The 114316-nt window shown below is 62.8% G+C and carries 107 protein-coding genes and 2 pseudogenes (2 of these 109 only partly in view); 58 read left to right on the top strand and 51 right to left on the bottom strand.

Annotated features, from left to right (window positions below; translation table 11 throughout):
- Positions 1-1313 carry the 3' portion of an STT3 domain-containing protein gene (locus tag MU553_RS06590; RefSeq protein WP_247376942.1) on the top strand. Its footprint begins 1006 nt before the window's first position, so the window shows 1313 of its 2319 coding nt (coding positions 1007-2319); its start codon lies beyond the left edge, outside the window; it ends in the stop codon at positions 1311-1313.
- Positions 1314-1319: 6 nt separating this feature from the next.
- Here MU553_RS06590 and aglM read toward each other — a convergent pair whose 3' ends face one another.
- Entirely contained in the window at positions 1320-2615 is a 1296-nt protein-coding gene (gene aglM, locus MU553_RS06585) for a UDP-glucose 6-dehydrogenase AglM (protein ID WP_247376939.1), read from the bottom strand.
- Positions 2616-2707: 92 nt separating this feature from the next.
- On the opposite strand from aglM, the gene aglF reads away from it, so the two are divergent.
- Complete coding sequence (aglF, locus tag MU553_RS06580) at positions 2708-3475, top strand: UTP--glucose-1-phosphate uridylyltransferase AglF (RefSeq protein WP_247376938.1); 768 nt, start codon at positions 2708-2710, stop codon at positions 3473-3475.
- A gap of 13 nt (positions 3476-3488) precedes the next feature.
- Here the strand turns inward: aglF and MU553_RS06575 are convergent, their stop codons facing one another.
- Positions 3489-5411, bottom strand: a complete 1923-nt coding sequence (locus tag MU553_RS06575) for a hypothetical protein (RefSeq protein WP_247376936.1) — start codon at positions 5409-5411, stop codon at positions 3489-3491.
- Between the two features lie 242 nt (positions 5412-5653).
- Between MU553_RS06575 and MU553_RS06570 the strand changes: the two genes are divergently transcribed.
- The 3 genes from MU553_RS06570 (at position 5654) to MU553_RS06560 (ending at position 9281) form a co-directional block, all read left to right on the top strand.
- Entirely contained in the window at positions 5654-6640 is a 987-nt protein-coding gene (locus MU553_RS06570) for a GDP-mannose 4,6-dehydratase (protein WP_247376933.1), read from the top strand.
- A 109-nt stretch (positions 6641-6749) separates the two neighbouring features.
- Positions 6750-8195 (top strand): sugar transferase, encoded by a 1446-nt coding sequence (locus tag MU553_RS06565; protein WP_247376931.1) that lies wholly within the window; start codon positions 6750-6752, stop codon positions 8193-8195.
- Complete coding sequence (locus MU553_RS06560) at positions 8196-9281, top strand: glycosyltransferase family 4 protein (protein WP_247376929.1); 1086 nt, start codon at positions 8196-8198, stop codon at positions 9279-9281. It abuts the gene before it with no gap.
- Here the strand turns inward: MU553_RS06560 and MU553_RS06555 are convergent.
- Positions 9273-10727: a sulfatase family protein gene (locus MU553_RS06555; RefSeq protein ID WP_282594222.1), complete on the bottom strand. Its 1455-nt coding sequence runs from the start codon at positions 10725-10727 to the stop codon at positions 9273-9275. The genes MU553_RS06560 and MU553_RS06555 overlap by 9 nt on opposite strands.
- Positions 10728-10869: 142 nt before the next feature.
- On the opposite strand from MU553_RS06555, the gene MU553_RS06550 reads away from it, so the two are divergent.
- The 6 genes and pseudogenes from MU553_RS06550 (at position 10870) to MU553_RS06525 (ending at position 18496) form a co-directional block, all read left to right on the top strand.
- Positions 10870-12075 carry a glycosyltransferase gene (locus tag MU553_RS06550; protein ID WP_247376926.1) on the top strand — a complete coding sequence of 402 codons (1206 nt, stop codon included), beginning with the start codon at positions 10870-10872 and terminating at the stop codon, positions 12073-12075.
- A gap of 602 nt (positions 12076-12677) precedes the next feature.
- Positions 12678-13448, top strand: a pseudogene (locus MU553_RS06545) (IS5 family transposase).
- 171 nt (positions 13449-13619) lie between these two features.
- Positions 13620-14726, top strand: a complete 1107-nt coding sequence (locus MU553_RS06540) for a glycosyltransferase family 4 protein (RefSeq protein ID WP_247376924.1) — start codon at positions 13620-13622, stop codon at positions 14724-14726.
- Positions 14727-14830: 104 nt separating this feature from the next.
- Positions 14831-15829, top strand: coding sequence for an alkaline phosphatase family protein (locus tag MU553_RS06535; protein ID WP_247376923.1), 999 nt, complete (start codon positions 14831-14833; stop codon positions 15827-15829).
- A 45-nt stretch (positions 15830-15874) separates the two neighbouring features.
- Positions 15875-16981 carry a hypothetical protein gene (locus MU553_RS06530; RefSeq protein WP_247376921.1) on the top strand — a complete coding sequence of 369 codons (1107 nt, stop codon included), beginning with the start codon at positions 15875-15877 and terminating at the stop codon, positions 16979-16981.
- Positions 16982-17083: 102 nt separating this feature from the next.
- Positions 17084-18496: a sulfatase gene (locus MU553_RS06525; protein ID WP_247376919.1), complete on the top strand. Its 1413-nt coding sequence runs from the start codon at positions 17084-17086 to the stop codon at positions 18494-18496.
- A 28-nt stretch (positions 18497-18524) separates the two neighbouring features.
- Here the strand turns inward: MU553_RS06525 and MU553_RS06520 are convergent, their stop codons facing one another.
- The 4 genes and pseudogenes from MU553_RS06520 to MU553_RS06505 form a co-directional block, all read right to left on the bottom strand.
- Positions 18525-19631, bottom strand: a complete 1107-nt coding sequence (locus MU553_RS06520) for a glycosyltransferase family 4 protein (RefSeq protein ID WP_247376918.1) — start codon at positions 19629-19631, stop codon at positions 18525-18527.
- Between the two features lie 67 nt (positions 19632-19698).
- The gene (locus tag MU553_RS06515; RefSeq protein WP_247377561.1) at positions 19699-20823 is read right to left on the bottom strand and encodes an alpha-2,8-polysialyltransferase family protein; all 1125 of its coding nucleotides are present in this window, start codon (positions 20821-20823) and stop codon (positions 19699-19701) included.
- Positions 20824-21246: 423 nt separating this feature from the next.
- On the bottom strand, positions 21247-21630 hold the full coding sequence (locus MU553_RS06510) for a class I SAM-dependent methyltransferase (RefSeq protein ID WP_247376916.1): 384 nt from the start codon (positions 21628-21630) through the stop codon (positions 21247-21249).
- 115 nt (positions 21631-21745) lie between these two features.
- Positions 21746-22521: pseudogene (locus tag MU553_RS06505) on the bottom strand (IS5 family transposase).
- A gap of 323 nt (positions 22522-22844) precedes the next feature.
- Here MU553_RS06505 and MU553_RS06500 point away from each other — a divergent pair.
- From MU553_RS06500 to MU553_RS23555, 7 genes are all read left to right on the top strand, one after another.
- Complete coding sequence (locus MU553_RS06500) at positions 22845-23984, top strand: DegT/DnrJ/EryC1/StrS family aminotransferase (RefSeq protein ID WP_247376914.1); 1140 nt, start codon at positions 22845-22847, stop codon at positions 23982-23984.
- A complete protein-coding gene (locus MU553_RS06495; protein WP_247376912.1) occupies positions 23962-25092 on the top strand; it encodes a UDP-N-acetylglucosamine 4,6-dehydratase family protein in 1131 nt (376 codons plus the stop codon). Before MU553_RS06500 ends, MU553_RS06495 begins: the two co-directional genes overlap by 23 nt.
- Positions 25093-26046 carry a Gfo/Idh/MocA family protein gene (locus tag MU553_RS06490; protein WP_247376910.1) on the top strand — a complete coding sequence of 318 codons (954 nt, stop codon included), beginning with the start codon at positions 25093-25095 and terminating at the stop codon, positions 26044-26046.
- Entirely contained in the window at positions 26039-26749 is a 711-nt protein-coding gene (locus MU553_RS06485; RefSeq protein WP_247376908.1) for an acylneuraminate cytidylyltransferase family protein, read from the top strand. Before MU553_RS06490 ends, MU553_RS06485 begins: the two co-directional genes overlap by 8 nt.
- Positions 26746-27522 (top strand): oxidoreductase, encoded by a 777-nt coding sequence (locus MU553_RS06480; RefSeq protein ID WP_247376906.1) that lies wholly within the window; start codon positions 26746-26748, stop codon positions 27520-27522. Before MU553_RS06485 ends, MU553_RS06480 begins: the two co-directional genes overlap by 4 nt.
- A gap of 49 nt (positions 27523-27571) precedes the next feature.
- A complete protein-coding gene (gene neuC / locus MU553_RS06475) occupies positions 27572-28741 on the top strand; it encodes a UDP-N-acetylglucosamine 2-epimerase (protein ID WP_247376904.1) in 1170 nt (389 codons plus the stop codon).
- Positions 28742-28806: 65 nt separating this feature from the next.
- On the top strand, positions 28807-29205 hold the full coding sequence (locus tag MU553_RS23555; protein ID WP_282594221.1) for an acyltransferase: 399 nt from the start codon (positions 28807-28809) through the stop codon (positions 29203-29205).
- 30 nt (positions 29206-29235) lie between these two features.
- Here MU553_RS23555 and neuB read toward each other — a convergent pair whose 3' ends face one another.
- The 5 genes from neuB to MU553_RS06440 form a co-directional block, all read right to left on the bottom strand.
- Positions 29236-30276 carry an N-acetylneuraminate synthase gene (gene neuB, locus MU553_RS06460; protein ID WP_247376902.1) on the bottom strand — a complete coding sequence of 347 codons (1041 nt, stop codon included), beginning with the start codon at positions 30274-30276 and terminating at the stop codon, positions 29236-29238.
- A 90-nt stretch (positions 30277-30366) separates the two neighbouring features.
- Positions 30367-32175 carry an ABC transporter ATP-binding protein gene (locus MU553_RS06455; protein ID WP_247376900.1) on the bottom strand — a complete coding sequence of 603 codons (1809 nt, stop codon included), beginning with the start codon at positions 32173-32175 and terminating at the stop codon, positions 30367-30369.
- A 353-nt stretch (positions 32176-32528) separates the two neighbouring features.
- On the bottom strand, positions 32529-33506 hold the full coding sequence (locus MU553_RS06450; protein ID WP_247376898.1) for an NAD-dependent epimerase/dehydratase family protein: 978 nt from the start codon (positions 33504-33506) through the stop codon (positions 32529-32531).
- Positions 33499-34470 carry an NAD-dependent epimerase/dehydratase family protein gene (locus MU553_RS06445; protein WP_247376897.1) on the bottom strand — a complete coding sequence of 324 codons (972 nt, stop codon included), beginning with the start codon at positions 34468-34470 and terminating at the stop codon, positions 33499-33501. The genes MU553_RS06450 and MU553_RS06445 overlap by 8 nt, the downstream gene beginning before the upstream one ends.
- A 3-nt stretch (positions 34471-34473) precedes the next feature.
- Entirely contained in the window at positions 34474-35643 is a 1170-nt protein-coding gene (locus tag MU553_RS06440; protein WP_247376896.1) for an NAD-dependent epimerase/dehydratase family protein, read from the bottom strand.
- Between the two features lie 144 nt (positions 35644-35787).
- Here MU553_RS06440 and MU553_RS06435 point away from each other — a divergent pair, with 144 nt between their 5' ends.
- Complete coding sequence (locus MU553_RS06435; protein WP_247376894.1) at positions 35788-36435, top strand: hypothetical protein; 648 nt, start codon at positions 35788-35790, stop codon at positions 36433-36435.
- 338 nt (positions 36436-36773) lie between these two features.
- Here MU553_RS06435 and glmS read toward each other — a convergent pair whose 3' ends face one another.
- The 5 genes from glmS to MU553_RS06410 form a co-directional block, all read right to left on the bottom strand.
- Positions 36774-38564 (bottom strand): glutamine--fructose-6-phosphate transaminase (isomerizing), encoded by a 1791-nt coding sequence (gene glmS, locus MU553_RS06430; RefSeq protein WP_247376892.1) that lies wholly within the window; start codon positions 38562-38564, stop codon positions 36774-36776.
- Positions 38564-39757, bottom strand: a complete 1194-nt coding sequence (gene glmU / locus MU553_RS06425; RefSeq protein ID WP_247376890.1) for a bifunctional sugar-1-phosphate nucleotidylyltransferase/acetyltransferase — start codon at positions 39755-39757, stop codon at positions 38564-38566. The genes glmS and glmU overlap by 1 nt, the downstream gene beginning before the upstream one ends.
- Before the next feature lie 111 nt (positions 39758-39868).
- Positions 39869-40726 carry a CheF family chemotaxis protein gene (locus MU553_RS06420; protein ID WP_247376888.1) on the bottom strand — a complete coding sequence of 286 codons (858 nt, stop codon included), beginning with the start codon at positions 40724-40726 and terminating at the stop codon, positions 39869-39871.
- Positions 40727-40951: 225 nt separating this feature from the next.
- Positions 40952-41770: an undecaprenyl-diphosphate phosphatase gene (locus MU553_RS06415; protein WP_247376886.1), complete on the bottom strand. Its 819-nt coding sequence runs from the start codon at positions 41768-41770 to the stop codon at positions 40952-40954.
- Positions 41771-41824: 54 nt separating this feature from the next.
- A complete protein-coding gene (locus MU553_RS06410) occupies positions 41825-42763 on the bottom strand; it encodes a ferritin family protein (RefSeq protein ID WP_247376884.1) in 939 nt (312 codons plus the stop codon).
- A 176-nt stretch (positions 42764-42939) separates the two neighbouring features.
- On the opposite strand from MU553_RS06410, the gene MU553_RS06405 reads away from it, so the two are divergent.
- Positions 42940-43593, top strand: a complete 654-nt coding sequence (locus MU553_RS06405; RefSeq protein WP_247376881.1) for a helix-turn-helix domain-containing protein — start codon at positions 42940-42942, stop codon at positions 43591-43593.
- 52 nt (positions 43594-43645) lie between these two features.
- Here MU553_RS06405 and MU553_RS06400 read toward each other — a convergent pair whose 3' ends face one another.
- The 5 genes from MU553_RS06400 to MU553_RS06380 all read right to left on the bottom strand — a co-directional run bounded on the left by MU553_RS06400 (position 43646) and on the right by MU553_RS06380 (position 47885).
- Positions 43646-43897 carry a type II toxin-antitoxin system HicA family toxin gene (locus MU553_RS06400; RefSeq protein ID WP_247376879.1) on the bottom strand — a complete coding sequence of 84 codons (252 nt, stop codon included), beginning with the start codon at positions 43895-43897 and terminating at the stop codon, positions 43646-43648.
- Between the two features lie 3 nt (positions 43898-43900).
- The gene (locus MU553_RS06395; protein WP_247376878.1) at positions 43901-44170 is read right to left on the bottom strand and encodes a type II toxin-antitoxin system HicB family antitoxin; all 270 of its coding nucleotides are present in this window, start codon (positions 44168-44170) and stop codon (positions 43901-43903) included.
- A 138-nt stretch (positions 44171-44308) separates the two neighbouring features.
- Entirely contained in the window at positions 44309-45859 is a 1551-nt protein-coding gene (locus MU553_RS06390; RefSeq protein WP_247376875.1) for an aldehyde dehydrogenase family protein, read from the bottom strand.
- Between the two features lie 113 nt (positions 45860-45972).
- Positions 45973-47547, bottom strand: coding sequence for an SLC13 family permease (locus tag MU553_RS06385; protein WP_247376873.1), 1575 nt, complete (start codon positions 47545-47547; stop codon positions 45973-45975).
- Positions 47548-47630: 83 nt separating this feature from the next.
- Positions 47631-47885, bottom strand: coding sequence for a hypothetical protein (locus MU553_RS06380; protein ID WP_247376871.1), 255 nt, complete (start codon positions 47883-47885; stop codon positions 47631-47633).
- 241 nt (positions 47886-48126) lie between these two features.
- On the opposite strand from MU553_RS06380, the gene MU553_RS06375 reads away from it, so the two are divergent.
- From MU553_RS06375 to rnhB, 4 genes are all read left to right on the top strand, one after another.
- Entirely contained in the window at positions 48127-49026 is a 900-nt protein-coding gene (locus MU553_RS06375) for an esterase/lipase family protein (RefSeq protein WP_247376869.1), read from the top strand.
- A gap of 52 nt (positions 49027-49078) precedes the next feature.
- Complete coding sequence (locus MU553_RS06370) at positions 49079-50377, top strand: tRNA pseudouridine(54/55) synthase Pus10 (protein ID WP_247376867.1); 1299 nt, start codon at positions 49079-49081, stop codon at positions 50375-50377.
- 69 nt (positions 50378-50446) lie between these two features.
- On the top strand, positions 50447-50632 hold the full coding sequence (locus MU553_RS06365) for a hypothetical protein (protein ID WP_247376866.1): 186 nt from the start codon (positions 50447-50449) through the stop codon (positions 50630-50632).
- 63 nt (positions 50633-50695) lie between these two features.
- Positions 50696-51343 carry a ribonuclease HII gene (gene rnhB / locus MU553_RS06360; RefSeq protein ID WP_247376864.1) on the top strand — a complete coding sequence of 216 codons (648 nt, stop codon included), beginning with the start codon at positions 50696-50698 and terminating at the stop codon, positions 51341-51343.
- 228 nt (positions 51344-51571) lie between these two features.
- Here rnhB and MU553_RS06355 read toward each other — a convergent pair whose 3' ends face one another.
- Both MU553_RS06355 and secF read right to left on the bottom strand, forming a co-directional pair.
- Positions 51572-53122 carry a preprotein translocase subunit SecD gene (locus tag MU553_RS06355; RefSeq protein WP_247376862.1) on the bottom strand — a complete coding sequence of 517 codons (1551 nt, stop codon included), beginning with the start codon at positions 53120-53122 and terminating at the stop codon, positions 51572-51574.
- Complete coding sequence (gene secF, locus MU553_RS06350; protein ID WP_247376860.1) at positions 53119-54009, bottom strand: protein translocase subunit SecF; 891 nt, start codon at positions 54007-54009, stop codon at positions 53119-53121. The genes MU553_RS06355 and secF overlap by 4 nt, the downstream gene beginning before the upstream one ends.
- A 300-nt stretch (positions 54010-54309) precedes the next feature.
- On the opposite strand from secF, the gene MU553_RS06345 reads away from it, so the two are divergent.
- Complete coding sequence (locus MU553_RS06345; RefSeq protein ID WP_247376859.1) at positions 54310-54663, top strand: DUF7968 family protein; 354 nt, start codon at positions 54310-54312, stop codon at positions 54661-54663.
- Here MU553_RS06345 and MU553_RS06340 read toward each other — a convergent pair whose 3' ends face one another.
- The 3 genes from MU553_RS06340 to MU553_RS06330 form a co-directional block, all read right to left on the bottom strand.
- The gene (locus MU553_RS06340) at positions 54664-56433 is read right to left on the bottom strand and encodes a histidine kinase N-terminal 7TM domain-containing protein (protein WP_247376857.1); all 1770 of its coding nucleotides are present in this window, start codon (positions 56431-56433) and stop codon (positions 54664-54666) included.
- A gap of 139 nt (positions 56434-56572) precedes the next feature.
- Complete coding sequence (locus tag MU553_RS06335; protein WP_247377559.1) at positions 56573-57037, bottom strand: DUF5812 family protein; 465 nt, start codon at positions 57035-57037, stop codon at positions 56573-56575.
- A gap of 46 nt (positions 57038-57083) precedes the next feature.
- Positions 57084-57629 carry a DUF8056 family protein gene (locus tag MU553_RS06330; RefSeq protein ID WP_247376854.1) on the bottom strand — a complete coding sequence of 182 codons (546 nt, stop codon included), beginning with the start codon at positions 57627-57629 and terminating at the stop codon, positions 57084-57086.
- Positions 57630-57740: 111 nt separating this feature from the next.
- On the opposite strand from MU553_RS06330, the gene MU553_RS06325 reads away from it, so the two are divergent.
- The 3 genes from MU553_RS06325 to MU553_RS06315 all read left to right on the top strand — a co-directional run bounded on the left by MU553_RS06325 (position 57741) and on the right by MU553_RS06315 (position 61062).
- Positions 57741-59060 (top strand): glucose-6-phosphate isomerase, encoded by a 1320-nt coding sequence (locus tag MU553_RS06325; RefSeq protein ID WP_247376852.1) that lies wholly within the window; start codon positions 57741-57743, stop codon positions 59058-59060.
- 591 nt (positions 59061-59651) lie between these two features.
- On the top strand, positions 59652-60803 hold the full coding sequence (locus MU553_RS06320) for a CPBP family intramembrane glutamic endopeptidase (protein WP_247376850.1): 1152 nt from the start codon (positions 59652-59654) through the stop codon (positions 60801-60803).
- Positions 60804-60930: 127 nt separating this feature from the next.
- Positions 60931-61062: a CopG family transcriptional regulator gene (locus MU553_RS06315; RefSeq protein ID WP_247376848.1), complete on the top strand. Its 132-nt coding sequence runs from the start codon at positions 60931-60933 to the stop codon at positions 61060-61062.
- A gap of 75 nt (positions 61063-61137) precedes the next feature.
- Here MU553_RS06315 and MU553_RS06310 read toward each other — a convergent pair whose 3' ends face one another.
- Together MU553_RS06310 and MU553_RS06305 are read right to left on the bottom strand one after the other, a co-directional pair.
- Positions 61138-61596, bottom strand: a complete 459-nt coding sequence (locus tag MU553_RS06310; RefSeq protein ID WP_247376846.1) for an NOB1 family endonuclease — start codon at positions 61594-61596, stop codon at positions 61138-61140.
- A 13-nt stretch (positions 61597-61609) separates the two neighbouring features.
- Positions 61610-61849, bottom strand: a complete 240-nt coding sequence (locus MU553_RS06305) for a PRC-barrel domain-containing protein (protein WP_247376845.1) — start codon at positions 61847-61849, stop codon at positions 61610-61612.
- A gap of 206 nt (positions 61850-62055) precedes the next feature.
- Here MU553_RS06305 and infB point away from each other — a divergent pair, with 206 nt between their 5' ends.
- Positions 62056-63879, top strand: a complete 1824-nt coding sequence (infB, locus tag MU553_RS06300) for a translation initiation factor IF-2 (protein ID WP_247376844.1) — start codon at positions 62056-62058, stop codon at positions 63877-63879.
- 76 nt (positions 63880-63955) lie between these two features.
- Entirely contained in the window at positions 63956-64186 is a 231-nt protein-coding gene (locus tag MU553_RS06295) for a DUF8015 family protein (protein ID WP_247376842.1), read from the top strand.
- Positions 64187-64369: 183 nt separating this feature from the next.
- Here MU553_RS06295 and MU553_RS06290 read toward each other — a convergent pair whose 3' ends face one another.
- On the bottom strand, positions 64370-64729 hold the full coding sequence (locus MU553_RS06290) for a DUF5811 family protein (RefSeq protein WP_247376840.1): 360 nt from the start codon (positions 64727-64729) through the stop codon (positions 64370-64372).
- A 40-nt stretch (positions 64730-64769) separates the two neighbouring features.
- Positions 64770-65246, bottom strand: coding sequence for a pyruvoyl-dependent arginine decarboxylase (locus tag MU553_RS06285; protein WP_247376838.1), 477 nt, complete (start codon positions 65244-65246; stop codon positions 64770-64772).
- Positions 65247-65523: 277 nt separating this feature from the next.
- Between MU553_RS06285 and MU553_RS06280 the strand changes: the two genes are divergently transcribed.
- Positions 65524-65871, top strand: coding sequence for a DUF7344 domain-containing protein (locus MU553_RS06280; RefSeq protein WP_247376836.1), 348 nt, complete (start codon positions 65524-65526; stop codon positions 65869-65871).
- A 73-nt stretch (positions 65872-65944) separates the two neighbouring features.
- Positions 65945-66217, top strand: a complete 273-nt coding sequence (locus MU553_RS06275; protein ID WP_247376834.1) for a hypothetical protein — start codon at positions 65945-65947, stop codon at positions 66215-66217.
- A gap of 42 nt (positions 66218-66259) precedes the next feature.
- Here MU553_RS06275 and MU553_RS06270 read toward each other — a convergent pair whose 3' ends face one another.
- From MU553_RS06270 to pyrH, 5 genes are all read right to left on the bottom strand, one after another.
- Complete coding sequence (locus MU553_RS06270) at positions 66260-68167, bottom strand: heme-binding protein (RefSeq protein ID WP_247376832.1); 1908 nt, start codon at positions 68165-68167, stop codon at positions 66260-66262.
- A 40-nt stretch (positions 68168-68207) separates the two neighbouring features.
- Positions 68208-69134, bottom strand: a complete 927-nt coding sequence (locus MU553_RS06265) for a zinc metalloprotease (RefSeq protein ID WP_247376830.1) — start codon at positions 69132-69134, stop codon at positions 68208-68210.
- A gap of 107 nt (positions 69135-69241) precedes the next feature.
- Positions 69242-71065: a site-2 protease family protein gene (locus tag MU553_RS06260; protein WP_247376828.1), complete on the bottom strand. Its 1824-nt coding sequence runs from the start codon at positions 71063-71065 to the stop codon at positions 69242-69244.
- Between the two features lie 98 nt (positions 71066-71163).
- Entirely contained in the window at positions 71164-72894 is a 1731-nt protein-coding gene (gene lysS / locus MU553_RS06255; protein ID WP_247376826.1) for a lysine--tRNA ligase, read from the bottom strand.
- The gene (pyrH, locus tag MU553_RS06250; protein ID WP_247376824.1) at positions 72891-73583 is read right to left on the bottom strand and encodes a UMP kinase; all 693 of its coding nucleotides are present in this window, start codon (positions 73581-73583) and stop codon (positions 72891-72893) included. The genes lysS and pyrH overlap by 4 nt, the downstream gene beginning before the upstream one ends.
- Positions 73584-73687: 104 nt before the next feature.
- Between pyrH and MU553_RS06245 the strand changes: the two genes are divergently transcribed.
- From MU553_RS06245 to MU553_RS06235, 3 genes are all read left to right on the top strand, one after another.
- A complete protein-coding gene (locus MU553_RS06245; protein ID WP_247376822.1) occupies positions 73688-74518 on the top strand; it encodes a molybdopterin synthase in 831 nt (276 codons plus the stop codon).
- A 278-nt stretch (positions 74519-74796) separates the two neighbouring features.
- Positions 74797-75045, top strand: coding sequence for a DUF7123 family protein (locus MU553_RS06240; RefSeq protein ID WP_247376820.1), 249 nt, complete (start codon positions 74797-74799; stop codon positions 75043-75045).
- Positions 75046-75212: 167 nt separating this feature from the next.
- Positions 75213-76328, top strand: a complete 1116-nt coding sequence (locus MU553_RS06235) for a site-2 protease family protein (protein WP_247376818.1) — start codon at positions 75213-75215, stop codon at positions 76326-76328.
- Positions 76329-76340: 12 nt separating this feature from the next.
- Here the strand turns inward: MU553_RS06235 and thiL are convergent, their stop codons facing one another.
- Positions 76341-77234: a thiamine-phosphate kinase gene (gene thiL / locus MU553_RS06230; RefSeq protein ID WP_247376815.1), complete on the bottom strand. Its 894-nt coding sequence runs from the start codon at positions 77232-77234 to the stop codon at positions 76341-76343.
- A gap of 84 nt (positions 77235-77318) precedes the next feature.
- On the opposite strand from thiL, the gene MU553_RS06225 reads away from it, so the two are divergent.
- The 8 genes from MU553_RS06225 (at position 77319) to truA (ending at position 83865) form a co-directional block, all read left to right on the top strand.
- Entirely contained in the window at positions 77319-78362 is a 1044-nt protein-coding gene (locus MU553_RS06225; RefSeq protein ID WP_247376813.1) for a lysylphosphatidylglycerol synthase transmembrane domain-containing protein, read from the top strand.
- A gap of 69 nt (positions 78363-78431) precedes the next feature.
- Positions 78432-78893, top strand: a complete 462-nt coding sequence (locus MU553_RS06220; RefSeq protein ID WP_247376811.1) for a 30S ribosomal protein S19e — start codon at positions 78432-78434, stop codon at positions 78891-78893.
- A gap of 107 nt (positions 78894-79000) precedes the next feature.
- Complete coding sequence (locus tag MU553_RS06215) at positions 79001-79468, top strand: SRPBCC domain-containing protein (protein ID WP_247376809.1); 468 nt, start codon at positions 79001-79003, stop codon at positions 79466-79468.
- 54 nt (positions 79469-79522) lie between these two features.
- Positions 79523-79873, top strand: coding sequence for a DNA-binding protein (locus MU553_RS06210; RefSeq protein ID WP_247376806.1), 351 nt, complete (start codon positions 79523-79525; stop codon positions 79871-79873).
- Positions 79874-80503 carry a DUF7411 family protein gene (locus tag MU553_RS06205; RefSeq protein ID WP_247376804.1) on the top strand — a complete coding sequence of 210 codons (630 nt, stop codon included), beginning with the start codon at positions 79874-79876 and terminating at the stop codon, positions 80501-80503.
- Between the two features lie 75 nt (positions 80504-80578).
- Positions 80579-81571, top strand: a complete 993-nt coding sequence (locus tag MU553_RS06200; RefSeq protein ID WP_247376802.1) for a DUF7972 family membrane protein — start codon at positions 80579-80581, stop codon at positions 81569-81571.
- A 51-nt stretch (positions 81572-81622) separates the two neighbouring features.
- The gene (gene hisS, locus MU553_RS06195; protein ID WP_247376800.1) at positions 81623-82927 is read left to right on the top strand and encodes a histidine--tRNA ligase; all 1305 of its coding nucleotides are present in this window, start codon (positions 81623-81625) and stop codon (positions 82925-82927) included.
- A gap of 119 nt (positions 82928-83046) precedes the next feature.
- Positions 83047-83865, top strand: coding sequence for a tRNA pseudouridine(38-40) synthase TruA (gene truA, locus MU553_RS06190; protein WP_247376798.1), 819 nt, complete (start codon positions 83047-83049; stop codon positions 83863-83865).
- Between the two features lie 22 nt (positions 83866-83887).
- Here truA and MU553_RS06185 read toward each other — a convergent pair whose 3' ends face one another.
- The gene (locus tag MU553_RS06185; RefSeq protein WP_247376796.1) at positions 83888-84046 is read right to left on the bottom strand and encodes a DUF7331 family protein; all 159 of its coding nucleotides are present in this window, start codon (positions 84044-84046) and stop codon (positions 83888-83890) included.
- Positions 84047-84200: 154 nt separating this feature from the next.
- Positions 84201-86165: a cation:proton antiporter domain-containing protein gene (locus MU553_RS06180; protein WP_247376795.1), complete on the bottom strand. Its 1965-nt coding sequence runs from the start codon at positions 86163-86165 to the stop codon at positions 84201-84203.
- 274 nt (positions 86166-86439) lie between these two features.
- On the opposite strand from MU553_RS06180, the gene MU553_RS23740 reads away from it, so the two are divergent.
- The 3 genes from MU553_RS23740 to MU553_RS06165 all read left to right on the top strand — a co-directional run bounded on the left by MU553_RS23740 (position 86440) and on the right by MU553_RS06165 (position 88877).
- Positions 86440-87984 (top strand): methyl-accepting chemotaxis protein, encoded by a 1545-nt coding sequence (locus MU553_RS23740; RefSeq protein WP_247376792.1) that lies wholly within the window; start codon positions 86440-86442, stop codon positions 87982-87984.
- A gap of 98 nt (positions 87985-88082) precedes the next feature.
- A complete protein-coding gene (locus MU553_RS06170; RefSeq protein WP_247376790.1) occupies positions 88083-88469 on the top strand; it encodes a hypothetical protein in 387 nt (128 codons plus the stop codon).
- 24 nt (positions 88470-88493) lie between these two features.
- Entirely contained in the window at positions 88494-88877 is a 384-nt protein-coding gene (locus tag MU553_RS06165) for a hypothetical protein (protein WP_247376788.1), read from the top strand.
- Between the two features lie 63 nt (positions 88878-88940).
- Here MU553_RS06165 and MU553_RS06160 read toward each other — a convergent pair whose 3' ends face one another.
- Positions 88941-89861, bottom strand: coding sequence for an MBL fold metallo-hydrolase (locus tag MU553_RS06160; RefSeq protein WP_247376786.1), 921 nt, complete (start codon positions 89859-89861; stop codon positions 88941-88943).
- Positions 89862-89941: 80 nt separating this feature from the next.
- Here MU553_RS06160 and MU553_RS06155 point away from each other — a divergent pair, with 80 nt between their 5' ends.
- Positions 89942-90523 (top strand): nucleotide exchange factor GrpE, encoded by a 582-nt coding sequence (locus tag MU553_RS06155; RefSeq protein WP_247376784.1) that lies wholly within the window; start codon positions 89942-89944, stop codon positions 90521-90523.
- On the opposite strand, the gene MU553_RS06150 is transcribed toward MU553_RS06155, so the two are convergent.
- The 3 genes from MU553_RS06150 to MU553_RS06140 form a co-directional block, all read right to left on the bottom strand.
- Complete coding sequence (locus MU553_RS06150) at positions 90524-92125, bottom strand: Hsp70 family protein (RefSeq protein ID WP_247376782.1); 1602 nt, start codon at positions 92123-92125, stop codon at positions 90524-90526.
- Between the two features lie 60 nt (positions 92126-92185).
- The gene (locus MU553_RS06145) at positions 92186-94429 is read right to left on the bottom strand and encodes a methyl-accepting chemotaxis protein (RefSeq protein ID WP_247376780.1); all 2244 of its coding nucleotides are present in this window, start codon (positions 94427-94429) and stop codon (positions 92186-92188) included.
- Positions 94430-94562: 133 nt separating this feature from the next.
- Positions 94563-95318, bottom strand: a complete 756-nt coding sequence (locus MU553_RS06140) for a bacteriorhodopsin (RefSeq protein ID WP_247376777.1) — start codon at positions 95316-95318, stop codon at positions 94563-94565.
- A 243-nt stretch (positions 95319-95561) separates the two neighbouring features.
- Here MU553_RS06140 and serS point away from each other — a divergent pair, with 243 nt between their 5' ends.
- Positions 95562-96941, top strand: coding sequence for a serine--tRNA ligase (serS, locus tag MU553_RS06135; RefSeq protein WP_247376775.1), 1380 nt, complete (start codon positions 95562-95564; stop codon positions 96939-96941).
- Between the two features lie 302 nt (positions 96942-97243).
- Here serS and MU553_RS06130 read toward each other — a convergent pair whose 3' ends face one another.
- Complete coding sequence (locus MU553_RS06130) at positions 97244-97585, bottom strand: nuclear transport factor 2 family protein (RefSeq protein WP_247376773.1); 342 nt, start codon at positions 97583-97585, stop codon at positions 97244-97246.
- A 42-nt stretch (positions 97586-97627) separates the two neighbouring features.
- The gene (locus MU553_RS06125; RefSeq protein WP_247376771.1) at positions 97628-98863 is read right to left on the bottom strand and encodes a redoxin domain-containing protein; all 1236 of its coding nucleotides are present in this window, start codon (positions 98861-98863) and stop codon (positions 97628-97630) included.
- 52 nt (positions 98864-98915) lie between these two features.
- Between MU553_RS06125 and MU553_RS06120 the strand changes: the two genes are divergently transcribed.
- Together MU553_RS06120 and MU553_RS06115 are read left to right on the top strand one after the other, a co-directional pair.
- Complete coding sequence (locus MU553_RS06120) at positions 98916-99434, top strand: DUF367 family protein (protein ID WP_247376769.1); 519 nt, start codon at positions 98916-98918, stop codon at positions 99432-99434.
- A 174-nt stretch (positions 99435-99608) separates the two neighbouring features.
- Entirely contained in the window at positions 99609-100946 is a 1338-nt protein-coding gene (locus tag MU553_RS06115) for a hemolysin family protein (RefSeq protein ID WP_247376768.1), read from the top strand.
- 22 nt (positions 100947-100968) lie between these two features.
- On the opposite strand, the gene MU553_RS06110 is transcribed toward MU553_RS06115, so the two are convergent.
- A complete protein-coding gene (locus MU553_RS06110; protein WP_247376766.1) occupies positions 100969-102009 on the bottom strand; it encodes an enolase-like domain-containing protein in 1041 nt (346 codons plus the stop codon).
- A gap of 93 nt (positions 102010-102102) precedes the next feature.
- Here MU553_RS06110 and MU553_RS06105 point away from each other — a divergent pair, with 93 nt between their 5' ends.
- On the top strand, positions 102103-102252 hold the full coding sequence (locus tag MU553_RS06105) for a 50S ribosomal protein L40e (RefSeq protein ID WP_247376764.1): 150 nt from the start codon (positions 102103-102105) through the stop codon (positions 102250-102252).
- Positions 102253-102336: 84 nt separating this feature from the next.
- Here the strand turns inward: MU553_RS06105 and MU553_RS06100 are convergent, their stop codons facing one another.
- A complete protein-coding gene (locus MU553_RS06100) occupies positions 102337-102948 on the bottom strand; it encodes an MBL fold metallo-hydrolase (protein ID WP_247376762.1) in 612 nt (203 codons plus the stop codon).
- 79 nt (positions 102949-103027) lie between these two features.
- On the opposite strand from MU553_RS06100, the gene MU553_RS06095 reads away from it, so the two are divergent.
- The 4 genes from MU553_RS06095 to hisH all read left to right on the top strand — a co-directional run bounded on the left by MU553_RS06095 (position 103028) and on the right by hisH (position 105223).
- Positions 103028-103219 carry a DUF5786 family protein gene (locus tag MU553_RS06095; protein WP_247376760.1) on the top strand — a complete coding sequence of 64 codons (192 nt, stop codon included), beginning with the start codon at positions 103028-103030 and terminating at the stop codon, positions 103217-103219.
- Positions 103216-103773 carry an endonuclease dU gene (locus MU553_RS06090; RefSeq protein ID WP_247376758.1) on the top strand — a complete coding sequence of 186 codons (558 nt, stop codon included), beginning with the start codon at positions 103216-103218 and terminating at the stop codon, positions 103771-103773. Before MU553_RS06095 ends, MU553_RS06090 begins: the two co-directional genes overlap by 4 nt.
- A 174-nt stretch (positions 103774-103947) precedes the next feature.
- On the top strand, positions 103948-104532 hold the full coding sequence (locus MU553_RS06085) for a uracil-DNA glycosylase (RefSeq protein WP_247376756.1): 585 nt from the start codon (positions 103948-103950) through the stop codon (positions 104530-104532).
- Positions 104533-104575: 43 nt separating this feature from the next.
- A complete protein-coding gene (hisH, locus tag MU553_RS06080; protein WP_247376754.1) occupies positions 104576-105223 on the top strand; it encodes an imidazole glycerol phosphate synthase subunit HisH in 648 nt (215 codons plus the stop codon).
- Between the two features lie 373 nt (positions 105224-105596).
- Here the strand turns inward: hisH and MU553_RS06075 are convergent, their stop codons facing one another.
- From MU553_RS06075 to pepF, 3 genes are all read right to left on the bottom strand, one after another.
- The gene (locus tag MU553_RS06075; RefSeq protein ID WP_247376752.1) at positions 105597-106664 is read right to left on the bottom strand and encodes an ATP-binding protein; all 1068 of its coding nucleotides are present in this window, start codon (positions 106662-106664) and stop codon (positions 105597-105599) included.
- Positions 106665-106734: 70 nt separating this feature from the next.
- Positions 106735-107955: a proteasome-activating nucleotidase Pan2 gene (pan2, locus tag MU553_RS06070; protein ID WP_247376750.1), complete on the bottom strand. Its 1221-nt coding sequence runs from the start codon at positions 107953-107955 to the stop codon at positions 106735-106737.
- A 131-nt stretch (positions 107956-108086) separates the two neighbouring features.
- The gene (pepF, locus tag MU553_RS06065) at positions 108087-109877 is read right to left on the bottom strand and encodes an oligoendopeptidase F (protein WP_247376748.1); all 1791 of its coding nucleotides are present in this window, start codon (positions 109875-109877) and stop codon (positions 108087-108089) included.
- A 731-nt stretch (positions 109878-110608) separates the two neighbouring features.
- Between pepF and aceA the strand changes: the two genes are divergently transcribed.
- Together aceA and aceB are read left to right on the top strand one after the other, a co-directional pair.
- On the top strand, positions 110609-111679 hold the full coding sequence (aceA, locus tag MU553_RS06060) for an isocitrate lyase (RefSeq protein WP_247376746.1): 1071 nt from the start codon (positions 110609-110611) through the stop codon (positions 111677-111679).
- A 199-nt stretch (positions 111680-111878) separates the two neighbouring features.
- Positions 111879-113180, top strand: coding sequence for a malate synthase AceB (gene aceB / locus MU553_RS06055; protein ID WP_247377557.1), 1302 nt, complete (start codon positions 111879-111881; stop codon positions 113178-113180).
- A 22-nt stretch (positions 113181-113202) separates the two neighbouring features.
- Here aceB and MU553_RS06050 read toward each other — a convergent pair whose 3' ends face one another.
- Positions 113203-113592, bottom strand: coding sequence for a hypothetical protein (locus MU553_RS06050; protein WP_247376744.1), 390 nt, complete (start codon positions 113590-113592; stop codon positions 113203-113205).
- Positions 113593-113729: 137 nt separating this feature from the next.
- On the opposite strand from MU553_RS06050, the gene MU553_RS06045 reads away from it, so the two are divergent.
- Positions 113730-114316, top strand: the 5' portion of a protein-coding gene (locus tag MU553_RS06045; protein ID WP_247376742.1) for a potassium channel family protein. The gene runs 82 nt beyond the window's last position; the window shows 587 of its 669 coding nt (coding positions 1-587); its start codon is at positions 113730-113732; its stop codon lies beyond the right edge, outside the window.

Below are 114316 nucleotides of genomic sequence, written 5' to 3'. Positions count from 1 at the left end.
CGCTCACACAACTGGCTCACAGCCAGTTCGGATGGCACACTGATTTCGTCGCGTTCACGCCGATTCTCCTGTTCGTCGGCGCGGCCGGGGCACTGGCCGTCGCAGAGGCGACGTCTCGCCTTGGTCTGTCAGTGGGCGTGCTCGCGAACGTCGAGATCATCGGGGCCGTCGGAGGTCTAATAGGCGCCCAGTTCGTCGTGCCAACGTTCTGGGCAGACCTTACAAGAAGGTTGGACAGGTTCTTCGGCCTCAGAGGAATCGTCGAGACGAAGGCGCTGATCACCGGCGACATGATGTGGTTCGTCCTCCTTGGGTTCGTCCTCTTTCTGGCACTCCCGCCGCTGGTCTGGGCGAGCCGTCGGGCAGTTGACGGCTCGAAGTCGTGGCTCGCAGCGAGCGTCTACGCGTGGTTCTTCATCCTCCTCGGCGCGTTCCAGATCCGGTTCGTCGGCGAACTCGCGACCTTCACCGCTCTGTTCGCCGGGTTCGGCTTCGTCTGGCTTGCACACGTGGTCGATCTCACAGACGCGCCGACGGCGTTCGAGGCCGGAACTGCGACGACCGCACGTGACGGCGGCGAGGAACCACCGCAACTCAGGATTCCGACCCTCCGAGAAGCTGGGACGATATTCGTCCTCTTCCTGCTGGTCGGCGGCGTCGGAATCTTCCAGGTCCCGATCAAGACGGATCAGTTGACGATCAGCGACGAAGCCTACGGCACTGCAGCGTGGATGGACGAGTACGCTGTGGGGCAAAACCTCACCTATCCCGACAACTACGTCACCAGCCGGTGGGGCCGCAACCGGATGTTCAACTACTTCGTGAACGGCGAGTCGCGATCCTACCAGTTCGCCCAAAACAACCACGAGACGCTGTTCGTGGAGTCCGATGGCGAAGCCTGGTATCAGAAACACGGTGACCGAGTCGGGTTCATCGTCACAGAACCGCTGAAGACGGACAAAGGGACACTCCACTCTCGACTCCGCAACGTCTACGGGAGCAAGACCAAGAACTATGACGGGTTGGCTCACTACCAAGCCGTCTACGTCTCGCCGTCTGACGAGTACAAAGTGTTCAGACTGGTTCCCGGCGCGAGGATCAACGGCACGGCAGCACCAAATCAAGCCACGATCGTAGAAAAGGAAATCGAGATATCCGGCGCGTCGTTCACCTACAGACGGCTCGTCAAGACTGACAGAACTGGGTCGTACGCCGTGCGAATGCCATATCCGGGCGAGTATACGATATGGAACAAGACTGCGACGGTCTCCCAGCGGAACGTCACCAACGGTGAGACGGTGACAGCCGACTGAGCAGTTCTACCACGTCAATCCTTCGTACGTGATTCCCTTGCGGCGGCGAATGATCCGCCGTCCGTCGACGACGACCGGATCGGCCATCGCGTCGAACTCCTCATCGAGCGCTGCGAACTCGTCCCAGTCTGTGACGACGACTGTACCCGCCGCCCCGTCAAGCGCCTCGTCGGCCGCCTCGGCGTATGTCACCTCGGGGAACCGTTCGCGCATGTTCTCGGTAGCAACGGGATCGTACGCGACGACCTCGGCCCCACGCTCTTGGAGACCTTCGATGACCGGAATCGCACGGGAGTGACGAATGTCGTCGGTCCCGGGTTTGAACGACAGTCCGAGGACGGCGACGCGTTCGCCCTCGACTTCGGTGTGGTCGTCCAAGAGGGAGAGAAGCCGTTCGGGTTGCTGGTCGTTGAGTTCGACTGCGGCCTCCAGCACGGGAGGTTCGTAACCCGCTTCGCGAGCGTGCTGGATTATCGCCGCGGTGTCTTTCGGGAAACAGCTACCTCCCCATCCCACCCCACTCCGAAGGAATTGTTCGCCGATGCGGTCGTCCATCCCGATCGCCTCGGCGACCTCGTAGGCGTCGATGTCGTACTCCTTGCAGATGTTCCCGAGGTCGTTGACGAGGCTGATCTTCGCCGCGAGGAACGAATTGTTGGCATACTTGATCATCTCGCCTTCGCGACGGCCGGTTTCGACGACCGGCACGTCCCAGTCGGCGACCAGCGGTTCGTACACTTCGGCGAGTAAGTCGAGGGCTCGGGCGTCGCCGTCCGTGCCCAAGACGATCTTGTCCGGTTCCATGAAGTCGTCGACGGCCGAGCCCTCCCGCTGGAACTCTGGGTTGACGGCGACGCCGAACTCCTCGCCGGCGGTCTTGCCCGACGCCTCCTCGATGAGCGGTTCCAGTTCGTCCTCGGTCGTTCCGGGGACGACGGTGCTCTTGACCACGACGAGGTGGTAGCCGTCTTTCTCGGCGAGTGTTTCGCCGATGGATTCAGCGCCGGCTTTCATTGCACCGAGGTCGATGCTCCCGTCGTCGTTGGCCGGCGTCGGGAGCGCCAGGAAGGTGACGTCGGTGTCGCGGATGGCGTCGTAGTCCGTCGTCGCCCGGAGCCGGTCGCCGCCGTACAGCGACACCATCGGGTCCAGGCCCGGTTCGTGAATCGGGGCATCCCCGTCATTGATGGCGGCGACGATGTCCTCGTCGATGTCGATCGTCGTGACGTCGTGACCGAGGTCGGCGAAACAGGCGGCGATCGTCGTGCCGACGTAGCCGCTGCCGACGACGCTTAGATTCATCGTTCCAGACGTTGCTAGCCGGGGCCTTCAGGATTCGGTTTGTCCGAAATCATGGACAAACGTTTTGTTGACGGGTCAGTGAGATGGTACGCATGCAAGCCGTGGTGCTGGCCGCGGGCGAAGGGACGCGCCTGCGACCGCTAACTGAGGACAAACCGAAAGGGATGGTCGAAGTCGACGGGAAACCCATCCTGACTCACTGTTTCGAGCAACTGGTCGAGTTGGGGGCCGACGAACTGCTGGTCGTCGTCGGCTACATGAAAGAGACGATCATCAGTCACTACGGCGACGAGTTTCAGGACACGCCCATCACTTACGCCCACCAGCGTGAACAGAACGGACTCGCGCACGCGTTGTTGACCGTCGAGGAACACATCGACGACGACTTCATGCTAATGCTCGGGGACAACGTCTTCCAGGCGAACCTCGAAGACGTAGTCAACCGCCAGTACGAGAGTCGTGCAGATGCGGCGTTCTTGGTAGAGGAAGTTCCCGAAGAGGAGGCCTCCCGCTACGGCGTCTGTGATACGAACAAGTACGGAGAAATCGTCGAAGTGGTCGAAAAGCCCGACGACCCGCCGTCGAACCTGGTGATGACCGGCTTCTACACGTTCACGCCAGCGATTTTGCACGCCTGCCATCTCGTGCAGCCCTCCGATCGCGGTGAGTACGAGATCAGCGAGGCGATCGACCTGTTGATTCAGAGTGGCAGGACGATTGACGCCATCCGGATGGACGGCTGGCGTATCGACGTCGGCTATCCCGAGGATCGCGAGGAAGCAGAGCGGCGACTGAAAGCCGCCCGTGGTGAGAGTGAAACCAGCGACGCCGGGGAAAACGCGGACGCGACGACGATTTGAAACAGAAAACCGTTTAGACAACGACGGGAATCAGTTCTCCTATCGCTCTCGCAAGCGGGAGTGCATATTCGGCGTACTGGAAGTAGACGAAGCCAGTGAACAGCAGGAAGAGCGTGGTAAGCGCAGCCGGCAGCGCCAGCACGACGGCACCGAAACGAACGCCCAACCGAAATCCAACCCCCTCCACCAGCGACCAGACGGCGATCAGTGTCGCACTCGCTAATCCGACGAGCGCGTACAACTGCATCGCCTCGCCCAAGGCGAGGTCGAGCCAGCCATGTGCACCGAAGAAGACGACCGCTCCGACGAGAGTGAGACCGAGATACGATCCAGCTAGGTATCGCCAGTTGGCGCGTGCGACACGGTGGACGGCCCCGAGGCGACCGACGCCGTACAGTCCCAGCGGAACAATTGGGAGAAGGTACCGAACGGTAATCTGTGCATACAACGGGAGCCTGGTAATGTACACCAGAACAAACAAGCACCCGACAGTGATCGCGAGGAGATCAGTCTGACGCTCGGGGCGCTGGAGATCAGACAGCAGTGCGTCCACCGACGGATTTGCCAAGGCTTTGCGTCCAGCAACCCCGATGGCACCGACGAGTGCGCCCGCCAGCGGGACGGCTTCAAGGAGCGCGAGTTCGATCGCCTCCTGTTCGTTCACTCCGTATTTGACGTACGTCGGGATTCGTCCGCTCCTGATAAACGTGTGATAGAGTCGTTCTGGTTCGTCGATCACGATCTCGATCCCACCACCGAAAAGCGACCAGATTTTCTCGAGTGCCCATAGGGCCCGATCGACGACTGCAGTCCCGAGCCCGCTGATCACTGCGATGAGTGCACCGACGAGTCCGACCGGAATCGTCGGTATGGCACTCGAACGGTCGAGATTGGGCGGCGCACTATCGGCGCTAGACGACCCTGTGGTCGTCGAAGCGGAGCCAGCAGCCGGCGTCGTCGTTCCCGTGGCCGTACCGGTCTGTGTCGCAGTCTCTCCTGTGCCTTCGCTACCAGATCCGCCAGTAGCCCCATTTTGGGCGTTTGCCCCCGGATCAATCTGTCCGGAGTAACTAGAGAGGGTCCGCGGTGGTTCCAGTGGGTTGCCAGCGATCGCGAGATTCGTCAATAGGAACGGCGTCAATGCCAGTAGGAACACGAGACCGACGACAGCGAGGTCGCGTGGACGGTTGGACGGTGCCGTCAAGAAGTCCAGCGGAACGAGTGCAGCGAACAGGATCAACGCCTCACCGCCGTGTAGCCAGGTGAGCAATCCGACAGTCGTGTACGACAGTGAGCGAGCGCCGAGCGCCCGCCAGTTCGAGTCAGTCGCCCGAGCGACGTAGAAGGTCGCCAGTAAGGTGACGACGGCCAGCGACGACAGGACGTGTCGCTTCGGAATGGACGCCCAGAACCCGAGTGGCGAGGCCACCACGACGAACAGTCCGATCACTGCGCCACTCCGCCGTCCGTGAACGTGAGCCAAGAGTCGATAGAGTCCGACGGCGACGAACCCGGCTGCGAGCATCGAGGTGATCTGGAGCGCCATGAACGGACGCCAGGTGCTGTCCAGTGGTGTCGCGTTCACGACGTTCAGCAGAAACACGATCAATGCAGCCACAGCTCCGCCGACGGTCAGCGACTGATGACAGTCAACGAGGTGACCGAGTCGATCGGCCAGTAAATAAACGAGCAGACTGAATCCGGCGGCGAGTGCGAGGCGCAGGTCGAACAGCCACGAAACGGCTTCGAGGAGCCAGAGGACTGGCAACGCGAGAAAGACGTGTGCATAGTTCCGGCCGTACACCGCACCGTCTGAGACGTACAGTCCAGGTTGTGACCCGAACGTGAGCGAGTACTGGAGAGAGCGAACGTCCAGGTGCCCGCTGGAGACGGCTGCGAGCGCGTTCCCGATCGCGTACGTGTCAGTAATGAACACGCCGACTCGCCAGTAGAGGGCGAGAAACGTGAGTGACGCGAGGAAGAGAACGGTACCGAGCCGATCACCGAATACGACCCGGGCAGCCCATCGAGACCAACGGTGAATCGGTTTCCACACACTGTGGCGACCGGTCATCTGTGTGAACGATGGTACTTCCACATTGACGACTCTACACTGCTCAGACTAAGAGTTTACCTAATCCCGACACGTTTTTGTCGTCACTATCAGTCCACTCGACAATGCGAATCCTCGTGACGGGCGGAGCCGGATTTATCGGCGGACATCTTGCCGAACGGTTCACTGTCGAGGGCCACGACGTCACCGTGATCGACAATTTCGACCCGTTCTACGACGTTCGAATTAAAGAGCATACAGTCGAGCAGTGTCGAAATGTCGCGAGCGAGGACGACGGTACGTATCAGCTCGTCAAGGGAGATATCCGTGACGCTGAACTCGTTTCTGAACTCGTTGCTGAGACCGACGTCGTGTACCACCAGGCTGCACAAGCTGGCGTTCGTCAGAGCGTCGAGAATCCCCGAAAGTACGACGACGTAAACGTCGACGGAACGCTGAACGTTCTCGACGCAGCCCGGTCAACCGACGTCGATCGGGTGGTTCTCGCCAGTTCTTCCTCAGTGTACGGGAAGCCACAGTACCTTCCGTACGACGAAGACCATCCCACCACGCCGGTCAGCCCCTACGGCGCTTCAAAACTCGCCGCCGAACGCTACGCCATGGCCTACAACGAGGTGTACGATCTCCCGGCAGTCGCGTTGCGATACTTCACGGTCTACGGCCCGCGGATGCGCCCGAACATGGCAATCTCGAATTTCGTCTCGCGATGTGTGAACGGGAATTCGCCCGTAGTCTACGGCGACGGCACTCAGACGCGGGATTTCACGTACATCGACGACATCGTCGCTGCGAACCAGACGCTGTTGACGACCGACGCGGCCGACGGCGAGGTGATGAACGTCGGAAGTACGGACAACATCGAGATCCGAACCCTGGCCGAGGAAGTGCTGGCTCAGCTCGCACCGGAGCTAGAACTCGAATTCGACGACCGACACGACGCGGACGCCGACCACACGCACGCAGACATCGAGAAAGCGAGCGACTTGCTCGACTACGCCCCGACGTACACCATACGGGAAGGCGTCGAACAGTTCATCGAATGGTACCAGGACAACCGCGACTGGTACGAATCGCTCGTCTTGTCGTCGTGATGGTCACTGCACTTCCGACGTCCATCCGCCGGCATGACCGTGGTGGGGAAAATATAATGAATGATAACTGTCGCAGGAATTATATTCGGAGGATGGTTTGTTTCGGGTAATGGCGACAGGGCTGCGGTATCGAATATTTAGTGTCACTGGCTGTGCGGGGTTTACCGCCTTCGCAGTCTGGTTCGCCAATCTCCAGTTCGTCCAGCGGGCCTTCAGTCAGGTCCCGTATTTCGGTCGGCCAGCCCCAGTAGTCCTCGCCAACGGTGATCTGGGATTCGCGATCACGACGACTGTCCTGGTGATGCTCGGGGCTATGTGGCCGGTGTTCAAGCCACAGCCGCGTCGAATCCTCGACACACTGCTTCTCACCCAGAAGCGCGTTTTTCTCTCGATGGTCGGGCTCGCTGCGCTCGGATACTTCAACTACAGCTATCGACTGCCCCGGTCGACGCTGATAATCGCGACGGTGATGTTACTGCTGTGGCTCCCCGCTTGGACTGCGGCCATCAGGCAGCGACCAACGACAAGATCGCGAGCGATCATCGTCGGTGACGATCCCACTGCTATGGAAGCGATTCTCGAGAGCACAGACCTGCCAATTCTCGGTTATGTTTCACCGCCGCCCTCCTACGAAGTGTCAAGAAGAATGTCAATGGGCGCTCCAGAGATATCGGACGGAGGGGCGATCGAGACAGAGCTGGACCAACTGAGTTGTCTCGGTGGTCTATCACGACTCGACGAAGTATTTATCAAACATAATATCGACACAGCATTGTTAGCGTTTAGTAATGCCGACCGAGCCGAGTTTTTCGGCGCACTCGACGCCTGTTATGACCACGGCGTCACTGCGGTAGCCCATCGAGGCCATGCGGACAACGTCCTTACGACGGGTTTCGCTGGTAGTGACCTCGTTGAGGTCGATCTCGAACCGTGGGACTGGCAGGATTACGTCGCTAAACGCGCGTTCGATATCACGTTCGCAGCAATTGGGCTGTTTGTGCTCTCTCCTGCTGTCGTCGCTATTTCGGTTGCAGTCAAGATCGACAGTCCAGGACCGGTACTGTACAGTCAACAGCGAACAGCCGAATTCGGGGATACGTTCACCGTCTACAAATTCCGTAGCATGATACCGGAAGCGGAGGCCGAAACTGGTGCCAAATTATCGGAAGAAGATGATGGGGACTACGATCCCCGGGTAACCCGCACAGGCCGATTGCTTCGACAGACGCATCTCGATGAGATTCCCCAGTTGTGGTCGATCCTGATCGGAGATATGAGTGTTGTCGGACCGCGACCCGAGCGGCCCGAGCTTGATAGTGATATGGAGTCGGGAACTGATAAATGGCGAAGTCGATGGTTCGTGAAGCCAGGGCTCACCGGTCTCGCTCAGATTAACGAGGCCACGGGCTATAATCCAGAAGAGAAACTTCGCTATGACATGGAGTACATTCGACGCCAATCGTTCTGGTTCGACCTGAAGATCGTCATCAGACAAATTTGGATTGTTTTAAGTGATGTTACCAAGACAGCTACCGGAGCCGATGAGGAACAATAGATGAGGATCCTTCGGGTCGCCCAAAAAGCATATCCTGACGTGACTGGAGGCGGGGCATATCACGTCCACGCGATGAGTCGCGACCAGGCAGCGATGGGACACGACGTGACTGTGCTGACGGTCAACCAAGGCGACGACCGGCCGGCCACAGAAGAACGCGACGGGTATACAGCCGTCCGGTACCCTGCAACGGTCGAACCGCTCGGAAACGAGATATCCCTTGGCCTCGCCAAGCATCTTCGCAACGCCGACGAATTTGACGTCATCCACGCACACTCGCATCTCTACTTCTCGACGAACCTGGCAGCGCTGCAGCGGCGGTTGGGAGACGTCCCGTTGGCAATCACGAACCACGGGCTGTATTCCCAGAATGCCCCCGAATGGGTCTTCGACTTGTATCTGCGAACGCTCGGCCAATGGACGTTCAATCAGGCTGACGTGGTGTTTTGTTACACCGATGAAGACCGAAATCGAGTTCGGGATTTCGGCGTGGATTCACGGATCGACGTCGTGGCGAACGGCGTGGACACGGACCGATTCACGCCTGAAGGACCAGCGAGTAATCGGATCGATCATGACGGGGCGGTGGTGCTGTTCGTCGGACGGTTAGTCGAGGGCAAGCGACCGCAAGACGCGATACAGGCGGTCTCGAAACTCGTAGACGATCAGGACGTGCAGTTGTATATGGTCGGAGACGGCCCGATGCGTGCCGAGCTCGAGGGACTGGCTGGCCCGGCAGTCGATTTCCTCGGGCAGGTCCCGTACGACGAGATGCCGGAGATCTACCGAGCTGGCGACGTTCTCATTCTGCCGAGTCGGGCAGAAGGGTTGCCACGGACCGTTCTGGAGGGGTTTGCATCCGGTGTGCCGGTCGTTTCGAGCCACCTGGAGCACACTGCATCGATCGTCCGGAAAGGTGGACAGACCGCCCCAGTCGGAGACGTAAACGGGTACGCCGACGCACTGCAGAACGTTCTGGCTAAGGGAGAATCCCTCGGACAAGCCGGACGGGAGACTGTCGTCGAGGAGTATCGCTGGCAAGAGACCGTCGAGCACACGACCCGAGCGCTCGAAAGTCTACTGTAGATAGCCGAGGTCTTCGAGTCGGGCTTTCGTCTGTTCGTCCATCGAGACGTCGTCGGAGTAGTCGGCGTGTTCGAACGAATCGAGCCACTCGTCTAACTGCGCGTCGAGTTCGTCGCCGACGTCACCGTGCGTGTCCGCAATGTCTTGCGTTTCACCCGGGTCGTTCCGGATGTCGTAGAGTTCCCGTGACCCGTCAGAGCCTCGAATGTACTTGTACTTCGCCGTGCGGATCGCCCTGAGCGACCGGTCGTACTGTCGAACGCTGTCCGGAAGTTCGCCAACACGCTTTTTCAGTGCGTCCATCGAAGGCTGTGGAGCCAGATACTCCGCGATAGCGTACTCACGGGTCTCTGGAGCGTCGGGGTGGAAAGAGATGCCCTGGAACTGTTCGCGAGCAGCCGGGGCATCGATATCGAGAACGTCGAGGATCGTGGGAGGGAGGTCGATGAGCTGGACGAGGTCGTCGACGGACTTGTCCTCGAAGGGGCCGCCGTGGACGAACAGCGGGACGTGAAGGAGCGTATCGTAGAGCGCGTACTGGTGGTCCATCAGCCCGTGCTCGCCGATGTTCTCGCCGTGGTCGCTCGTGACGACGAACAAGGTCTCTTCCCACTCACCTGCAGCTTTGAGTATGGCGACGACTTCCTGTATTCGCTCGGAAAGGTAGGAAATCTCGGCTCGGTAGAGCGCCCGGAGGATTTCGAAGTCCTCGTCGGCCATCTCGTTCGTTCCGGCGATGTACTCCCACGCGTCCTGTGAAACCTCCATCGCCTCCTCGTACGTGACTCCGCCCGGAAGATGGTCTATGGCGTGTTCTTTCGAGGGTCGGTATTCGAGATGGGGTTCGAGGTAGTTGACGAACAAGAAGAACGGCCGCGAATCGTCTCTGGTGTCGAGCCAGTCGTTGATCCACTCGTTCGTGCGGGCGGCGCCGTCGTCGTCGGTCTTCCTGAAGAACTGACCGTAGATCGCGTTCGCGAGATTCGAGACGGGATTGCCTTCGAAGAGCGCTTTCGCGGCTCTGGTGATCTTGTCGAGTCCTTCTTCTTGGCGGGCGATGCGCCCGAGATCCGTATCAGATTGGACGTACTGCCACGTCTTGTAGAACGTCTCGAAGCACTGGTTGAAGCCGAATTCTTCGCTGATCCATGTGTTGTTCGACACGGCAACTGTTTCGTATCCCGCGTCACGGAATACCTCGGCAAGTACCGAAACGTCTGGTTCTAGTTGTTTGTGATCCGCGTGTGCGCCGTGTTTAGAGGGATAGAGACCAGTAAAGATGGAAGCGTGTGATGGCAGCGTCCATGGACTCGCGCTAAATGCCCGATTGAATCGCGTCGCGTCCTCTAGGATACAGTCAAGTTGCTGCGAGGCGTTCTCCCGAGCAGTGTCCATCACAATGAGCACGACATTCCTCACATCAGATAGTTGTCCAGGCTGATCCATAAAGTATTCACCGCTACTAAAACGGACGGCTTGATTTTTCTGGTGTCGTTACGACAACCGTATAACGAAGCCTTCCCGACAAAAGATAGGGATTCATAAGCGAACAGAACAAATTGAAAGTAGCCTCAGACTGTCAGCGACTATGGACCTCTTGATACTGACCGACTGGGAGTTCCCGTGTGATGAGCCGTTCATGCGTGAGGTCTACGCGAAGCGGTGGCAGGATGCTGGACACCGCGTGACCTGGATTATGCGCCCCTCGGGGAACGACGCCAATTCCCAAGAGACGTGGCATGGGAGTCCGGTATACGTGGCCCCTGACCACGTCTACAGGTACCGCAATGTTCTGGGCGTCGGTTCCGCGGCTGGGACGAAGTGGCTGGAGTCAATATGGGACGCTGAAGGGGGGTTTGACGTCGTACAGGTCCGTAACGACCTTGCGGCGATGCCCCCTGCCCAACAGCTGGCGAGTACCCACGATATTCCGTTGGTCTTCAGACACTCCCATCTCAAAGCTGAGACGCTTATTCTGGGTTACAGGGAAGGGGTGGATGGATACGGACTAATCGACTATGGAAAGGGGTTGTTTGGGAGAACAATTCGGGACAGACTACTCGCGGATGTTGATGCGGTATTCACGATTAGCAACGCAATGTCGCAGTATCACCGGGAAGTGCGAGGAATCGAAACACCGCTGTATTCGGTCCCCATGGGGGCAGACACCACTCTCTTGGCGGACGAAATAGACCCTGAACCGTTCTGCTTGCGCTACGGCCTCCCCGTGGACGAGTACCTAATATACATGGGGAGCATGAATCCGCTCCGTAATCTCGAGTTTCTGTTCAGGGTGCTGTCGATCGTTCGCGAGTCAAAACCCGAAGTGAAACTCGCCCTTGTCGGCGGCCGGGACGAACGACAACGGGAGCGGTTACGATCACAAGCTGAGGCGCATGCAGTTGGCGACGCGACCGTGTTCACTGGATGGGTGAATGAGACAGACTTACACCGTGCAATCGTGGGCGCAGCACTGGGGCTGTCCCCCCTCCCACCGAACAAGGTATTTCGAACGAACTCCCCAACGAAGGTGCTCGAATACCTAAACCTGGGAACACCAGCAGTGACGACACGGACGCCGGAACAGGTCGATATGGTCGAGTCGAACGGAGCAGGGAAAGCTGTCGATTACACCCCCGAAGCGTTTGCCGACACTATCTTGGCCTTTCTAAACGATTCAAACGCTAGACGAGAGATGGGCTCTGCTGGACGGGAGTACATCGCCAAAAACAGGAGTTACTATTATCTCAACAAAACTGTGTTAGAAAAATATAAGAGCATAATCGGGACATAGTATTGTTTGACAAGTAGACAGCTGTTTTGGAAGGTTAATTAATTGTTGAGTGTTTCGCTAGCGAACGAAACTCCGCAGCCAATTCAAGTCAAATTTTTTATATTTTCGAAAAAGTAACAAAGCTCATCGTTTAAGCTCTTGAAAAACCATACGACAGCACACTTATTTCCGTGTGGCTACACCTTGAATTGAAGCCAGGCTCGTGGTAGTACAGTTTGGGATATTTGATTCCATTGACCAGAAACTCGGCGATCACTGTTTCGCCGAATACAATCGGATTCGGAATTTTCCCAGATTTTGGCTAGAAATCAGCTTACAGGACCATATTGAGAACGTTTGACACCTATTTGTCAAATGTCCAAAAATATTCGACAGAGATGGTCCTGCAACGTACGATTGAGTACCTAGTGCCGGCGCCGACTCGGGTGCAGACTCCACAAGATCCAGATTAACCACTCTCTCCTACCGCTGAGGTTGGCGGTTTTTGCTATGAAATCACACCTCACTGTTCACATTCAACTAAAAACTGCTCTGTAGGATCGCTAGACGGCGTTGCGACAATCTCGTTATCTTCGTAAAAAGCGAAGAGACAGATTGCTTTGATGTCTAAACTTTCTCTCTTCACCCGTGATTCGGTGTCGAAAGCTAAAAGAGTTGTCGAGATTCCAGACGAACCTGCCGAGTGGGCGATGGTCGCGCTCCAAGCACTGCGAATCGAACTTGGGAAATCCTACCGCCAAACAATCGATAACTCGAGCGAAATGTCCGGGATTCTCGAGGAAATCGGACTTACGCGTCTTCCTCACTACACGATTTTCCGTGATTGGTTCGAGAACATCACGATGGAGACCTACCGCGCGTTTCTCGGCATATTAGCCGAGAAACGCTCTAGCCACCGCAATCGATGCAACTGGTTTCGACCGCGACCAACCGTCACGCCATTACGCCCAGCGAGCACACTACAACGTTCGCTCGCTGAAAGTCACCGCCCTCATGGACGTGAAAACGCTGCACGTCTTCGATGTCCACTGTACCACAACGAAAAAATACGATGGCAAGATAGGCCCGCAGGTCGCTCGGCGCAACGCCGAGGACCTGCGGTTACTGGCTGCTGACCGCGGCTATGATGGAAACTGTTCCATGACGAACTTCGTGAGGATGGGATTCGTCCGCTGATCAAACACCGTATCTACTCGTCGCTGGATCTCGCGCACAACGCCCGGATGAGCTGTCTCTGGTACAATCGCCGCTGGATGGCTGAAACCGTCTTTTCCTCGATCAAGCGCACGCTCGGCTCCGCCGTGCGTGCGCGGAGCTGGCACCTGGAATGCCGTGAGATGGCTCTCAAAGGTGCCGTTTACAACCTTCGTTGAGCAGTCAGATACCCGGTTAATTAACCGCCGTCGCCGGTTTCTGCGTGCTGAGTGGCCGAGTGAAAACACCGAAATCAAGCTCCGTGTAGCGATCCTACGAAGCACTAAAAAACCGCTCTTTCTGGAAGAGACAATGCTTATATATGCTCTTGATAACTATGTAAGCCGAAAATGTCGAAGAGAGTTGGGATTGTGACCAATCCATTAGACCACGGAATGGCAGGAAACATGACTAACATGAGGATCTGTCGAGAACTAAAGCGACGTACCATTGACGACCTTGAGTTCGTATATATCCATACGGACCAATCTGATCTTGATCTGTATAATAACGTGGATGAAGCAATTGTACCGAGGGCACCGATTCTGTTTCTGCGAGAGGTAGCGAAGTTAGATCTCGATCTGATTTACTATCCTCAATTTCCGTGGCTCCGACCGGGATTTTTTTTGACTGATACAAAGAAGGTAGTCAGGTTATACGGAGACTTACCGTTTACCTGCCCATCTTATGTCTCATGGCAATCCCGGATGAAAAAGTACGCTTATGCGGCCTTCTATCGCAAAACTGGTCTTGCAAATAGGGTAGATCAATACGTAATTCCGTCCGGGAGTCTTCGCCAAAGCAAAAGAAGGTCGCTTGATATCTCGGATGAAAAGTTTACTACGGTACCGCTTGCACATGGAATGACGTTTGACAAAATAAACGACAAAGAAATTGAAGAGATACTCAACTCTTTCAATCTAAAGGAAGGGTATATTCTTGACGTCGCGTCCACTAACAAAATAAAGAATGTCTCTTCACTTATTAGAGGAGTCTATCAATTACAAGAGCGGGGTATAGATGCACCTCATCTTGTCATTGCGGGTGATTGGTTGGGGTCCGATGTTAGTGACCTTGGCCGTGAATTATTGGGAGACGGCATCACCTTCACAGGGTACCTAGAAGCGGAAGAGCTAAAAGCGCTGTACAAAGGAGCGAAGCTCTACGTTAACACCTCACTTCATGAAACCTTTGGAATAACTAATTTAGAAGCAATGGAGGCGGGACTCCCCGTAATAACGAGCGATAAGTACGCGATTCCAGAAGTCGTTGGCGATGCAGCGTATTTTCTTGAAGATCCCGAAGATCCCAAAGAAATTGCTGATGCGATCGAACACTTCCTATGTAACGAGGAGATCAGGGAAGAATATATTGAAAAGGGAAAAAATCGAGCAGATAAGTACTCTTGGAAACGAACGGTTGATGAATTACTAGATGTCTTTTATTCTGTCCTGTGATCATTCGATTATAGGAAATGAATTATAATACTTGGAGTGGACTCATCAAGGAATGGAATCTGCCGATCAAAAGTGTTATTCGATGATAGTTGATTTCGTAAGTTATGTTGATCGTGATGGGATTGGACAGTCTTGACGCTGATACCCTACAGCGATATACAACTCCCTCCATCGATACGATAAGTGAAGAAGGCGAGGGTGGTCGGATGGAAACCCCGGACGGCCTCAATCGAGATGAGCTGAACACGCAGCTGCTGTGGCCTTCGATGCTCGCCGGACAAAACCCGCGGGATCTCTTTCCGTCATATTACGAGGACAACAGTCAGTCCACCAAACACTGGAACACAAAGGTCCTGTCTAATCCGCTCGTACGGAGAATAGAACGCGAGGTCTCGAATATCGCCTCAAGCAAGGCCAAGCGCTACCTAAAGAGCCTGCTGGCACAATTTGGCTACGAGAAAGAACATGTCGGTGAAAACAGACTCGCGGAAGCGGGTTCCCTCCTCGACTCCGCGGCCGCACCGCATCTGATCTCCGTTCCCGGAATCAGCGAGGACGACATGAACCGCGATCTAAAAGGCATGATCGCACCGAAGTCGGCTCGTTCGGAAGGAAGGTCAGGATACGAACCGGCGGGTGATATCTCATTGTTTGAACAGAAAGCTCTCAGCGCTGACGCCAACCGACTAATCCGATTTCTGAACGCTATCGCGTCGCGACGGCACGACTTCGTTATGTGCCACTTCTTCAGTCTCGATCTCGTGCAGCATGTGTGGGCGGACACGCCACCGAAGCTACAGCGGTGGTACGGACTCTACGACGACTTCGTCCGCCGCGTCCGGCAAACGCTCTCCGAGGACGATACACTAGTCCTCGTCTCGGACCACGGAATGGAGAAAGAAGGTATTCACTCAAAACGAGCCTTCTATGCGAGCAACAGGCGGCTATGGAAGGACACACCACGAAAGATGGAGGACCTTCGAGAAGTGCTCGAGTCAGAACTGCCACGGCATTCGCCGGCCGACGGTGAGCAAATGGACGATTCGGCACAGATCACCAATGATACGAAGGAACACCTCAGTAAGCTCGGATACTTCAGCTGATGACGCCGTACAGCATTGACTAATAGGAAAGGTTCTATACTTCTAATGATCTCTCAGAACCAAAAACGAACAGTTGATGCACTTACTGAGTCTGGGTCAGTGCGACATCGATTCCTCCAGTGGATATTGCTACTCTACGTGCCAGTGTCGCTGGGATACTGGATGTACGATCACCGCGTGCTCTACTATCTCGCATTACTGTTGCCGCTGGCTATCCCTCTGTTCATACGATACGTCAGTGATCTAGAGGCGTTCGTCGCCATTATACTAGTGGTGCTTTCTTTAATCTACTCGGCCCATCTCGTGGTCTACGACCTAGTTTTCTACACGGGTTACGTGACACTAATAAACTTTCTTCTCGCACTCGGCCTACTCAGGGCCCGGTTTTCACACCAGCTGTGGGATCTGATCACCCTCGCACTATCTATGTATGCTATCGTCGGCGTAACGGTGCTGGAGATTCCGAGCAACGACCTTATTGAGGTCGGAAGCAGGAACGTCATGGTTACGATCCTGTTCTTCTTCGCGAGCATGGGCCATCTGTATCGGGTGAGCGACGGAATCGAGAGCGAATTGCTCGCCGTAACGAGCGGCGGAACGACCATCATCGCCATCTTGATGGTCGGCGGTAGAACCGGTGTTGCGATCGGAATCGGACTGCTGACGATCTATTTAGTCCACTTCCTGAGCCACACGGGCGCCAGCTTCACGATGCTCTCTGTCGCCGGCACTATCGCCCTCATCGCCACACTGAGCGGTCTCATACTTGCCAGTAACGTCCATATATTGTCAATTGAACGGTTGCTGAATCGAGGTCTGGAAACACCCCGATGGCGGACTTGGTCCACCGGCATACGTCAGTTGAGCGCGAAGAGTTGGTTGATCGGGGGGCCCCCGGGCTGGCCGCGGCGGGAAACAGGAATGCTGTTCCACAACTCATTCCTGCGGGCGCTGATGGTGTACGGTGTCGCCGGATTCATTGGACTGTCTGCCGGTGTCCTCTACCTTTTATACAAATACGCCAGGACAGATGCGAGTCTTACGTTCCTTGTCTTCCTGCTCGGGTTCAGGATCACGTTCGACTCCCACTTCATCGCCCCCTATCTCGGCATACTAGTCTTCCTTCTATTCATATTCCCGAAATTCGACTAGTCCTACTTCGGTCAGTTGAGGTCTCAGGAGAAGCCAGGGATGACACCAAACCAAAAAAAATTATTCACGCTGACAGAGTAAGAGTGGCAGACAGTACTCTCTATGACTGATTCGATCCTATTAATTACAGTCGACTGCCTCCGGGCGGACCACGTCAGTGGGTATGGATACTACCGGGCGACGACACCGAACGTTGACAAACTGATCCGCGGTGGGACGAAGTACACCCACGCATTCAGCAACGGACCGGGCACCCGGTTCGGGTTCAAGTCGATCCACGGCGGCGTCCATCCTCTCCGAATAGAGGGAGCAGGACTACCGAGGCACGCCGGTAAGACCGTTGCTGAACTACTCAGCGAGCGGGGATACCAGACCGGTGGGTTCTCGGACAATCCGTTCGTCTCGAGGTACTTTAACTATCACAGAGGATTCGATGAGTTCGCCGACTACACGCAGTGGATGAACGGGAAGAGCAGCACTACTCTCCATGATCTGAACCACATCGTTCGACAGAGGATCGGGAAATCGATCCCAAAAGGACACGTCTATGACGTCCTCAAGTGGGGCTACGATTCACTGATTAAACTCGTTGAGAGTAGAGGCGCGAACGTGAACTCGAACGATGAGGCAGTGGTGAGTCACGCCCTCAAGTGGATTGCCGAGGCCAACGAGCGGGACGATCCATATTTCGCCTGGGTCCACCTGATGGACGCGCACCACCCATACGGATATTTCCCTGAACATCGGCAATCACTTGATGTTCCATCGGACAGAGATCATGTCCGAATGCCGTCTGTTGATCCAGGGTCGCCCCCGTCAAAGAAGCTAGTCGACGCGTACGACTCGAACGTCCGGAATGCTGACGACCACGTTGGACGGCTCCTCCGTGAAGTCGAAAATGAACCAATGGTGGTTTTAACCGCTGATCACGGGGAGGAACTGGGACTCCATAACCGGTTTCACAAGGAGTCCGTGTACCAGTCGATGGCGCACGTACCACTAATCGTCGACGCGCCGGACTTCGAAGCAGCCGAGAGTAACGCCACCGTTAGTCTGATAGACGTTCCCGCGACGATAGCCCGTCTTGCCGATGCAGACGTTCCGGCCAGTTGGGACGGAATGGACATTAGGGATCGAACGAGCGAGGAAGAGGTGTTTCTCGGCTTCGAGAACAACGAGGGCGTCTCCGCCGCCGTCATCCACAAACAGTGGAAATACATGCGGCAACAGGATTCGCTCGGGACTCCCCCAGAAAAGGAATTACTTTTTGATATTGTCGCCGATCCCGAAGAATCGTATAACCAAATAGATGACGCGGAGACAGTCTATCGGGAACTGCGCGACGTGTGTCAGGACTACATTCACGAGATCGGGAGCTCCAGGCTTAAAGCCGAACGTGAACTCTGGGACGCCAGCAAGAACCTCTCGAAGACTGTACGAGCATCGGATAGCGAGGCCCAATTAGAGTCACCGGACAGCATTGACCAGCGGTTAGAGGACCTCGGGTACAAATAGGAGAGTGCCCGCCCGAGTTGCTTCTGAATTACCGGAGGCTCCGGAACAAGTCAAGGACTTTGGCCGCCACATCGTTCCATGTTGAGAACCGAACCGATCGATCTTGTCGTGACTGACGGCGGTGCAGGCCATTTGAGAGAACCTCTTGTAATGCGGCCATAAGTCCATCCGTGGTATTGTCCTCGTATACGTAGCCTGCCCCGTCTGGTACAATCTGCGGGACACGTCCGATAGCGGGTGCGACAGAATAGGTGCCGCAGGCGAGGGCTTCTTTCAGTGCGATCGGGTGATTCTCCATCGCAGAGGCGAGGACGAAGACGTCGCTAGCGTTCAGGTGTCGCGGAATCAACTCGTGATCCACACGACCTTGGAAGTGAACTGGTGTCGTCTCAAGGATCAGGTCCGCGAGCCTTTCGAGTTCAGCCCGCTGTGAGCCGTCGCCGAGGATCACCAGCGTCAGATCGAATCTCGATTCCAGCTGACTCACGGTCTCGATGATGCTGTCTACCTGCTTGACCGGTTCGAGGCGTCCGCTGAAGACCACGACTGTTCTGTCGCCACTGGCGTACCCCGGTCGATCAGACATGCCGAGATCCCGCGGCCGAAACACGTTAGGATCCACACCGGGATTGATAGTCTGGTTCGGAATCGAGAGAAGTGATTCGTCCGCATACTCCTCCTCACACCCACCCCAGAAGACCAGTCCGTCCGCTCGTTTCAAATATCGGTCGTACACCGGGTTCACGCGGCCGCGCACTGCGTAGACAAAGGGTGCGTCCGTGAGCGAGCGCAGTCGGCTGAGAACCGGACGACCGGTCGCATACACGACGTCGGCCTCCGCGAGAAATTCAGGTTCCCTGCGCCGGAGCCGGTGAATGAATAGCTCCTCATTGAGGTGACGTGTGATCTTCCCCACTGGTTCCGGAAGAGAATAGCTGAGATCGTATGCGTACGGACAATCGACACCGAGAGTCCAGGTTTCTTGGGGAATATCGTCGCTGTCGTTTCCGATCGTGGCGTAAGAGACTTCATGGCCCAATTTCGAGAACTCCTCACCGAGTGTCAGATCGTTGATCTCGGCGCCGCCTCGAACGTGGCCAAGGTGGGTTGAAACGAAACGGATCGTGAGAGACATGTTGTGGTTTCGTAATGTATCTGTCTGCGGCCGAGATATATGAAGACCCCGCACTAAATTTGCACTATCATAAGGAATACGGTCCGTTATCCGGATCGAACCGCCGGTTGGTTCGGAACGTGACTACCGGATCGCTGACGTAGTTGACCGAACACCCCGCAAAGTACCGTCGCATCTTCTCGTCCATCGCGTCCAATCCGTAGTACTCGATGAACGAGTATTTTTCAACGGGTATCGTAGCGAGGTTTGAAAGAGCGGTCGAGAGACCTGTCGAACCAACCGACACGCACTCTACTTCCTCATGTCCGATCAGGTGCCAAACAAGGAGTTCCACCGGATAGTTGGCCTCGGTCAGTACCGTCACATCTCGGTCAGACAGGTCCTCGTATTGCTCTGTGCCCTCACCGGGATGTGGTTTCACCAGTACATTATACGTTTCACGGAGAGATTTCACGAGGGCTGCGGTCTTCTCTTGATAGACATGATCGGAGAGATAATTGTTTGCGACCAGTGGTTGCGTCACGAGGACGAACAATGGACGATCAGCCGAAATCTGATCAGAATTGATGTCCGGCTCAAAGACCGCAGTTAATAATTCTACGTGAGCATAGAATTTGATCTTTCGGGTTTCAGCGTCCGGATAGACACTATTGAGATTGTCTGGCCGCATACAGTAGACACCATCAACGGCCCCACTCGAGAGTATGGTTTCCAGCGTCAACGGGAAGAAAAATTCGCTTAGGTTGCTCCTGTCCTTCAGTCCCTCCTTCATGTACAGGCTTATTCCCTCCTCGAAATGATACAGTCTCACCCTAGTGTGGTTCCGTATCCAGACCAGTCCGTTGTTTAATACCGGCGACCGTGTAGCAAAAAATAAATTCATCTTGGATATGAATATACTTAGGCAAGCTAGGACAGTACTCATCAATAGAAGTGATACGTACGACAGCACCCTGTTCAGGCTAGATTGGATCGAATCGGGAACAAGAGGGAAGGGTCTGTGATTAATATTGAGTTTGTAGTTCCCGACAAAATGCCGGTCGAACGCCTCGTTAAGGGCAACCGCGTTCAGATCAGACACGCGAGATGCATTGAGTACTACCAGGATATTATGAGAATCCTCGAAATCTTCCGCAGCTATACAAGTTGCTTCTGCAACATGTAGACTAGATTCACAGAGGAAAATGTTCATCTCTTTACCTATGTTCAGCATTAGTATTAATAAATGGTGGGTTCGCATCAATATGTTGGATTGATCCAACTAGTGACAGTGTTTCCAAGATGTTGGTCATCACGACTATCCGATCTGCCACAATGGAAGCGCTTTACAGTTGGTATAGCGCCAACAATTAGTTACCATGTGATCACCGCGACTCAACCTGAGCGACAATCCAGAAGTTCTGCGCCCCTAGTGTCTCAAACCCAAGCGACCAAAGGAAGCGCGTCGGGCTAATCACCTTCCTGTTTTTGAAGCCGAATATTTTTCCCAGAATGGTTCGATGTACGTGAATTCCGAGACTGCAAACCCCGCTCGAGAGAGTAACTCGACTATCGTTTTCCGATCGAACCAGCAGGTATGTTCTGGATTAACCGGGACGTCACCCCGTAGTGCATGCTAGAACCGAGACACCGCCCATGGGTTTGGTGTCGTTAACAGAAGACGGCCGTCCGGTTTGAGATGTGCCCGAGCACAATCTAAGAACTTTCCGGGGTTCGCGAGATGTTCGATCAATTCGCCGGCAACAATCACGTCAAAATCTCTATCCAGACCGAATTGTTCTGCATTCTGATGTTTTACAGTGTATCCGCGTTCCTGAAGAATTCGAATGTCCTCCTCAAGAACGTCAATTCCAACTACCTCCCGACAGATGTCGCTTAGACGTTTGTGTAACCAGTTTTCGTTATTTTCATTCTCCACAGAGTGTTGAACACAACCCACATCAAGGACCACGTCTTCTGGCGACACCCGGTCGAGAATTGCGGGAATGCGAGAATTCATTGAGTATACCAGTAAAATGGACAACTATATTAAACATATTTCGTTGGGGTGAATGAAAAATTGCCATACCTAATATCCAATTTGGCCGTGGTGAATCGCCAGATGGTGCGTGATTTCACTGGTTCACTGCCTGCTTGATGTTGTAAACCGCACACATCAGAACGAGTTCTCGAAACTCACCGTACCAGGTTCGCGCGCACGGCGTCGCCGAGCGTGCGCTTGATCGTCGAGAAGACGGTTTCACACAGCGCTCGTTGCCGGAACACGCGGGGTTTGATCAGCGGTCTCACGCCTTCTTCGCGGAGTTTTTCACGTAACTCCATCCAGTCGTAGCCTTTGTCGGCAGCGAGGCTGGCGAGGTCGCCCGCGTTGCGGCGGGCGACCTGCCAGCCAAGCTGTGTGTCGTGCGTTTTCTCGGTCGTACAGTGAACGTATAGAATCGCGCGACTTTCTGTATCCGCGAGTGCAGTTGTTTTGAGCGTTTGAACGCGGTAATTCGTCCGGCGGCAGTAGTGTTTGCTCGCGTTCTCGCGGTCGAAAAATGTCGCGTCGATGGCAGCGTGACCACTCGGGTCGTGAGCTGCGCCGACAGGCGCAGCAGCACTCGCCAGAGTGCTGTCTTGATCCTGTCAAACCACTTCACTAGCGTCGAGTGATGCGGGAGATTGGCCACCTCGAGGCCGATCTCCCTGAGTATATGTGGCATCTCACTTAACAGGTCGAGTGTCTCCCGGTACGATTTCTCCAGGTAAATCCGCAGACAGCGCAGCAACAGTACCGCATACTCGGCGAAGCCGCCACCCCCTTCGGGGCGGCGACTTCGCCTTAGCCTCCAACAGCATTTTTAGCTAATTGGATCGCTTTGCTAGTGAAGCAAAAAATCGCAGACATGAACCATCGGCGGTTTCCCGCTTCACCTTCCTAGTTCTGACGGTAAACGGCGACGCCGTCATGCGATTCACCAGAGCCGAGTTCGTCATTGAACATGGGATAGGCAGTACAGATCTGGAAACAGTTGCTGTCGAAGATAATGTGAAAGAACGGCCGGACCAGCTTGGATACAAATAAAATCTGGAAAGATACCGCGAGAGATATCCTGCTGTATTGACCATTCTGATGTCAAGGATATCTGTCCTTGTCAAGGTATCCCTAGGGACTTCCATTACATCCAGCAACGTAACCTATACACTTGTGCTCAAAGTAGCCATGACAATATGTCTGATCAGATTCCGTTATTCGAAATCGCCTGGGACGAGCAAGAGATCCTGAATGCCGTCGAGTCGATTGGAAGGGGGGGGTACTGGGCAAAAGGGCCTTTCGTTGACAAATTCGAATCTCGGCTAGAGGAGTACCTCGACGTCGAACACGCAATCGTCGTCAACTCCGGCACGTCCGGCCTCGTGACGGCGCTGGAGGCCAGTGATATCGGACCCGGCGACGAGGTTATTGTCCCGTCGATGACTTTCATCGCGACGGCGAACGCGGTTCGACTCGTCGGTGCCGAGCCGGTTTTCGCCGACATCGACCGAGACACGTACGGACTGAGTCCAGACTCCGTTCGTGAGAATATCACCGAGGATACGGCGGCCATCATTCCCGTCCACCTATACGGCGCACCTTGCCGGATCGACCAGATCCAGGATATCGCTGCACAACACGATCTCACGGTCGTCGAAGACGCCGCCGAAGCGTTCGGATCTACGTACGAAGGCAAGAGTGTCGGGACCTTCGGCGACGCGGGAATACTCTCGTTTTGTCAGAACAAGATCGTAGTCACTGGAGAAGGAGGGGCAATAATCACCGACGACGACGAGATTGCCTCCAATGCCCGTCTCTATCGATCACACGGACGCGCCCCTGGAGACTACTTCGAGAGTGTCGGCTCGGGAGAGTACGTCGCACTGGGGACGAACCTCCGAATGTCCGACCTCACCGCCGCAATCGGCTGCGCACAGATGGACAAAGTCGACGAGTTGATCGGCAGCCGACAAGCTGCAGCCAAGTATATGAACGAGCAGCTAGCCGAAATCGACGGGGTCCAGGTTCCACGCCCAATCGACGGTGGTACACACGTCTATCAGCTGTACACTGTCGAGTTCGATTCCGGGATTGATCGCCAGATCGTGATTGACACGCTGGACGAACACGGAGTCTCCTCGAAAATCTACTGGGACACGCCGGTCCACGAGACTCACTACTATACAGAGACGATGGATGGCCCGTCGCCGAACACCCCGACGACGCAGGATGTAGCAGACACGATCCTGTCGCTGCCCATCTATCCGGATCTCACTCCCAGAAAGACCGATCAAATTGTTGCTGCGGTCAAAGATGGAGTTCGACAAGCACGGTAGCTGGCAGAGGTGTTTTTCGTCCCCACGTTCGATCAATGCCGAAAGAAAAACACTTCCCAACCGTCGTTCTTCTCAAGATATGGACTCTCTAGTAGGTAAGAACGTACTCATCACGGGCGGTTGTGGATCGGTCGGCTCCGAACTCGTTTCACAGGTGCTGAATGCTGATCCCGAAGTCGTTCGAGTGTTCGACAACGACGAAGCGTCCCTCTTCGACCTCCAGACGAACTATCAGGACGAGTCACGACTTCGATTTTTGCTTGGCGATATCCGCGATCGTGAGCGACTCAGGCTAGCGATCGAGGGAATCGATGTCGTGTTCCATGCGGCAGCGGTCAAGCACGTCGAGATCAACGAGTACAATCCGTTCGAAGCGGTGCAAACGAACGTCCAGGGGACGCAGAACCTCATTCGTGCTGCGATCGAGGAGGAAGTAGAGGCGGTCGTCGGGATTAGCACGGACAAAGCCTCGAATCCGACATCAGTGATGGGTGCAACCAAACTCCTGTCAGAGCGACTCATAATCGCTGCGAACAACTACAAAGGGGACAAAGACATCTGCTTCGGGTGTGTCAGATTCGGGAACGTTCTCGGTTCGAGTGGATCCGTGATCCCACTGTTCCTTGACCAGATCGAAGACGGCGGTCCAGTCACCGTAACAGATCCCGAGATGACACGGTTCATTATGCCGATCGCAGAAGCGGCCGGCCTCGTTATCAAAGCCTACGAACGGATGACGAGCGGCGAAATATTCGTTCTGAAGATGCCGGCGTTTCGAGTCGGAACCCTGGCCGAAGCGATGGTCGAAAAGTACGCACCTGCCGCAGGCTACAATCCCGACGACATCGAGATCGACATAGTAGGTGCCCGCCCGGGAGAACGAATTCACGAGAAACTCATTTCTGAGGACGAACGGCGACAGGCTCGCGAACTCGATAGTATGTACGTGATATTGCCGCAGATTGACGTCTCGGCGTACCAGGACATCGCGCACACCAATGCCGATCCCGTCAAGAACGCCTACACGTCGGCTGACGAGACATCACTCTCGAAAGAAGAAATCATCGAGAAAATCGATGACCACATGTCCCCTCACACCCTCTTATAAATGCGGGTATTACTCACCGGACTCGGATCGATCGGTCAGCGCCACGCAAGGTTGCTCAAAGAGTCATCTAAGGATATCGAGTTGATCGCGTATCGGAGTGGAACCTCGACGTCGGGGAACGATTTGGGGATTCGAGAGTACACACGGTTAGAGGATGCACTTGACACGGATCCCGATATCGCATTTATAACTAATCCGACAGCGAAACACGTCGAGACTGCTCTTTCGTGTGCGAAAGCAGATTGTGACCTCTTCGTAGAGAAACCACTCTCTCACGATCTGGATAGGATCGACGAACTGATCGCTATAGCTGACGAGAGAAACCTCGTCACCTACGTCGGTTGTCAGTTGCGGTTCGATCCTGTGTTGAACGCTACACGAGATCGGCTCGACGATGGAGAACTGGGTACCGTCATCTCGTTTCGTACGACTGCAGGATCGTACCTCCCCGACTGGCGTCCGGGTAGGGACTACCGCGACTCCTACAGTGCGGATCCCGATCGTGGCGGCGGTGTCGTCCTCGATCTGATTCACGAGATAGACTACTTACACTGGTTGTTCGGTCCGTTGCGGTGTATCGCCTCTGATCTCGGATACACGGACACACTGGACATTGAGTCAGAAGCTATCGCCGAAGCGATCGTGAGAACGTCGGATGACGTCCTTGGAAGTATACACCTCGACTACTGCCGGAGACAGCCACGGAGAACGCTCGAAGTCGTCTGCGAGAACGGAACACTTGTCGCAGACCTCGAAGATCGAATACTGACTGTCAAGTATCCGTCCTCGACCGAAACTGAGACGTTCGACTACGACCGTGACGAGCGGTTCCGGAAACAACTGGCGTACTTCCTCGAACACATCGACACACGGGCAGCCTGCGAGAACGATCTGAGAGAGGGAAAAGAGGTATTACAAGTAGCGCTCGACATAAAAAGAGGACACGATGAGTGAGATCCTCTGTACGATCTGTGCCCGTGGAGGATCGAAGGGCATCCCCGGAAAAAACGTACGAGAAGTCGGCGGGAAACCCCTCGTTGGCCACGCCATCTCCGATGCACGGAGATGGAATCGGAGCGCAGACATCGTGGTCTCGACCGACGACGACGAGATCGCATCAGTCGCCGAAGAGTACGGGGGACGAGTTCCCTTCCGCCGGCCAGCCGAACTCGCTTCTGATACCGCAGGAAAGCTGCCCGCAATCCATCACGCCGTCAAACAGATGGAAGCCATCAAAAAAGAGCAGTATGACTATGTCGTCGATGTGGACGCGACGACACCGCTCCGACGACCCTCGGACATCGAGGACTGCTTCACGGCGGTTCAGAATGACGACCACACGACCAACGCATACACCGTCTGTGAGGCTGACAAAAACCCGTACTTCAACATGGTCGAACTTGACGAAGACGGCTATGCATCACTCTCAAAAGAGATCGGCCCCGACATTGTCCGTCGACAAGACGTTCCCACCGTGTACGAGATGAACGCGGCGGTCTACGTGTACGAACGGGACTTCCTGATGGAGACTGATACCATACAAGGCGAGTATACGCGGGTTTCGGTCATGCCCCCGGAACGGTCGGTCGATATCGACACGGAACTCGATCTCAAGTTCGTGGAGTTCATGTTTGAGCGCCGGGAGCCCGAGGTATGACGGACAATCTCTTCGACCTGACGGGAGACGTCGTTCTCGTTACCGGTGGTGGGGGACTGATCGGCACCGAGGTCTGCCAAGCGATTGATCATCACGGCGCCGCCGTCGTCGTCGCAGAGTTTGACGAAGAGCGAGGACGCAAAGTCGCGGAGAAATTGGATCGCGGTGAGTTCGTCTCACTAGACATCACCAATCCCACGTCGGTTGACGCGGTCTATGAGTACGTAATCTCGGAGCACGGTCGTCTCGATGGGTTGGTAAATCTGGCTTATCCTCGGACTGACGACTACGGACAGTCTTTCGAGTCCGTAGACAAAGAAGAGTTGATCAAGAACGTCTCTATGCACCTTGGCGGTTACTACGCGGTGACGAAAGCCGCCGTCCTGAAGATGCTCGAGCACGGCTGTGAAGGTTCTATTGTGAATTTCAGTTCCATCTACGGAATGCAGGCGCCTGACTTTACCGTCTACGAGGGAACACATATGACGAGCCCAGTCGAGTACAGCGTGCTCAAGGCAGGTGTTCTGAACTTTACCCGGTACTTAGCTTCATACCTGGGCAGCGACGGAATCCGAGTTAACAGCGTCAGTCCGGGCGGCGTGTTCGATGAACAACCAGAACAGTTCGTCGAGAACTACGAACGGAACGTTCCGCTCGGTCGCATGGCAGAACCCGAAGATGTCTCTGGAGCGGTAGTATACTTACTGAGCGCCGCCGCGTCGTACGTGACAGGACACAACATAGTGGTGGATGGTGGCTGGACGATCAAATGAGGAAGGAGTCACGACACGATTGTAACGATGGACTCACATGAAAAAAGATATGGTCGCTAACACTCGGGATATCGTCGTCCTCACGGGGACTAGAGCCGAATATGGCCTCCTGAAGTCTTCGATGGAAGCCATCAGAAATGACGATCGTCTCTCGCTTTCGGTGGTCGCGACGGGGATGCACCTCTCTCCACGACACGGAATGACAGTCGAGGAAATTCGGAACGACGGATTCTCAGTTGACAGGGAAGTATTGATGCAACTCGACGGTGACTCCGGGACTGCGATGGCGAAGTCACTAGGCGTCGGGATGATGGGTCTGACTGAGGCGTTCGAAAGTCTCGATCCAGACATCGTATTGTTGCTAGGAGATCGAGACGAGGCGTTGGCAGGTGCACTCGCAGCGGCCCACATGGGCATACCTGTCGCACACATTCACGGTGGCGATTCCATGCATGGCGCAACAATCGACGACAGCATTCGCCATGCGATTACGAAGTTTGCTCATATCCACTTTCCGGCTTCCGAGTTGAGTGCCGATCGAATCCGAAAGATGGGCGAAGAGGAGTGGCGAATCACGGTTTCAGGGGCGCCTGGACTCGATGATATCCTGGCTGGTGAGTACAACACTCCCGGGTCAGTGCTCGAGAAACACGATCTCGATCCGGACCAGCCACTCCTGATCGTCGTGCAACATCCAGTGACGACACAACCCAATAACGCCGGTGAACAGATGGCAGCAACACTTGACGCTGTCAAGTCCTTCGACGCACAGACGGTACTGATCTATCCTAATGCAGACGCTGGTGGTGATCGGATAATCCAGGAGATTGAGTCACGATCACTAGACGAACAGACCCGGACATTTCAGAGTCTCCCACGTCGCGAATATCTTGGCCTCATGGCTGCTGCTGACGTGATGGTCGGAAACTCGTCAAGCGGGGTTATCGAAGCCCCCTCATTCGATCTGCCCGTCGTTGACGTCGGTCCCCGGCAGAAAGGTCGCGAACGGGCAGCGAACACACTATCAGTTCCGCACGATCGAGACAAAATCCGTACTGCTATCTCGAAATGCCTTACTGACGACTCCTTCCAAGAACAGGCTGCCACGTCTGCCAACCCGTACGATTATGGCGGGGCTGGGACGGAAATCTCCAAGCGTCTAGCTGAGGTGGAAATAAATGAACAGTTGCTCCGGAAACGTCTCGATTTCGAGCAGTGACTGCTTCAAAGGTAGTACGGCGGTATACAATAACATAGATGGGTTTCCACGTTAGTAGAGACCGCATGGGTAACGATCCACGAGAGAGATTTGAGGAATGGGAGCAACCAGAGATCGTTGACGGCGAACTCACCGAGTATAACTGGTTAGTGAACAACCCAAGTGGGCTACAATTGGAGGAGTATGTCGATATCGGGGCGTTCACGGTGATCAATGCTCACGCCGGAGTGACAATCGAAACCGGTGTCCAGATCGGTCCCCATTGCGATATCCACAGTAAATCGACAATCGATGGTGAATCTGGGACGATACACATCCGAGAAGGGGCAAGAATCGGTTCACATACAACGGTTCTCCCTGGTGTCGAAATCGGCCGTGACGCACTCGTTGGCTCACATAGTTTGGTTCGCGATGACGTTCCTGATGGGGCCTTCTACAAAGGGGTTCCAGCCACCAGCAACTGAACGATAGGCCAGGGGTGCTCTACAAAAATATTATTCTAGATCATTTTGTCTAATTGGGTCGCCTTCAGCCCGAGGATTTATGACCTGTTTTCCTAGTACCGTCTGCAATTCACGCGGTGACAGTCCTTCTGCTGGTCGAACGATCTTGATATCTGATTCAGAGAGCACAGTTCCTGACTCGATATCAGTCGCTGCGTATAAGCTCTTTCGCGAGATAGCCCGATTTTCCAGCTCAGCATCTACAGGATGTTTCTCGCCGTCTCCGAGGGCCCTTGCTGCAGTTTCAACTAACTCGATACAGCGAGCTAATTCGTCCGGTTCGAGCGATGCCTCATGATCAGGCCCCGGAAGAGTTGAGTCGATCGTGAAGTGTTTTTCTATGACACACGCACCAGCAGCGACAGCCAGTGCCGGTGTTTCGGGTAACGTCGTGTGATCCGAGTAGCCGACTGGTACCGTTAGTTCGTCAGCCATCGTTTGCATTGCGCGGAGATGGATGTCTTCGATTGCTGCTGGGTATGATGACGTGCAGTGAAGAAAGATCAGATCAACATCAGGATTTGCCGCTGTGATCGCCCCATGGGCGTCGTTAACTTCTTCCATCGTTCCCATGCCTGTGCTAACGATCATGGGTAAGTCGAGATCAGCAATGTGTTCGAGGAGCGGATGATTATCCAATTCGCCTGAGCCAACTTTGATCGCGGGTACTCCGAGATCAGCTAACATATCCGCGCTCTCGGGATCGAACGGTGTCGAGAGAAACGTGATGCCCTTCCCTGTGCTGTATTCTATCAATTGTTCGTGTGCCTTCCGATCCAACTCGTACTGGCGTAACATCTCGTACTGTCCATCTTCGTCAGTCGTCTCTCCCTGATACTTGGCCTTCCGGGCATCCTGGGTAACGAGACGGTCTGCACTGAACGTCTGGAATTTCACTGCATCGGCACCGGCGTCCGCTGCAATATCGATCAGACGCTTGGCCAGATCGAGATCGCCATTATGATTGACGCCAGCTTCAGCGATAAAATATGGTGTCTCCTCGGTTCCCACCGGTGTCCCATTAATTTTCATGCGACTGTGCTCACTCCGAGAAATTATAGGAGTGGTGTTAAATCACTCGTTATATTGGTATAGCCCGGACCGATCTGTCTTCACCGTGGACTAACCGTTTCGCGACTGAATCGCATACAGTTCGGCGTACTGCCCGTCGTTCTCGATCAACGTCTCGTGATCACCGGTCTCGACGATCCTTCCGGCGTCCACCGAGTAAATCCGGTCGGCGTTCTTTACAGTCGAGAGCCGGTGTGCGATCCCGACCATCGCGTAATCACGCTCCATGCTCTCGATTGACTGTTGCACCTGCTTCTCTAGATTCGAGTCGAGATCACTCGTCGCCTCGTCGAGTACCAGCACGTCGGCATCTTTCAGCAGCGCCCGTGCTAGCGCGACTCGCTGTCGCTGTCCACCCGACAGCCGAACGCCGTCGTCCCCGAGCTGCGTCTCGTATCCGTCAGGCAGATCGTCGAAGAACTCGTCGACTTTAGCGATCCGAATCACCCGATCGAGTTCGTCCTCAGAGATGTCTCGATTCCCAATCGTCAGGTTGTACCGGAGCGTGTCGTTGAAGATAAACGGATCCTGTCGTACCACTGCGATCCGGGATCGCCACTCGTCGATGTCCATTTCGTGGATCGATCGACCGTTCGCCCGGATCTCTCCGGAGTCCGGTTCGTACATCCGAGACAGCATCGAGACGATCGTCGATTTGCCGGCCCCGGACTGCCCCACGAATCCGATGAACTCCCCTTTCTCGAACTCGAAAGACACACCTGAGAGCGCCTCGTCGTCCTGTCCCTCGTAGGAGAAGCGCACGTCGTCGAACTCGACAGTCTGAATCTCGTCGGGAACCGGCTCCGAATCGCTAGTCGGCTCGGTATTCCGTTCGAGTTCGTCGATGAACTCCTGGGTCCGCACGAGATGCGGGAGGTTGTTCTCGATCTTGTATAGTTTCGAGTTCAACGCACTCGCTTTCGGCCCGAGGCGGAACATCGCGAACAGGAACACACCGAGCGCACCGAGCGAGAGGTTCGCGAAGGTGAGCGCGAGGTAGATCAGGACGAACACCGAGATAGCGGTCAAGAGATTGTAGAAGTTCTGAATCGCCTGCTCGTTGCGCCGCAGCCTGATACTCGAACTGGCGTACTGATTCACCGCGTCGAGAAAGTCCTCGAAGAGTTCGTTTTTCAGCCCGAACAGCTTCGTGTCTCGGATCCCCTGTGTCCCGGCCTGGGCAGCCTGCTGGACGCGCTCGTTCGAGTCAGCAACCTGGTCACCGAGTTCGTACCCAGGCTCGACGACGTACCGGAACAGCACGGCAAAGCCACCGAGAAACACCAACGCAAAAAGTGTGAGAAACGGTGCGATGACTAACGCGACTACGAGGTACATTAGCGTCAGGAACCCCTGTTCAAGAAAGTCGATGACAAGCCTGATCGTTTTTCCTGCGTACTCCGCCTGCGTAACAATTGCGTTCAGAATGTCATCTGATCCTTCCTGATCGAAGTACTCGATCCGGGCGTTCAGTGCATGGTCGAACGATTCCCGCTGCAAATAACGGATATAATCGATCGACAGTGCACTCCGCATCCACCGCACGAAGAACGTCAGCGTCCACCGCACGGCGAGGACGGAACTCACACCGACGACGACGGACCCCAGCGTAAAGGGAATCTCCAGAAACTCGTACATAGTAACGAACGCTAGCATAATACCGTCGGCCTGCTGTGCCGGATCGCCGGGCGACTGGACTATCTCGACGATCGGCAAAATAAAGCCGAGACCGACACCTTCGAGAAGGGCAGCAAAAACGCCGCCGAGAATGATCGCCGCAGTGAGACGCGGCCGGTATCTAGCGACCCGGATCAGCGCTCGGAGTTGCTCTCGCCGGCCGATATTCTCTGAGTCACTCATTAGAGAAACGATCCTCTCTCGGATTTTATACTCGTTGGTTTGGTGATAGTCGAGAACCCGATGCTTATTTATTCGATTTCAAATCTGGGAGTGGAAATCTTTGTTTTCCCATCTGCAGATTTAACAACATCCGATTTCGCTTCACCGTTTATCCGGATATCATCCGACACTCCCGGAAACCCGTGACGAGAGAAAGCCAAAGATCGATGCCCCAAGCGAGTCGATCTGCCCCAGTCTAGTTCGCCTACAGAAGCGGATTCCTGTTTCTGGAGTGTCGTCAAGCCCGCTGTCAATTCTACCGATCGTGGACAGCGTGGAAGTTGAGGCAGATGCCGTCAACGACGCAGTTCAATTTATCTCCCCGAGAGCAGTGCACGAATCGACTGCCGCACTGATTCTCGTGGCTCCCAGTTGAGCTCTTCTCGAGCGCTATCCGTCGCGACCTCGAACGTATCCACGAGCGTTTCGTTCCCACGCGGATTCTCGATCAGTTCGACATCGGCCTCAATATCTCGCTCTTCTGCTGCAATCTCAGCCACCCACTCGGCCAACGTCATCACGCTCGGATCTTCGTCACTCGCGATCTCGTACCTCTCGACCCCAGTCTCCCCAGCATCCAACTGTTCGACCATTCGCTCGGCGCTCCGAACGTACGCCCGAGCGACGTCCTTCACGTGGACGAAGTTCCGGGACTGCGTGCCCGGCTCGTACACCGTCAGCGTCTCCCCGGCCAGCGCTCGGTTGACGAAGAAGTTCGTCACCGTCCCCTTCGACACCGTCGTCCCGTCGATCTCGTGCTCACCATACAAATTCGAGATCATGTACAGGTGCGCGGGGAACGCACCCTCGGCGAAGTCCTCGATCGCGCGCTCGCTGAGCAACTTCGTGCGTCCGTACCAGTTCATCGGATCGCGGGGATGATCCACCGTGATCGGGAACTCCTGGGGATCGCCCAGCACGGCCATCGAGAAGGGGAAGATCAGCCCAGCACCGGCCTTGCGGCAGAACCACGCCACGTTGTTCGTCCCCTGGACGTTGACCTCGTAGGCCAGATCCGGCTGCTCGTCGCAGTCGTCCACGCCGGAGATCGCCGCCAGGTGCATCACGACATCCGCGCCCGACAGCGCGTTCTCCAGTCGATCCCGGTTCCGAATGTCGACGTGGTCGACCTCGACGTCGCCGATCTGTCGAACCTGACCGAGGTAGAAGTTGTCCAGCGCAGTGATCTCCCAGTCCGGATGCTCGTCTTGCAGGACCCGAACGACGCGACTGCCGATGTAGCCCGCGGCGCCGGTGACGGCGACGCAGAGTTCGTTGTCTCGTTCACTCATTGTTTGCCTCCATGAACCGCTCTGCCAAATCACGGACGCCCTCGCGGAGCGTCCACGTCGTCTCGAACCCGGTTTCGCCCAGTCGGTCGAAGTTGACGTGATACGACGGGCCGGGGTGTTCGTCTTCCAGGTAGGTGATGTCGACCGGGCCGACTTCCTCCTGAACCAGATCGGCGATGTCGGCGATCTGGAAGTTGCCCGCGTTGGTCCCAACGTTGTACACGCGGTGGTTCCAGTCGTCCGGCCGAAGCGCCGCGTGCTTGTAGGCGCGCGCGGCGTCCTCGACGTGGACGAACGGCCGCCAGTTCGACCCGTCACCGTACACCGTCAGCGATCGCCCGGTCAGCGCGCGGAACACGAAGTAGTTGACCACGAGATTGAACCGAACGCCCGGCGAGTAGCCGTAGTTCGTCGCCATCCGCAGCGCCGTCCCCTGCATCTCGTGGTCGGCGCAGTAGTCCGCGAGCAGGGACTCGGCCTGGTACTTCGCCTCCGCGTAGGGATTGATCGGATCGGGGTCGACCGACTCGTCGATGTCGGTCGAGAGCGCCCGGCCGTAGATGTTACACGACGACGCCGAGACGACGTTCCCGACGCCGAGTTTCCCCGCGGCCTTCAGTACGTTCTCCGTGCCGTCGTAGTTGACGGCGAACGTTTCGTCGCGTCGGTCGTGCGTGCTCGCCGCGCCCGTGATCGCCGCGAGGTGGATCACCGTGTCCACCCCGCGCATGGCGTTCTCGACGTCGCCGTACTCCCGAACGTCGCCGCGTCGGAAGTCCAGCGCCTGGGCGTCGTCGCCCTCGCCGTCGCTGTCGACCGGGGAGAGCGTCCCCAGCAGCGCGCGGGGCGACCCACTCTCTAAGCTGTCGAGGACGACGATACGATCGACGGCGTCGTCGCTACGTAGCATCGGGATCAGCGCGCTCCCGATGTAGCCGCAGCCGCCGGTGACGAGCACGTCCATCGCCTACTCCTCCAGGACGCCGGGCAGGAACCGGTCCTCGTGGGCTTCGATGGTGTCGTCGTACTGGGTCAGCGTCCCGAAGATGTCACGGACGCCGCCCTCGAAGTCCTGGGCCTGCTCGCCGATGAGGTCCATGTACCGGTCGTTCTCGATCTCCATCTTGTGAGTCTCGTCCTCGTCGCGCGGGTTCTCGAAGTGTTCGACGTCGACGTCGAGTTCGAACTCGTCGCCTACGTCGGCGATTGTCTCTGCGATCTCGACGATGGAAATGGCGCGCGTGACCTGGTTGTACACCGTCAGGTCGTCGGGCCGATCGTCGGGATCGGCCAGCGCCAGCTCTGCGAGGCCTTCGACGGCGTCCTCCAGACTGATGAACGGCTTGCGCTGTTCGCCCTTGCCGTACACCGTGACGGGGTAGCCCGCGACGGCCTGGGCGGCGAAGCGGTGTCCGACGGTGCCGAAGTAGTAGTCGAAGTCGAACCGGGTCTTGAGCCGGTCGTCCCCGCGTGTTTCCTCGGTCTCGGTCCCGTACGTGATCGCGGTCCGGACGTCCGAGATCGGGATGTCGAACTGCGAGTGGGCCAGACGCATGTTGGCCGCGTCGTGGCTCTTGGTCAGGTGGTACCAGCTCCCGGCCATCGCGGGGAAGGGCACGTCGTCGCGCTCGCCCTGGTTCTCCATGACCGCACCGCCCTCGGGGATCGGGAACTCCGGTGCACCGTAGACGCCGGTCGTCGTCGTCTCGATGAAGTGGGTGTCGTTGAGGTCGTGCTCTTCGAGGCCCCACAGGAGGTTCCGCGTGGCCTGCATGTTGTTGTGCTGGGTGTAGTTGGCCCGTTCCCCGTTGATCTGGGAGTACGGCGCCGAGGGCTGGGCGGCCGCGTGCACGATGACGTCCGGCTCGTGGACCGTCAGCAGTTCCTCGACGAAGGACTTCTCGGCCAGGTCGCCCTGCACGAACGAGAGGTTCGTCACGCCGTGGACCTCTTCTGCGGCTTCGATGCGTTCGTCCATCCACCCGACCGGCACTGCACTCACCGAGCCGACCTCTTCGACCCAGTCACGACGGGCGAAGTTGTCGACGGCCAGGACGCGGTCGTCGGTTCGAGTCGCGATTCGCAAGGCGGCGGGCCACCCGATGTAGCCGTCACCACCAGTGACGATGATCGTCATAGTTACTCAGAATGTGAGTAACCGAACTGTGATAAACGTTGTGTCATCGACAGCTGATGCTGATCAGTCCAGATCGACCCAGAAGCGGTTCACGCAGTCGAAATGGCTATACGATCACCGTCTGAGTGACAAACGAACTCGACGATGACAGACTGGGAGCGCGCGCGGTCGACCTCCGTCGTCGCGAGAACCAGCACCGCGGTCGCCGAGCGCCTCGATGCGGCAGCGAACGAGTCACGGATTCGACAGTTTCTCGGGGACGGCGAACGACTGCTCGCCCGCGCGATAGCGACCAGTCGCGCCGGTGCCGTGGGACGGACACTGGATCGGTGGGGTCGCGACTCGTGGCTCTATCGGTGGCTCACGAAAGAGCCCGATCCGGACGTCGTCGTCATCGACCTCCGCGAGACCTGGACGATCAGCCCAATTCTCGCCGTGCTGGATCGAGTCGTGGGGGCCGTCGCGACGGCCGACGAACGTCTGGGCCTCTCGCGAGCGGCCCAGGCAGGTGCGGAGACCGTTCGATCCGCACCGCTCCGGGTCCTCGGAACCATCGCGTTCGTCGCCGTCTTCGTCAACACACTGGCAGCCGTAGCCCTCGGCGGTCTCAGTGACGCGGGCCTCGGCAGCCGCCTCCTGGTGCTGGCGGTCGCCACGCTCGCGACGCGGGTCGACGCGACGTGGGACGAACTCCGCGACGGTCGCGTCGGCTCACTGCTTCTCGCGCTCTTCGAGCCACCGGAGCCACCCGACGAGGGGACCGAGAAAGTCGGAGATATCGAGGACCGCTGACTACCTAGATCAAAGTGAAAATCCAGTCCAGTTAACGCTGATCAGGGAGGAAGGATTTCCATACTTGTCAGTCGTTTGATCTCGGTTTCACTCAGCAAACTGAACAGAGGTAGAGCCGCTGTTCTTCTCCGTCCTCGACTGTCGAACTACCATTCTGCATAGGGCGTTTCAGTTCACTCTACTACTTATAATTTATATTGAGTGGAACGGCCACACGTAGTCGGAGTTGCCAGGATCCCACTGTCTCAACGAGGAGCGTGCGAACCCGCAAGTGATCGCCGTGGATCGACAATTGATACCTCAGTGAGAAAAATCCCAGATTTATATGATGTATTAGATCATTCCACTGTGACGCTTTTCGCCAGGTTGCGCGGCTTGTCGATCGACCGCCCGAGCATGTTCGCGGTGTGGTAGGCGACGAGCTGGAGCTGGACGTTCGCGACGACGGCCGCCACGCGCGGGTGCGTGTCGGGCACTTCCAGCACGTGGTCGGCGTAGCGCTCCACGTCTGACTCCCCGTCGGTCACCGCGACGACCGGGGCGTCCCGCGCTTCGACTTCCTTGACGTTCCCGATGGTCTTGCGAGCCATCTCGTCGTCACCAGTCACGGTAGCAAACACCGGCGTGTTCTCGGTGACCAGCGCCAGCGGCCCGTGTTTGAGTTCGCCCGCCGCGAAGCCCTCGGCGTGCTTGTAGGTGATCTCCTTCATCTTCAGGGCGCCCTCCAGCGCGACGGGGTAGTTGAGGCCACGGCCGATGAAGAAGTACGACTCGGCGTCCCGGTAGGTTTCGGCGACCTCTCTGGCGACCGAGTCGTCGAGGATCTCCTGAACGGCGCTGGGTAGATCGCGCAGCCCGCTGATGACCTCGCGGTCGTCGTCGACCGACGTGATACCTAACGTGAGAAGATTCAACGCCGCGAGCTGGCTGGCGAACGTCTTCGTCGCGGCGACGCCGATCTCCGGGCCGGCCCGGATGTACAGCGCGTGATCGCACTCCCGCGCTGCAGTCGAACCGACGGTGTTGGTCACCGCGAGCGTCCGCGCACCGCGACGACGGGCTTCTCGGAGCGCCGAAAGGGTGTCCGCAGTCTCACCGCTCTGAGTGACGCCGACGACGAGCGCGTCGCCGATCGGCGGCGTGCTCGTGGTGTACTCGCTCGCGAGGAACGCCTGGGCCGGGATGCCGGCCTGCTGGAACAACTGCGTGGCGTACAGCGCCGCGTGATAGCTGGTTCCGCAGGCGACGAACTGGACCGCCCGCGGCGTCAGATCCCCGAGATCGCCCAGGTCGACCTCGCCGGTGAGTTCGCCCACGCGCCCGCGGAGGCACTGCCGGAGCGCGCGGGGCTGTTCGTGGATCTCCTTGAGCATGAAGTGGTCGTAACCGCTCTTGCCGGTCTCCTCGGGGTCCCAGTCGACCGTGTCGACGTCCTTGTCGACCGGTTCGCCGGCGAGCGTCGTCACGGTCCAGCCGTCGGCGTCGATCGCCGCGAACTCGCCGTCGTCCATGTAGATCACCCGATCCGTGTGATCCCGGAACGCGGGCACGTCGCTCGCGAGATAGTAGGCATCGTCGTCGATACCGAGGACGAGCGGCGAGTCGTTGCGCGCGGCGAAGATAGTGTCCTCGCCGGCGATGACGGCTGCGACGGCGTAGCTCCCTTCCAGGTGGGCGATCGCCTCCCGGACTGCCTCCTCGGGGGCGGCACCGTCGGCGAGTTCGTCCTCGATCAGGTGCGGAACGACCTCCGTGTCGGTGTCGCTGCGGAACTCGTGGCCGGCCGTCGAAAGCTGGTCGCGGAGCGACTGGTAGTTCTCGATGATGCCGTTGTGAACCACCGCGACCTCGCCGAGACAGTCCCGGTGCGGGTGGGCGTTCTCGTCGGTCGGCGGGCCGTGGGTGCTCCAGCGCGTGTGGCCGATGCCCACAGTGCCGGAGAGTTCGCGCTCCGAGAGGGCATCGCGCAGGTCGTCGATCTCGCCGGCGGTCTTGCAGACGTCGATGTCGTCGGTTGCGAGTGCGACGCCCGCCGAGTCGTAGCCGCGGTACTCCAGTTTCGACAGGCCGTGGACGAGGACGTCGAGCGTCTCGCCCTGCCGGCCGGCACAGCCGATGATGCCGCACATCAGCGCATCACCTCCGCGGCTTCGGCGATGCGACCGTGGACGTGGACGCCGGTGTGCAGGTGCGCCGAGGGACCCACGAGCGTTCCGGGATCGATGCTCGCGTTGCCGTCGGCGGTCACGCGGTCGGCCAGCACCGCACCGAGTCGCTGGTCCTCGAACACCGTGTTGCCGACGCGAACGTCGGCCTCGCCGCCCGGGGCGACGGTCCCGGCGCCGACGTGGACGTCCTGACCGGTGACGGTATCGAACAGCGTCGACCCGGCGTCGACCCGCGTGTCGACGTCCAGGACCGAGCGTTCGACGGTCGCGTTCGCACCGATCGTGACGTTCCGGCCGAGCGCGGTGTCGGGCCCGACGACGGCCCCGGGTCCGATCTCCGAATCCGGGCCGACGACGACTGGCGCACGGAGCGTCGCGTCGTCGTGAACCAGCGCGTCCTCGTGGACCCAGACGCCGTGGGATTCGGCTGCGGCGTCGATCCGTCCGCGGGCGAGGACCTCGCGCGCCATCTTCAGGAGGTCCCAGGGATACGTCGCGTCGACCCACATCCCCTCACAGCGGACGCCGCGAACCCTGTCGCGATCCATGAGCCTGGCGATGGTGTCGGTCAACCCGAGTTCGCCCTGCGTGCGGGGGGTATCGGCAATCTCGTCGAAGATACCGGTACCGAAGGCGTAGATGCCGGCGTTGATGAGCCGGTACTCGTCGCTCGTCGGTTTCTCGATGAGTTCGGTGATCTCCTCGTTCTGCAGCGAGATCGCGCCGTACTGGCGTGCTTCGGGATGTTCGAGAACAGCCAGGGCGGCCGACGGCTCGTTGCGTTCGAAAGCGTCGACGACGGTTTCGATCATGCTCGTCTCGATGAGTCGGTCACCGTTCACGACGAGCGGCGGGCCGTCGACGGCCGACCGGGCCTGCAAGAGGGCGTGACCACTGCCGAGCTGTTTGTGCTGGCGCACGTACTGGACGGGAACCGACCGGTACGTCGGGCCGAAGTGGTCCTGTACCCGGTCGTGTTTGTAGCCGACGACACACACCAGCCGTTCCATGCCGGCGTCGACCAGGGCGTCGAAGACGTGCTCCAAGATTGGGCGGTTGGCAGCGGGCAGCATCGGTTTCGGGCGGTTGCGCGTCAGCGGGCGCAACCGAGTCCCCTCACCTGCCGCAAGGACGACCGCAGTGCTGACGCTCATACGAAATGGTCACCGTCGCGCCGTTTCAAGGTTCCGACTGTGGCAGTCAGATTTCCGTATCTTCCGATAGTAGCCGGCGTTTAACTATACGTCTGTCCGGTTAGTGACCTACTACTGGTCACTCATTGCGTCGCTCGCCATATTTCTGCCACGTGCATTTAGTTCGACCTCCGTCCGCACGCGGACCTCGTCGACGGCACCGATCTCCAGGAGGTGTTGATAGGCGTCCTCGACCTCGTCGACGGGGATGCCGACGAACTCGGACATCTCGAACGGCGACACGCCAGAGTACAGCGCCATGAGTACCTGACTCTCCTGTTCGTCAAGTTGCTCGACGCTGGCTTCGTTCTTCTCGACTGCCGTCGAAAACAGCGAGTCCAGCGCGTTCGTATGCGCGTTCGTTCCAGTGAGGTAGGTTTCGACGCTCAGATCGTCTTCGGTGTGTTCGACGGAGACGACCAGGCGAGACTTGTCGCGGACCGTCTTCTCGGTCGTGTCGATGTTGCCGACGTTGTCCACGTCGATTGAGAGGCGGCCGTCCGAGAGCGCCATCTTGATCGTGTCGTCGACGTACCGGAACTGCGCTTTCTCCCAGTCGGCCTCCTGAACGACGCCGCCTTTCACCGCCGGGTGTTTCACCAGGATGACTTCGTCGTGGAGGATCGCCCGACAGACCTCGACGTCCAGCGTGCCGTCGGGAACCGAGAGGAAGATGACGTTCCCACCGACCGACACCGCCGTGATGTCGGCCATGTACTCGGTGGCGTCGATGTCCGGTGGGTCCTCTTCGATCTCGACTTTGGCAATCGGCACCGTCTGTTTGTTTCCGCTCGTTGCCAGGACGAGCCGCTTGTTCGTCAACACGAGCCGGCAGGACCGCCACGACGCCCCGTCGTTGACCTGTCCGTCCTTGACGGCGTACAGATAATCCCCCTGCGTGTCCAGCAGTTTCTGTTCACCGTCGCTCATACGTACTGGCGAACACCCCGACGGACAGTAGGCAGTTCGTTCATGTGAGCAGGGTCGCGCGGGACGACGGGAGCACTCTCGCGACGTTAGTCGTCTCCATCTACCAGTTCGATAAGATAAATGTTGCCGGAACGTTTTCAGTTTCGATACGAACGTCGCAGCCGACGCCCGCTGGCGTCACTGACGCCGTCGTCGACGCAACGGTTCGGGAAACGGCGTTCGGACCTACAACACCAGGAGCGCGCCCCCGACGACTGCCAGCGAGCCGAACCCGATGCAGATGCCCCAGAACGCGACGCGACGAGCGAGCGCGACCAGCGCGCCGACGGTCAGATACCCGACGACGCCGCTGACGGCGAGCGCGACGACCGCAGCCCCAGGCGAGATGCCCGCAACGCCCGTGTCGAGGACAGCCAACACGCCGGCACCGAGCGCCGCCGGAATCGAGAGCAGGAAGGAGAGTCGCAGGGAGTCGACGCCCTCGTAGCCCCGCAGGAGCAGCGCGCTGACCGTCGTTCCCGACCGAGAGACGCCGGGAAGGATCGCCAGCCCCTGGAGCCCGCCGACGAGCACCGCGTCGAACAGCGTCGGTCGCTCTTTGTCGGGGCCACCACCGCGAGACTCGGCCACGCGCTGGACGAGGCCAGTCACGATCAACAGCCCGCCGATGAGCGCGACGAACGCACCGCCGGTCAGGTCCGACACCAGGTGTTCGAGGAGTTTGTACGCGGAGATCGCCACGACGCCGGAGACCGCGGTCCCGACGCCCAGAAACGCCAGGTCAGCCGTCGGCCGCTCGAACGCCGACCGGGGTCGCAGTCCCGGGAGCGTTCGGAGCACGTCGACGATCTCGTCCCGGTAGAAGACCGTCGCGGCCATCGCGGTGCCGGCGTGGAGAAAGAGCGCGTAGCTGACGGCCGCGTCCGGCGTCGCGTCCGCGACGATCGTCAGCGTCAGCGCGATGGTCCCCTCGCTGGAGACCGGCAACCACTCCAGGGCACCCTGCACGACGCCGACGAGCACGGCGACCAACCACTCGTCCATACCGGGCGAGCACACCGGAGAGAGAAAGGCGATTCGGTTAGCGAACGCAGGTCGTCAGTCGGCGGTCGCGCCGGCCTCGCGCTCGTCCATGTCGACGAGTTCGTGGACCGGCGGGACCTCGGCGTCGGCGTCGGTGATGATGTCGATACGGCGCGTCAGTTTGTCGCGCGCGTACGTGACCAGCGGCGTCGGGTCGATCGCGTCGCCGAAGTCGCTGACCGTCCCGGCGACGTGGGGCATCAGGTCCTGCAGCGTGTCCTGGACGACCTGCTCGTCGACCTCGCCGCGCTGGACCGCGTTGCGAACCTTGTGCATCCCGAAGCCGACGTGGCGACCCTCGTCGCTGCGGATCTTGGTGATCCCGTTGACGATGCCGTCGAGGTCGGGCCACTCGCGCAGCGCCACCTCGTCGGATCCCCCGTCGGAGAACGCCGACTGGAAGCCGTAGTAGCCGGTCTGCGCCAGCACGGATTCGACCGTCAGGTGGTAGTGGCAGTAGGCGGTCACGCGGTTCTCGGGCGTGTCCTCGGTCAGGAGCCGTTCCATCGCGGCCTCGGTCTTGTCGAACAGCGCGACGTAGTCGTCGTTGAAGTAGTGCTGAGCCGTCGGGTTGGTCTGCTCGTACCCCAGTTCCTCGGCGACGGGGTCGACGACCTGGCGCCAGTACCGGTCGAAAAACTGGGTGTGCTTTGCTTCCTCGTAGATCTGACTGGAGAGGAACATCTGATCGTTGATGTCCTCAAAGACCAGGGCCAGCGGCATCAGGTCCTCCGTCACCGCCTCCTCACCCGCCCCGAACCGCGAGACGGCCGTCCGGAACTCCTCGAACTCCGCCTCGGTCGGTTCGTATTCGAGGAACTTCTCCTTGTCTTCGGCGAGCCCCTCGATCTCGTAGGGGTCCCAGTGACGGTACACGGCGTTCTCGAAGTAGCCCTGTGCGAACGAGTCCGGATCGAGCCGCATGTCGCGGCTGGCGTCCTCTACCTGTGTCATCGTACACCACGACCAACGCCGGAAACGGCCCTATCCGTGCTGCAAACGTATGTTGGGGCCTTTATCCCGCACTCCCACACCGCGTATTCGACGGTGAAAATCCCGGTTTTCGGGCGAGATAGCGGAAAATTGAACGAACCCCGAAAGACAAGAGGGGGTAGTCCGTCTTGATTGACATGCGCTGCGCAGAGTTGGCGCTGCGGCCAGGGCGGGAGGGGTTTCATCCGGCCGACAGGGCGCTCCTCGACGCCGCCGAGGTCGAGCGAGTCGCCATCCACCACATCAACCAGCTCGACGACGGGACCATCGTCTTCCTCTACCAGTTGCAGGGCGACCTCGACCGAGCGCGGGAGATCATGGGGAACCACGCCGACGTGCTCACGCACAGCATCTCGGGCGACGGCCAGGACCTCATCGCGTACATCCACTTCCAGCCCAACGAGACGGTCGACACCCTGTTCCGACTCCCACAGGAGTACAGCCTCGTCGTCGACACGCCCATCGAGTGCCTGAAAGACGGCGGGATCCGCGTCAGGTCGATCGGTGAACAGGCGACCATCACCCGATCGATCGACCTCATTCCCGACAGCATCGACGTGGAACTGGAGACGATGGGCGAGTACCACCCCGACGACCGACAGCTGTTCTCGAGGCTGACCGACCGCCAGCGCGAGATTCTCGTCACTGCGATCGACGCCGGCTACTACGACGTGCCGCGGAACGCGACCTACGAGGACGTCGCCGCCGAACTGGATCTCGCCCCGGTCACCGTCGGCGAACACCTCCGCAAGATCGAATCGCGAATTCTGAAAGAGATCGTTCCAGGATGAGATCTCGGTCGTTCAAGTTCGATCCAGTATTCAGGGATTCACCACTGGCCAGCTACGAGTTCCGGTCGATCCAGTTACAAAAGTCCTCGAAGTCCCGTGCACCTGCGCTCTCGGCGATGTTCCGGAGGGTCCCCACTCGGAGTTCGTCGTGCAGCGGAACCGTCACCTGCCGACGATCGTCTTCGTTCGTCGGGTGTTCGTAGTACAGTTGCGCGTGGTCACCGGCCGTGCGTCGCCACTCGAACCCACCGACGTTGACCAGCACCTTCACGACCTCCATGCCAGAGAACGGTCGACGGCCCATCGACTAGTTGAGGACGTCTGGCGGCGCTCCGTCGTCAGTCGTATTGTCCTCGGGGTCGATGCCTAGCTCGCGCAGTTCTTCGTCAGTGGGTTCACGCCCGATCTCGCCCTCGTGAAGGGCCACGGCCTCGTCGAGGTTATCGAGCGCGGCCGCTCGGGATTCACCTTGGCTCGTAACACCCGTTTCGACGTCCTTCGCGACCCACCAGTCGTCCTCGCGCCACAGTCGGATCTCCTCTTCGTGTGGCTCCCCGTTCCGCGTCGAACTGGCCATCTCAGTTCTAGTTGCAGGATGACCAGTATAAGCGTTCGGCTCGAACAGAATCGCTCAGCGGAGTTGGGTGCCGGTACACTGTGAAGACCACCGAGCACATGATGTCAACGCACACCTCTACAAAGACCGCTACCGACCTCACCCCATCTTCGGCAGGCCGCCGAAGTTCATCGTCACCGACTTCGTCTGCTGGTAGTCCTCGAGCGTCTCCTCGGAGAGTTCCCGCCCCATCCCGGACTGCTTGTAGCCGCCGTAGGGGCTCGGCTCGAACATGTCGTTCCAGGTGTTGATCCAGACAGTGCCGGCTTCGAGGTCGTCGGCGGATTTCTTGGCGTTGTCCAGGTCGGTCGTCCAGACGCCCGACGCGAGTCCGTAGATCGTGTCGTTGGCCTGGGCCATCATCTCGTCGTAGTCCGACCACTCGATGACAGACAGGACGGGGCCGAACACTTCCTCGCAGGCGACGGTGTCGTCGTTCTCCACGTCGGTGAGGATCGTCGGCTTCAGATAGGGGGCACCCTGCAGCTCCTCGTCGTCGGGCTGTTCGCCGCCGTAGGCCAGCGTCGCCCCTTCCTCGACCGCGGTGTCGACGTACGACTGGACCTCTTCGAGGTGGTCGTGGTCGACGAGCGGGCCGACGTCCGTCAGCGGGGACAGGGGATCGCCGATGGTGAGGTCGTCCGTCGCCTCGATGAATTTCTCCATGAACTCCGCTTTGACGTCCTCGTGGAGGAACAGGCGCGAGCCCATCGTACACTGCTGACCGACGTTGAACCAGGAGGCGATGATGGTGCCCTGGACGGCCTTCTCGACGTCGGCGTCGGGGAAGACGATGTTCGGGGACTTCCCGCCGAGTTCGAGCGAGACGGGCTTGATCTGCGTGGCGGCGTTCTCCATGGTGAACTGGCCGGCCCGCGTCGAGCCCGTCAGTCCCACTTTCTTGACGCCCTCGTGCTGGGAGATGGCGTTCCCGACCTCGCTGCCCGAACCGGTGACGACGTTCATCGCGCCGTTGGGCAGCACGTTCTGGATGGTGCGCGCCATCTCCAGGGTCGACAGCGTCGCGCGCGAGGAAGGCTTGTAGACGACGGTGTTGCCCGCTGCGAGAGCGGGGGCGACCTTCCAGCCGACGAACATCGCCGGGAAGTTCCACGCGCTGATGAGGCCGACGACGCCGTAGGGCTCTTTCTGCGTGTAGGTCAACCGGTCGTCGCTGGCCGGCGGCCGACGGCCCTCGTCGGCGGTGCGACAGAGACTGCCGAAGTAGCGGAACTGCTCGATGGCGATCTCCAGGTCGACGAACGCCGAGTGCTGGTTGGCCTTGCCGACTTCGAGGCTGTCGAGGCGCGCGATCTCGGCGCGTCGCTCGTCGAGGCGGTCGGCGATCTCGAACAGCTTCTCCGAGCGCATCTGCGGCGACACCTGATCCCACTTCTCGAAGGCGTCCCAGGCGGCGTCGACGGCCTCGTCGACGTCCTCGGCGGTCCCGTCCTGGAACCGAGCGAGCGTCTCGCCGGTCGTCGCATCGACCGATTCCATCGTCTCGCCGCTCGTCGAATCGACCCAGTCCCCGCCGATCAGGTGCCCGTATTCGTCCTCGTCGATGACGTCCGCCGCGACGTCGGCGTGTTTCTCCGCGATCGAGTCCCCCACGGCCACCCGTGCTTTGTCGAAGTAGTCGCGTTGCATGCGATGTGAGAACCCTTCACCAGAAGCGGAGTTAGGGGTAGTGCCTCAATAACTCGCATTTTTAAATGGCGCGTGCAGCGGAGAAAGAAATCAGCGTCAGTAGCGGTCAGCGACTAGAAGAGGATCACCGGCCAGACGAACTTGAACATCAGCCAGATGAGGCCGGTGAGCACGAGCGTCATCAGGACGTTCAGGACCATCCCGGCGCGCATCATGTGGCGCTGCTTGAGGTGGCCGCTGCCGAAGACGATGGCGTTCGGCGGCGTCGCGACCGGGAGCGCGAACGCGAAGCTGGCGGCGATCGCGCCGCTGACTGCCAGGAAGACGGCCGCGGAGACTTCAGAGAGGCCGAGCGTGGTGGCGAAGATGCCGCCGATCCCGATCAGGATGGGGACGATGATGGTCGACGTCGCCGTGTTCGAGGTCATCTCGGTGAGGAGGACGACCACGAGCACGACCGCGCCGACGACGAGGATGATGGGCGCGCCGGTCAGCGAGCCGAAGATGGTCTCGGCGAGCCACTTCGTCGCGCCGGTCGCCGCGAGCGCGTCGGCCAGCGCGATCCCACCACCGAACAGCAGGATGGTGCCCCAGTCGATGTCGACGATGTCCTCCCAGTCGACGGTGTCGGCCAGCACGAGCGCGGGGATGGCGTACATCCCGACCATGACGTAGTAGAGCAGTCCCTGGTGGCCGGTGACGCCCAGCACCGTCATCCCTTCGGAGGTGCCAAAGAGCGTGTTGAACCACGTGGTGGGGAGGATACCGAGCCGTTCGACGAGCAGGTCGAGCCCGCCCAGCACCCACAGCCCGGCGGTCGTCGCGAAGATGTAGGCGACGCGGCGGCCGCGCGGGGAGAGCGAGCCCTCCTCCTCGAGGTACTTGCGCGCTTCCTGACGTGCGTCGCTGACGTCGTCGATCTCCGGCGGGTAGAGGCGGAAGGTGAGCAGGTACCAGACCAGCGGGAGCGTGACGGCGACGACCGGCAGGCCGATCGCGAGCCAGTCGACGAAGCCGATCTCGTAACCGAGGATCGCGTTGAGTTGGGTCGCGAGCACCGCGTTGGGCGGCGTCCCGATGAGCGTCCCGACGCCACCGACGCTCGCCCCGTAGGCGGTCCCGAGCAGCATCGAGATCTGCATGTTCGAGAACGCCTCCTCGCTGTCTTCCGCTTCCTGTAACTCGTCGCGCCCGATGACCTGCGCGAGGACGCCCAGCGCGATGGGCGTCATCATCGCGGTCGTCGCGGTGTTCGAGACCCACATCGAGAGGAACGCCGTCGCGAGCATCACGGCGAGGATGAGCCGCCGCGGGGACGACCCCATCTTGGTCATGATCCACAGCGCGATCCGGCGGTCGATGTTGTACTTCTGGAGCGCGTTCGCGATCATGAACCCCGCGATGAACAGGAAGATGAGGTGGTCGGCAAAGCCCGTCAACGCCGCGTCCATGTTGTCGTACACGCCGAAGGCAGTCAGTAGCACCGGGATCGACAGCGCAGTCACGGCCAGCGGGATCGCACCTGTCACCCACAGTACCGCAGCGAAGAACATCGTCGCGATCGCGTATTGTCCTTTCGTCGATAGGTTCGCCGGATCAGCGGCGAATGCGATCAGTCCAGCACCGAGCAACGCCATCGCGAAAACGGCTAATTTACCCTTTTCCGAGTCCGTCTGCAGCTGTATCATTGATACACGTATCTCAAAGAACCCCTCTATTTATCATTTGCTTTCTCTGATAGATGCGTTACCACACCGCGCAACGAGTGACCTCAGAAGTGCGTCACGAGCGCTTCGATCTGATCGGCGGAAAGTTCGGCGCTGTACAACTCGAAGAGCGCGTGCCGGCGCGAAGCGGACAGGCCGCGACTCCCGTTTTCTAGCATCGAGATGTGGGCCTGCATCAGATCGTCGACTTCCTTCTCGACGGTCCGCTGTTCGTAGCCAGCGGCCGTACGCAGCAATCGCCAGGCGTCGGGAGAGATCTCGCCGACGTCGATCGCTGCGGACTCCTCTGACGACTCCATCAGTCGACACTAAACGTGAAACGGCGTAAAAACGTTCGCACCTGACGCGCCACCCGAGTCCGCGCCAGTAAGACAGGTGCAACACTCCGATGATTAGCAGTCGTCGTTAACCAAATCAGTTGCTCAGCAAATTTTCGGTAACTCCAACCACCCTCTCGACTGACATAGGTCGTTATTTTCGCTGCTTTGCGATCGTTGTAAACACATAAGTATATATGACACACGTTCACACAAGACACGTATGTCTACTGATAGGGGGCCAGCAGGATCGCCGGGCCTGCTGGGGAAACTCACGTCGAACCTCATGGAACTGCGGCGCTGTCGGCGGCGCGACGGCTGTCGTCGCGACTGCGCGCACGACCGAACGAGCGACGCGCGGCTCCCTTGGGCGACGGAGGGCTACGGCGGGTGGGGCGGGCACGAGCATCACGGAACCGACCCAGGCACAGAGCAGACCCCGGTCGTGTTCGTGCACGGGAACCAGCGCGACGCCTGTGACTGGGACGTCCACGCCGAGTTCTTCCGGAACCGATCGTACGGCGGCGACGACCTCTGGGCGATCACGTTCGGCAGCGGGAGTCCCTCCCACGACGAGATGGCAGACCAACTGGACGCGTTCGTCGCCCGGGTTCGAGAGTACACCGGCGCGTCGTCCGTCGCCGTCGTATCGCACAGTCTCGGCGTCACGGGCACCCGCTACTGGCTCCACCGCGAGGACCGGTACGACTGGGTCGACACGTTCGTCGGCCTCGCCGGTGCGAACCACGGCACGGTGTTGAACTCGATGGCAGTCCGGGCCGGCCTCACCACGGGCACGTACAAGATGAGTCGCTTCCTCCGGAAGGACTACCACCGCCTGTCCGAGCATCCCCTCGCCGACCTCAACGCCGAGGAGACGCCCGGCGACGTGGATTACTACACCCTCCGGGGGACCGACGACCCGCTGTTCTGGAACTGCCTGGACAGCCCCGCGCTGGAGGGCGCGGAGAACGTCGCCATCACGGCCGACCACGACGGCGTCCGGGCGAGTCTCCCCGCTATCGAGCACGTCTTCGAGTGGTGTAGCGGCCAGAAGCCGTACAACTTCAGGGCGCTCCTCGGGTCCGAGAGCGACGACGGGGACGAGCCCGCGCGTCCGTAGTCGCCGAAGCGAAGGGCAAGGGAATTACGGCCGCCCCGCCTTGAGAGGGGTAATGACTGTCCTCGAGACGGCCCGGCGCGCGATCGACACCGGGCCACTCTGTGACGCGTGTCTCGGTCGGCTCGTCGCCGACCGGAGTTTCGGACTGACTAACGTCGAGCGAGGCCACTCGCTCCGGGTGGCGGTCGCCCTCGACGACGACGAGCCGATCGACGACCTCGAACCGGACGGCGAGTGCTGGGTGTGTGAAGGCGAATGCCAGCGCTACGACGAGTGGGCAGACCGCGCCGCCCACGCCGTCAGGGACTACGACTTCGCCACCTACCAGACCGGGACGAAAGTGCCTCCGCTGCTCGAAGAGAACGACGAGTTGCTGCGGGAGGACGTCGGCCTCGAACCCGACGCCGGCGAACTCCTCAAAAGCGAGTTCAACCGCGAAGTCGGCAAGCGTCTCGGTCGCCTCACCGACACCGAGGTCGACTTCGAGCGCCCGGACGTGCTGGTGTTGCTCGACCTGGCCACCGACGAACTCGACGTCCAGGTCAACTCCGCGTTCGTCTACGGCCGCTACCGCAAACTCGAACGGGACATCCCCCAGACGAAGTGGCCCTGCAACGACTGCGGCGGGACCGGCCTCAAGCGCGGCGCGACCTGTGAGGGCTGCGGCGGGTCGGGCTTTCGCTACGACGAGAGCGTCGAGCAACTGTCGGCACCGGTCGTCCTGGATGCCATGGACGGCGAAGAGGCCGTCTTCCACGGCGCCGGCCGCGAGGACGTCGACGCGCTGATGCTCGGCGGCGGCCGCCCGTTCGTCATCGAGGTCAAGGAGCCCCGGACCCGTGACGTCGATCCCGAGGAGCTGGAGGACGAGATCAACGAGTTCGCCGAGGGGAAAGTCGAAGTCGAGGGGTTGCGGCTGGCGACCCACGACATGGTCGAGCGCGTCAAGGAACACGACGCCTCGAAGACCTACCGGATGGCCGTCGAGTTCGACGAGGCCGTCACCGCCGACGAACTGGACGCCGCCCTCGCGGAACTCGACGGCGCGACAATCCATCAGGACACGCCCCAGCGGGTGTCCCATCGCCGCGCGGACATCACGCGGACCCGCGAGGTGTACGGTATCGACGGCGAGCTGGAAGACGACACGCACGCCACCCTCGAAGTTCACGGGGAGGGCGGCCTCTACGTGAAGGAACTCGTCTCGGGCGACGAGGGGCGCACCGATCCCAGCCTGTCCGGCCTGCTGGGCGTCGGAGCCGTCGTCACCGCACTGGACGTCCTCGACGTCGAAGGCGAGGAGGAGCCGTTCGCGCTCCCCGAGTTCTTCCAGCACGAAGCCGAATCGTAGCGCCGTATTTCTTTCCCGCAACAACGTTTAGGGACCTGAACGACCTCACAGATAGTGAGGAGAGATACCATGTGCCACCATCTTGGAGACGGAGTCATCGACTGGGAGGCCGAGTGGGAAGCCGCCGAAGCCGAAGCCGAAACCGACGAGGCTGAGGGCGCGGACGAGCCACCGGAAGTCGACATCGAAGCGCCACCGATCGGGGAGGTCGAGATCGACGAACCCGAAATCGAGCAGCCGGAACTGGACGACTGACCCGGCCGAGACAGTCGCGAACCCACCGTCTTTATTCCCGTCGCTGGCCGACCAGCCGACAGCATGCAATTCGGCGTCGACGAAGCCGGCAAGGGACCCGTCCTCGGGTCGATGTTCGCCGCGGCGGTGCGTGCCGACCCGGCGGTGCTCCCCGCGGGCATCGACGACTCGAAGAACCTCTCGGTCGCTCGTCGCGAGGAGTTCGCGAGCGCGCTCCGCGCGGACGACCGCGTGACCGTCGGCCTCGCCGAGATTCCGCCGGACCGCATCGACGATCCCGAGACCGACATGAACACGCTCACCGTCGCCGCCCAGGCCGACGCCCTCGACGCGGTCGCGCGAGACGGCGACCGTGGTGCCGTCGACGCCGGCGACACCGACGCCGCCCGGTTCGGCCGACGAGTCGGGGACCACGTCGCTGCCGACCTGGACGTCGTCGCCGAACACGGAGCCGACGAAACGTACGCCCTCGTCGGCGCAGCGAGCATCATCGCGAAGGTCGCTCGCGACGCGCACGTCGAAAACCTGGCCGCCCGGCACGACAGCTACGACGACGTGGGGAGCGGCTACCCGAGCGATCCGGCCACCCGCGAGTTCCTCCGTGCGTACGTCAGCGACCACGGTGAGCTCCCGTCCTGTGCCCGGGCGTCCTGGCAAACCAGCCAGGACGTGCTCGCGGCCGCCGCACAGACGGGTCTCGACGAGTTCTGAGCAGCAGGAAAAGTGCCTGGAAGTGGGGAAATGTGGCGTTTGGGGGGAAACGCCACGTGGTGTGGGGGGGTGGGGCCAGGATCGCTGGGGGCGTCTGGCCGCGCCTGAACGTACGACACCCAGCTACACAAAAGGCAGGGAGCGTTTTCTCGTTTTGAAAACACCTGCGAACGCAGCGGACGAATCGCGAGAAACCCGTTCGGAATCGGACGACTGCAGCGTCGTCGGTTACTCCTCGTACTCGTCGAGCATGAGGTTCCGGAGGATGTCACCGTAGGCCGGCCGCGTGACCAGCACGCCGATGAGGACGCCGACGATGGTGACGATGGCGAACCCGGTCAGGTCACCCAGCGACAGCACCGTCAGCGGGCTCATGGCGATGATGGTCGTCGCCGCGGCGGCGCCGATGACCCAGAACGCCTTCTTGAAGCGGTTCTGGAACACCCTGCCGGTGGCGACGTCACCCTCCTGTAAGATCTCGTCGGCGATGATGATGAGGTCGTCCACCCCCGTCCCGATGACGGCGATGAACCCGGCGATGTGCGAGAGATCGAGCGCCAGGCCGACCGTCGACGCGAAGCCGAGCAGCAGGAACACCTCGGCGGCCGCCGTCCCCAGCATCGGCACCGCGACCCGCGGACTGCCGTAGCGGAGGAAGACGACGAAGCTCACCGCGAGCCAGGCGACCAGGCCCGCGATCACCGAGAACACCTTGAACTCCTGGGCGAGGCTCGGCTGCAGGTAGTAGGTCGTCCCATCGTCGATGGCCAGTTCCGTCGGCAGCGCACCGGCCTTGAGGTTGACCGAGAGCTGCTGTGCCTCGGTCATGTTCGTCGCGGTGATGACGAACGACGGGTCCTTCACGAAGTCGCCGGATTCCATGGACCCCGCGAGCCCACGGCTCATCTGCGCCGCGTAGACGGCTCTGCCGTCCTGAACGGTGTACAGACAGTAGCCGGAGGCGTTCTGCGGGTCCTGGAGCGCAGTCCGTGTCGGACAGTTCGCGATGCCGTCCTGACTCGTGAAGCCGAACCGCTGCATCGCGTTGGAGTAGTTCCGCGCGGCCTCGTCGGTCAGCGCGACGGAGACGTACGGATTAGGCTGTGCCTGGTTCGGGGGCTGTGCCGACCCGATGTTGACGAAGTCCTCGTTGGTCAGCAGCGTCACCTGGCGGTGGCTCCCGTTGTCGGCCGGGAAGTGCGCCACCATCTCGACTTGCCCGCGGTCCGCGATGAGGTTCAACACCTCGGTCCGGTTCGCGTTGGGCACTTCGACGACGACGAAGTGTTGCCCGGTTCCGGACGTGGTCAACCGCGCACCGCCGCCGGTCAGTCCGGCCTGGTTTACCTTCTCGTCGAGGATCGCGACCGCGTCTTCACGAGTCTGTTGCGTGACGCCCGAACGGACGTCGTCGTCGGCCACGTCGAACCCGTTGTCGTTGAGCGCAGTGACGAACGCCTGTTCGGTGACGTTGTCGGAGTACACCTCCACCGCGCGTTCGCGCGCCCTGAAGGTCACGTCGCTCTCCGAAACGTTCAGCGCATTCGCGAGCGCCGCGCGCTTCTGGTTCTCGTTCTCGACGGTCTGACTGATGTTGACGTTCTCGGCAGTCATCCCGACCAGCGGCGCGCGGATACTCGTCCCGCCGGACAGTTCCAAGCCGTACTGCAATCCAGTGGCGCCGTCACCGCCGCTGACGGCCGGTGCGAGCAACGCGACCCCGCTGGCGACGACGAACACGACCAGCAGGACGACGCGCCAGTTCTCGCGCAGGTTCATTGCTTGACCCCCTCGTACTTGTACCAGCGAAGCAGGCTGAGATTGAGCATGTACGTGTTCATCAGGTCAGCCGAGAGGCCGAAGACCAGGACGATCCCGATTTCGGGCAACAGCGGGATGCCCATCAGGTACGCCGCGATGGTCATCACGGCCATCGCCGAAATCGAAGTCAGCGTCATCGTCACACCCGTTCGCATCGCGCGGTAGGTCGACTCATAGAAGCCCCCGCGCCGACGGAGAATGTGGTTGTTGAGCAGCACGTCCGAGTCCACGCTGTAACCGATGAGCATCAGGAGCGCGGCGACGGTCCCCAGCGAGAGCTTGATGCCGAAGACGTTCATCAGCGCGATCGGAATCACGATGTCGGAGAACGCCGAGATCACGACGGCGATCGACGGGACGAACGTCCGGAACAGGATGAAAATGACGAGACTCATCCCGACGAACGCGACGGCGATGCCCATCAACGCCAACTGGACGGAGTCGGCCCCGAAGCTCGCGGCCGTCTCACTCATCGAGATCTGTTCGTACCCGGCCGAACTGATCGCGCTCTGGATCTGCTCGGTGTTGGTCGACTGGGTCGTCACGATGTACCGGTCGCTCCCGCGAACCGGCTGGACCGAATCGACCTGGAAACCGAGATTGCTCTCGATTGCCGACGGCGAGTCGGTCGCGACGATCTGTACCTCTGTGCCTCCGGTGAACGCGATTCCCAAATCAACCGGAGAGCCGGGACTCGCTGGTTGGCCAGTGACGAACAGCGACCAACCGACGAGGATCAACAACGACACGCCCAGCACGGCGAGCGGAATCGCCGCCAGCTGGCGGTTCGTGTACTTCGTGTAGTCGATCTCGGGTAAGCGGTCCGGCAGGTCTCTCACGCTCATCCGGACCACCCCCTGCGCCCGGCTGCCGGTACCTCGAACTCCACCATACGCCGTGGATTGCAACAGCCCCGAATAAGCCTTCTTATCTCGGTGTCACTCGCGCGCGACCGTCCGAGACGTAGCTGACTCTCGCCTCGATACCAGTCCGACGGGATCAGACAACTGAGCCGCACTGTCTGGCAGCGACGTCACCCGGCAGCCGTCGCGGGATTTCCGCGAGGTCAGTGCACGAGACGGCAGTTCCCCGGGCACGTCACACCCGCGACCAAGGGCTTTCTCCCTCGAATCCGTAGGGGACGTATGGTATCCGAACGAGACACCCACGAGGCAGGCGAGGAGACGGAAACAGTCGCTCGTCGGGTCACCGTCTCCTACCCCGCCGACCTCTCGGCGTGGGGCAGAGACCAGGTAGCGACGCCTCATTTCAAAGCGTATCTCCGGAAAACCCACGACACCGCCGAATCCGGCGACACCTGGCCGGAGTTCGTCGGCGTCGGCTGCTGTGGCAACAGCCTGGACGTCCCGCTCCAGATCGAACGAGTCGAGGGAGGCTCGCGCGTGACGAACGAAACGAGCATCGAGTACGAGGTTCGAGAAGCCTGCGACGTCCAGGGCGGCTGGCGCGTTCAGAGCGCCGGCGGCCCGACCCAGTAACTAGTTCGCGTCGACCGGCGACTGGTCAGCAGCCCCCGTCGGGGCCACAGGCTGGCGACGCGGGATCGTGATGGTGACGACGCTGCCGCGCGGCCCGTCGTCGGGGTCCGAGGACCCGTCACCGGCATCCGCCTCCCCCGCCCGGTCGGTGAACTCGATTTCGCCGCCGAGCATCGACACGCCCCAGTTGACCAGCCAGAGCCCCAGTCCGCTCCCGTGTTCCAGCGGCGTCTCCGTCCCTTTGATCAGCACCTCGCGTTCCTGGTCCGGGATGCCCGGCCCGTTGTCGGCGACCGTGATCTCGATCTCCTGGGCGGTCGGGAACTCCTCGACGGCCACCTCGATCCAGGGGTCCGGATGGTCGTTGTGGACGGCGGCGTTCTCCAGGACGTTGTGAAGTACCGATTCCAGAATCCCCGTCGAGCGGATCTCGAGCGAGTCGGGGACCGCCGTCTCGACGTCGATCTCGGGGTACTCGTGGCGAATGGTGTCGACCTGGCGTTTGACCAGCGGCGACAGGTCGATCGGTTGCGGGTCGTTGTGGCGTCGCGACATGATGCGCTCGACTTCGCGGGCTTTCGTCCCCGTCTCGGCCAGGTCCCGGGCGACCATCCGAATGCGATCCGCCAGTTCGGCGTTTTCCCCGTGTAGCTGATCGCTCAGCTGCGTGGCACAGACGTCGATGACGTTCATGTCGTTCCGGAAGTTGTGCCGCAACACGCGGTTCAACACCTGGAGTTGCTGGCGGCGGTTCGTCCGGTCGGTGATGTCCCGAACCACTAGGACGCGGCCGACGGTGCGGTCGTGCTGGTCGCGCAGCACCGAGCTTTTGATCTCGTACTCCAGCGGCCCCGGTGCCGACCAGACGACGGTGGTCCCGCTCTCGGGGACCTCGAACGTCGGGTCCCGGAGGATCTCCTGAACCGGCTGACCGATGACGTCGGCCGCCTCGCAGTCGAACTGTTCCTCGGCGATGGGGTTGACGTCGATGACGACGTCGCCGTCGTCGAGCACGACCACCCCGTCACGCATGTTCCGGACGACGGCGGTGCGGCCGATGCGACGCGTCGCCGGGATGCGATCCAGCAGCTCCGACTTGTACAGCGCGTAGCCGAACGTCACGCCGCTGACCGTGAAAGCGAACGGCGTCAGATCCAGACCCGGGACGGGGGCCTGCCCGGCGATCGAGACGAGGTTCGCCACCAGCGGGACGAGCGCCCCGACGAGCAGGGCGAGCGCCTGATCGGCAAACAGGTGGTCAGCCGTGAACACGAGCCTGAGCAACAGGACGACGCCGGCGAGCACCAGCGTGTACGCGTAGAGGAGATGGACCCAGAACGCCATCCCGTAGGACTGTTCGACGAGCAGCAACCCGCCAGCGGTGACGACATCAGTGTCCGTCCAGACCAGGTGATGCCACGGGTTCGTGACGGCGAGCGTGGCAGTGACTGCCGGAAGGACCGACAACGCGCCAACGGTGCCGCGCGTGACCTCGTCGCCGTGGCCCGTGTACTGCAGCGCGAAGACGAACCACGCGACGGGCGTGCCGACCGACAGCACCAACACCCACCGATGGATCTGGAGCCGAAACAGCCGGTCGTGGAGCGAGAGCGCGATGGCGTACCAACCGATCCAGAGCGCGACCACGACGAGAAGGACAGTCAGCGCTGTCGTGCCCGGTTCGGGCCGTCGTCGCCACGTCACGACGGCGAACCCGAGCGCAACTGCCACCGAGACGGCGAGCGCCAGGATGTACGGTGAAACAAACACGCGACTTGCTACTTCCCCCTACGCCCCCGCGGACGTAACAGTCGCTTACGCCCCTATCTCATTAAGAATACAGCCGGTAGCTTCCGGTTATATTTAAGTACACGAACAGGGGGAAGCGCCGACCTGGAGAGACAGCGTCTCAGGGCAGGTATCGCACGCTGACGACGCCGTCTGCGGCCCGCACCTCGACGTGCGCGACGTCGAGCCGCGCCGCCCGAGCGCGCGTCTCCTCGTCCTCGACGATTTCCTCGGCCGCGTCGGCCGTCTGGTCGGCTGGTACGGTGAGCACGTGGACTTCGCCCTCGCCAGCCCGCTCCCGGGTCGTGAGATCGCCGACCTGCTGGTCGGCCGCCAGGTCGCGCGCCTGTTGGGTCGGCGGTTCCTCGCTGTGTTCGACCGGGATCGTCCGTCGACGGCTCTCCTCCGCGATCCGCCAGGTGACCTCCATCGGCGGTTCCGGTTCGAGCGTCGCGTCCAGGACCTCACCGACGGCGAAGTCGTCGCACTCAGCGAGCGTGTGGACCTGCCCGTCGGCCACGTCCTGGACCACGGCGGACTCCTCGTCGACGTGCGTCACGAGAAACGTCCCGTCTTTCATTGCCACCCGGTAGGGACTGGTGCTTTTTCCCGGTTTCGTCACCGATCCGCCCTCACGTCAGGCGCCGGTGCACGAGATACAGGACGAGCCCGGCGAGCGTCGGCGGCACCAGTCCGTAGATCCCCGGCAGGTCGTAGAACAACTGGACGACCGCGTTCGACGTCGGCTCCTGCTGTTCCGGCGGGATCGAGAGAAGCAACGCCAGATACAGCGAGAGAACGAACACGTACCCCGCAAGCCCGAGCGCGGCGTCGTAGCGTGGCGTCGACCCGGTCCGGCGGTGTCGGCGCGCGACCGACAGCACCGGTGCGATCAGCGGGAACACGACGACGAACCCCACGAAGATGACGAACGCGCGGGAAAAGGAGAACACGCCGCCCGCGGTCCCGGTCGTGTTGGCGACGATACCGACGAGCGAGAGCGTAAACAGGAACGCGATGAGGCCCGCGAGCAGGCCACCGATGACGCCGTACGTCTTGAACAGCAGCGACTCGCTGGCCCGGATCGCGTACGGGAACGCGCCCAACACGCCGTTGTAGGCGTCCTCGTCGGCTGTGCGTTCCTCGTTCGGTGTCTCGCCGCTCGCCGCCTCCGTCATTGGCTCCCCGTAGCACCCCAGCCCCGTTAAGGAACGCGATTGCCGTTCGCGGGAGCCGGGGTGCCGATCCAACGAGGAAGTGTTTTCTCCAGGCGGTGACCAGGGTCGGGTATGAGAGTCGACATCGGTAACGCACTGGCGAGCGTCGCTTCCCCCGGCGTCTCCCGGGACGCGCTCGATCAGCTCGACGAAACCGTCGCCCGCGCCCACGAGCGCATCGAACGGGGCCGGGCCGACGACGAGTTCGGCTACGCCTCGCTGAACCTCCCCGAGCGAACCGACGCCGCGGCCATCGAGGACGCCGTCGAACCGCTCACGGACGCCGAGGCCATCCTCACCGTCGGCATCGGCGGCAGCGCCCTGGGCGCAGCGACTGTCTCGCAGGCGCTCGGCGGCCTCTCTGCCGACGGCGAGAACGCAGACGCAGCCCCGCTGTACGTGCTGGACAACGTCGATCCCGCACGGGTTCGCGAGATCCTGGCCGAAGTGCCGCTCGACCGGACAGCCGTCAACGTCGTCTCGCGCTCCGGGACGACCGCCGAGACGCTGTCGAACTTTCTGGTCGTCCGCGAGGCGATGGAAGCGGCGGGCGTCGACTGGACCGAGCGGACCGTCGTCACGACCGGCGAGGAGGGCCCGCTGCGCGAACTGGCCGACCGCCACGACATGCCCGCGCTGGACGTTCCCGAGGGCGTCCCCGGTCGCTTCTCGGCGCTCTCGGCCGTCGGGCTCGTCCCCGCTGCCATCCAGGGCCACGATATCGAGGGACTCATCGAGGGCGGTCGCGCCGGCGCCGACTCGCTCGCGGGATCGCTGTTCGAGTCGCCCGCCTACGCGTACGGGGCCGTGAGCTACGCGCTGGATCAGCGCGGCGCGTCGATCACCGCGATGATGCCCTACGAGGAGCGCCTGGAGTACTTCGCCGAGTGGTTCGCCCAACTGTGGGCCGAGAGCCTGGGGAAAGACGGGCTCGGTCAGACGCCCGCGCGGGCGCTCGGTGCGACGGACCAGCACTCCCAGCTCCAGCTCTACCGCGCGGGCCCCCGAGACAAGATGGTCACGCTGGTGCGCGCTCGCGAGCGCGCCGACCGGGAGATCCCCGAGACGGACATCGACGGACTCGCCTATCTGGGCGGGTCGTCGCTGGGCGAACTCCTGGACGCCGAGTTCGAGGCGACGGAGGCGAGCCTCGCGGCCGCCGGCCGGCCGAACGTCCGGATCGAACTCGACCGACTCGACGCCGAGAGCGTGGGCGAACTCCTCTACGGCATGGAGGCAGCCTGCATCCTCGCCGGCGAGCTGTACGACATCGAGACGTTCAACCAGCCGGCAGTCGAGTGGGGCAAGCGCGCCGCCCGCGGCCTGCTCGGTGGCGGCGACTTCGAGGAGGCCGACGCCGTCGCCGAGAAGACGGAACTGCTCGTCAAATAGTACCTTTTTTAACGGGGGGATCGCGCTCGCCAGAGGCGAGCGCTCAACCCCCGTCAAAAAATCTACGCTAAAAAAGGCCGCGAGTCGCGCCTACGGCGCGCTCGCGGAGAACCGCGTTCACTTCGTTCACGCGGATGCTGGTGCTCAGTACAGACAATAGTCTTATCAGCGTTTGCGTCAACAATAAATCATGAAGCGAGAGGAGCGGGCTATTTTTGTCGGTGTAATCGGACTTCTCGGAACTGTGATATTCAGTGGGCTGACTGTCTATCCACTTCAGTATAGTCTGTGGGAAGGTGCATTGTTGGCAGGTGGCTTTGTTCTCTTTACGTTGATTGTGTTGGACACGAGATTTTGAGCAGGGAGCGGCTATCCATCGAATACCCGATACGCACACAGTGAACAAGCATCCGCCGAGCGAGCGCAGCGAGCGAGGGGGTTCACTCCGCGCGAATGTAATGAGCGCGGAGCAGTTTTTAGTCCAGGTTTTTGCTTCGGGGGGTGCCCGCAGCGAAGCGAGGACACCCCCGCAGTAAAAAAGTGGGGTCGGAAACGTAGTCACTAAACCGCCAGAGGTCCAGGCACGTAGCAATGGCAACAGCACACGCAGCCGAGGACGGCGCGCCCGCGACCGGCGCCGCGCCGACGCTCGGCCTGGTCCTCGCGGGCCTCGCGCTGGTCGCCTCCTTCCTGCCCTGGACCGGCCAGCCGTCACTCGTTTCCGTCCCCGGAATCGACGGGAGCGCCCTCGCTGCCACCCTCGCGCTCGGGGCAACAGTCACGTTCTCCCTCCGCCGACACGGCACGCTCAACCGACCGCTCGGCAGCACCATGGCCGGCCTGCTCTCGTTCGGGGTCGCCGTCGTCGCACTCGCACGGCTCGTCACGCCTGCGCTGGGCGAGGGAACGACACCCACGCTCGGCCTCGGCCTGCCCATCGCCGGAGTTGCAGGGTTGTTCGCTGCGGTCGTCGCGGTCGCGGACTTCCGTGCGATCACGGACGACCTGCTGTGGACGCAGGTTCGCGCCGTCGCGATTGCGATCGTCATCGGCTTCGCCGGCTTCCTGGTGAGCACGGTCGTCGCCTACTCCTTTGCGATCGTGCCGATGGCGCTCGTCTCCTCGTTCGGGACGAGTCAGATGTACCCGATCGTCACCGCCGGGTCCGGGATCGGTCTGGGGCTGTTCACGCTGGGGTACCTGCGCTATCGCGACCTCGGCCTCGACTACATCGACGTCAAACGGCCCGACCTGCGCGACGTCGGTTACAGTCTCGGCGGTCTGCTCGTCATCTTCCTCGGGGCCGGGCTGGTCTCGTACACGTTCACGCAACTCGGTCTCCCGACCGCGGACAGCAGCATCCAGCGGCTCGCAGAGCAGGTTCCCGAGCCGGCGTTTCTCCTGCCGCTGGTGCCGCTGTCCTGGCTCGCCATCGGTCCCGGCGAGGAACTCGTCTACCGCAACGTCCTCCAGAAGTACCTCTACGAGTCGTTCTCGCGGCGGACGGCCGTCTTCGTCGCCAGCGTCACCTTCGCCGCGATCCACTTCCAGCAGTACGCCGATCCCAATCCCATCGCGATGCTCTCGACGCTGTTTATCGTGTTCGTGCTCTCGCTCGTCCTGGGCTACAGCTACTACAAGTCCGAGAACATCCTCGTCCCCATCTTCATCCACGGGACCTTCAACGCCATCCAGTTCTACGCACTCTACGTCGAGTTGACTGGCACCATGCCCGGTCTCTAGGGCCGCGACCTTCTTTCAGGGACGGACACGAAATTGTACCGTCGAAGGCAACAACCCAGCGCGTCTGCCGCGCGATGAGACGCCTGTCTGACGGGTATTTATCCGCTGAAATCTCCAAGTCAGTAGCATGCCGACCCGTTACTCGGTCGTCTGCGACGACGACCTCGCACGGGAAGTCAAGACGCTGGCCCAGGAGTACGACCTGACCGAAGAGGAAGTGCTCCGCCAGCTGATCGACGTCGGACTGGATCACCTGTAGGTCGCCAGGTGGGACTGGCGGCTGCCCGAACTGACAGCGTACTGTAGAAGCAAACGGCGGAAGCGTTGGGAACGACTACGCGGGATTCTTCCGGGTCAGTTCGCTCCCGCAGATCGGACACCGGTCGTGGTTCTCGTCGAACTCGCGGCCACAGCCGGAACACTGGAACAGCCAGTCGCGCTGTTCGTCGATGCCGTCCTGGGCGATGACCTCGACGGAGACGTCGAGTTTCTCCGCGACGTTCTGCATCGCGTAGTCGTCGGTCACCAGGTGCCCGTCGAGTTCGAAAGCGGCGGCGACGAGCCGGACGTCGGTCCGAGAGAGTTCGTCGAGGTCGCCGGTCTCACGCGCGGCGCGCTCGATGCGCTCGACGGTCTCGCCCTCCGGGATGTGGAGGTGCATGCCCGACCCTTCGAGGGCGTCGAAGCGGTAGGCACTCTCGTCTTCGAGTTCCTCGCGGACCATCGGAATCGACGCGATGCGCTCTTGGGTGTGATACTCGTTTATGAATGCCGAAGAATCGAGAACGTACATCGAAGGACAAACGTCAGTTCTGGACGATCATGTGATCTTTGACCGCCTGTACGCGAGTGACGGGAATCAGAAACCGACCGGCGTCGTCCGTGTCGAACCCGGTGTCCCGGGCCATCTCGTCCGGTTCGACGACGAGATTGTGCAGTCGACCCGAGTTCGCGTCCATCGTGATGTTGTACAGCATGCCGAGTTCGGCCCCGTCCGAACCCATAACGGCCTTTCCCGAGAGGTTCTCGGCGAGTATCTCTGCCATACCGAGAGGTGTGTATTCCACTCACATAAACGCCACGGGCCGTGTGACGCGGGTCAGACGCTGGAACCCGCGAGCCGGGCGTCCTGCGGGTCCGATCAGTCGCGCGGGCGGCCGTGCGTCATCCGCTGACAGGCGTCCCCAAAAGGAGGAAGCTTAAATCCCGCGCACGGTTGGTATGGGGTAAGGATTCTCCACGGTGATATGCCATGTCTGACTCTGACCCGGACACTGAGACCGGTACGGCGGGGGACGAATCGAACGCGCTCAGGACACCGATCGTTGCAGTCCTCGGCCACGTAGACCACGGGAAAACCACGCTGCTGGACAAGATCCGCGGCTCGACCGTCACCGAGGGCGAAGCGGGCGCGATCACCCAGCACATCGGTGCGACCGCCGTCCCGCTCGAAACCATCTCCGAGATGGCCGGGAGTCTCGTCAACCCCGACGACTTCGACTTGCCGGGCCTGCTGTACATCGACACGCCCGGTCACCACTCCTTTTCGACGCTGCGCTCGCGCGGCGGCGCGCTCGCAGACATCGCAGTGCTCGTCATCGACGTCAACGACGGGTTCCAGCCCCAGACGCTGGAGGCCGTCGACATCCTGAAACGGACCCAGACGCCCTTCATCGTCGCCGCGAACAAAGTGGACACGGTCCCCGGCTGGAACCCCAACGAGGGCGAACCCATCCAGCAGTCCATCGAACAGCAATCGGACCGCGTCGAGGGCGACCTGAACGACCGCCTGTACAAGATCATCGGGCAGCTCAGCGACGAGGGCTTCTCCGCGGACATGTACTGGCGCGTCCAGAACTTCCAGAAGAACATCGGCGTCGTCCCCGTCTCGGCGATGACCGCCGAGGGCGTCCCCGACCTGCTGACCGTCCTGATGGGCCTCTCCCAGCGCTACATGAAAGAGGAGATGGCCATCGACGTCCAGGGTCCGGGCGCAGGCACGGTTTTGGAGGTCAAGGACACCCAGGGCTTCGGGACGACCGTCGACGCCGTCCTCTACGACGGCACGATCCGGGCGGACGACGAGATCATCGTCGGCGGCCTGAACGCACCGATCACGACGGAGGTACGCGCACTGCTCCAGCCCCGGCCGCTGGCCGAGATCCGCACCGAGAAGCAGTTCGAGAAAGTCGACGAGGTGTCGGCGGCGGCGGGTGTGAAGATCGCCGCGCCCGATCTCGACGACGCCATGGCCGGCGCGCCGATCCGCGTCGTCCGTAACCGGAACAAGGACGAAGTCGTCGCAGAGGTCGAGAAGGAACTCGCCGAGATCGAGGTCCGCACGGAAGAACAGGGCGTCATCGTCAAGGCGGACACGCTCGGGAGCCTGGAGGCCATCGCGAGCACGCTCGACGAGTCAGAGATCCCCATCGTCCGCGCGGAGGTCGGCGACGTCGCCCCGCGTGACATCCGGGTCGCCGAGACCGCCGCCGAGGACAAACACAAGGCGATCCTCGCGTTCTCAGTCGACATCCTCGACGACGCCGAGAAACTCGCCAAACAGGAGGGCGTTCGCATCTTCGAACACGACGTCATCTACCGGCTCATCGAGGAGTACGAGGAGCACGTCGAGGCGATCGAGCAGTCCCAGCAAGAGCAGGTCCTGGAGAACATCACCCGCCCCGCGCGCTTCCAGATCCTCAAAGACCACACCTTCCGCCAGTCCGACCCCGCAGTGGTCGGCGTCGAGGTCCGGTCGGGAACGGTCAAGCGCAACACGAACGCCGCGAAGTTCGAGGACGGCGAGTTCAAGCGCGTCGGCAACCTCAAATCCATCCAGGACGAGGGCGAGGACGTCGACGAACTCCGCGCCGGCGAGCGCGCGGCGGTCTCCATCGACGGCCCGACCGTCGGCCGCCAGATCGAAGAGGGCGACGAACTCTGGGTCCACCTCCCCGAGAAGCACGCGAAGATCCTCGAACAGGAACTCACCGAGGACATCCCGGCGGACGAGCGCGAAGCGCTCTCGATGTACCTGGAGAAACAGCGCAACCGCGACCCCTTCTGGGGGAAGTGAGCGGACCCCCGGCACGGGAATACCTCCGTTTTCTGCCAAGTAATAATATTTAATTAGCTCGCTGTGGACGGTGTGAGTGGAGGCAACCATCTCAGACACACGTCTCGATCGAGTGTCCGAGCCGGATCTGGTCCTCTCCGTGATTCCGGGACCACTGATAGTGGCGGTTGTCATCTGGTTTTTCGTCGGCGTGCCGCTCACGCTGGCGCTGGCAGTCGGGAGTCTGCCCGCGAGCGCTGCAATGGGCTACGCGCTGTTTTATTCGCCGCCGGTCGACGGCGAGACGAGCAGCAAGTGCGAGCGGTAGCGGCGCGGTTTGCTGACTACCCGTGCTAGCTGAGCAGCAGGAGGTCGCCAGCATCCGGCGAGCTTGCTCGCCGGTTCACCGGACGCGAGGCGAAGCCGAGCGTCCGGCTTTTTTAGCGTAGATTTTTTGACGGGGGTTGAGCGCTCGCCAGAGGCGAGCGCGATTCCCCCGTTAAAAAAGGTACTATTGGGCAGTCTGGGAGTTCGTATCGCCCATCGCCTGTTTGACCTGCAGGGCGGCACTCGCGGCGAGCCCCTGCGCGATGTCGGTGCGTTCGTCCTCAGCGATGCGGATGTCGGTCGTGTCCTCCGGGGTGTAGCCGGCGCTGACCATGGAGCCGACCGGGGGCTGGACGGCGACGGTCGCCCGGGGACCCTCGGGGCTCGCGGACAGTTCGAGACCGACGGCGAACTCGTCCGGGAGCAACTCGCGGGTTCGGGCGGCGACGCTGGCCAGATCGCGGCGGAGGTGCTGGCGCTGCTCGGCAGAAAGCGTCGGCACGTCGACGTCGTCGGTACCCGCGAACGGGGCGTTTCCGTACATTTCCGCTGTTCTATGTATGTCGAACGTATAAATCCGCCGGCTAGCGCAGGATTGGACGACTCTCCCCGTAGGCCGCGATGACCACGACCGTCGAGTACGCCTCGGGGTCGGAGTCGGCCTCGACGACGACTACGTCCTCGTCGGTGAACGACCAGTCTCGCAGATCCTTCCCCGCGTCCAGTCCGTCCCGGATGCGGTCGCGGACGGTCGCCTCGTCGTCGCCCGAGGACTCGTAGAAGATACCGCGCCCGGACTCGCTGCGTGCCCAGCCGATGCCAGCGGCGCCTGCGTCGCCCGGCCCCCGCGTGGCTCGGCCCTGGACGACCGTCAGCGAGTCGCCGACGTCGCCGAGGTCCGGGGCAGTCTCGACGACTTCGAGCTGCGCCGCCGCGGGGATGACCGAGGAGACGGTGATCAGGTTGAAGTTGTGGACGTTCGCCGCCGCGAGCGCCGCGTCGTAGGACGCCGTCGGCGTTGGCCCAGTTGCTCGTCCCCAGACGAGCCGAATGACGCTCATACCCGATATAGACCGCGGCCAGCGGTAAGGGGTTACGATTCCCCCCCAGCCACACCGTGCACCCGATCTGTCACTCACAGCTATCGGCACGGCAGTCCGCCGCGTCGGGACAAGCCGCAACAGAAGCGGACCGAGCGGGCACGCAGTCTTCGAGAAGGGCGATAAAACACCTATACAGTTACTGTGCGATTCCGCAGTGTGAATACGGTCATCGGCCGGCGACGGTGACGCGAGTCGAGTCGGACCGCCGCCCCGTGGCCGCGTTCACGGACAAACGATGAGACGAGACACAGACCGGACTGTCGACGAACTCCTCCGAGCACTGGCACACCCGCACAGGCGTCGGCTCCTGCGACGCCTGCACGAGCAACAGACGACGGACGGCCGGGACACGGTCTCGTTGACGACGGTCGAAACCGCTCTCGATGCCACCAGAGAACGGGCACAGGTTGCCCTCCATCATAGGCACCTGCCCGCGCTCCAGGCAGTCGGCCTCGTCGAGCACGCCAGCGACGAACAGACCGACGGGGGGACCGACAGTCGACAGGACGCGAACGACGATGACGTCGCGCCGGGACCTCGCTTCGAACGCGGAATCACGGTTCTCGAAGCGCTGGACGAGTAAGCACGCCGACGAGCCAGCCTCGCAGCGCTCCCAGCAAAGACGCACCCGAACAGGCCGTGGCCACTGTTCTTTAATGGTGCAGATCGACAGCAACAACGAGTCACAGAGCACGAAAGCAGCGGTCGCGGACGCCGTTCGTGACGCCGTCCCGTTTCTGGTCATCACCGCCCTCTGGATCGTCATCATGCTGGCCGTCTACGGGCTCTTCCTCGTGACGAAACCGCCGAACGTCGACTACGACGCCTGGGTACACGCCTCGGTGTTCGCCGTTCCTGGCATCGGGTTCCTCGGGCACGTCCTCCAGCAGGCACTCACGGGCAGCCACGCTGGCGAACGAGCCGACTGAAAGCGGTAGGCGAAAACGAGCACGCGGGGAACCGTTGTGCGGTTACGCCAGGAACACGTGCCGCGGGCGGTCGGCGAGGACGTCCTGTCCCCAGGAAACCGTCTCCGAGAAGGCGTCCGAGCGGAAGAAGTCCATCGCGTCCTCCTTGGCGCGCCACTGGCTGGAGATGAACATGTCGTTCTCGTCTTCGTGGTTGACCATCAGGGCCGTGTCGTGGTGGCCCTCCATGTCAGCGAGCAGTTCGCCGACTTCGCCGAACTTCTCGACGAAGTCCTCGCGGTGCTCGGGCTTGACCGTGTAGAACATCCCCATCGTCCCGAAGCCGGACTCTTCGCCCGCGCGGGCGACGATGCCGGGCAGGTCCGAGAGGAAATCGGAGGCCGTGTCGGCGGCGCTCTGGGTGTCCCAGATGCTGACGACGGCCGTCCGGTCGTCGTCGCCCGACTCGGAGTCGTACAGCGCCGTCTTCACGTGGGTGTCGTAGCGGTCGAAGCCGTCCCGGAGGTCGTCGACTTCCGCGAACAGCTCCTCGCGGTCGGCCTCGGAGTACAGCACCAGCGCGTACACGTCCTCGCCGTGTGGCTGGCCGGCGTAGATGTCCAGGTCTTCGAGTTCGCCGCGGATCTCGTCGCCCGCGTCGGTCTCGGCGTCGTCGGTCTCGCCGTCGCCCTCGCCGAGCGGACCGCGGTACCCCTCGACGATCCCCGAGAGGTCGTTGAGGAAGCCGCTTGCCGTGTCGGCGGCGCTCTCGGTCTTCCAGACGCTGGCGATGGCCGCCCGGCCCTCGTTGGCCCGGACCGTCGTCAGCACGTGCGTGTCGTAGTGCTCGAAGTTGCTCCGCAGGCCGTCGACCTCGTCGGCGAGGTCCTGCGCGTCGGCCTGGGAGTAAAAGACCAGGCCGTGGTCGCCCTCGTCGTAATCCTCACCGGGGTAGAGTCCGAGGTTGCCGAGTTTCTGCTGAATCTCGTCGTCGGCTTCGATCTCGTCGTCCTCGTCGCTGCCGCCCGTCGGGGGACCGCCGGCGTGAGAGTCGCTGTCGGACGTTCCGTGGCTGCCAGTCTCACCGCGAGGGTGACCGCCGGAGTCGCCGGCGTGAGCGGGTGCACTCGTCTCGGCGTGCTGGCCGGCGGTGTCGCTGTCCCCGGTCGGCACGTCGTCGCCCGCGAGGACGGCCGGCAGGTCTGCCGGCGGGAACTTCCGACCGAAGAAGAACGGACCGAACTCCGCGAAGTGGCTGGACGAGGGGTCGAACCGCATCTCGTTCAGGAGGTCCTTGATGTTCGTGGGGTCGTCGGCCCACAGCGTGATGCCCCACTCCCAGTCGTCTAAGCCGACGCTGCTGGCGATCATCTGGCTGACCTTCCCGGCGTAGCCCTTGCCGATGTTGCCGTGGCGTTCCATGATGTCGGCCCGCTCGTCGAACGGCATGTCGTACCAGTTCTGCTCGGGCTGGCGGCGCTTGCTCATCGGGTAGAAACAGACGTGCTCCGAGTCCGGGACCTCGGGATGGAGCCGTTTCTGGATGTACTGCGCGAGACTGGAGTCGTCGTCGACCTCGCCTTCGAAGTAACCGCGGGCCGACTCCGTGTAGCCCGACGCCTCCGTCACCGAGAGGTAGGAGTTGGGCTGCTCGGTGAACTCGGCGAAGGCGGTCTGCTCGAACCGGCGCTCGGCGGTGTCCAGTTCCGCGACCGTCTCGCGGAGGTGCATGATCAGGACGTCGGCCTTGTGTCCCACGACGGTGTAGACGGCGGTCGCACCGCCGCCGAACTCGTCGGGGTCGGTCACGTCGTCCAGGTTCGCGTGGGACTGGAGGTAGTCGATCCCCTCCTCGAGCGCGCGCTCGCGGCGGTGTTCGGGCGCGTTGCGCCAGGCGTCCCAGTCGATCGTCCGGAAGTCGTGCAGGGCGTACCAACCCTCTTCGGTCGGTGGCGGATCGCGCTGTTCCATACGGGGCCGTTCGGAACGGTCCGTAAGGAGGTTTCCGTTCTCAGTCTTCGAGAACCGAGCCGTCGTCCTCGGCTCGCGCTCGGGTGAGACGGCGCCGAATCTCGCGCGGCCGCGGATTGATCTGCGAGTCGTTGATGTGTTCCCAGTCGTCGAACGGGCCGTCGTGAGTCAATCTGATCGGTGAGTCCGGGTAGTTGTAGTTCATCACGCTCGGGTAGGTGGCCGCCGACACCGCGTACGAGTCCACGCCCGCGTAGTCGTCGGCGTCGATCCCGAGCGAGTGGCCGAGTTCGTGGACGAACGTCCCCGCGAAGTCGCCGCCCTGGTACTCGATCGCCATCTGGCGGTAGCCGGGTCCCGACGATTGAAACCCGGTCCGCGTCCTGTTCTCGCCGCCCGCCTGTCCGACGAACACGGCGTAATGGTAGCCGACCGACGAGTTGTCGAAGTGGGCCTTCCGAATCCGAGAGAGTTCTTTCGGGGTCGTCGCGGTGGGAGAGCCGATCTCGTCGTCGATGACGAAGTGGACATCGATCCCGGTGGAGCCGTCCGGGTTCCGGACGGGAGCCGCCTCGAAAACCGCCGCGACTCGGTCGAGCGTCTCCCGGGACGGGCGCTTCCCGGTCACGTAATCGATCTCGACGAACACGTCCCGCTGCAGCGGGTCAGCGCCAGCGATCGGCGGGCCGCCGACCAGTTCGACGCTGTCCGAGAACTCGTCGTCGTCGGTGTCCGCCGTCGTCGGGTCGGTCTCCAGCGCCGAGAGCTCGTACCAGTCGTCGAGGCCGTCGCCGTCGGAGTCCGCTTTGAAGGCGTTCGTCCCCAGCGCCCGCTCGCGCTCGTTGCTGAGGCCGTCCCGATCGAAGTCGCGGTCCGGAAACCCCGGAACGTGCGTGATCGGGACGAGACCCTGCGTCCAGGCGAGGACGGCGAGGACGAGGAGAGCGATCACGACCCGGCCGTTCATACAGCGCCACGGTCGACCGAATCACACGTTGTACGTCGGACGTTACCACGGTCAGTTCCGGGTAAGACACGACTAGACCACGATGAAGAGGCCAGCGCGACCGACCGTTAGGTGCTGGCCAGCAGACCGGGGCCGAAGATCATCAGGAACAGGCCCGCGAGCATCACCAGACTGATCGAGATGGTGACGGCCGTGGTCAGCCGGCGACCGCCCTCGATGGGGAGCCGCGAGATGACGGCCTCGGTGCTCGTCCGCAGGATGTGCCCGCCGTCGAGCGGGAAGGCCGGAACGAGGTTGAACATCCCGAGCTGGAGGTTGATCCACGCCGTCCAGAACGTGACGTTCGCCAGCGTGAACACGCCCCCGCCGAGCGCGGCGAGCGGCCCCTCGACGGTGTAGAAGCCGACGACTTCCGGGACGAAGCCCGCGAAGTTGTACGAGAAGTTCGGGTCGAGGACGCTGATGAAGGGCAGCAGGAGGACGGCGAACACCTGGCGGACGAACGAGCCGTCGGTCAGGCCACCGAGGGGACCGCTCCCGCCGCCGAGCAACCCGAGGAAGCCCTCGGCAGGGTAGATGTCGATGCCGAAGTCGTTGACGGCCAGGCCGCTCGTCCCGCCCTGGAGGAAGACGCCGAGGTACGCGCCCTCGCCGTCCGGGTCCTGAACCAGTGAGACGTTGTAGGTCGCCGGCTGCGCCCGCTCGCCCTGCAGGACGTACGCCTCGACGGTCACCTCGTCACCGGCGTCGTGCTGTGCCAGCGCCGTCTGGAGCGTCGCCGTATCGGTGACGCGCGTCTCACCGAACTGCGTGATGACGATCGGCGTCCCGTTGGTCGGTGCGCCGGCTTCGTCAAGCGGGTCGCCCGCGCTCGCTCGGGTCACGTACGCACCCACTGGGAACGTCGCGTTGCCGGCGGTGGTCGACACCGTGACGAGCGAGCGGTTCTGGATCGCGTCGGCGAAGCCCTGTTCAGTGTAGACCGCCGTCCCGTTGACGGCGGTGATCGTCGGCGGCGTCGCCCCGCTAATGTTGACGCCGGTTTCGCCGGGCCGCCCGTCGAGCACCCCAGGGACGGCCCGCGTTATCATCAGCGTCCGATTGACCGTCACCGCGGGGGCGTCTTGCCGCTCGACCGTGACCGTCCGGTCGGTGGTGTTGACGAGCACCGAGTCGAGTTCCGAGGCGTTGGCGACGGGCTGGCCGTCGACGCTCGTGATGACGTCACCGCCCTCGATGCCGGACGCTCCAGCGGCCGACCCCGGGAACGTCTTGCCGACGGGGACGCCGCTCACGACCGAGATCGAGCCGATGATCGGTCCGAACAGCAAGAGGAAGGCGACGAGCGTGATCGCGAAGTTGTTCGTGACGCCGGCGGCGAACATCCGCGTCTGTGCGCCGCGGTTCGCCCGGTTCCGGCTCTCCTCGCTGGGTTCGACGAACGCCCCGATGGGGATGAACGCGAACAGCGCCAGCCCCATCGAGTCGATGTCGATGTCCTCGACGCGGCAGAGCAGTCCGTGGCCGCCTTCGTGGACGATGAGACCGGCGACGAGCCCGAACACGATCTCGGGCGCGGCGGACATCGGGAGGAAGTCATTGACGCCGGGAATCACGAGGACGTTCTGGGGGTTGCGGACCGGCGTCGCCTCGGGTTGGCTGAACGACCGGATGCCGGCGAGCAACACCGTCACGAACATGCCGATCATCACCACGAGTGCGATACCGACGCCGAAGTTCCCCCAGGCGCGCCAGAACCGACGCGGGGACGCCAGCCAGTTCAGGAACGCGCGACCACGCTTCGTGTGGATCGTGGTAATCGGCCCCTGAACCCGGATGTACTCGGGAATCTTGCCCTGGGCCCGCAGCGCCATCGCGACGAGCGTATAGAGGAGAACGCCTGCGAGCACCCAGGTCAGCGTGCTTACCATCGTCCGACGAGACGGGCCTGTGAGTCAAGAGAGTTTGGTTCACGACACCGGCGGGCGACCGCCGGGTGACCGCGGCCCGAGGGCGTCCCCGAACAGTGCTACGCGTCCCGACGGAGGCGGTCGAGCACGAACTGCTCGTCCAGCGCGGCCAGGAACGGCCCGAGCCGCGGTCCCTGGTCGGTGTCGAGGAACAGCTGGTAGCCGGCCGCGAAGAAATCGCCCACCTCCACGTCGTTGCGCTTTGCCGCCTCGTAGATCTCGCCCTGGATCTCCTCGCCGTCGTGCCCGGCTTGGACGAAGTCGGCCAGTTCGGCCAGCGCAGCCGCCACGTCGTCGTCGAAGTCGGTCTCGGGGAGGTCCTCGGCCAGCCGGTAGTTGTACTCGTTGTCGGTCCGCTTTGCCCACTGTCGGGCGCGCTCGACGCGCGCGAGCGCGGCCTCGATCTCCGCCTCGGTGGCGTCCTCGGGGATGTGGCCCTCGCGCCGCGCCATCTGCTCGCGGAGTTCGGGGTCGTCGGTCATCCCCAGCACGGCGGCGAACGTGTACGGGATGCGGATGGGCTGGTCGTCGGCCGCCTCGCCGTCGCCGGACTGCGTCCGGCTTCCCGAGGCACTTCGTGCCTCGCTACCGACGGCCATCGGATAGGCTCGCTCGGCGAGTTCCGCTTCCTCCTCGTCGCGGGGCTCCTCGGTGCCGTAGTACACCCGCTCGAACTGGTCGAACTCGTCGACCAGCTGGTCGAGCGTCGTCACGTCGAAGTCACGCTGCTTGCGGGGGTTCTTGGTGAAGAAGTACCGGAACACCTCGGGTTCGAGCAACTCCAGCACCTCCGAAACGGTGACGATGTTGCCCGACGACGAGGAGAGCGCCTCGCCGTTGAGCGTGAACCACTCGTACACCATCGGCACCGGCGGCTCGACGTCGAGGACGTTCCGGGCGATGTCCTCCCCGCTCGGCCAGGAGCCTTCTGCGTGGTCTTTCCCGAACGGCTCGAAGTCCACCCCCAGGATGTCCCACTGGGCGGGCCACTCGAAACGCCACGGGAGCTTGCCGTCCCGGAGCGTCGCCGTGCCCTCGTGGCCACAGCCCTCGATGGTCCGGTCGCCGGCTTCCATCTCGGTGCACTCGTACGCGACGGTACCCTCGTCGAGATCGACGTCGACGATCTGGCCCGTCAGCAGCCCGCACTCGCTGCACTGGGGCGTGAACGGGACGTAGGAGTCGTCCACGCTGGCCTGGTACTCGGCGAGCGTCTCGCGGGCTTGGTCGGTGTGTTCGAGCAGGAAGCGCGTGATCTCCTCGAACTCCCCGTCGGCGTACAGTTCGGTGTTCGAGACGAACTCGACGGGCACGTCCACCAGGTCCGCGCTCTGTTCGAGGAGGTTGGTGAAGTGCGCGCCGTAGGAGTCACAGCAGCCGAACGGGTCGGGGATGTCCGTGTAGGGTTTCCCGAGGTTCTGGCCGACGGCGGCCGAGTCGACGGCGTCGTCACCGAAGTCGACGACGTTCCAGTCGAGGTCGGCCAGCGTTCGGGGGATCTTCCGGAGCGGGTCCTTGTCGTCGGTCGTGAACACCTGGCGGACCTCGTGGCCGCGGTCTCGGAGGGCTTCGGCGACGAAGTAGCTCCGCAGAATCTCGTTGAAGTGGCCGATGTGCGGGACACCCGAGGGGGAGACGCCGCCCTTGATGACGATGGGCTCGTCGGGCTCGCTCGCCAGAATGGCGTCCGCGACGGCGTCGGCCCAGAACGCGCGGCCGGCCGTGCGTCCGACCGCGTAGGGGTCGTACAGGTCGATGTCCTCGACTGCGCTCTCGGCGTCCTCGCTCATCGGTCACCACCGGGCCGGATCTCGGTCCCGTCGTGCTCGTCGTCGTCGATCGCGCTGGCGACCCGTTCGGGTTCGGTGCCGTCGAGGACGATGGCGCGCAGGTTCGCCCGCTGGATGACTTTCGCGGCCAGCAGGTCCACCGGGGCGTTGCTGCCCGCCTCCATCTCGATGTCGGCGATGATGTCGACCAGTTCGTCGGGCGTCATCTCCGCGAACCGGGTGGCGTCCTCGTGTTCGTTGGGATCGGCGCTGAACACGCCGGGGACGCTCGTCGCGTACACCAGCAGGTCGGCGTTGACGTACTCCGCGAGCACGGCGCTCACGGCGTCGGTGGTCTGTGCTGGCGTGACCCCGCCCATCACCGGCACGTCCCCGCGGTGCATCGCGGTGCCCGCGTCCTCGTAGTTCTCGGGCGGCGTCGGAGCGGCCTGCTCGCCCATCGCGGCGATGAGCAGTTGGGCGTTCAGCCGGGTGACGCCGATGCCGAGTTGGTCGAGTTGCATCTCGTTTGCGCCCAGGTCCCGGGCGGTCGTGATGTAGTCCCGAGCGACCGTGCCCCCGCCGACGACGACGCCGACGCGGTGGCCGTTCGCGACCAGCCCTTCGATGACGTCCGCGTAGGCGCGTACTCGGTCCGGTTCGAGGTCGGGCGCGAGCACGCTCCCGCCGATAGAAACGACGACTTTCATTACGTCCGGGTTGCTCCGAGCCGTTCTTAAGCGTTCGTACTCCGCGTCGGCCGGGCGATCGCGGGACCGAAAGCTAATGCGCCCAGACGGCCTGCGATTCAGGTATGCACGTACTCGGCGTGGTGGGGCCGTCCGACTCCGGGAAGACGACGCTCGTCGAACGGCTCGTCGAGCGACTGACCGACCGCGGACGGGTCGCCACGGTCAAACACCTCACGCACGCACCCGACGTCGACACCGAGGGGAAAGACACGGACCGCCACCGGACAGCCGGAGCCGCAGCGACCTACGGCCTCACCGACGACGAGGGCTGGTTCGCCACCGGCACCGAGCGAACGCTGGACGAGACGCTGGCCGACCTCGCGCCCGCGTACGATTACGCAGTCGTCGAGGGGTTCAGCCACGCTGCGATCCCACAGGTCGTCCTGGGGGACCGCGAGCACGCCGGCCCCGAACTCGCGGCCGGTCCGGACGCCGACGCCGTCGACGTCGACGACGTACTCTCGTCGCTCGCGTCGACCGAACCGTACGTGACCCTCGACACGCTGGTCGAGGAGGTCAAAGCGTCACCAGCGGCCGAACGCGCCGGCGCGATCGCGACGTTCACCGGCCGCGTCCGCGCGAAAGACGCCCCCGAGGACGCTCCGACGGAGTACCTGGAGTTCGAGAAGTACGAAGGCGTCGCCGAGGAGAAGATGGAGACCATCAGCGCCGAGCTCGAAACCCGAGACGGCGTCGTAGACGTTCGCCTCCACCACCGAACGGGCGTCATCGAGTACGGCGAGGACATCGTGTTCGTCGTCGTGCTCGCCGGCCACCGCGAAGAAGCGTTCCGGACCGTCGAAGACGGCATCGACCGGCTCAAAGACGAGGTCCCGATCTTCAAAAAGGAAGTGACCGTCGACGAGGAGTTCTGGGTCCACGACAGGGAGTGACCGACCGCGCGCCAGGCGAGATGCGGCAACATCACCCGCCAAATGGCGCTGCGAGTGGCCGTGTCAGTCCCACTCGGCCACCCTGGAGTAAGAACATCATAACGGCCTTAGATTCGTTTGTAAAACGTCTCGCGCCCTCTCGAAACGTTATGAAAGAGTTGTTTTACACCGATTTAGGCGGAAAAAGGCCCGAACCGACGCTAAAACCGCCGAAGTGACTCGAAGCTTCCTGGCTTTATATGCAGATGTAGTTGATACGAACGGATGAGGTGTCACAAATGAGCGCTACAACGCAGCCCTCCACCGAAACGCAGAGCAAGGAAGAACGACTCCGGTCGTACCTGAAGCAGAAAGCCCAGGACGGCGAGATGTACTTCAAGAGCAAATTCATCGCAGACGAGGTCGGCCTCTCGCCCAAGGAGATCGGTGCGCTCATGGTCAAACTCAGCGAATCCGCGACGGATCTGGAAGTCGAGAAGTGGTCGTACACGAGCGCGACCACGTGGCGAATCGAGCCCGCCAACTAGACACCACGACGCAGCCTCCCCGGCCGTTCCCCCGACGACAGCCGTCCCGAACCGCCGTCTCGGGGCCCTCCCCGACCCCCGAGATCGACCGTTCGAGACACTGACGAGTTCTTTCGTGTGATATTCGGACCGGAGATTTATACGGTCGCGTGTACAAGGGGAAATCGATGGATGGGAGCGGTGTCCCGGGGGACGCGCCCGCGGTCGACGAACTCTCTTCGGCGTTTCGCGTCTACGAGGTGCGGACCGACGGCGACAAACTCCTGTATATCGGTCGCCCAGCAGTCTCCTCGGACGTTCTGGAGCGTGAAGTGTGGCCACTGTTCCACGAGTACGACTACGACGTGTCGCTCCAGCAGCAGCCGTCCAGAGGCCCCCAGTTGATGGCCGGGAACTACGCGCTCGTCGCGAAACCCCGATCGCTCGGCCTGAACGGGATTCCCTGGACGAACGTCGTACTTGCGGTTTTGACAGTTCTCTCGACGCTGTTCGTCGGCACCGTCTGGTACGGAATCGACGTCGGGAACGACCCGCTCAGCCTCCTGGAGGCCTGGCCGTTTACCGCTGCTGTGCTCGGCGTCCTCGGGACGCACGAACTCGGCCACTACGTGATGAGTCGCTACCACCGGGTCGACGCTAGCCTGCCGTATTTCATCCCCTTCCCCTCGATCTTCGGGACGATGGGGGCCGTCATCAAGATGCGCGGCCGAATACCCGACCGGAAGGCGCTGTTCGACATCGGCGTCGCCGGTCCGCTGGCCGGACTGGGCGCGACAGTCGTCGTGACCATCATCGGCCTCCACCTGGACCCGGTGCGGGTGCCGTTCGAGTTGTCGTTCAACCACCCGCTCATGCTGCAGGTGCTGTCGGCGATCACCGGCCAGCCGCTCACCTACAGCGCCCCGAACAAGATCTTCAATCCGGTCGTCTTCGGCGGCTGGCTCGGGATGTTCATCACGTTCCTGAACCTGCTGCCCGTCGGCCAACTCGACGGCGGCCACATCGTCCGAGCGATGTTCGGCAAGCGGACGGAGACGGTGTCTGCGGCCGTCCCAGCCGGCCTCTTCGGCCTCGGCGCCTACCTGTTCGTCGCCCGGAGTGGCCAGGCAGTGTACATCTGGTTCATCTGGGGCGTCCTGGCGCTCGGTCTCGCCTACGCCGGGCCGACCGACCCCATCGACGACTCCCCGCTCGACCGGAAACGGTTCGCGGTCGGACTCCTCACCTTCCTGCTCGGACTGGCGTGTTTCACGCCGATCCCGATCGAGGTCGCCGCGGCCTGAGCGTCGCTCTCGTTACTCCGCGTCGTCCTCGCCGGCGTGCGTGTATCCTCTGTCCCGCAGGGCGTCGCCAGCGAGCGTGAGCCCCTCGTCGGGCTCGGTCACCGTCCCGATTTTCGTGATCTGTACGTCACAGCAGTCCCTGACGCCCGGCAACTGGCCGGGTGGGATCGTGAAGACGAGTTCGAAGTCCTCGCCGAAGAAGACGCCCAGTTCGCGGCGCGTCGCCTCGTCGGGTGCGACGTCGTCGACCGCCTCGTCGATGGGCAGCGGCCGCTCGATAGCGAAGCCGCAGTCGCTGGCGTCGGCGAGTTGGTGGAGCGAGCGGGCGAGGCCGTCGCTCGAATCGATCATCGCCGTCGCGTGGGAGGCCACAGCCAACCCGGGGACGACCCGGGGCGTAAACCGGAAGAGGTCGTTCGCGCGGTCGTACTCGCCCTGCTCGAACAGCCGGATCGCGGCCCCGCTCCGTCCGAGCGTGCCGGTGACGCAGACCGCGTCGCCCGGGCTGGCGCCGGACCGACGCACCGGCGAGTCGGTTCGTCCCAGGACCGTCGTCGAGACGGTAAACTCCTGGTGGCGGTCGAGATCGCCGCCGACGTACTCGGCCTCGACGTACGCACAGACGTCGCGTGCACCCCGGACGAACTCCCGGAGTTCGGATTCGTCGAACGACGGGGCCGCGTAGACGGCGACGGCCGCCGTCGCTTCCGCCCCCATCGCGGCGACGTCCGACAGCGATGCGCCGACGGCGCGCCAGCCGGCCGTGTAGCGTGTGGTGCCGACCGGGAAGTCCGTCCGGTCGTGAAGCATGTCCGTCGTGAGCACCTGCTCGCCGACGACGGCCGCGTCGTCGCCGGCGGCTGGCAGGTCATCGGCTAACAGCGCGAGTGCCGCCCGCTCGTCCATACCCGCCCTTCGGGGGCGCCCTCTAAAATCCCGGGGGAGGTGGCAGTCGGTGCCTTCAAACGGAAACCGGTCGTTGGCCCGGGCATGAACGGGGACAGACGGGCCACGGTCGCGGGGTTTGCCGGCGCCGTGCTCGTCCTGGTGGTGTTGTTCTGGTTCGTCGGCGTCGACCAGATCCTCGCGGCGCTCGCGAGCGCCGATCCGGTGATCGTGGCCGCGCTCGTCCCCGTCGCACTCCTGTGGCTCTCCTCGTGGGGACTGGCACTGTACACGGTGCTCCAGGCGATCGACGAGCCCGTCTCGGCACCGAAGGCGGTCATGCTGTACACGGCCGCCGTGTTCGCGAACAACGTCACGCCGTTCGGGCAAGCCGGCGGGGAGCCGCTCACCGCACTGCTCATCTCGAAGGCCACGGACAGCGAGTACGAGAACGGGCTGGCCGCGATCGCCAGCGTCGACGCGCTCCACTTCGTCCCGTCCGTCGGACTCGCGACGATCGGCCTCGCGTTCTTCGCCGTGGAGACCGTCACGCTCGGGCGGAACCTCCGGATCGCCTCCGTTGCCGTGGGCGCGCTCGCGCTCGCCATCCCGGTCGCCGCGTACGTGGGCTGGCGCTACCGCTACGAACTGGAAGCCGCGGTCGTCCGCCTGCTGACGCCGGTCATCCGCGCCCTCGGACGACTCGTCCCCCGACGAAGTCCACCGGATCCCGGCGTCATCGAACACCGCATCGAGGGATTTTTCACGGCGATCGATCGCGTCGCCAACAGCCCACGGCGGCTCGTCCTCGCGCTGGCGTTCTCGCTTGGCGGCTGGCTCGCGCTCACGTCCTCGCTGTGGCTGTCGGTCACCGCCCTCGGGTACGACGTGCCCTTCGCAGCGGTGCTGGTCGTCATTCCCGTGGGCGCGCTCGCGAGCGCCACGCCGTTCCCGGGCGGCCTCGGCGGCATCGAAACGGCGTTGACCGTCCTGCTGGTCTCGACGACCGGCATCCCGGCCGCCGCAGCGGGGGCCGCGATCGTCATCCACCGCGCCGCCACCTACTGGTTCCCGACGCTCGTCGGGGGCGGGTCGGCTGCAGCCCTCGGTGCCCGTCGCGGGGAAGAGCCAGTTGTCGAAGACGAGTGAACGACCCACACGGGCACCGGCGAGTGCCGAACGATGCGCTTTTATGACGCCAACAGGAACGACACTGCAATGACGACGCTATTCGACGTTCCCGCCGAGGACCTCAACGAGGCGCTCGCAGAGCGACTCGCCGACGAGGACGCCGTGGCGGAACCCGACTGGGCTCGCTTCACGAAGACAGGTACCGGCCGCGAACTCCCGCCGGAACAGGACGACTTCTGGCAGCGCCGCGCCGCCAGCCTCCTGCGCAAGGTCGCCATCGACGGTCCCGTGGGCATCGGCAGCCTCCGCACCGAGTACGGCAACTCCTCGAAGGGGTCGACTCGCTACCAGGTCCGACCGAAGCGCTCCACGAAGGGCAGCGGGAAGATCATCCGTACGATCCTCCAGCAGCTCGAAGAGGCCGGCTACGTCCAGACCGCACAGGGCGAGGGCCGCAAGGTCACCGGCGACGGTCGCAGCCTCCTCGACGACACCGCCGGCGAGGTCCTCCAGGACCTCGACCGTCCGGAACTCGAACGCTACGCGTAAGTTCGCTCCCTTTCGCGTTCGTTCTCCCCCTGAGCTGCTGGACTCGTTTCTCTCACTGTCTCGACACGCTCGCATAGCGCTATAGCTGCTGGCGTCCATTGGACGCTATGCACACGCTGGAGACGACCATCGACATCGACGCACCGCCAGCGGTCGTGTGGCGGGTGCTGTCCGAGTTCGAACGCTACCCCGAGTGGAACGAGTACGTGCGAATCGAGGGCACGCCGGTGGCCGGTGCGCGGCTTACCGTCACACCCGGGCCACGAGCGGGCCGGCAGCCGTCCGCGACGTCACGAGTGCTCCGAGCCGAGCCGGAGTACGAACTCCGGTGGCGCAGCCACCTGCTCGTCCGCGGGCTGTGCGACGGCGAGCACTGTTTCACGATCGAGAACCTCGGGAACGGACGCTCTCGGCTGACGCAGGCCGAGCGGTTCGTCGGGCTGCTCGCCGGGCCGTTCGTGCGCCGGTACGGCAGGCAGACGGCGGCGACCTTCGAGGGCGTCAACCGGGCGATCAAGCGGCGGGCCGAGACGACCGCCCGAACGAGGCCGACGACGACACCTCGTGCTCCCTGAGAGAGGAGTCTCCGTAACGGTTTTCCAGCAGACGCAACAAGTATTACAATAGCTATGAGTGGCGAACCCGACGACGAAGAGCTCGAACGGCTGCGACAGGAGAAGATGGAACAGCTCCGCGAACAGAAAGAGCAACAAGGGGGCGGCGAGGCCCAGGAAGCCCAGCGTCAGCAGGCCGAAGCCCAGAAGAAAGCGCTGCTGCGCCAGCACCTCACCGACGGGGCGCGCAAGCGCCTGAACACAGTGAAGATGTCGAAACCGCAGTTCGGCGAGAAGGTCGAACAGCAGGTCCTCGCGCTGGCCCAGAGCGGGCGTCTCCAGGACAAGATCGACGAGGAGAAGATGAAACAGCTGCTCTCGGAGCTGAAGCCGGACTCGAAGAGCTTCGACATCAAGCGACGGTAAATGCACGTCGGACTCTGCTACAGCGGCGGCAAAGACTCGACGTTGGCCGCTCTCCTGCTCGATTCCTTCTACGACGTCACGCTCGTCGCGGCGACGTTCGGCGTGACCGACGCGGCCGCACACGCTCGCGACGCCGCCGCCGCCGTCGGCTTTCCGCTCATCACGGTCGAACTCGACGAGTCGGTCGCCCGCGACGCCGTCGACCGCATGGTCGAGGACGGCTATCCGCGCACCGGAATCCAGCGCGTCCACGACCACGCACTCGAAACGGTGGCGGCTGGGGAGTTCCGGATCGACGCCGCCGACGAACTGCGCTCGTTCGACGCCATCGCGGACGGAACGCGCCGTGACGATCGCGTTCCGACCGTCTCGCGGGCACAGGCACAGAGCATCGAGGACCGCCACGACGTCGACTACCTGGCTCCGCTGTCGGGATTCGGTCGAAGTGCCGTCGACGACCTCGTGGACGCGACGCTGGAGGTCGAGACGGGACCGAGCGAAGAGATCGCGAAGGGCGATTACGAGGCGGAGCTCCGCGCCCTGATGGCCGAGGAGTACGGCGACGACGCCGTCACAGAGGTGTTTCCCGCCCACGACCAGACGCGCGTCGTGGGCCTCCGAGAGCACTGAGAGTCGCCCGTTTTCGGTCGTCGACCGAACAACTACCCCGGCCATCTTTGCCGCTAGCCATCGTACGGAGCGACGATGCGAGCCGGCGAAAGTCGGGACACCGATCGTGACACTGAGAGCCATCGCCAGCGGTGGCAGGACTGGTTGCTCCTCGACGGGGATCGGCGTCTCGTCGTCGGGTTCACTACCGTCGTCCTGTTTCTCGTCATCGCGTCAGTGGTCGTGAGTGAACTGGCACCGTTACGCGACCTCCAGCCGCTGTTCTACGTGCTGGGCGGGTTGATCGGAGGAAACCTGACCGTCATCACCGTCGTCGTCTCGATCAATCAGTTGCTGCTCTCGCGGGAACTACAGGCGCCGCCCGACCTCGAATCCCAGATCGAGGGGATCATCGAGTATCGCTCGGACGTCGAGGACGCTGCCGGACAGGTCGCACCGGTCGAGCCGCTGGGCTTTCTCCGCCTGCTGTTCGAGAACACCCGGCGGGAAGCCCAGCGACTGGGAGGCCTCGCGACGTCCGAGACGGACGAACAGACCTACGAGGAGATCAACGAGGTCGTCTCGGAGATCACGACCCAGACGGACAGAGTCGATTCGCTGCTGCAGCAATCGCAGACCTCCACGTTCGACGTGCTCTCGGTCACGTTGACGACGAACTACGCGACGGACATCAACCGACTCCGACAGATCGAGTGGGAACACGGCGCGCAGCTCCCGGCAGACGTCAGCGACGCGGTCGACACCCTCGTCCACCAGCTCCAGAACATCGACATCGCGCGGCAGTACTTCAAGTCGGTCTACCTCCAGCAGGAACTGGCCGAGCTGTCGCGGAACCTCTTCTACGCCGGCCTCCCGTCGGTGACCGTCGTCGCAATCGGGTTACTCCTCTTGACGGGACCGAGCGGGACCGTCTTCACCAGCCCGTACTTGCGGGCCTTCGTTCCGCTGTTCGTCACGGTCGGCCTGCTGCCGATCACGATTCTGTTCGCGTACATCGTCCGAATCGCGACCGTCACGCAGCGCACGGCGGCGACGCTGCCGTTCACGACGCCCGCACAGGAGCAGTGACCGCGTACCCAAAGGACAGTTTCAAGCGCGCCGTGTGCGAACCAACCGAGCATGTACGACCACCTGAAGGGTTTCCGGGATTTCTACCCCGACGAGATGGGGGCGCGCCGGGAGGTCATCGATCAACTGGAGGCCACCGCACGCCAGTACGGCTTCCGCGAGATCGGGACGCCCGCCCTGGAGCGGACGCAGATGTACGTCGACAAGAGCGGCGAGGAGATCGTCGAGGAACTGTACGCCTTCGAGGACAAGGGCGGCCGCGACGTGGCGATGACGCCGGAGCTGACGCCGACCGTCGCGCGGATGGTCGTCGCCAAACAGCAGGAACTCTCGAAGCCGATCAAGTGGGTCTCGACGCGGCCGTTCTGGCGCTACGAACAGGTCCAGCAGGGCCGCTTCCGCGAGTTCTACCAGACCAACGTCGACATCTTCGGCTCGTCGGAGCCGGAGGCCGACGCCGAGATCCTCGCGTTCGCCGCCGACGCGCTCACGTCGCTGGGGCTCACCGGCGAGGAGTTCGAGTTCCGCGTCTCCCACCGCGACATCCTGGGCGGGCTGCTGGAAGCGTTCGACACGGACGTCCAGACCAAGGAAGCCATCAGGGCCGTCGACAAGAGCGAGAAGATCAGCGAGGCCGAGTACCACGACCTGCTCGTCGAGGCCGGTCTCACCTACGACCAGGCCGCCGAGTTCGACGACCTGCTCGCCGTCGACGCCGAGAACCTGGACGAGCTCGTCGAGTTCGCGGGCACTGACCGCGTCGAGAACGCCGTCACGAACCTGCAGAACGTGCTGGACGCGGCGGCCGACTTCGGCGCAGGCGAGTACTGTACGCTCTCGCTGGAGACCGCTCGCGGCCTGGACTACTACACGGGCGTCGTCTTCGAGTGTTTCGACTCGACGGGCGAGGTCTCCCGGTCCGTCTTCGGCGGCGGCCGCTACGACGACCTCATCGAGAGCTTTGGCGGCCAGCCGACGCCAGCGGTCGGCGTCGCCCCCGGGCTCGCCCCGCTCTCCCTGCTCTTGCAGCGCGCCGACGTCTGGCCCGACGAGTCGTTCACGACCGACTACTACGTCCTGCAGATCGGCGACACGCGCGACGTGGCCGCCGAGATCACCCGGACGCTGCGCTCGCGGGGCCACGTCGTCGAGACCGACGTCGCCGGCCGGAGCTTCGGCGCGCAGATGAACTACGCCGACGGCGTCAACGCCGAGACGGTCGTCATCGTCGGCGAGCAGGACCTCGAAGACGACGCCGTCACGGTCAAAGACATGGACTCGGGCGACCAGGAGCAGGTACCCCTCGCGGAGTTCCCGGGCGACCACGACCGCCCGACGCTCGCGGACTTCGAATAGAACTCAGTCGAGCAGGCTGTCGTCGTCCGGTTCGGTTGCGTCGAGTCGACCCGATGTCCTCGACCACGGGCGCGGTCGGGGACACAACACTCATTCCGTCGGCGTCCGGACCGCGACCAATGCGCGCGTTTCGCCTCGCCTACGACGGCCGGCCGTTCCACGGCTTCCAGCGCCAGCCGGACGTGCCGACCGTCGAGGACGCGCTCTTCGACGCGCTCCGCGAGTTGGGGGTTCTCGGGGCCGACGCCGACGCACCACCGGGGTACGCGGGGGCGGGCCGAACCGACGCGGGCGTCTCGGCGTTCGCACAGACGGTCGCGTTCTCCGCTCCGGACTGGCTGACCCCGGCTGCACTGAACAGCGGACTGCCGGCGACGGTCCGGGCCTGGGCACGGGCCGAAGCGCCCGCGGAGTTCCACGCCACCCACGACGCCACCAGTCGCAGCTATCGGTATCACCTCCACGCACCGCCCGACGCCGTGTCCGACGAGCGCGCACGCGACGCGCTCGACGCACTCCGTGGGGAACACGACTTCCACAATCTGACGCCGGACGACACCGGAACTGTTCGGACCCTCGACGGGTCGCTCTCGCGAGACGGCGCGTTCCTGGTCGTCGAACTCACCGCGGGTGGGTTCGCGCGACAGTTGGTCCGGCGGGTCGTCTCGCTCGTCGCGTCGATCGCCCGCGGGGACCGCGACCTGGCGGCCGTCGATCGCGTCCTCGCATCGGCACAACTCCCGGGGCCGAAGGGCGTGCCGCCAGCAGCGGCGTACCCGCTCGTGTTGGTCGACGTCACGTATCCGGACCTGGACTTCACCGTCGACGCTGACGCGAAAGAGAGCGCACGCACAGTGTTCGCCGACCGGCGGGACGAGCACCGGACGCGTGCACGAGTCGCCGACGAACTCGTCGCCGGGCTCAGAAACCGGCCGTAGCGCGGCTGCCAGTCAGCGGGCGTTACAGCAGGTCAGTCAGTGCCACGTGGACGTCCGACTGGAGCCAGCCGCTCGTCTCATCGCGGTCGTACACCACGACGCCTTCCGCGGTAGTGAGTTGCCCGTAGCGATTGCTCGGATGCCGATCGCGATCGACGCTTCGTCGTTCAGGGCGGGTCATCGTGTGTCTCCACCCGTTGTTTGGCACCCGAACGTGGTATAAACACGACATAGTATCCATCAGTTTCCGTCGTTTCAGACGAGTTAGGGAGATTGTAACGTCAGGTGGGACGTAAACAGAACAAAAAGTGGCCGGGCTGAGGTTGGTCGCTCGATCAGGTCGGGTTGACCATCTTCATGGCTTCGCGAACCGACTCGCGACGGCCGAGCAACGTGATGCGGTCACCGACCTGCAGTTCCATGTCGGCTTCGGGAACGTCGACGTCGCCGTCGCGGCAGACGAGCGCGATGAGACAGTCCTCGGGGAGTTCGGGGCCGACCTCCCGAACGGGTCGGTTCGCGAACGCCTCGGTGGTGATCTCGACCTCCTGGACGTCGCCGACGCGCCCCACGTCTGTCATCCAGTGAGCCAGGGCGGGGCGTTCGATCTGGTTGTCGATGGCCCACGCAGTCGCCATCGCAGAGGAGATGGTTCGCACGCCGAGGTCTTCGAACGCCTCGACGTTGTCCGGGTTGTTCGCCCGGGCGATGACGGTCTCGACGTCGAACTTCGAGTCCGAGAGCTGGGCGATGAGCAGGTTCGCGTCGTCGTCGCCCGTCGCGGCGATGACGGTCCTGGCGTTGCCGGCCCCGGCCTCACGGAGGACGTCCGTGTCGGTCCCGTCACCCCAGACGACCGTGTAGCCCTGGTTACGCGTCTTTTCGACTGTGTCCTCTACTTCTTCGACGATGACGACGTTCTCGCCTCGGTCTTCGAGGCGTTCAGCGAGCGCTCGACCCACCTTACCGCCGCCGACGATGATGACTCGCATTGGTATTACCTCCAGGTATTCCGCGATGTAGCGCGCGAGGCCGCCCTCGAAGGCGACCGTCGCGAAGATGACCAGAAAGACCGTTCCGACCAGCACCTGCGCCTGCCCGTCGAAGGTCGCCGCGTCGGCACACAACTGCGCGGCCTCGCCCGTCGCCGTGCCGGTACACACCTGGCCGACGCTCGTGCCGGCCGTCTCGGCGGCCTGTTCGCGCAGGTGGGCCGCCTCGGACTGCAACTCGACGGCGAACAGCGTCGCGACCGACGCCGGGATGATCCCGCGGGGACCGACAAAGCTCATGAACAGTTTCTCGTTGGTCCGGAACCGGTCGCCCCGCGTCGAGAGGAACACGAGCAGCGGCCGGATCACCAGCATGACCGCCGCCACCACGGCGATGCCGGGCAGCCCCAACTGGAGCAGGTCCTCGAACTCGAGAAGGGCGGCCAGCGCGATGAACACGACCGACAGGACGAGCAGCGTGATGTCGCCCTTGAACGCCGTGATCTCGTCCTCGTACGGCACGTCTGCGTTCCCGAGCAACAGGCCGGCAGTGGCGGCCGCCGCGACGCCGGCCTCGCTGGCGATGGTGTCGGCCGCGGCGAAGGCGACGAGCGCCCCCGCGAGGACGAGCAAGCGTGCGTTCTGGGGCGCGTTCCCCGGCGAGAGGTCGACGTACCTGAGGAGATAGTAGACGAGGGCTGCGACGACGAACCCCACGAGCAGGCCGATCCCCAGCCGTTCGGCGAATGCGCGGACGAACGCCTCTCCCGCCTCGTCGCTGAGGACGACGACCTCGAAGACGACGACGGCGATGATCGCCGCGCTCACGTCGTTGATGATCCCTTCCGTTTCGAGGGCGGTCGCAACCCGGTCGCGGACCGGGACGACTTCCAGGATCGGCGTGATGACCGTCGGCCCGGTCGCGACGAGCAGCGCCCCGATGAGAAACGACATGTCCCAGGGTTGTCCGAGCGCGAATCGGATGGCGACCGCCGTGCCGACCAGAGCGATCGCCGCGCCGAGGGTCACCAGTCTGAGGGTCGCCGACGGCGCCTCCTTGATCCGGCCGATCCGGAGGTGGAACGCGCCCTCGAAGACGATGATCGCCACCGAGAGGCCGACGATGGCCGGCAAGGCCGCCCCGAACGACTCGCGCGTGACGAGGCCCAGTCCCTCCGGTCCGAGGGCGACACCAGCCGTCAACAGGAAGATGATACTCGGAACGCGAAATCGGGCGGACAGCAGTTGTGCCCCCACGCCGATACCGATGATCGCGGCGACCAGGGGGATTATCTCGCCACCAGCCACAGGGGACCCTCCATGCACGCGGTGCAACGGAACGACGCGGTTTAAACGCACCCAATTTCGCCAGCGGCGACGGCCATGAATAAACTGATAACAACGCGCCGATCCAGAATATCGACTACGATAATCAGACCCCGGGATATATAGTGGAAATAACAGTACGACACTGGTAATGACTTTCAGGCGACGAATAGCCCAGCTTCTCCACGCTTCCCGCGCCCGAACGTCCGGCGAGCACACCAACGAACGGACCACGGAGCAGGACCCAGACACAGCGGTGAGTTCGTCAGAAGCTGACGATGTCCCGACCCGAAACGAGGGGGGTCCCAGATCGAGCGGCGCCGACGACGAGACGGCAGCCGGTGACGGGAAACCGGCCGACGACCTCGAGGTCGGTTCAGCAGCCGACGCTGGTGCGGCCGGTGACGGAAACGGCGCGAGCGAGCAGCGGACCGCCGCTGGGGCGGTGAGGAGTGCCGAGGTACCGGGGGAGACGGCGACCGTGGTCGCGGACGGCGGGACCCAGACGGTCGAGGCCGGCGCGCTGGAAGCGACGGCAGAGGACTTCCGCGACGCACTGGCGGCCGCGGCCGACGGCGACATGAGCCAGCGGCTGGACACGGACCGCGAGAACGAAGCGATGGCCGACGCCGCGTCGGCGTTCAACCAGATGATGGACCACTTCTCCGGGACCATCGCGGAACTCGAGGAGTTCGCCGAAGACGTCGACGACACGACCGAAGAGATGAGCGCAGCGACGCGCGAGGTCAAGGAGACGAGCGAGGAGGTGAGCGACTCGATGGATCAGATCTCGAACAACGCCTCGAACCAGGACGATCACCTCCAGGAGGTCGCCGACGAGATGACGGACCTCTCGGCGACGGTCCAGGAGATCGCGTCCTCGGCCTCGGAGGTCGCCACCATCTCCAGGGACGCCGCCGAGTACGGCCAGGAGGGCCGGGACGCGGCCGCGGAAGCAGTCGAGCGGATGGATCAGATCCAGTCGACGGCCGCCCAGACGATCGAACAGGTCGAACACCTCGAGAACCACATCAAAGACATCAACGAAGTGGTGGAGGTCATCGACGACATCGCCGACCAGACGTCGATCCTGGCGCTGAACGCGTCCATCGAGGCCGCCCGCGCCGGGGAGGCCGGCGAAGGCTTCGCCGTCGTCGCCAACGAAGTCAAGCAGCTGGCCGAAGAGGCCGGCCAGGCGACCGAAGACATCAGTACGATGATCGAAGACGTCCAGGAGGAGACGACCGCGACGGTCACGGAGATCCGCGAGATGGGCGACCGCGTCGCCGACGGGACCGACACGGTCGAGGACGCACTCGACGCGCTGGACGCGATCGCCGACCGCGTCGAGGACGCGAACGAGGGCGTCCAGTCGATCAACGAAGCGACCGACGAACAGGCGACCAGCACGGAGGAAGTCGTCGCGCTCGTCGAAGACGTCGCGGAACTGAGCGAGCAGACGGCCGCAGAAACCCGCGAAGTGTCCGCGTCCAGTGAAGAACAGACCGCTGCACTCACCGAGGTCGTGGCCAACATGGACCGGATCGCCGACCAGGCGACCGACCTCACCAGCCTGCTGTCCCGCTTCGAACAGGACAGCAGCGACGGATCGACCGACGATGGCGACGACCTCTCCTGGGACGACGCCGCGGTCCACGGCGGTGACGACGCGAGCGACGACGATGACGACCTCTCCTGGGACGACGCCGCAGTTCACGACGGTGACGACGCGAGCGGCGATGAGGACACGAGCGACGACGACCTCTCCTGGGACGACGCGATGGTCCACGACAGCGAGTAGTATCACGGGACGACGGGGGGCCACACTCACCACCTATTGCTATCAGTCCTGAGAATCGAGGGATAATACTAATAGTCAAATAGATGACTCTCTCTCACATGCCATTCAAATCCGGTGAGAACTGGGAAGTCGACATCGACCGCGAGAAAAACAGGCTGTACCTGGAGCTCGAGGGGTACATGGAGGCCGCCGACGCTGGGGCCGCGGCCGACGCGACGATCGAAGGGGCGAAAGAACTCGACGAGGGGTTCGACATGGTCAACGACCTCTCGACGTTCCAGCCGTCCGACCAGGAGGCGATGGACCACATCCAGCGCGGCAAGCAGGGGATCGCGAAACACGGCGTCGCCGCCGTCGTCCGGGTGACGGCCGAATCGACGACTGGACAGATGCAGTTCGACCGCGCGGGTGAAGACGAGGAGAGCTACCAGTTGGCGATGGCCGACTCGACGGCGAAAGCCGAAAAACTGCTGGACAAGCGCTAGAGAAACCTGAGAACGTCACAAACCATGGGAGACTGGAGCGTCGACGTCGACGAGGAGAAGAATCGGCTCTATCTGACTCTCAAAGGACACCTCAGCGCCGAGGCGGCCGAGCAGGCGGCAGACGCCGTCATCGACGCGAGTGCGCGCCTGGACCCGGGATTCGACGAGGTGAACGACATGTCCGAGTTCGAGCCCGCGGCCTCAGAGGCGATGGAGGAGATCGAACGCGGGAAGCGCGGCATCGTCGAGAACGGCGTCGAAGCGGTCTGTCGAGTCGTCGCGGAGTCGACGACCGGACAGATGCAGTTCGACCGTGCGGGCGAGGGCGCCGAGGAGTACGCGCTGGCGAAAGCCGAGTCCGTCGAAGAGGCCGAGCGTCTCCTCGACCAGCGCCGGCAGGACGCGTAGGGAGCGAAGTCCGACCCCACTGGTCCGTCACCACGTATTATTTCAAAAGTCATCGACGCAGCCTCACTCGTCGGCTGACTCCCGGTGGTCGAGATACGTCAGGACGCCGCGCACGTTCATGCGTTCTTCCCCGCGAGCCTTGCGGTCGCCCCAGACGTCGACCATCTCGGTTTGTTCGGCGAAGTAGTCGATCACGGCCTCGTCGTCGCCGAGTTCCGCGCGCTTCGTGGCGATGCGATCGACCCAGTCGGCGATGACGTCCGCGTACTCGCGCAAGCGGTCGTCCGTCGTCGCCGGTCCGAAATGGCCGTAGCAGAGCACCTCGGGCGCCAGGTCCTCGATCATGTTCGCGTCGGCGAGCACCTGCTCTAAGTCGAAGTTCGGCGGCGGCGAGGTGTGATGGACGAAGTCTCCCGACGGGACGTAGATGCCCGCGGCGTCGGCGGTGAACACGACGGCGTCGGCGGGGTCTTCGAAGACGACCTGGTGGGGTGCGTGTCCGGGCGCGTGGTGGACGTGCAGTTCGCGGTCACCGAGGTCGATGACGTCACCGTCCGAGAGTTCCCGGATGCGATCCTCGGGAACGGGTTCGGGCTCGGCGTAGAGCCCCCACAGGTCGCCGACGGCGGCTTTCGTCCCTTCGACCAGTCTGGACGGGTCAGCGAGGTGTGGCGCACCGATCTCGTGGATCGCGACGGTCGCGTTCGGGCACTCGGCGGCGAGGAACCCAGCACCGCCGGCGTGGTCGAGGTGGACGTGCGTGAGCGCGATGACCGCGAGGTCGTCGGGGGCGATCCCGACGTCGTCCATCGCCGCGAGGATGCGTTCGTACTCCGTGCCGATCCCGGAGTCGACCAGCGCGGGCCGCTCGCCGTCGACGATGTATACCGAGCCGTATTCGGGTGCGTCGTACATCCCGGTATCGACGTAGTAGAGGTCCGAACAGGAGCCCTCCGTCACCGCGAAGCAGTCGCCGATTGCCATACCCGGAGCACCGAGCGGCGGGGAGAAAAACGGTTCGGGCGACCCGCACAGTGAAGTCCCCGACGCGTGTTCACCGGCGTATGCGAGAGGACGGGACGACCGAGGCAGACGGGGACGACGACAACGACGAGGCCGCGTCGCCCGAACTGGCAGCGGACGACAGCGGCGTGAGCGACGAACTCGCGCGCCTGCGCGGCGAGATCGAGCAACTGTCCGTCGCGGTGGCGACCCTCCAGGAGACCGACGACGAGCGCGACCAGCGGCTCGACGCCCTGGAAACGCGCATCGAAGACTACCACCGTCGGGGCGAACGCGAGCGCGAGCAGCTGGCTGCCCAGACGCTCGCCGACTTCGCCGACCGCATGCTGTCGGTCAAAGACAGCCTCGACAACGTCCTGGGGATGGCCGACGTCGACGAGGACACGGAACGACAGCTCTCGCTCGTCCAGCGGCAGTTCGAGCAATCGTTCACGAGCGGCGAGATAGAGCGCATCGACGCCGACGGTCAGTTCGACGCCAGTAGACACAAAATGGTCGAACGCGTCAGCGACGACGCCTACGACGAGGGCGAGATCGTCCGCGAACTGGACGCCGGCTACACCATCGGCGACCGGGTGCTCCGACCAGCACGCGTCGTCGTCGCGACGGGCGACTCGTCCTGATTACGAGCCGACTTCGGCCGTGTCGCCGCCGTCGTCGGGCGACGTGCCGGTGACGTTCTGTTCGACGGTGAGCGACCCTTCGGCGTCGCCGTCGACGTCTTCGGCGGTGACGTGGAGGATGCCGTCGTCGTCGACCCGGAACGTCACCTCGATGGTCGGCTTGCCGGCCGGCGCCTCCGGAATCCCCGTCAGGGTGAACTCGTCGAGTTTCTCGTTCTCGCGGGCCTGCTCGTGTTCGCCCTGGTACACGTCGATCGCCATGATCGTCTGGTCGTCTTTCGTCGTGGTGTAGTACTTCGTGCCGGTGGCCTCCGTGATCGGCGTCCCCTTCTCGATGAGGACGTTGAAACTCCCGTCTTTGACCCGCGTCCCCAGCGAGCGGGTGACGATGCTCTTGACCGTGATCTCGCCGCGCTCTTCGACCTTCTCGCCGTGCTCGTCGGTGGCGTGGGCCGCGTCGAGGTGGTCCTGGAACCCGTCGCGGGTGTCGAAGGTCTCGCCGCACGTACAGGCGTACTGCTCTTCGACCGCGCCGCTCTTGGCGGCGTACAGCGCCGCGCCCTTGGCGACGATCTTGTCCGGCTCGAAGGTGAGTTCCGGATCGACCCCCGTGTACTCGGCCACGCGGTCCTGGATGGCGGGCATCCGCGTCGAGCCGCCCACGAGCAGGACGGTGTCGATGTCGCGGGTCGTCCGGTCGGCGTCGTCGAGGGCCTGCTCTAAGGGTGCGAGCGCCTGCTCGCGGAGGTCCTCGGTGATCGATTCGAAGATGTCGCGGGTCAGCGTCTCGTCGAGTTCGACGATCTCACCGTCGAGCTGGCCCAGCAGCGGTTCGATGAGTTCCGTCTCCTCGCCGGTCGAGAGGTCGATCTTCGCGTCTTCGGCGATCGCCCGGAGGTTCGCCCGGAGTTCGTCGTCGGCCAGCACGTCGACACCCTGGTCCCGTTCCAGCGCCGCAGCGACGTGGTCCATGATGGCCTCGTCGAAGTCGGTCCCGCCGAGGTGGTTGTCGCCGCTGGTGGTGAGGATGGTGAACGTGTCGCCGTCGACGTCGAGGACGGAGACGTCGAGCGTCCCGCCGCCGAAGTCGTAGACGACGAGCGTCTCGTCGGCCAGGTCGGCGTCGTAGCCGTGGGCGATCGCCGCGGCGGTCGGTTCGTTCAGGAGCTTGACTTCGCGGAAGCCGGCCAGTTTGGCGGCCCGCCGGGTGGCTTTCTTCTGGTCGGCGGTGAAGTAGGCCGGGACCGTCACCACGGTCTCGGTCACCTGTTCGCCGAGGTACGACTCGGCGTCGTCCTTGAGTTTTCGCAGGATCTCGGCGGATATTTCGGCTGGATCGTACGTCTCGCCGTCGATTTCGACGGTGTAGTCCTCGCCGACGTGGCGCTTGATCGTCCGGACAGTCCGGTCGGGGTTGGCGGGAGCGCGGTTCTCCGCACGGCGGCCGACCACGGGATCGCCGGCGTCGTCGAAACTGACGACCGACGGCGTGAGCGGCTCGCCCTCGTTGTTCTGTAACATCTGGACGTCGTCGCCCTCGATGAGGGCCATGCCGCTGTTGGTCGTCCCGAGGTCGATTCCCAGGACCTTCTCACTGACCATCTCGGATACACCTGCCTCGCCGCGACATATCACGCTTTCGCCCGGTGCGAGCGACGGCGACTACCAGTCACCGTCACGCTCCTCGCTCGACGCACCGCCGTCGGCCACGGCCGCTTCGGCGTCGCGCGCCTGGATCTCGAACTCCGCGAGCATCTCCTGGAGTTCCCTGGTTCGGGACGCCAGTCCGGCCGCCGATTCCGACACCTGGGTGATCGAGGCGCTGGCCTCTTCGGAGGTTGCAGCGACCTTCTCGGCCTGCTGGGTCGTCTCCTCGGAGACGCTGGCGATCTCGTCGACCATCTGCACGATCTCCTGTGCCGAGTTCGCCTGCTGGTCGGTCGCGTCGTTGATGCTCTTCAAGCCGCCGTCGACGCTGTCGACCCCGTCGACGATCGCTTCCAGCGATTCGGTCAGCTCCGCGACGGTCTCGGTCCCCTCGGTGATCCTGGACTCGGCCTCGCGGATGTCCTCGGCGCTGTCGAGCGCCCGGTTCTGGACGGAGCCGATGGTCGTCTCGATCTCCTCGACGGCCCGTTGGGTTTCCTCGGAGAGTTCCTTGACTTCGTTCGCCACCACCGCGAACCCGGACCCGGCCTCGCCAGCGCGTGCCGCCTCGATGTTGGCGTTCAGCGCCAGGATCGACGTCTGCTCGGCGATGTCGTGGATCAGGCCGGTCACCTGGCTGATCTCCTCGATCTCGTCGGTGAGCTGTTCGATCGAGTCGACGACGTCGCTCGTCTGGCGCTCGATCGACCGCATCTCTTCGATGGTCTCCTGGGCGGTTTCGCGACCCTCGGCACCGAGTTCGGCCACTCTGTCGGACTGGCCAGCCACCTCGTCCGTCGTCGAGGCGACCTCCTCGATCGTCGCCGACAGGTCGTTGACCTCGTCGGCCGTGGCCTGTAGATCCTCGGTCTGTGACTGCGCGCCCGAGGAGATCTGCTGGATGGACTTGCTGACTTGCTCACTGGCCTGCTTGACGTCGTCGGCACTGTCCTCGACGTCGTCGCTCGAAGTCGCGACGGCGTCGGCGAACTCCTGAACGTCGGCGACGGTCCGTTCGAGGTCGGCGATCATCTCGTTGAACGAGGTGGCGATCGACTGCATCGCCCCGCTGTCGGTCTCGGGGTCGAGCCGGCGCGTCAGGTCGCCGTCGGCGCAGGCGGCCATCGTCTCGCTGTAGCGTTCGGCCTCGGCTTCGAGTTGCTCGTTGAACCGCTGGGTTTCGAGTTGGCGCTGTTCGGCCTCCTCCCGTGCGCGCTCCGCATCGGCGCGGGCCTCGTCGGCTTCAGCGAGCGACTCCTTGAGCGAATCGCGCATGGCGGCGAACTCCGCGTACAGCATCCCGACCTCGTCGGTCCGATCGGTCTCCAGTTCGGTGTCGAGGTTCCCCTTGCCGATCTCGGTGGCGCGCTCTGCGAGTTGGCGGAGTGCCAGCGCCAGGTTGCCACCGATGGTGATGCCGAACACGCCGATGTTCATCGCGATGACGTACAACAGCGCCACCAGTCCGGCCGTGGCGGTGTTCCGCTCGCTGTAGATCGCCTGCGTCGGTGCGTAACTGACGACCTGCCACCCGCTGTCGGGCACGGTGGTCGCGGTCGCTGCGTGTTTGGTCCCGCCCACCATGCCGGTCGCGACGCCCGACCCGTTGGTCACCAGCCCCGTGGCGTTGGCGTCGCTCGCACGCCCGGCAGTCGACGCGACGACGACCTCTCCGTCAGCGACCAGTGCACTGCGGTAGGTGCTGTCGGCGAGGTGCGTCCGGAGGGACGCCATCGAAGCCGCGACCACGACCAGGCGGTCGTCGTCGACCGACGCGACGAACGGGACGATCCGCTCGCTGGCTCCGACTGCTTGCTGGGGCTGGCCGACGAGGGTCGCCGTCGCGTCAGTCGGGGCGTTCACGACCAGTTCCTGGCCGACTGCACTGGACTGTGAACTCGCCTGAACCGCACCGCTCTCGCGGTCGACGACGTGGACTGCGTGGACGCGATCAGGTCCCGCCGCGGTTTCGAGGCGGTCCGTGATCGCGGCCGTCTCCCCGCTCTGAACGGCGCTCGAAGTCGCCACCCCGGCAGCGAGGGCGGAATTGGACTCCGCCCACAACGCCGTGACGTTGGCGTCGTCGGCCGCGTGTTCGGTAAAGTCCGCGTTCGCCGACGCCTGGAGTTCGCCCGAGACGTTCGCGTAAAAGAACACGGTCGAGACGAGTGTGACGAGGACGAGGATGGCGAGCGTCGCCACCATCTTCATGCTGTAACTCGACTTGATCCGATCTGGAACGTAGCTGTTGAGTTTCATTGTGTCACCGGTCCACTCCCGTCAGTCAACCAGTGGTAACTGTTTCGTGGTAACAGCCCACGACTGGTAAATCGTACCGCCCGAATTATCGTCTTCGATAACATGTGTCTGTGAAGGTGTTCGGCGTCTGTGGTCAGTCGCTCGTGCTCGCGTCCGGTTCGGACGGTCGCGGCCCGTCGTCCCGGAGGACGGCGAGCAGCGACGACCGCTCGTTCGCGAGGTGTTCGATCGCGGTATCGGACCGCAGGAGGATGCCGGCGAAGCCGAGCTGGCCGAAGACGTCCATGTACGCGCCCATGTAGACGCCGGTGAACGTTCCGAGCAGTCCCATCCCCTGTCGAGAGGTCAAGCCCACGACCAGATACATGATCAGCAACAGGGCCATCAGATTGCGAAGTTTCCCGAACGCAAGCCGACGCGGACCCGAGACGGCCTGTGCTGCGCGCGTGTACGGACGGAACAGCAGCCACAGGATGCCGAGCAGCGAGCCGAGAAACAACAGTTTCCCGACGCTCTCGACGGGCGGCGCCGTCATCCAGTTGATGAGCGCCCCGAGCGAGAACGTCGAGAGCAGGCCGACACCCACGAGGATGTGCCGGCGTTCGGCGTCCGCCATCATCCCCACGTAGGCGATGATGACCGTGTACGAGAAGAAGTAGACGACGAACCGCGACAGCGGGACCGGCCGACCACTGGCAGAGTGGAGTCGCAACACCTCGTTCGCCATGCCGAAATACCCCAGCGCGAGCATCGCAGTTGTGTACGGTGCCACCAGGGCGATCCTGCGCTTGCGGCCCGAGAACTTGCGAACCCCGACCGCAGTGATGACGGTCGCGACCGTCGCCAGGGTACCGATCAGCGCGTAGAACGTCAGTTCACCGACGATCATGGATGCCTCCTCCCCCCGTTCCCCCCGCGCGACCAGAACCGGGATGCACTGTGCACCGGCTCAGTGAGGTGGAATTATGTCCGAATCGCAACATACTGTTTGGAATGAAATTGTAGATGATAAAACTGTGTCCCTGTTTCTCATTTGTGATATTGTCTCGTGCGAGAGGTCAGCACGGCCGTGAGAGCAGACTGCGAGCCAGAGCGACACGGTTTTGCCACGCCACGGAGAAGCGAGTGCCAAATGATCAGCAGGCAGTTCCTCCGTGAGAATCCCGACGTCGTCCGGGACGCTCTGGAGACGAAGGGGGTCGACGACGTAGACCTGGACCGGATTCTGGAACTCGACGAGGAGTGGCGCGACTGCAAGGCGGAGGGCGACGACCTCCGCCACGAGCGCAACGAGGTCAGCTCGAAGATCGGCCAGCTCAAACAGGAGGGCGACGAGGAGGCCGCCCAGGAAGCCATCGAGCGCTCCCAGGAGCTGAAAGCCGAACTCGAAGCCGTCGAGGACCGCGCCGACGAACTGAAGTCGGAGCTGGAGGAGGCGATGCTGGAGATTCCGCAGATCCCCCACGAGGACGCTCCCGTCGGCGACGACGAGAGCGACAACGTCGAAGCCTACCGCGAGGGGTTCGACGACGCCGAGGTCATCGACGACGTGATCCCTCACTACGACCTCGGCGAGGCACTCGGCATCCTGGACTTCGAGCGGGGCGCGAAAGTGACCGGCGGCGGCTTCTACTTCCTGCGCGGTGACGGCGCACGCCTGGAACACGCGCTCATCCAGTTCATGCTCGACGTCCACCGGGAACAGGGCTACGACGACATCTACCCGCCGGTGCCGGTCAACAGCGCGTCGATGCAGGGCACCGGCCAGTTCCCCAAGTTCGTCGAGGACGCCTACCGGATCGGCGGCCACAACGACGAACCCTACGACGACGACGACCTGTGGCTCTGCCCGACGGCGGAGGTGTCGGTCACCAACATGTACCGCGACGAGATCCTGCTCGACGACGACCTCCCGCTGAAACACCAGGCCTACTCGCCGAACTTCCGGCGCGAGGCCGGCGAACACGGCACCGAGACCCGCGGCATCGTCCGCGTCCACCAGTTCAACAAGGTCGAACTCGTCAACTTCGTCCGCCCCGAGGAGAGCTACGACCGCCTCGAAGGACTGCTCGGCGAAGCCGAGGAGGTGCTCAAGCGTCTCGATCTCCCCTACCGCGTTCTGGAGATGTGTACCGGCGACATGGGATTCACCCAGGCCAAGAAGTACGACATCGAGGTGTGGGCGCCTGGCGACGACATGGAAGACGGTCCCGAGGAAGGCGGCCGGTGGCTGGAGGTCTCCTCGGTCTCGAACTTCGAGGACTTCCAGGCGCGCCGCGCGGGCCTGCGCTACCGCCCGGAACGACACGAGTCCGCGGAGTACCTCCACACCCTGAACGGCTCGGGACTGGCCGTGCCCCGCGTGATGGTCGCGATCCTGGAATACTACCAGAACGAGGACGGTACCGTCACCGTCCCAGAGCCGCTCCGCCCGTACATGGGCGGCCAGGAAGTCATCGAAGGCCACGAGCCGGTCGGCGAGAGCGCGCTGGGATCGGGCGAGAGAGACTAGCGCACGGCCCGTCACCCACACCGCGCCGCCGAGCCTGCCCCAACCGATTTCCTCGCACGCGCCCTACGTTCTGTGTGTCTCAGCTAGCCCAAATTGCCAGCGTTCACTCGCGAGCAACGGCTCCCACCGACCCGGACCGATCGGCACCGAATCAGTCCACCCAGGGTGGACTCCTGCGAAAACTCCTGCTGATACTCGTCCTCGGAATCGTCGTCTACCTCGTCACTCGCCGCGGTGACAGCCGTCGCTGAGAGCGGGACGAAGCGGAACCGACGCGACCGCCCGGTCCCGGTCGACGTTCCTCATCTGGTGTAGGTCCGAATCGCCTCGACGCCGGCGGCGGAGAACGAGAAGACGTCGACGAACCCCACGATCCGGTCGCCCTGTGCGTCGAGGAGGCGACCGCGAACCGCGACCTCGCCGGGGTCCGACTCGGCAGCCCGGTAAACGGCATCGACGGGATGGCTCGTCTCCGTCATCGGGCGCTCCTCGCGCATGAACTGGACGAACCGGTCGCGACCCTCGATGGTCTGGTCGGGTCTGTCGTGGACGAACGCCGGTGCGAGCAGGTCGGCGAGTGACTCGTAGTCGTGCTCGTCGAGTGCGTCGTAGTACGCCCGTGCCGTCGCCTCGCGGTCTTCCATACCGTCGCTACGTGACGGCGGACCGAGAAACCGATGGTCGCGTCACTCCGTGGGATCTTTCAGGTCGAGTTCGATGTCCTCGTCGTTGGCCGCATCGTCGTCGGCCGCAGCAGACTCGTCGGCAGACCGATCGTCGTCCCCGTCAATCCTCACGGCGTCTGCCACGTCGGTCGGCCGAGCGCCATCGCCCGCAGGTTGCCGGTCGCCACGCTCGTCAACTCCCGGACCGAGGGAATCGGGCGAATCGACTTCGACGTCCTTGACGGCGGCGTCGACGTCCTCGTCGGTCTTGGGTTCGCCGGTGGCGTCGCCGCCCGGCTGCGACGTCGTCGGAGCCGTACCGGGGTCGGGCGGGACGTCGAGGTCCGCGCTGTCGTCTCCCGCCGCCGTCGCCTGGGCCGCGGCGTCGGCATCGAGGTCGATGTCGTCGGGGTCCGGCGGCTCACCGATGTCGCGGGCCACCTCCAGCGGCGCCTCGGCGTCCCGGCGGTAGTTGTCGGCCTCCTCGCCGTTCCCGCTGGCGTACTGGTTGGCCGAGTCGGCCAGCCACTCGGCGGCCTGCCACAGCGACGTGGCCTTCTCCTGGGCGCGCTCGAATCCCTGCTCCAACGGCTCGGATTCGGCGAACCGGACGGCGCTCTGGAACTGGTCGGCCGACTCCTGGAACTCGGCCATCGCGCGCTCGAAGTCGCCCTGCGCGATGAGCCAGTCCTGGTCCTCGTAGCTTCCCATGGCGCTCGTGAACGCCCGCCGACCCTCCATGTAGTGGGCGTGGCCGACCCGGTAGCGGCCGACGGCCGTCGAGTCGCCGCCGACGTTCGAGACTGCCTCGCGGACGGCGTCGACGTCGGGGCGTTCCTCCAGGTCGGTCGTCGACCAGGCGTACTGGACGACCCCGTCCTGGTCGACGACGAAGACGGCTCGCTCGGCGAGCAATTGGTCGCCCTCCTCGTCGCGCACGTCGTAGGCGTCGATCGCCTCGCCGTGCGTGTCGGCAAGCAGGGGAAGCGAGAGGGAGTATTCGTCGGCGTAGGCCCGGTGGCTGAACAGGCTATCGGGACTGACGGCGAAGATGTCGACGTCTCGCTGCATCGTAAAGAGGTCGAGCTCCGTCAGGTCACAGGACTCGTCGGTGGCGGCTGGATTGAAGTCCGCCGGATAGAAGGCGAGAACCAGGATGCCGTCCCCGACGTAGTCCGCCAGGTCGACCTCGCGCTGCGCGCCGTCGACGATCCCCGGCAGGGCGAACGTCGGCGCAGCCGTCCCTTCACCAAGCACACAGTGACGTCGAATGGAAGTGACTTAAAGCCTGACTGCGTTTTCCACGTTGATGGGCACGTACGGCCTGCACGTCCGCTACGAGGGCGACGACGACCCGAAGAAATGCAGCGCCAGAAAGCTCGCCCGCTTCGAGCTGGCGGAGCTGCACAACTCCACGCGAGCGACGCCGCCGGGGATCGTCCTCAACCCCTTCGCCGAGCAGGCGCTCTCGCCCGCCGACGGCGTCGGGACCGGCGCCCGCCACGACCGCCTCGTCGCGCTGGACTGCTCCTGGGAGACTGCAGAGCGCGAGGCGTTCGACCTCGAAGGGATTCACCGCTCGCTCCCCTTTCTCGTGGCGGCCAATCCCGTCAACTACGGGACGGCCTTCCAGTTGAACACCGTCGAGGCCTTCGCCGGCGCGCTCTGTATCCTCGGCGAGCGCGACCAGGCCGAAGAGATCCTCTCGAAGTTCACGTGGGGCCACACCTTTCTCGAACTCAACGAGGAACCGCTCCGCCGGTACGCCGAGTGTTCGGACTCGACGGAGGTCGTCGCCGTCCAGGAGGACTACCTGGCCGACGAGTGACCGGACCCCAGCGGCGGCCACGGAAAGTGTCCCGAGTAACGCGGTCCTGGAAGACACCAGCACTTTGTGGCAACGGTGTGTAGGACTCCGTATGAAGACGTCGCAGGGCACTGTCGGTCGGACAGCCAGTCCGGGAGTTGATGAGCGCGCCGCAGAGAGCGGGGGGAACGCGGCATGGTAGACCTGTTGTTCTCGGCCGGTCGGCTCCTCGCAGCGCTGTTGCTGGTCCTGTTGAACGGGTTCTTCGTCGCCTCGGAGTTCGCGCTCGTTCGCGTCCGGTCGACGGCCGTCGACCGGATGGTCGAGGAAGGACGCGCCGGGGCCACGACGTTACAGGACGCACTCGGGAGCCTCGACGACTACCTGGCCGCGACCCAACTGGGGATCACGGTCGCCTCCCTGGGGCTCGGCTGGATCGGCGAACCGGCCGTGGCCGCGCTGATCGAGCCGCTGTTGGCTCCGGTGGTCCCCGCGGGAACGCTCCACCTCATCGCGATCGTAATCGGGTTCAGTACCGTCACCTTCCTGCACGTCGTCTTCGGCGAACTGGCCCCGAAGACCATCGCGATCGCGGACGCCGAGCGCCTCGCCCTGCTGGTGTCGCCGCCGATGAAGTTCTTCTACTACCTGTTTCTGCCCGGCCTCGTCGTCTTCAACGGGACGGCGAACCGCTTTACGAGCCTCATCGGCGTGCCGCCCGCCTCCGAGACCGAGGAGACGCTCTCCGAGGAGGAGATCAGGATGGTGTTGAGCCGGGCCGGCGAAAAAGGCCACGTCACCGCCGAGGAAGTCAGCATGATCGATCGAGTCTTCGAACTCGACGACGTCACAGCGCGCGCAGTGATGGTTCCGCAGCCGAACGTGGCGACGATCCCGGCGGAGACGCCCTTCGACGAGTTGCGGACGCTCGCCGTCGAGCACGGACACACTCGCTATCCGGTCGTCGAGGGCGACGCGGGCGACGAGGTCGTCGGCTACGTCGACGTCAAGGACATCCTGCGGGCCGCCGAGTCCGGCGACACCGGGTCCCTCTCGGCGGCCGACCTCGCCAAAGACGTGCCGATGGTTCCGGAGACGACCCCCGTCGACGAACTCCTCGAGACGTTTCAGGGCCAGCAGCGCCAGATGGCCGCGGTCATCGACGAGTGGGGGACGCTCGAAGGCATCGCGACCGTCGAGGACGTCGTCGAGGTGGTCGTCGGCGACATTCGCGACGAGTTCGACGAGCGTATCGGAGAGCCGTCGATCCGAAGCCGTGACGACGGCGCGTACACCGCCGACGGTGCCCTGTCCATCCAGAAAGTTAACGACGTGCTGGAGACGGACTTCGAGAACGCGTCCTACGGCACAGTCGGCGGGCTGGTGTTCGACCTGCTCGGCCACCCGCCCGAGGTCGGAGACGCGGTCGAAGCCGGTGGCTACCGTCTCGAAGTCCAGGCCGTAGACGGGGTTCGAGTCGAAGAGGTCACGATACGGCCGCTCTCGAACGACCGTTCGACGCAATCCGAATAGTCGTGGTTGCGACCGCCCGCCATCACCACCCGAAGCCGACCGGGTCGGCCGGCGGCTCCAGCGGACTCGCCGGCAACTCGTCGGGTGGCTCGGGATCGTTGTACCCGGCAGGGGCGACGTCGTTCGGTCCGTCCGGGTAGCACAGCGAGGCCAGCGCCTGGATCTGGCCGCGGCCGACCCCGAGTTCGAACTGGCCGCCGCCGTACAGTTGGACGTCGCGCTCCAGGCAGTACTCGATGGTGTCCAGCAGCGATTCCAGGCTGCCAAAGCGCGACGGTTTGACGTTCAGCCACTCGGGATCGAAGGGGCGGTCCTCGATGCTCTGGATGCCCGTGATGGGGTGGTCCCAGGAGACCATGTCCTCGTGGTCGGCGAGCACCGCCCGCGTCTCGTCGGTGAGCGCCGGGTCCTCGACGACCGCGTCGGGGAACTCGTCGACGACTAACTGGTAGAGATCCGGGTCCGCGGGCACGTCCACGTCCGTTCCCTCGTACTGGCCTTTCAGATCGAGGATGCGCACGGTCGCCGCGTCGGCCACGTCGGCCGCGAGGTCGGCCGTCCAGTCCGGCGTCGGATCGAGTTTGAACGAGAGGTCCGGCGAGATCTCGAGCAGGCGTTTCAGCCGGTCGGTCGACGGCGGCTCGCCCAGTCGGGTGCTGACGACGAAGGAAACTGGATCGTACGCGCGGTCGAGCGCGCTCGCGAGGTTCGTGTCGGCCTGGCGAAGCGCCAGGTCCAGCGCGGCGCTCTCGAACGCCCAGCGGCGGTAGTTTCGGAACTCCGCACGGTCCGGAGCCGTGGGAAAGAGGTCGTGCTCGGCGACGACCTCGGCGAACTCCGCGACAGTGTACTCGCCGGACAGGTCGGGCGGTCCGGCCTCGACGAACTCGTGCTGGGCGTCCCGGTCGTAGGTCACGTCCTCGCCACGACCCGTCGTCCCCTCGCCGTCGAGGGCGACGGTCGTCGTCGCTCGAACGAACTCGCTGGACGTGTCCCGTTCTCGGAGGTCGAGGTCGACGGACTCGACGGTCAGTGAGAGGTCCGCGAGACGGTCGAAGAGCATGTGCCCCTTTTCACGGTCAGTCCTCAAAACATCCCTGCCGGCGAGGACAGCTAACTCGGAAATCTTAACCGCTCCGAATCGAAACTCCTCCGCATGGCTACGTTCGAAAAAGCGGAAGATCGGATTCTGGACAAGATGGTCTGCATGCGGTGTAACGCACGGAACCCGACCGGTGCCGATAGCTGCCGGAAGTGCGGCTACAAGAAGCTTCGGACGAAAAACCGCGAGCGCGCCGCCGCATAGCGCTGTCTCGACCGTCGTTTTTCTCAGCCCTGTCCGATCAGTCGCAACTGTCGGCGCGGACTCGGACCAGTTACCCTCGCAGTTCTACTCTTCGGGGTACTTCGGGTCGCGCTTCTCGGCCCGTTCCAGCGCCGTCTCGACGACGTCCCGGACGTCGCCGTGGAACACGGAGCCGTGGCCCGAGTACATGTGCTCGACGCCCTCGGGCATGCGGTCGAGCAGCGTCCGGATGCTTTCGATGAGTCGCTCGCGTGACTGGCCGGCCATGTCGGTTCGGCCGAACGAGCCGTAGTCGAACGCCCCGTCGTCGTGGACGACCACGTCGCCCGAGAAGAGGCTGGCGTCGCCCACGAAGGAGACGTGATCGTCGGCGTGGCCCGGCGTGTAGACGACTTCGCAGTCCTCGTCGCCGATCGTGACGGTGTCACCGTCGTCGAGTTCGTGGGTCCGGCGGGTGTGGTCGTCGTAGGCGTACAGGTCCGCGTCGAAGGCGTCGAGCACGGCGTCGAGCTGGGCGACGTGGTCGCCGTGCTGGTGGGTGAGTACGACCGCGTCCAGGTCGTCAGTGTGCTCGCGAACGACGTCGACGACGCCGTCCATCGCGCCGGCGTCGACGAGAACCGGACGCTCGCCAAGCGCCAGATAGGCGTTGCACGTGAACGACTCGGCGTCGGCTGTGACGTTGTGAACGTCCATAGCACTGTGTGTGACCGGCGACCCTATCAGGGTACCGGGCGGCGGGAACTTTTTGAGTCTGCAACTACTATAAACGAACATGGGGTTCGGGAGCTACGACGAATCCGAACAGGAGAATCAGGACTACGACACTGATTTTGACGACGACGACGGCGTCAACACTGCCGAAAATACCCACGACGGCGACGTCGAGTACGAGTTCAGCGCCTCGAACGACGAACTCCTCGACAAACTCGCCGACATCAAGGAGCAAGACCAAGAGAACACGTGAAATCCGGGGTCCGTGCGCTTGGCGTCGCCGAATCGTTCAGCGACGCCCGGAGCACGCTCGCCGGTGTCGTCGTCCGCGCCAGCCGCGTGGTCGACGGATTCGCCTTCGGCTCCTGTACGGTCGGCGGGACCGACGCGACCGACGCCATCGTCGCGCTGTTCGACGACCTCGGCCGCGAGGACGTGCGGTATCTCCTCGTCTCGGGCGTCGCGCCCGCCTGGTTCAATATTATCGACCTGCACGCGCTCCATGGGCGAGTGGAACGTCCGGTCATCTCAGTTTCCTACGAGGGAAGCGAGGGGCTGACCCCGGCACTCGAAGCGCAGTTCGACGGTGACGCACTGACGACGCGCCTGGAGACGTATCGCCGTCAGCCGTCACGGCGCGAGCTCGCAATCAACGACGAGACGGTGTACGTCCGGAGCGTGGGCATCGACGACGGGGAAGCCGACGACGTGGTCCGGGAGTTCACGCCCGAGGGCGGTCGCCCGGAACCGCTCCGGGTCGCTCGGCTGGCGGCCCGTGCGCTCGACCAACGGGAGAGCGCAGAGTGAGCGAGCGGGAAACGGAGTGAACCGCGAGCCGCGCGGTCGACCACGCGGGAGCCCGCGGAACACGCGAACGGTAACACCGAGAGCCACGCGGTCGATCAGCTGGATGAGCGCGAGTGACCTGTCGTCCGGAGGAGTGACGGCGCTTTCTTATTCCTGTCCGTCGCAGGGGCAGGTATGGAACACATGGAGGGACTGTCGGTGGTGGACTGCACGCACTGTCCCGCGCTGGTCGACTCCCGCCAGCAGATCGTCAACGGGACCGGCCCGGCCGACGCCGACCTGCTGTTCGTCGGAGAGGCGCCCGGCGCGAACGAAGACGACCAGGGCGAGCCGTTCGTCGGCCGGAGCGGCGCGGTCCTCGACGACGCCCTGCGCGACTTCGGCCTGGCTCGCGCGGACGTTCGCATCACCAACTGCGTGCGCTGTCGGCCGCCGGAGAACCGCGACCCGAGCCAGGAGGAGCTCTCGAACTGCCGCGGCTACCTCGAAGCCGAGATCGACCAGATCGACCCCGAGGTCGTCGTCACGCTCGGGAAGGTGCCGAGCGAGCACCTGCTGGAACGGTCGGTCGGAGTCACCAACGAAGCCGGCTCGCTGGTCGAACACGAACTCGGCGGGGAGTCCCGGACGGTGCTGATCTGCGTCCACCCGGCGGCGACGCTGTACGACCGGAGCCAGGAGGAGACGTTCGAGGAGACGATCCGCAAGGCGGCCGAGTTAGCCGGCGACGGCGGGCAGTCGAAGCTGGGCGAGTTCTGACCGGAACGGAACTGATTTCCTGGGGACACGCGAACGACCAGCTATGAGTGGGACTGCACAGACGGCTGCGGAGATCGTCGTCGTCGACTACGGCCTCGGGAACCTCCGGAGCGTGACCCGCGGTCTGGAGCGTGCGGGCGCGGACGTCGACATCGTCGAGGACCCGGCCGCGTTCGAGCACGCGGACGGCATCGTCCTGCCGGGCGTCGGCGCGTTCAGCGAAGGGATGGAGAACGCCGGTCCGTTCCGCGACGCACTCGTCGCGGCCGCCGAGGACGGCGTCCCGATCTTCGGGATCTGCCTCGGCATGCAGATGCTCCTGACCAGCAGCGAGGAGGCCGACCACGCCGGTCAGGGCGACGCCGAGGGACTGGACCTGATCCCGGGCACGAACGAGCGGTTCGACGAGGACCAGACCGTCCCCCACATGGGCTGGAACGAACTCGACGTCCAGCGCGACCACCCGCTCGTCGACGGCGTAGACGGCGAGTACGCCTACTTCGTCCACTCGTACTACGCCAGCCCCGACGACGACGGCGCGGTCGTCGCGACCACCGACTACGGCGTCGACTTCCCGAGCATCGTCGCCAACGAGGCCGGCAACGTCTTCGGCACGCAGTTCCACCCCGAGAAATCCGGCGAGACCGGCCTCACGATCCTCCGGAACTTCGTCGAGATCTGCACGGAGTAGGGCCGGCGAGCGACCTCCGGGAGCGAGCCGTTTTTCACCCACGTTTTTCAACGAGGGTTCCCGCAGGGCCGCTTTGCGGCCCGAGGAAACCCGAGGCAGAAAAAGGTGGAGTTCTACCCCGAGAAATCCGGCGAGACCGGCCTCACGATCCTGTGGAACTTCGTCGAGATCTGCACGGAGTAGGGCCGGCGAGCGACCACCGGGAGCGAGCCGTTTTTCACCCACGTTTTTGCGCGAGTGGTCGCCGTAGGCGACCCGATGTCGAAAAAGGAAGTTCGTCGAAATCGACACCGAGTACACGCTTGAGAGAGCGGCAAGCGAACCCCCTCACTTCACCTCGAATCGTCTCTCCTTCGTGCGGTTTCGGGACTGGCTATTCACTTTCACCGAGGGTCGCCCTGGTCACGCCGGTAATCTCGAAGCGTGCGCCGTCGTCGTCCGTGACGTCGACCGTCCAGCCGTGGACGCTGGCGACCTTCTCGACGATAGCCAGGCCGTAGCCGGTCCCGGTGTCGGGTGCGGTCGTGTAGCCGGCCTCGAAGACGGATTCGGCGGCGGCCGGATCGATACCTGGGCCGTCGTCGGCGACGGCGAACCCGGTGATCTCGCCATCGTCGGGCGACGCGATGGGTTCGACGCTGATCGTGACGTCGTCCCCGCCGTGGTCCACCGCGTTGACGAACAGGTTTTCGAGGAGTTGCAGGAGCAGTTGCTCGTCGGCGACGATCACGGGGAGGGAACCGATCTCCAGCGTCGCACTCGCAGTCTCGACGTGTTGCCAGGCGGTGTCGCTGCACACGTCGAGGTCGACGGCCCGGACGTCGGTCGGTTCGTTGCCCTGGGCGAGGACGAGCGCGTCGTCGATCATGGCGTCGATGCGGTCGAGCGACCGGACCAGCGCCGCCACGTTTTCGGCGTCGTCGCCGTCGGCGTCGAGCAGCGAGGCGCGCATCTGGGCGGCGTTGAGCGGGTTCCTGATGTCGTGTGCGAGAATGCCGGTCAGCAGTTCCAGTTCGTCGGTGTACTCGCGGAGCTCGATCTCGGCGAGTTTCCGCTCTGTGATGTCGAAGTGCATCACGAGCAGGTGCTCGCCGGCGTCGAACGTGAGCGCGCGTAGCTGGAACCATCGTTGCTCGCCGTCCGGGTCGTGGCAGGGGTACTCGTAGGTGAAGACGTCGCGGTCCGCGTCGAGAACGTCGCGCAGACCGGCCACGACGGCGGACGCGTCCTCGTCGTCGGTCCGGTCACACACGTCGAGGTAGTTACAGCCGACGCTCGTCGGGTCCTGCAGCCCGTTCTCGGACCCGAACCGCTCCCAGGCATCGTTCGTCCGCAGGATGACGCCCTCCGCGTCCAGGACCGCTGTCTGTGTCGGCAGGGCGTCGAACGCACCTCGAGCGAGACCCGCCTCATCAGCCGGCACCTCTGCCCTGCGTCGCATACGGACACTGGGCGCTCGACGGGTATAACTTCGCTGGCCCGATTTTCAGCGGCAAAAACAGAAGCGTTCGTCAGTAGAAGGCGATGGGGCCGGTCTCCTCGCCGTCCGTGTCGGTGATCTTCTCCAGGGCGTCCTCGAAGTCCTCGGTGGTCACCGTCGTCCGTTCGTCCCGGATCGCGAACATCCCGGCCTCCGTGGCCAGGCTGGCGAGTTCTGCCCCGCTGAAATCGTCCGTCTGGTCGGCGATCGCCCCGAGTCCGATGTCGTCCGCCAGGCTCATGTCCTGGGTGTGGATCTCGAGAATGCGCTCGCGACCCTCGCGGTCGGGGTTCGGCACTTCGATGAGGCGGTCGAATCGACCGGGCCGGAGGATGGCGCGGTCGAGCATGTCGAAGCGGTTGGTGGCGGCGATGATGCGGATCTCGCCGCGATCCTCGAAGCCGTCCATCTCAGAGAGCAGTTGCATCATCGTCCGCTGGACCTCCGCGTCGCCCGAGGTCTTGGACTCGGTGCGCTTGGCCGCGATGGCGTCGATCTCGTCGATGAAGATGATCGCGGGCTCGTGCTCGGACGCCAGCTCGAAGAGGTCGCGCACCAGGCGTGCGCCCTCGCCGATGAACTTCTGGACGAGTTCCGAGCCGGCCATCTTGATGAAGGTGGCGTCGGTCTCGTTCGCGACGGCCTTGGCGAGCATCGTCTTCCCGGTGCCCGGCGGGCCGTGCAGGAGGACGCCGCTCGGCGGATCGATGCCGACTTCGGCGAACTGTTCGGCGTTGATCAGCGGTTCCTCGACGGCTTCGCGCACTTCGCGCGTCTGTTCTTCGAGGCCGCCGATGTCGTCGTAGGTGACCTCCGGCGAGCTGTTGACTTGCATCGCCTGGGCGCGCGCGTCGGTCTCGGCCTCCAGCAGCGTCTGGACGGAAAACGAGTCGTTGATGGCGACCCGATCGCCGGCCTCCAGCTCCTCGCGCAGCTGCGGCGACACCTCCGTGAGGACCTCCTGGTTGTTGCCGTGTTGTTTGACGACGACGCCCTCGTCTGTGAGTTCTTCCGCCGTGGCGATGTACAGCGACGACGTTTTGAGCGTCTCGTTTTCCCGCTCCAGTTGGTCGACCTGGTCGCGAAGGTCGTCGCGACGGCTCTCTGCAGCGTCGAGCTGATCGGTCAGCTCGTCGTTCACCTGTTCTAACTTGAGGAAGTGCTCCCGTAACGCCTCCAGCCGCTCGGCCGGAGACATCTCCGGATCGAGGTCCAGCCGCGGCCGGTCCGGGAGCGACGGACTCCGGGACATCTGACTATCTCCACTTGTTGTTACTCGTAAAAGGGCCTTTGGGTCGCGGCCAAGTTCCGTCCCCGAAAATCAGGCAACAGCGAACGGCTCGCGGCCGACTCCTACCGGCCGCCAACGGGGCAGAGACCCCTTCAAGTGAGCGAGGCGAACTCGTCGAGGTACTCGGCGTAGACGTCGAGCGCCGCCTCGACCGGTTCGGGCGAGGCCATGTCGACGCCGGCGTGCTTGAGCAGTTCGAGCGGGTACTCCCGTGAACCTTTCTCCAGGAACTCGACGTATCGCTCGGCGGCCGGTTCGCCTTCGTCCAGGATGCCGTCCACGAGCGCGACGGCGGCACTGATGCCCGTCGCGTACTGGTAGACGTAGAACGCACGGTAGAAGTGCGGGATTCGCATCCACTCGCGCGCGATACGATCGTCGACGGCAGCCGGTTCGTAGTAGTCCGACTTCAGATCGAGGTACAGTTCGTCGAGTCGGTCTGGCGTCAGCGCCTCGCCCGACTCCGAGAGTTCGTGGGTGCGGTGCTCGAACTCGGCGAACATGGTCTGGCGATACAGCGTCGACCGGAACCGTTCGAGGTACTGGTTGAGGACGTGGCGGCGCAGTCGCTCGTCCTCGACCGTCTCGAGCAGGTGGTGGGTGAGGAGCGTCTCGTTGACCGTCGAGGCGACCTCGGCCACGAAGATCTCGTAGTCGCTGTACACGTAGGGCTGCTCCTCGCTCGTGAGCTGTGAATGGAGGGAGTGGCCGAGTTCGTGGGCCAGCGTGTACATCGACTCGACGTCGTCCTGGTAGTTCATCAGGATGTACGGCTGGGAGTCGTACGTTCCGCCCGAGTACGCACCGGACTGCTTGCCCTTGGTCTCGTAGACGTCCACCCACCGCGAGTCGAGTCCCTCGGCGAGTCGGGACTGGTACTCCTCCCCGAGCGGGGCGACCGCGTCGACGACGTACTCACACGCGTCCTCGTAGGGGATTTCCGGGCTCTCCTCCTGAACGAGTGGAACGTAGAGGTCCCACATCCGGAGTTCCTCGCCGTCGACGGCGTCGCGCTTGAGTTCGGCGTGCCGGTGGAGTTTGTCGAGGTTGTCCCGAACGGTGTCGACGAGGTTGTCGTACACCTCGGCCGGGACGTTCGGCCCGTCGAGCGCGGCCTCGCGAGCGGTGTCGTAGTTGCGCGCCCGGGCCAGTTTGCTGTCGGTCTTGACGCTGTTCTTGTAGGCCGAACCGACGGCGTTTCTCACGTTCTCCCACTCGTCGTAGAACGCCTCGTAGACCGTCTGGCGGAACTGACGGTTGGGGTTTTTCTGGAGCGTCGTGAAGTTGTTGAGCGTGATGCGCCGGGACTCGCCGTCGGGGTCCTCGACCGCGGGGAACTCCATGTCCGCGTTGGCGAGCATGTTGTACACCTCGCCCGGTGCGCCGGTGACCTCGCCCAGTTCGGCCAGGAGGTTCTCGATCTCGGCCGAGCGGGTGTGTGCTTTCATCCGCAGCACGTCGTCGAAGTAGTGATCGTAGAGTTCGAGGTCCGGCTCCGCCTCGACGAACTGGTCGATTTCCTCGCGGCTGCAGTTCTGAATCTCGGGGACGATGAACGACGCCGCGCTCTGGGCGTCCGACGACAGGGATTGTGCGCGCGCGAGCAGCGCCTGGTACTGGCCGTCGGTCGTGTCCTCGTCGCGGCGCATGCGGGCGTAGGACGCCACGTTCGAGACCGTGCGCATGATCTCCTCGCGCAGTTCCAGGACAGCGAGCAACGTCGACGCGTCCTCCGTGACGCGACCCTCGTACGCTCGCAGGTCTTCGAGCTGCTCCTCGACCGCCTCGTAGGCCTCCTCCCACGCCTCGTCGTCGGCATAGAGATCCTCGAGGTCCCACTTGTACTCCTCGTCGATGTCGCTCCGTTCGGGAACCGAACTCATAGACCGAGCTAGGGAAGACTGCGAGGTAAGCCTTCCTTCGCCGGCAGTCCAGCCACCGACGGGATCACGTCGGGCCGTGGTACTCTGTTCTCCTCACCCGGACGATCGCGACGTCCCCGAACCGGTAATCAGCGTCCTGCAGCACAAGATACTTAATCCAGACGGACGAAGCCTCTGGCAGGCACCGATTGACGGTGCCACCCCTTTCCCCCACCCCCCACCCCCACCTTTTTACTTTCCACGACTGCCAGCGGGCGCTCCGGTGAGTCGAATCGCCACCGACCCCAGCGAGTCCCGAGCCCCCAGAAACCGTGCTAGAGAACACCAATCCCTTATATTCGTTATCTCGGTTTAGGTCCAGTAATCGGATTAAAGAGTATTAACATTATAGACCATAACATTTTTTTACTGATGTATGTTTGTGGGAGATGCGTACGAACAGAAACCGCGAAACGCTGACGGATTCACATGGGACTAACTACCAACCCGGACGACCAGAAGATGTCACTCGTCGGTGACAAGCGGCCGCGTGGAGCGGCCGGCGTCACGCTGGATGGGAGCGCACGGGCGTCGTCCGGCTTTACAGCAGACAGGCGGTTCGATTCTGACGGAGAGGACAGTCGCCGTCCAGCGGGTTTCTCGCGGTTCACGAACCATGCGAACACTCGCCACTGGCGAGTCGATTCGATAGACATAAACCGACTCTACGGAAGTATCCAACTGCATTAATCATGACACAGGACTCATCAGGGGAAGACCCCGTTGCGAGCAACGTTAAGAGCACAGAGCCGTACATCAAGGACGTCGACAACAAGAAAGCGCGCGAACTGCGCGACATGCTGAACAACCAGGACTACGTCTTCGCACCTGGTCTCTACCACGCGCTCGACGCCCGCCTGGCCGAGATGGCCGGTCTGGACGCCGCGTACATGTCGGGGTACTCGACGGTGCTGGGCCAGTTCGGCTTCCCGGACCTCGAGATGGTCGACATGCGCGAGATGGTCGAGAACGCAAAGCGCATCGTCGAGTCGACGGAACTCCCCGTCATCGCGGACTGTGACACCGGCTACGGTGGCATCCACAACGTCCGCCGCGCAGTGCGAGAGTACGAGAAAGTCGGCGTTGCAGCGGTCCACATCGAGGACCAGACCACGCCGAAGCGCTGTGGTCACATCGCAGGCAAGAAGATCGTCTCCCGCGAGGACGCCAAGGCCCGCTTCGAGGCCGCCGTCGACGCGAAGCAGGACGAGGACACGGTCATCATCGCCCGGACGGACGCGTACGGCTCGTCCAACGGTGACTGGGAAGAGCACCTCGAGCGCGGTCGGATGTACGCCGACGCCGGCGTCGACCTGGTCTGGCCCGAGATGCCCGACCCGTCCCGCGAGGACGCCGTCAACTACGCCGAGACCATCCACGAGACCCACCCCGACCTGAAGCTGGCGTTCAACTACTCCAGCTCCTTCGCGTGGTCCGAGGAAGAAGACCCGCTCACGTTCCAGGAACTGGGCGACCTCGGCTACAAGTACCAGTTCATCACGCTGTACGCCCTGCACTCGGGCGCACACGCCGTCTACGAGGACATGAAGAACATCGCCGAGAACGACGAGGAAGCACAGTGGGACCTCGAAGGCCGCTACCTGGGCCACGAGACCGAGAGTCACCACCAGCTGTCCTTCGTCCCGCGCTTCCAGAACATCGAGGCCAAGTTCGACCCCGAGGCCAAGAAGCGCCAGGAGGAGTCCGCCGGCTTCACCGACGAAGGCGACGCAGTGATTCAGTCCGAGCAGAACGACGACTGATCGGGTTTCCCGCGACCGAAGTGAGTGGGTGCTCGGAAGTCGCGCGAAGCGCGTCTTCCGGTGACTCGTAAACCGACTTTTCTTTCGCGGCGCGAACGCCCAGTTACTACTGTAGGCCGCTTTTGCGGCCGCTCGCGGATGGATTCGGTCACCTTTAATAATGGTGGAGTAAACCCTACGAGTGACTACAATGACTGCAATCGACAAGCGTCTGCACGACCGAAAGTTCGTGCGGACCTTCTTCACGACGCCGACGGCAGAGAGCGGTGCAGACGACTCCGCGAAGAAGCTGCGGAGCGCCATCGAACTCCGCGGCATGCAGGCCCCCGACGTGTGGGTCCCGGACAACGAGGACGCCACCGCGCCGAACATGCGCGACGAGGGTGCCGAGAACATCGCCGAAGTCGTCGCCGAGAAGGGTGACGACTTCCCCGGCGAGATCCACCCCCGCGTCGTCTGGCACCGCGACAGCCCCGAGACGCGCTACAAGGGCTTCCAGCACATGCTCGAGATCGCCGACCCCGAGAACGGCGCCGTCGAGAACATCGACGGGTTCGTCATCCCGGAAGTCGGCGACATCGACGACTGGAAGAAGGCAGACGAGTTCATCACCATCGTCGAGAACGAGTACGACCTCGAAGAGGGCTCGCTCGCGATGAGCGTCATCATCGAGTCCGGCTCCGCGGAACTGGCCATGGGCAAGCTCCGCGAGGAGATGGGCAAGGCCGACAACAACCTCGAGCGTCTGTTCCTGCTCGTCGACGGTGAAGTCGACTACACGAAGGACATGCGCGCCATCACGCCGACCGGCGCGCTCCCCGAGTGGAAGGAACTGCGCCACAACACCTCCCGCGCCGCGAGTGCGGCCGGCTGCATCGCCGTGGACGGTCCGTTCGACGACATCCGCGACGTCGAGGGCTACCACGACCGCATCACCGCCAACAACGCGATGGGGATGCTCGGCATCTGGTCGCTGACCCCCGGACAGGTCGTCGAGGCCAACCAGAGCCCGCTCCCGCCGCAGGACGGCTACTGGACCATCGAAGCCGACGGTCGCACGGTCGAACTCACCGAGGAAGACGGCGTCCAGGTCTACAACGGCGACCGCATCGAACTCGAGAAAGAGGGCGACACCTACGAACTCGAGATCGGCAGCGAGGAACTCCAGCTCAGCGAGGAAGAACTCGTCGAAGAGCTCGTCGACCTCACGGCCTACGTCCCGAGCATGGACGACATCGTCGACTCCATGGAGGAGTTCGAGGCAGCGAAGGAAGCCGGCAAGGGCGCGATCGCGATGACCCGCGCGACGACCGTCAGCATCGACGGCGTCGAGATCGACATCAGCAGCGACCGCATGTGGGACGAAGCGACCTACCAGGCGATGATGGCACCCGTCGCCCTGTTCCAGGACGTCTACGAGAACCGTCCGGACCAGCACGACGACCTCGCGGAACTCTACAGCGAGGACGTCGTCGAGCGCGCGATGGAAGTCGGCAACTAAGCGACTCAGTACACGTCTTTTTTCAGAGCCACCCCGAGAGGTCAGCCGCCGGTCCGTCCGCCGCGAAGGGCGTCTCGTCGACGTGCACGGGCTCGAACCCGTCCTGATCGGCGAGCAACGACGCGGCCCCGGCGCGCGTCGCAGTGCCGGCGTCGACGACGCCCCACGGCGGCCAGAACGCGACGTACACGTAGCTACCGCCGGTGCTGTCCCACCGGACGTACAGGTCGGCCTCGTCCTCGGGTGCGACCAGACAGATCGACCCGTCCGTGACGGCGAGGACCTCCAGATAGTCCTGCACGTCGAGCGGCGGGGCGTCCCGACTGTCGTCGAGCGCCGTCCAGAGGAGGCGACAGGGCCGGCTGTCGGAGTGCTGAAACAGAACCTCACGGATCGCATCCCGAGCGGCCATGAGTATGAGTAACGCGGCCACAGTCCATAAGCATCCGGGTCGGGCCACAGCACCGCTCTCGCAGGAGCCTCGTCGGTCCACGGGGAATCGATGCCACCAGGGGTAGTGTTTTTACGTGTGATGGCATACCACATACCATGAAGTTCGTCATCGTCGGTTTCGGCCGAGTCGGGATGCGCACCGCACGGACGCTCAAGTCGGAGGGCCACGAGGTGGTTCTCGTCGAGGTCGACCCCGACAAAATAGACCGCGCGAAGGCGGAGGGGTTCGAGGTTATCGAGGGCGACGGGTCGAACGAGGACGACCTCACGGACGCCGGCCTCGGCGACGCCGACGCGGTCGCGGCGCTCACGGGCGACCTCAACACCAACTTCAGCGCGTGTATGGTCGGCAAGCACCACGGCTGTCGCACCGTGTTGCGCATCGACGAGGACTATCGCGAGGAGATCTACGAAAAGTACGCCGAGGACGTCGACGAGATCGTCTACCCGGAGCGACTCGGCGCTGCGGGCGCGAAGACGGCGCTGCTCGGCGGCAATTTCAACGTGCTCGCGGACATCACCGAACGGCTCTCGGCGGCGACGGTGAAGATTCCAGCGGGTGCCCCGGTCGTCGGCGAGCGCGTCGTCGCCCTCGAACTCCCGGGCGACGCCCGCATCTACGCGCACGGGCGGGCAAACGAGCCGATGACGATTCCGCTCCCGCAGACGGAAATCGAAGCCGG

The organism is Halorientalis brevis (genome assembly GCF_023077655.1).
Note: the sequence above shows the minus strand (reverse complement) of the source record. Positions and strands in the feature narration are given on the sequence as shown.

Coding starts and splice junctions, on each gene's coding strand:
- aglM (WP_247376939.1), bottom strand. CDS start 2,615: ATGAATCTAAGCGTCGTCGGCAGCGGCTACGTCGGCACGACGATCGCC.
- aglF (WP_247376938.1), top strand. CDS start 2,708: ATGCAAGCCGTGGTGCTGGCCGCGGGCGAAGGGACGCGCCTGCGACCG.
- MU553_RS06570 (WP_247376933.1), top strand. CDS start 5,654: ATGCGAATCCTCGTGACGGGCGGAGCCGGATTTATCGGCGGACATCTT.
- MU553_RS06565 (WP_247376931.1), top strand. CDS start 6,750: ATGGCGACAGGGCTGCGGTATCGAATATTTAGTGTCACTGGCTGTGCG.
- MU553_RS06560 (WP_247376929.1), top strand. CDS start 8,196: ATGAGGATCCTTCGGGTCGCCCAAAAAGCATATCCTGACGTGACTGGA.
- MU553_RS06555 (WP_282594222.1), bottom strand. CDS start 10,727: ATGGATCAGCCTGGACAACTATCTGATGTGAGGAATGTCGTGCTCATT.
- MU553_RS06550 (WP_247376926.1), top strand. CDS start 10,870: ATGGACCTCTTGATACTGACCGACTGGGAGTTCCCGTGTGATGAGCCG.
- MU553_RS06540 (WP_247376924.1), top strand. CDS start 13,620: ATGTCGAAGAGAGTTGGGATTGTGACCAATCCATTAGACCACGGAATG.
- MU553_RS06535 (WP_247376923.1), top strand. CDS start 14,831: ATGTTGATCGTGATGGGATTGGACAGTCTTGACGCTGATACCCTACAG.
- MU553_RS06530 (WP_247376921.1), top strand. CDS start 15,875: ATGATCTCTCAGAACCAAAAACGAACAGTTGATGCACTTACTGAGTCT.
- MU553_RS06525 (WP_247376919.1), top strand. CDS start 17,084: ATGACTGATTCGATCCTATTAATTACAGTCGACTGCCTCCGGGCGGAC.
- MU553_RS06520 (WP_247376918.1), bottom strand. CDS start 19,631: ATGTCTCTCACGATCCGTTTCGTTTCAACCCACCTTGGCCACGTTCGA.
- MU553_RS06515 (WP_247377561.1), bottom strand. CDS start 20,823: ATGAACATTTTCCTCTGTGAATCTAGTCTACATGTTGCAGAAGCAACT.
- MU553_RS06510 (WP_247376916.1), bottom strand. CDS start 21,630: ATGAATTCTCGCATTCCCGCAATTCTCGACCGGGTGTCGCCAGAAGAC.
- MU553_RS06500 (WP_247376914.1), top strand. CDS start 22,845: ATGTCTGATCAGATTCCGTTATTCGAAATCGCCTGGGACGAGCAAGAG.
- MU553_RS06495 (WP_247376912.1), top strand. CDS start 23,962: ATGGAGTTCGACAAGCACGGTAGCTGGCAGAGGTGTTTTTCGTCCCCA.
- MU553_RS06490 (WP_247376910.1), top strand. CDS start 25,093: ATGCGGGTATTACTCACCGGACTCGGATCGATCGGTCAGCGCCACGCA.
- MU553_RS06485 (WP_247376908.1), top strand. CDS start 26,039: ATGAGTGAGATCCTCTGTACGATCTGTGCCCGTGGAGGATCGAAGGGC.
- MU553_RS06480 (WP_247376906.1), top strand. CDS start 26,746: ATGACGGACAATCTCTTCGACCTGACGGGAGACGTCGTTCTCGTTACC.
- neuC (WP_247376904.1), top strand. CDS start 27,572: ATGGTCGCTAACACTCGGGATATCGTCGTCCTCACGGGGACTAGAGCC.
- MU553_RS23555 (WP_282594221.1), top strand. CDS start 28,807: ATGGGTAACGATCCACGAGAGAGATTTGAGGAATGGGAGCAACCAGAG.
- neuB (WP_247376902.1), bottom strand. CDS start 30,276: ATGAAAATTAATGGGACACCGGTGGGAACCGAGGAGACACCATATTTT.
- MU553_RS06455 (WP_247376900.1), bottom strand. CDS start 32,175: ATGAGTGACTCAGAGAATATCGGCCGGCGAGAGCAACTCCGAGCGCTG.
- MU553_RS06450 (WP_247376898.1), bottom strand. CDS start 33,506: ATGAGTGAACGAGACAACGAACTCTGCGTCGCCGTCACCGGCGCCGCG.
- MU553_RS06445 (WP_247376897.1), bottom strand. CDS start 34,470: ATGGACGTGCTCGTCACCGGCGGCTGCGGCTACATCGGGAGCGCGCTG.
- MU553_RS06440 (WP_247376896.1), bottom strand. CDS start 35,643: ATGACGATCATCGTCACTGGTGGTGACGGCTACATCGGGTGGCCCGCC.
- MU553_RS06435 (WP_247376894.1), top strand. CDS start 35,788: ATGACAGACTGGGAGCGCGCGCGGTCGACCTCCGTCGTCGCGAGAACC.
- glmS (WP_247376892.1), bottom strand. CDS start 38,564: ATGTGCGGCATCATCGGCTGTGCCGGCCGGCAGGGCGAGACGCTCGAC.
- glmU (WP_247376890.1), bottom strand. CDS start 39,757: ATGAGCGTCAGCACTGCGGTCGTCCTTGCGGCAGGTGAGGGGACTCGG.
- MU553_RS06420 (WP_247376888.1), bottom strand. CDS start 40,726: ATGAGCGACGGTGAACAGAAACTGCTGGACACGCAGGGGGATTATCTG.
- MU553_RS06415 (WP_247376886.1), bottom strand. CDS start 41,770: ATGGACGAGTGGTTGGTCGCCGTGCTCGTCGGCGTCGTGCAGGGTGCC.
- MU553_RS06410 (WP_247376884.1), bottom strand. CDS start 42,763: ATGACACAGGTAGAGGACGCCAGCCGCGACATGCGGCTCGATCCGGAC.
- MU553_RS06405 (WP_247376881.1), top strand. CDS start 42,940: ATGCGCTGCGCAGAGTTGGCGCTGCGGCCAGGGCGGGAGGGGTTTCAT.
- MU553_RS06400 (WP_247376879.1), bottom strand. CDS start 43,897: ATGGGCCGTCGACCGTTCTCTGGCATGGAGGTCGTGAAGGTGCTGGTC.
- MU553_RS06395 (WP_247376878.1), bottom strand. CDS start 44,170: ATGGCCAGTTCGACGCGGAACGGGGAGCCACACGAAGAGGAGATCCGA.
- MU553_RS06390 (WP_247376875.1), bottom strand. CDS start 45,859: ATGCAACGCGACTACTTCGACAAAGCACGGGTGGCCGTGGGGGACTCG.
- MU553_RS06385 (WP_247376873.1), bottom strand. CDS start 47,547: ATGATACAGCTGCAGACGGACTCGGAAAAGGGTAAATTAGCCGTTTTC.
- MU553_RS06380 (WP_247376871.1), bottom strand. CDS start 47,885: ATGGAGTCGTCAGAGGAGTCCGCAGCGATCGACGTCGGCGAGATCTCT.
- MU553_RS06375 (WP_247376869.1), top strand. CDS start 48,127: ATGTCTACTGATAGGGGGCCAGCAGGATCGCCGGGCCTGCTGGGGAAA.
- MU553_RS06370 (WP_247376867.1), top strand. CDS start 49,079: ATGACTGTCCTCGAGACGGCCCGGCGCGCGATCGACACCGGGCCACTC.
- MU553_RS06365 (WP_247376866.1), top strand. CDS start 50,447: ATGTGCCACCATCTTGGAGACGGAGTCATCGACTGGGAGGCCGAGTGG.
- rnhB (WP_247376864.1), top strand. CDS start 50,696: ATGCAATTCGGCGTCGACGAAGCCGGCAAGGGACCCGTCCTCGGGTCG.
- MU553_RS06355 (WP_247376862.1), bottom strand. CDS start 53,122: ATGAACCTGCGCGAGAACTGGCGCGTCGTCCTGCTGGTCGTGTTCGTC.
- secF (WP_247376860.1), bottom strand. CDS start 54,009: ATGAGCGTGAGAGACCTGCCGGACCGCTTACCCGAGATCGACTACACG.
- MU553_RS06345 (WP_247376859.1), top strand. CDS start 54,310: ATGGTATCCGAACGAGACACCCACGAGGCAGGCGAGGAGACGGAAACA.
- MU553_RS06330 (WP_247376854.1), bottom strand. CDS start 57,629: ATGACGGAGGCGGCGAGCGGCGAGACACCGAACGAGGAACGCACAGCC.
- MU553_RS06325 (WP_247376852.1), top strand. CDS start 57,741: ATGAGAGTCGACATCGGTAACGCACTGGCGAGCGTCGCTTCCCCCGGC.
- MU553_RS06320 (WP_247376850.1), top strand. CDS start 59,652: ATGGCAACAGCACACGCAGCCGAGGACGGCGCGCCCGCGACCGGCGCC.
- MU553_RS06315 (WP_247376848.1), top strand. CDS start 60,931: ATGCCGACCCGTTACTCGGTCGTCTGCGACGACGACCTCGCACGGGAA.
- MU553_RS06310 (WP_247376846.1), bottom strand. CDS start 61,596: ATGTACGTTCTCGATTCTTCGGCATTCATAAACGAGTATCACACCCAA.
- MU553_RS06305 (WP_247376845.1), bottom strand. CDS start 61,849: ATGGCAGAGATACTCGCCGAGAACCTCTCGGGAAAGGCCGTTATGGGT.
- infB (WP_247376844.1), top strand. CDS start 62,056: ATGTCTGACTCTGACCCGGACACTGAGACCGGTACGGCGGGGGACGAA.
- MU553_RS06290 (WP_247376840.1), bottom strand. CDS start 64,729: ATGTACGGAAACGCCCCGTTCGCGGGTACCGACGACGTCGACGTGCCG.
- MU553_RS06285 (WP_247376838.1), bottom strand. CDS start 65,246: ATGAGCGTCATTCGGCTCGTCTGGGGACGAGCAACTGGGCCAACGCCG.
- MU553_RS06280 (WP_247376836.1), top strand. CDS start 65,524: ATGAGACGAGACACAGACCGGACTGTCGACGAACTCCTCCGAGCACTG.
- MU553_RS06275 (WP_247376834.1), top strand. CDS start 65,945: ATGGTGCAGATCGACAGCAACAACGAGTCACAGAGCACGAAAGCAGCG.
- MU553_RS06270 (WP_247376832.1), bottom strand. CDS start 68,167: ATGGAACAGCGCGATCCGCCACCGACCGAAGAGGGTTGGTACGCCCTG.
- MU553_RS06265 (WP_247376830.1), bottom strand. CDS start 69,134: ATGAACGGCCGGGTCGTGATCGCTCTCCTCGTCCTCGCCGTCCTCGCC.
- MU553_RS06260 (WP_247376828.1), bottom strand. CDS start 71,065: ATGGTAAGCACGCTGACCTGGGTGCTCGCAGGCGTTCTCCTCTATACG.
- lysS (WP_247376826.1), bottom strand. CDS start 72,894: ATGAGCGAGGACGCCGAGAGCGCAGTCGAGGACATCGACCTGTACGAC.
- pyrH (WP_247376824.1), bottom strand. CDS start 73,583: ATGAAAGTCGTCGTTTCTATCGGCGGGAGCGTGCTCGCGCCCGACCTC.
- MU553_RS06245 (WP_247376822.1), top strand. CDS start 73,688: ATGCACGTACTCGGCGTGGTGGGGCCGTCCGACTCCGGGAAGACGACG.
- MU553_RS06240 (WP_247376820.1), top strand. CDS start 74,797: ATGAGCGCTACAACGCAGCCCTCCACCGAAACGCAGAGCAAGGAAGAA.
- MU553_RS06235 (WP_247376818.1), top strand. CDS start 75,213: ATGGATGGGAGCGGTGTCCCGGGGGACGCGCCCGCGGTCGACGAACTC.
- thiL (WP_247376815.1), bottom strand. CDS start 77,234: ATGGACGAGCGGGCGGCACTCGCGCTGTTAGCCGATGACCTGCCAGCC.
- MU553_RS06225 (WP_247376813.1), top strand. CDS start 77,319: ATGAACGGGGACAGACGGGCCACGGTCGCGGGGTTTGCCGGCGCCGTG.
- MU553_RS06220 (WP_247376811.1), top strand. CDS start 78,432: ATGACGACGCTATTCGACGTTCCCGCCGAGGACCTCAACGAGGCGCTC.
- MU553_RS06215 (WP_247376809.1), top strand. CDS start 79,001: ATGCACACGCTGGAGACGACCATCGACATCGACGCACCGCCAGCGGTC.
- MU553_RS06210 (WP_247376806.1), top strand. CDS start 79,523: ATGAGTGGCGAACCCGACGACGAAGAGCTCGAACGGCTGCGACAGGAG.
- MU553_RS06205 (WP_247376804.1), top strand. CDS start 79,874: ATGCACGTCGGACTCTGCTACAGCGGCGGCAAAGACTCGACGTTGGCC.
- MU553_RS06200 (WP_247376802.1), top strand. CDS start 80,579: ATGCGAGCCGGCGAAAGTCGGGACACCGATCGTGACACTGAGAGCCAT.
- hisS (WP_247376800.1), top strand. CDS start 81,623: ATGTACGACCACCTGAAGGGTTTCCGGGATTTCTACCCCGACGAGATG.
- truA (WP_247376798.1), top strand. CDS start 83,047: ATGCGCGCGTTTCGCCTCGCCTACGACGGCCGGCCGTTCCACGGCTTC.
- MU553_RS06185 (WP_247376796.1), bottom strand. CDS start 84,046: ATGACCCGCCCTGAACGACGAAGCGTCGATCGCGATCGGCATCCGAGC.
- MU553_RS06170 (WP_247376790.1), top strand. CDS start 88,083: ATGCCATTCAAATCCGGTGAGAACTGGGAAGTCGACATCGACCGCGAG.
- MU553_RS06165 (WP_247376788.1), top strand. CDS start 88,494: ATGGGAGACTGGAGCGTCGACGTCGACGAGGAGAAGAATCGGCTCTAT.
- MU553_RS06160 (WP_247376786.1), bottom strand. CDS start 89,861: ATGGCAATCGGCGACTGCTTCGCGGTGACGGAGGGCTCCTGTTCGGAC.
- MU553_RS06155 (WP_247376784.1), top strand. CDS start 89,942: ATGCGAGAGGACGGGACGACCGAGGCAGACGGGGACGACGACAACGAC.
- MU553_RS06150 (WP_247376782.1), bottom strand. CDS start 92,125: ATGGTCAGTGAGAAGGTCCTGGGAATCGACCTCGGGACGACCAACAGC.
- MU553_RS06145 (WP_247376780.1), bottom strand. CDS start 94,429: ATGAAACTCAACAGCTACGTTCCAGATCGGATCAAGTCGAGTTACAGC.
- MU553_RS06140 (WP_247376777.1), bottom strand. CDS start 95,318: ATGATCGTCGGTGAACTGACGTTCTACGCGCTGATCGGTACCCTGGCG.
- serS (WP_247376775.1), top strand. CDS start 95,562: ATGATCAGCAGGCAGTTCCTCCGTGAGAATCCCGACGTCGTCCGGGAC.
- MU553_RS06130 (WP_247376773.1), bottom strand. CDS start 97,585: ATGGAAGACCGCGAGGCGACGGCACGGGCGTACTACGACGCACTCGAC.
- MU553_RS06120 (WP_247376769.1), top strand. CDS start 98,916: ATGGGCACGTACGGCCTGCACGTCCGCTACGAGGGCGACGACGACCCG.
- MU553_RS06115 (WP_247376768.1), top strand. CDS start 99,609: ATGGTAGACCTGTTGTTCTCGGCCGGTCGGCTCCTCGCAGCGCTGTTG.
- MU553_RS06110 (WP_247376766.1), bottom strand. CDS start 102,009: ATGCTCTTCGACCGTCTCGCGGACCTCTCACTGACCGTCGAGTCCGTC.
- MU553_RS06105 (WP_247376764.1), top strand. CDS start 102,103: ATGGCTACGTTCGAAAAAGCGGAAGATCGGATTCTGGACAAGATGGTC.
- MU553_RS06100 (WP_247376762.1), bottom strand. CDS start 102,948: ATGGACGTTCACAACGTCACAGCCGACGCCGAGTCGTTCACGTGCAAC.
- MU553_RS06095 (WP_247376760.1), top strand. CDS start 103,028: ATGGGGTTCGGGAGCTACGACGAATCCGAACAGGAGAATCAGGACTAC.
- MU553_RS06085 (WP_247376756.1), top strand. CDS start 103,948: ATGGAACACATGGAGGGACTGTCGGTGGTGGACTGCACGCACTGTCCC.
- hisH (WP_247376754.1), top strand. CDS start 104,576: ATGAGTGGGACTGCACAGACGGCTGCGGAGATCGTCGTCGTCGACTAC.
- MU553_RS06075 (WP_247376752.1), bottom strand. CDS start 106,664: ATGCGACGCAGGGCAGAGGTGCCGGCTGATGAGGCGGGTCTCGCTCGA.
- pan2 (WP_247376750.1), bottom strand. CDS start 107,955: ATGTCCCGGAGTCCGTCGCTCCCGGACCGGCCGCGGCTGGACCTCGAT.
- pepF (WP_247376748.1), bottom strand. CDS start 109,877: ATGAGTTCGGTTCCCGAACGGAGCGACATCGACGAGGAGTACAAGTGG.
- aceA (WP_247376746.1), top strand. CDS start 110,609: ATGACACAGGACTCATCAGGGGAAGACCCCGTTGCGAGCAACGTTAAG.
- MU553_RS06050 (WP_247376744.1), bottom strand. CDS start 113,592: ATGGCCGCTCGGGATGCGATCCGTGAGGTTCTGTTTCAGCACTCCGAC.